This window comes from Ligilactobacillus hayakitensis DSM 18933 = JCM 14209 (genome assembly GCF_000615845.1).
Classification (GTDB): Bacteria; Bacillota; Bacilli; order Lactobacillales; family Lactobacillaceae; genus Ligilactobacillus; species Ligilactobacillus hayakitensis.
The window spans coordinates 1-115,343 of the sequence record NZ_BAML01000001.1; the positions used below are offsets into that span (position 1 = coordinate 1).

Annotated in this window: 105 protein-coding genes, 1 tRNA gene, 1 other RNA gene, 6 pseudogenes and 4 other annotated features (1 of these 117 running past the window's edge); of the genes and pseudogenes, 98 read left to right on the forward strand and 15 right to left on the reverse strand. The window is 32.8% G+C overall.

All coding sequences use genetic code 11. The annotated features are described in order from the left end of the window. The 17 genes and pseudogenes from JCM14209_RS09800 to yajC all read left to right on the forward strand — a co-directional run. The coding region (locus tag JCM14209_RS09800) for a zinc ribbon domain-containing protein (protein WP_155830639.1) at positions 1-153 on the forward strand (153 nt) is incomplete at its 5' end. Positions 154-353: 200 nt separating this feature from the next. Further along, the gene (gene trmL, locus JCM14209_RS00010) at positions 354-866 is read left to right on the forward strand and encodes a tRNA (uridine(34)/cytosine(34)/5-carboxymethylaminomethyluridine(34)-2'-O)-methyltransferase TrmL (RefSeq protein WP_025021601.1); all 513 of its coding nucleotides are present in this window, start codon (positions 354-356) and stop codon (positions 864-866) included. Positions 867-879: 13 nt separating this feature from the next. Beyond that, the gene (locus JCM14209_RS00015) at positions 880-3,150 is read left to right on the forward strand and encodes an FtsK/SpoIIIE family DNA translocase (RefSeq protein WP_025021602.1); all 2,271 of its coding nucleotides are present in this window, start codon (positions 880-882) and stop codon (positions 3,148-3,150) included. Positions 3,151-3,276: 126 nt separating this feature from the next. Further along, positions 3,277-4,542, forward strand: coding sequence for an EF-P 5-aminopentanol modification-associated protein YfmF (gene yfmF, locus JCM14209_RS00020; protein WP_025021603.1), 1,266 nt, complete (start codon positions 3,277-3,279; stop codon positions 4,540-4,542). 3 nt (positions 4,543-4,545) lie between these two features. Beyond that, entirely contained in the window at positions 4,546-5,829 is a 1,284-nt protein-coding gene (gene yfmH / locus JCM14209_RS00025; RefSeq protein ID WP_025021604.1) for an EF-P 5-aminopentanol modification-associated protein YfmH, read from the forward strand. 1 nt (position 5,830) lies between these two features. After that, entirely contained in the window at positions 5,831-6,556 is a 726-nt protein-coding gene (gene ymfI / locus JCM14209_RS00030) for an elongation factor P 5-aminopentanone reductase (protein ID WP_025021605.1), read from the forward strand. Positions 6,557-6,640: 84 nt separating this feature from the next. Beyond that, the gene (locus tag JCM14209_RS00035; RefSeq protein ID WP_025021606.1) at positions 6,641-7,525 is read left to right on the forward strand and encodes a helix-turn-helix domain-containing protein; all 885 of its coding nucleotides are present in this window, start codon (positions 6,641-6,643) and stop codon (positions 7,523-7,525) included. A gap of 16 nt (positions 7,526-7,541) precedes the next feature. Continuing rightward, complete coding sequence (pgsA, locus tag JCM14209_RS00040) at positions 7,542-8,129, forward strand: CDP-diacylglycerol--glycerol-3-phosphate 3-phosphatidyltransferase (RefSeq protein WP_025021607.1); 588 nt, start codon at positions 7,542-7,544, stop codon at positions 8,127-8,129. Positions 8,130-8,288: 159 nt separating this feature from the next. After that, complete coding sequence (gene recA, locus JCM14209_RS00045) at positions 8,289-9,353, forward strand: recombinase RecA (protein WP_025021608.1); 1,065 nt, start codon at positions 8,289-8,291, stop codon at positions 9,351-9,353. A 360-nt stretch (positions 9,354-9,713) separates the two neighbouring features. Further along, positions 9,714-11,279 carry a ribonuclease Y gene (rny, locus tag JCM14209_RS00050; RefSeq protein ID WP_025021609.1) on the forward strand — a complete coding sequence of 522 codons (1,566 nt, stop codon included), beginning with the start codon at positions 9,714-9,716 and terminating at the stop codon, positions 11,277-11,279. A gap of 181 nt (positions 11,280-11,460) precedes the next feature. Beyond that, positions 11,461-14,099 (forward strand): annotated as a pseudogene (mutS, locus tag JCM14209_RS08670) (DNA mismatch repair protein MutS). 6 nt (positions 14,100-14,105) lie between these two features. Beyond that, a complete protein-coding gene (mutL, locus tag JCM14209_RS00060) occupies positions 14,106-16,064 on the forward strand; it encodes a DNA mismatch repair endonuclease MutL (RefSeq protein ID WP_025021610.1) in 1,959 nt (652 codons plus the stop codon). A gap of 16 nt (positions 16,065-16,080) precedes the next feature. Further along, a pseudogene (ruvA, locus tag JCM14209_RS08675) lies at positions 16,081-16,679 on the forward strand (Holliday junction branch migration protein RuvA). 26 nt (positions 16,680-16,705) lie between these two features. Further along, positions 16,706-17,722: a Holliday junction branch migration DNA helicase RuvB gene (ruvB, locus tag JCM14209_RS00070; protein WP_025021611.1), complete on the forward strand. Its 1,017-nt coding sequence runs from the start codon at positions 16,706-16,708 to the stop codon at positions 17,720-17,722. A gap of 2 nt (positions 17,723-17,724) precedes the next feature. Next, positions 17,725-18,768, forward strand: a complete 1,044-nt coding sequence (gene queA, locus JCM14209_RS00075; RefSeq protein WP_025021612.1) for a tRNA preQ1(34) S-adenosylmethionine ribosyltransferase-isomerase QueA — start codon at positions 17,725-17,727, stop codon at positions 18,766-18,768. Between the two features lie 11 nt (positions 18,769-18,779). Further along, positions 18,780-19,922, forward strand: coding sequence for a tRNA guanosine(34) transglycosylase Tgt (tgt, locus tag JCM14209_RS00080; protein ID WP_025021613.1), 1,143 nt, complete (start codon positions 18,780-18,782; stop codon positions 19,920-19,922). Positions 19,923-19,992: 70 nt separating this feature from the next. After that, positions 19,993-20,305, forward strand: a pseudogene (gene yajC, locus JCM14209_RS08680) (preprotein translocase subunit YajC). A gap of 84 nt (positions 20,306-20,389) precedes the next feature. On the opposite strand, the gene JCM14209_RS00090 reads toward yajC, so the two are convergent. Next, a complete protein-coding gene (locus JCM14209_RS00090) occupies positions 20,390-23,059 on the reverse strand; it encodes a YfhO family protein (protein WP_025021614.1) in 2,670 nt (889 codons plus the stop codon). A 189-nt stretch (positions 23,060-23,248) separates the two neighbouring features. Here JCM14209_RS00090 and JCM14209_RS00095 point away from each other — a divergent pair, with 189 nt between their 5' ends. The 7 genes from JCM14209_RS00095 to JCM14209_RS00125 all read left to right on the forward strand — a co-directional run bounded on the left by JCM14209_RS00095 (position 23,249) and on the right by JCM14209_RS00125 (position 29,457). Next, on the forward strand, positions 23,249-25,309 hold the full coding sequence (locus tag JCM14209_RS00095; RefSeq protein ID WP_025021615.1) for a peptidoglycan D,D-transpeptidase FtsI family protein: 2,061 nt from the start codon (positions 23,249-23,251) through the stop codon (positions 25,307-25,309). Positions 25,310-25,416: 107 nt separating this feature from the next. Then, positions 25,417-25,491 (forward strand) — a sequence feature (ribosomal protein L21 leader region). Positions 25,492-25,508: 17 nt separating this feature from the next. Continuing rightward, complete coding sequence (gene rplU, locus JCM14209_RS00100; protein ID WP_025021616.1) at positions 25,509-25,817, forward strand: 50S ribosomal protein L21; 309 nt, start codon at positions 25,509-25,511, stop codon at positions 25,815-25,817. 6 nt (positions 25,818-25,823) lie between these two features. Next, the gene (locus tag JCM14209_RS00105; RefSeq protein WP_025021617.1) at positions 25,824-26,150 is read left to right on the forward strand and encodes a ribosomal-processing cysteine protease Prp; all 327 of its coding nucleotides are present in this window, start codon (positions 25,824-25,826) and stop codon (positions 26,148-26,150) included. A gap of 19 nt (positions 26,151-26,169) precedes the next feature. Continuing rightward, a complete protein-coding gene (rpmA, locus tag JCM14209_RS00110; RefSeq protein ID WP_025021618.1) occupies positions 26,170-26,451 on the forward strand; it encodes a 50S ribosomal protein L27 in 282 nt (93 codons plus the stop codon). Positions 26,452-26,506: 55 nt separating this feature from the next. Then, a complete protein-coding gene (locus JCM14209_RS00115) occupies positions 26,507-27,574 on the forward strand; it encodes a M24 family metallopeptidase (protein ID WP_025021619.1) in 1,068 nt (355 codons plus the stop codon). A gap of 107 nt (positions 27,575-27,681) precedes the next feature. Then, positions 27,682-28,818, forward strand: a complete 1,137-nt coding sequence (locus tag JCM14209_RS00120; protein WP_025021620.1) for a D-alanine--D-alanine ligase family protein — start codon at positions 27,682-27,684, stop codon at positions 28,816-28,818. 60 nt (positions 28,819-28,878) lie between these two features. Next, positions 28,879-29,457: a DNA-3-methyladenine glycosylase I gene (locus tag JCM14209_RS00125; RefSeq protein WP_225349667.1), complete on the forward strand. Its 579-nt coding sequence runs from the start codon at positions 28,879-28,881 to the stop codon at positions 29,455-29,457. A gap of 52 nt (positions 29,458-29,509) precedes the next feature. On the opposite strand, the gene JCM14209_RS00130 is transcribed toward JCM14209_RS00125, so the two are convergent. The 6 genes from JCM14209_RS00130 to JCM14209_RS00155 all read right to left on the reverse strand — a co-directional run bounded on the left by JCM14209_RS00130 (position 29,510) and on the right by JCM14209_RS00155 (position 33,763). Continuing rightward, positions 29,510-30,013, reverse strand: a complete 504-nt coding sequence (locus JCM14209_RS00130) for a universal stress protein (RefSeq protein WP_025021622.1) — start codon at positions 30,011-30,013, stop codon at positions 29,510-29,512. Between the two features lie 435 nt (positions 30,014-30,448). After that, positions 30,449-30,633, reverse strand: a non-coding RNA gene (gene ssrS / locus JCM14209_RS09805) — 6S RNA. A 34-nt stretch (positions 30,634-30,667) separates the two neighbouring features. Continuing rightward, positions 30,668-31,939 (reverse strand): replication-associated recombination protein A, encoded by a 1,272-nt coding sequence (locus JCM14209_RS00140; protein WP_025021624.1) that lies wholly within the window; start codon positions 31,937-31,939, stop codon positions 30,668-30,670. A gap of 30 nt (positions 31,940-31,969) precedes the next feature. After that, positions 31,970-32,437, reverse strand: coding sequence for a YueI family protein (locus JCM14209_RS00145; RefSeq protein WP_025021625.1), 468 nt, complete (start codon positions 32,435-32,437; stop codon positions 31,970-31,972). A 56-nt stretch (positions 32,438-32,493) separates the two neighbouring features. Continuing rightward, complete coding sequence (gene rpsD, locus JCM14209_RS00150; RefSeq protein WP_025021626.1) at positions 32,494-33,099, reverse strand: 30S ribosomal protein S4; 606 nt, start codon at positions 33,097-33,099, stop codon at positions 32,494-32,496. Positions 33,100-33,313: 214 nt separating this feature from the next. Beyond that, positions 33,314-33,763: a free L-methionine (R)-S-oxide reductase MsrC gene (locus JCM14209_RS00155; protein WP_025021627.1), complete on the reverse strand. Its 450-nt coding sequence runs from the start codon at positions 33,761-33,763 to the stop codon at positions 33,314-33,316. A gap of 169 nt (positions 33,764-33,932) precedes the next feature. Here JCM14209_RS00155 and ezrA point away from each other — a divergent pair, with 169 nt between their 5' ends. The 15 genes and pseudogenes from ezrA to JCM14209_RS00230 all read left to right on the forward strand — a co-directional run bounded on the left by ezrA (position 33,933) and on the right by JCM14209_RS00230 (position 50,071). After that, a complete protein-coding gene (ezrA, locus tag JCM14209_RS00160) occupies positions 33,933-35,651 on the forward strand; it encodes a septation ring formation regulator EzrA (RefSeq protein ID WP_025021628.1) in 1,719 nt (572 codons plus the stop codon). A 141-nt stretch (positions 35,652-35,792) separates the two neighbouring features. Continuing rightward, a complete protein-coding gene (locus JCM14209_RS00165) occupies positions 35,793-36,938 on the forward strand; it encodes a cysteine desulfurase family protein (protein WP_025021629.1) in 1,146 nt (381 codons plus the stop codon). A gap of 16 nt (positions 36,939-36,954) precedes the next feature. Continuing rightward, positions 36,955-38,171, forward strand: a pseudogene (thiI, locus tag JCM14209_RS08685) (tRNA uracil 4-sulfurtransferase ThiI). A 39-nt stretch (positions 38,172-38,210) separates the two neighbouring features. Continuing rightward, positions 38,211-38,418 (forward strand) — a binding site (T-box leader). A gap of 51 nt (positions 38,419-38,469) precedes the next feature. Next, a complete protein-coding gene (locus JCM14209_RS00175; protein WP_025021630.1) occupies positions 38,470-41,130 on the forward strand; it encodes a valine--tRNA ligase in 2,661 nt (886 codons plus the stop codon). 119 nt (positions 41,131-41,249) lie between these two features. Beyond that, positions 41,250-42,551: a bifunctional folylpolyglutamate synthase/dihydrofolate synthase gene (locus JCM14209_RS00180; RefSeq protein WP_025021631.1), complete on the forward strand. Its 1,302-nt coding sequence runs from the start codon at positions 41,250-41,252 to the stop codon at positions 42,549-42,551. Between the two features lie 51 nt (positions 42,552-42,602). Then, positions 42,603-43,280 carry a RadC family protein gene (gene radC / locus JCM14209_RS00185; protein WP_025021632.1) on the forward strand — a complete coding sequence of 226 codons (678 nt, stop codon included), beginning with the start codon at positions 42,603-42,605 and terminating at the stop codon, positions 43,278-43,280. An 8-nt stretch (positions 43,281-43,288) separates the two neighbouring features. Continuing rightward, positions 43,289-43,492, forward strand: a complete 204-nt coding sequence (locus JCM14209_RS00190) for a cold-shock protein (RefSeq protein WP_025021633.1) — start codon at positions 43,289-43,291, stop codon at positions 43,490-43,492. A gap of 109 nt (positions 43,493-43,601) precedes the next feature. Beyond that, a complete protein-coding gene (locus JCM14209_RS00195; protein ID WP_025021634.1) occupies positions 43,602-44,606 on the forward strand; it encodes a rod shape-determining protein in 1,005 nt (334 codons plus the stop codon). 109 nt (positions 44,607-44,715) lie between these two features. Beyond that, positions 44,716-45,570, forward strand: coding sequence for a rod shape-determining protein MreC (mreC, locus tag JCM14209_RS00200; RefSeq protein WP_025021635.1), 855 nt, complete (start codon positions 44,716-44,718; stop codon positions 45,568-45,570). Between the two features lie 12 nt (positions 45,571-45,582). Further along, entirely contained in the window at positions 45,583-46,095 is a 513-nt protein-coding gene (mreD, locus tag JCM14209_RS00205) for a rod shape-determining protein MreD (protein ID WP_025021636.1), read from the forward strand. Between the two features lie 17 nt (positions 46,096-46,112). Then, positions 46,113-46,784: a septum site-determining protein MinC gene (locus JCM14209_RS00210; protein WP_025021637.1), complete on the forward strand. Its 672-nt coding sequence runs from the start codon at positions 46,113-46,115 to the stop codon at positions 46,782-46,784. Between the two features lie 2 nt (positions 46,785-46,786). Then, positions 46,787-47,590: a septum site-determining protein MinD gene (gene minD / locus JCM14209_RS00215; protein WP_025021638.1), complete on the forward strand. Its 804-nt coding sequence runs from the start codon at positions 46,787-46,789 to the stop codon at positions 47,588-47,590. 39 nt (positions 47,591-47,629) lie between these two features. Continuing rightward, positions 47,630-47,865 (forward strand) — a binding site (T-box leader). 53 nt (positions 47,866-47,918) lie between these two features. Next, positions 47,919-48,560, forward strand: coding sequence for an amino acid ABC transporter permease (locus JCM14209_RS00220; protein WP_025021639.1), 642 nt, complete (start codon positions 47,919-47,921; stop codon positions 48,558-48,560). Positions 48,561-48,572: 12 nt separating this feature from the next. After that, positions 48,573-49,211 carry an amino acid ABC transporter ATP-binding protein gene (locus JCM14209_RS00225; RefSeq protein WP_025021640.1) on the forward strand — a complete coding sequence of 213 codons (639 nt, stop codon included), beginning with the start codon at positions 48,573-48,575 and terminating at the stop codon, positions 49,209-49,211. After that, the gene (locus JCM14209_RS00230) at positions 49,211-50,071 is read left to right on the forward strand and encodes an amino acid ABC transporter substrate-binding protein (RefSeq protein WP_035519650.1); all 861 of its coding nucleotides are present in this window, start codon (positions 49,211-49,213) and stop codon (positions 50,069-50,071) included. Before JCM14209_RS00225 ends, JCM14209_RS00230 begins: the two co-directional genes overlap by 1 nt. A gap of 43 nt (positions 50,072-50,114) precedes the next feature. On the opposite strand, the gene JCM14209_RS09810 is transcribed toward JCM14209_RS00230, so the two are convergent. Continuing rightward, a complete protein-coding gene (locus JCM14209_RS09810; protein WP_025021642.1) occupies positions 50,115-50,237 on the reverse strand; it encodes a DUF4044 domain-containing protein in 123 nt (40 codons plus the stop codon). A 154-nt stretch (positions 50,238-50,391) separates the two neighbouring features. On the opposite strand from JCM14209_RS09810, the gene JCM14209_RS00240 reads away from it, so the two are divergent. The 25 genes and pseudogenes from JCM14209_RS00240 (at position 50,392) to recD2 (ending at position 76,129) form a co-directional block, all read left to right on the forward strand. Next, the gene (locus tag JCM14209_RS00240; protein ID WP_025021643.1) at positions 50,392-50,751 is read left to right on the forward strand and encodes a DUF3397 family protein; all 360 of its coding nucleotides are present in this window, start codon (positions 50,392-50,394) and stop codon (positions 50,749-50,751) included. Between the two features lie 137 nt (positions 50,752-50,888). Beyond that, positions 50,889-51,320 carry a division/cell wall cluster transcriptional repressor MraZ gene (gene mraZ / locus JCM14209_RS00245; RefSeq protein WP_025021644.1) on the forward strand — a complete coding sequence of 144 codons (432 nt, stop codon included), beginning with the start codon at positions 50,889-50,891 and terminating at the stop codon, positions 51,318-51,320. Positions 51,321-51,329: 9 nt separating this feature from the next. Beyond that, positions 51,330-52,274: a 16S rRNA (cytosine(1402)-N(4))-methyltransferase RsmH gene (rsmH, locus tag JCM14209_RS00250; RefSeq protein ID WP_025021645.1), complete on the forward strand. Its 945-nt coding sequence runs from the start codon at positions 51,330-51,332 to the stop codon at positions 52,272-52,274. Between the two features lie 14 nt (positions 52,275-52,288). Beyond that, positions 52,289-52,639: a cell division protein FtsL gene (gene ftsL / locus JCM14209_RS00255; RefSeq protein WP_025021646.1), complete on the forward strand. Its 351-nt coding sequence runs from the start codon at positions 52,289-52,291 to the stop codon at positions 52,637-52,639. 71 nt (positions 52,640-52,710) lie between these two features. After that, complete coding sequence (locus JCM14209_RS00260; protein ID WP_420806407.1) at positions 52,711-54,786, forward strand: penicillin-binding transpeptidase domain-containing protein; 2,076 nt, start codon at positions 52,711-52,713, stop codon at positions 54,784-54,786. Positions 54,787-54,795: 9 nt separating this feature from the next. Further along, positions 54,796-55,758 (forward strand): phospho-N-acetylmuramoyl-pentapeptide-transferase, encoded by a 963-nt coding sequence (gene mraY / locus JCM14209_RS00265; protein WP_025021648.1) that lies wholly within the window; start codon positions 54,796-54,798, stop codon positions 55,756-55,758. 33 nt (positions 55,759-55,791) lie between these two features. Beyond that, positions 55,792-57,165 carry a UDP-N-acetylmuramoyl-L-alanine--D-glutamate ligase gene (murD, locus tag JCM14209_RS00270; protein WP_025021649.1) on the forward strand — a complete coding sequence of 458 codons (1,374 nt, stop codon included), beginning with the start codon at positions 55,792-55,794 and terminating at the stop codon, positions 57,163-57,165. Position 57,166: 1 nt separating this feature from the next. After that, positions 57,167-58,264, forward strand: coding sequence for an undecaprenyldiphospho-muramoylpentapeptide beta-N-acetylglucosaminyltransferase (murG, locus tag JCM14209_RS00275; protein ID WP_025021650.1), 1,098 nt, complete (start codon positions 57,167-57,169; stop codon positions 58,262-58,264). A gap of 16 nt (positions 58,265-58,280) precedes the next feature. Then, positions 58,281-59,150, forward strand: coding sequence for a cell division protein FtsQ/DivIB (locus tag JCM14209_RS00280; RefSeq protein ID WP_025021651.1), 870 nt, complete (start codon positions 58,281-58,283; stop codon positions 59,148-59,150). A 113-nt stretch (positions 59,151-59,263) separates the two neighbouring features. After that, positions 59,264-60,679: a cell division protein FtsA gene (ftsA, locus tag JCM14209_RS00285; protein WP_025021652.1), complete on the forward strand. Its 1,416-nt coding sequence runs from the start codon at positions 59,264-59,266 to the stop codon at positions 60,677-60,679. Between the two features lie 22 nt (positions 60,680-60,701). Then, a complete protein-coding gene (gene ftsZ / locus JCM14209_RS00290) occupies positions 60,702-61,931 on the forward strand; it encodes a cell division protein FtsZ (protein ID WP_025021653.1) in 1,230 nt (409 codons plus the stop codon). A 25-nt stretch (positions 61,932-61,956) separates the two neighbouring features. Beyond that, entirely contained in the window at positions 61,957-62,217 is a 261-nt protein-coding gene (locus JCM14209_RS00295; RefSeq protein WP_025021654.1) for a YggT family protein, read from the forward strand. A gap of 1 nt (position 62,218) precedes the next feature. Beyond that, positions 62,219-63,001, forward strand: a complete 783-nt coding sequence (locus tag JCM14209_RS00300) for a YlmH family RNA-binding protein (protein ID WP_025021655.1) — start codon at positions 62,219-62,221, stop codon at positions 62,999-63,001. 14 nt (positions 63,002-63,015) lie between these two features. Next, positions 63,016-63,819, forward strand: coding sequence for a DivIVA domain-containing protein (locus JCM14209_RS00305; RefSeq protein WP_025021656.1), 804 nt, complete (start codon positions 63,016-63,018; stop codon positions 63,817-63,819). 265 nt (positions 63,820-64,084) lie between these two features. After that, positions 64,085-66,878 (forward strand): annotated as a pseudogene (ileS, locus tag JCM14209_RS08690) (isoleucine--tRNA ligase). Positions 66,879-66,981: 103 nt separating this feature from the next. After that, the gene (gene dapF, locus JCM14209_RS00315; protein WP_025021657.1) at positions 66,982-67,959 is read left to right on the forward strand and encodes a diaminopimelate epimerase; all 978 of its coding nucleotides are present in this window, start codon (positions 66,982-66,984) and stop codon (positions 67,957-67,959) included. A 14-nt stretch (positions 67,960-67,973) separates the two neighbouring features. Continuing rightward, complete coding sequence (locus JCM14209_RS00320) at positions 67,974-68,510, forward strand: NUDIX hydrolase (RefSeq protein ID WP_025021658.1); 537 nt, start codon at positions 67,974-67,976, stop codon at positions 68,508-68,510. Between the two features lie 10 nt (positions 68,511-68,520). After that, positions 68,521-68,733, forward strand: a complete 213-nt coding sequence (locus JCM14209_RS00325; RefSeq protein ID WP_025021659.1) for a hypothetical protein — start codon at positions 68,521-68,523, stop codon at positions 68,731-68,733. Positions 68,734-68,747: 14 nt separating this feature from the next. Further along, positions 68,748-69,443, forward strand: a complete 696-nt coding sequence (locus tag JCM14209_RS00330; RefSeq protein WP_025021660.1) for a 5'-methylthioadenosine/adenosylhomocysteine nucleosidase — start codon at positions 68,748-68,750, stop codon at positions 69,441-69,443. 1 nt (position 69,444) lies between these two features. Beyond that, the gene (locus JCM14209_RS00335) at positions 69,445-70,593 is read left to right on the forward strand and encodes a cysteine desulfurase family protein (protein ID WP_025021661.1); all 1,149 of its coding nucleotides are present in this window, start codon (positions 69,445-69,447) and stop codon (positions 70,591-70,593) included. 9 nt (positions 70,594-70,602) lie between these two features. Beyond that, a complete protein-coding gene (locus tag JCM14209_RS00340; protein ID WP_025021662.1) occupies positions 70,603-70,944 on the forward strand; it encodes a DUF1831 domain-containing protein in 342 nt (113 codons plus the stop codon). Positions 70,945-71,047: 103 nt separating this feature from the next. Continuing rightward, the gene (gene mnmA, locus JCM14209_RS00345; protein WP_025021663.1) at positions 71,048-72,175 is read left to right on the forward strand and encodes a tRNA 2-thiouridine(34) synthase MnmA; all 1,128 of its coding nucleotides are present in this window, start codon (positions 71,048-71,050) and stop codon (positions 72,173-72,175) included. A gap of 143 nt (positions 72,176-72,318) precedes the next feature. Next, positions 72,319-72,972 carry a histidine phosphatase family protein gene (locus JCM14209_RS00350; protein WP_025021664.1) on the forward strand — a complete coding sequence of 218 codons (654 nt, stop codon included), beginning with the start codon at positions 72,319-72,321 and terminating at the stop codon, positions 72,970-72,972. Positions 72,973-72,985: 13 nt separating this feature from the next. Then, positions 72,986-73,648: a tetratricopeptide repeat protein gene (locus tag JCM14209_RS00355; protein WP_025021665.1), complete on the forward strand. Its 663-nt coding sequence runs from the start codon at positions 72,986-72,988 to the stop codon at positions 73,646-73,648. Beyond that, complete coding sequence (gene recD2, locus JCM14209_RS00360) at positions 73,649-76,129, forward strand: SF1B family DNA helicase RecD2 (RefSeq protein ID WP_025021666.1); 2,481 nt, start codon at positions 73,649-73,651, stop codon at positions 76,127-76,129. Positions 76,130-76,178: 49 nt separating this feature from the next. Here recD2 and JCM14209_RS00365 read toward each other — a convergent pair whose 3' ends face one another. From JCM14209_RS00365 to JCM14209_RS00375, 3 genes are all read right to left on the reverse strand, one after another. Further along, positions 76,179-77,144, reverse strand: coding sequence for a diacylglycerol/lipid kinase family protein (locus JCM14209_RS00365; protein WP_025021667.1), 966 nt, complete (start codon positions 77,142-77,144; stop codon positions 76,179-76,181). A gap of 230 nt (positions 77,145-77,374) precedes the next feature. Next, positions 77,375-79,051 (reverse strand): ribonuclease J1, encoded by a 1,677-nt coding sequence (gene rnjA / locus JCM14209_RS00370; protein WP_025021668.1) that lies wholly within the window; start codon positions 79,049-79,051, stop codon positions 77,375-77,377. Next, positions 79,051-79,269 carry a DNA-directed RNA polymerase subunit epsilon gene (locus JCM14209_RS00375; protein WP_025021669.1) on the reverse strand — a complete coding sequence of 73 codons (219 nt, stop codon included), beginning with the start codon at positions 79,267-79,269 and terminating at the stop codon, positions 79,051-79,053. The genes rnjA and JCM14209_RS00375 overlap by 1 nt, the downstream gene beginning before the upstream one ends. 210 nt (positions 79,270-79,479) lie before the next feature. Here JCM14209_RS00375 and JCM14209_RS00380 point away from each other — a divergent pair, with 210 nt between their 5' ends. Next, on the forward strand, positions 79,480-79,980 hold the full coding sequence (locus JCM14209_RS00380; RefSeq protein WP_025021670.1) for a hypothetical protein: 501 nt from the start codon (positions 79,480-79,482) through the stop codon (positions 79,978-79,980). 30 nt (positions 79,981-80,010) lie between these two features. Here the strand turns inward: JCM14209_RS00380 and def are convergent, their stop codons facing one another. After that, positions 80,011-80,571: a peptide deformylase gene (def, locus tag JCM14209_RS00385; RefSeq protein WP_025021671.1), complete on the reverse strand. Its 561-nt coding sequence runs from the start codon at positions 80,569-80,571 to the stop codon at positions 80,011-80,013. A gap of 135 nt (positions 80,572-80,706) precedes the next feature. Here def and JCM14209_RS00390 point away from each other — a divergent pair, with 135 nt between their 5' ends. The 3 genes from JCM14209_RS00390 to typA are packed head-to-tail and all read left to right on the forward strand — an operon-like array spanning position 80,707 to position 83,663. Continuing rightward, positions 80,707-80,982 carry a UPF0223 family protein gene (locus JCM14209_RS00390; RefSeq protein WP_025021672.1) on the forward strand — a complete coding sequence of 92 codons (276 nt, stop codon included), beginning with the start codon at positions 80,707-80,709 and terminating at the stop codon, positions 80,980-80,982. 6 nt (positions 80,983-80,988) lie between these two features. Then, positions 80,989-81,777 carry an inositol monophosphatase family protein gene (locus JCM14209_RS00395; protein WP_025021673.1) on the forward strand — a complete coding sequence of 263 codons (789 nt, stop codon included), beginning with the start codon at positions 80,989-80,991 and terminating at the stop codon, positions 81,775-81,777. Between the two features lie 44 nt (positions 81,778-81,821). Beyond that, complete coding sequence (gene typA / locus JCM14209_RS00400; protein WP_025021674.1) at positions 81,822-83,663, forward strand: translational GTPase TypA; 1,842 nt, start codon at positions 81,822-81,824, stop codon at positions 83,661-83,663. Between the two features lie 128 nt (positions 83,664-83,791). Here typA and JCM14209_RS00405 read toward each other — a convergent pair whose 3' ends face one another. Beyond that, a complete protein-coding gene (locus JCM14209_RS00405; RefSeq protein ID WP_025021675.1) occupies positions 83,792-84,079 on the reverse strand; it encodes a hypothetical protein in 288 nt (95 codons plus the stop codon). 598 nt (positions 84,080-84,677) lie between these two features. Between JCM14209_RS00405 and JCM14209_RS00410 the strand changes: the two genes are divergently transcribed. The 11 genes from JCM14209_RS00410 (at position 84,678) to holA (ending at position 95,326) form a co-directional block, all read left to right on the forward strand. After that, entirely contained in the window at positions 84,678-85,673 is a 996-nt protein-coding gene (locus tag JCM14209_RS00410) for a mannose/fructose/sorbose PTS transporter subunit IIA (RefSeq protein WP_025021676.1), read from the forward strand. Positions 85,674-85,692: 19 nt separating this feature from the next. Beyond that, positions 85,693-86,499 carry a PTS mannose/fructose/sorbose transporter subunit IIC gene (locus JCM14209_RS00415; RefSeq protein ID WP_025021677.1) on the forward strand — a complete coding sequence of 269 codons (807 nt, stop codon included), beginning with the start codon at positions 85,693-85,695 and terminating at the stop codon, positions 86,497-86,499. A gap of 20 nt (positions 86,500-86,519) precedes the next feature. Beyond that, positions 86,520-87,440: a PTS system mannose/fructose/sorbose family transporter subunit IID gene (locus tag JCM14209_RS00420; RefSeq protein ID WP_025021678.1), complete on the forward strand. Its 921-nt coding sequence runs from the start codon at positions 86,520-86,522 to the stop codon at positions 87,438-87,440. 117 nt (positions 87,441-87,557) lie between these two features. Continuing rightward, a complete protein-coding gene (locus JCM14209_RS00425) occupies positions 87,558-88,790 on the forward strand; it encodes an FtsW/RodA/SpoVE family cell cycle protein (RefSeq protein WP_025021679.1) in 1,233 nt (410 codons plus the stop codon). A 102-nt stretch (positions 88,791-88,892) separates the two neighbouring features. After that, positions 88,893-89,171, forward strand: a complete 279-nt coding sequence (locus JCM14209_RS00430; protein WP_025021680.1) for a DUF2129 domain-containing protein — start codon at positions 88,893-88,895, stop codon at positions 89,169-89,171. A gap of 11 nt (positions 89,172-89,182) precedes the next feature. Beyond that, entirely contained in the window at positions 89,183-89,743 is a 561-nt protein-coding gene (gene rsmD / locus JCM14209_RS00435) for a 16S rRNA (guanine(966)-N(2))-methyltransferase RsmD (RefSeq protein ID WP_025021681.1), read from the forward strand. Between the two features lies 1 nt (position 89,744). Then, positions 89,745-90,224, forward strand: a complete 480-nt coding sequence (gene coaD, locus JCM14209_RS00440; RefSeq protein WP_025021682.1) for a pantetheine-phosphate adenylyltransferase — start codon at positions 89,745-89,747, stop codon at positions 90,222-90,224. A 1-nt stretch (position 90,225) separates the two neighbouring features. Further along, positions 90,226-91,260 (forward strand): SepM family pheromone-processing serine protease, encoded by a 1,035-nt coding sequence (locus JCM14209_RS00445; protein WP_035519656.1) that lies wholly within the window; start codon positions 90,226-90,228, stop codon positions 91,258-91,260. 67 nt (positions 91,261-91,327) lie between these two features. After that, positions 91,328-91,999: a helix-hairpin-helix domain-containing protein gene (locus JCM14209_RS00450; RefSeq protein WP_025021684.1), complete on the forward strand. Its 672-nt coding sequence runs from the start codon at positions 91,328-91,330 to the stop codon at positions 91,997-91,999. A gap of 214 nt (positions 92,000-92,213) precedes the next feature. Then, positions 92,214-94,307, forward strand: a complete 2,094-nt coding sequence (locus JCM14209_RS00455; protein ID WP_081774027.1) for a DNA internalization-related competence protein ComEC/Rec2 — start codon at positions 92,214-92,216, stop codon at positions 94,305-94,307. Then, the gene (holA, locus tag JCM14209_RS00460) at positions 94,307-95,326 is read left to right on the forward strand and encodes a DNA polymerase III subunit delta (RefSeq protein WP_025021686.1); all 1,020 of its coding nucleotides are present in this window, start codon (positions 94,307-94,309) and stop codon (positions 95,324-95,326) included. The genes JCM14209_RS00455 and holA overlap by 1 nt, the downstream gene beginning before the upstream one ends. Before the next feature lie 81 nt (positions 95,327-95,407). Here holA and rpsT read toward each other — a convergent pair whose 3' ends face one another. Continuing rightward, on the reverse strand, positions 95,408-95,662 hold the full coding sequence (rpsT, locus tag JCM14209_RS00465; RefSeq protein ID WP_025021687.1) for a 30S ribosomal protein S20: 255 nt from the start codon (positions 95,660-95,662) through the stop codon (positions 95,408-95,410). A 262-nt stretch (positions 95,663-95,924) separates the two neighbouring features. Here rpsT and rpsO point away from each other — a divergent pair, with 262 nt between their 5' ends. From rpsO to JCM14209_RS00520, 11 genes are all read left to right on the forward strand, one after another. Further along, positions 95,925-96,194, forward strand: coding sequence for a 30S ribosomal protein S15 (gene rpsO, locus JCM14209_RS00470; protein WP_025021688.1), 270 nt, complete (start codon positions 95,925-95,927; stop codon positions 96,192-96,194). A gap of 135 nt (positions 96,195-96,329) precedes the next feature. After that, positions 96,330-97,202, forward strand: a complete 873-nt coding sequence (dapA, locus tag JCM14209_RS00475) for a 4-hydroxy-tetrahydrodipicolinate synthase (protein ID WP_025021689.1) — start codon at positions 96,330-96,332, stop codon at positions 97,200-97,202. A 15-nt stretch (positions 97,203-97,217) separates the two neighbouring features. Next, positions 97,218-98,930 carry a ribonuclease J gene (locus JCM14209_RS00480; protein ID WP_025021690.1) on the forward strand — a complete coding sequence of 571 codons (1,713 nt, stop codon included), beginning with the start codon at positions 97,218-97,220 and terminating at the stop codon, positions 98,928-98,930. A 77-nt stretch (positions 98,931-99,007) separates the two neighbouring features. After that, complete coding sequence (locus JCM14209_RS00485; RefSeq protein ID WP_025021691.1) at positions 99,008-99,889, forward strand: hypothetical protein; 882 nt, start codon at positions 99,008-99,010, stop codon at positions 99,887-99,889. Positions 99,890-100,066: 177 nt separating this feature from the next. Further along, complete coding sequence (tuf, locus tag JCM14209_RS00490; protein WP_025021692.1) at positions 100,067-101,254, forward strand: elongation factor Tu; 1,188 nt, start codon at positions 100,067-100,069, stop codon at positions 101,252-101,254. Between the two features lie 154 nt (positions 101,255-101,408). Continuing rightward, positions 101,409-102,713, forward strand: a complete 1,305-nt coding sequence (tig, locus tag JCM14209_RS00495; RefSeq protein WP_025021693.1) for a trigger factor — start codon at positions 101,409-101,411, stop codon at positions 102,711-102,713. Between the two features lie 144 nt (positions 102,714-102,857). Further along, positions 102,858-104,090, forward strand: coding sequence for an ATP-dependent Clp protease ATP-binding subunit ClpX (clpX, locus tag JCM14209_RS00500; protein ID WP_025021694.1), 1,233 nt, complete (start codon positions 102,858-102,860; stop codon positions 104,088-104,090). A gap of 66 nt (positions 104,091-104,156) precedes the next feature. Next, complete coding sequence (gene gnd / locus JCM14209_RS00505; RefSeq protein ID WP_025021695.1) at positions 104,157-105,578, forward strand: NADP-dependent phosphogluconate dehydrogenase; 1,422 nt, start codon at positions 104,157-104,159, stop codon at positions 105,576-105,578. Between the two features lie 195 nt (positions 105,579-105,773). Further along, positions 105,774-106,124 carry a P-loop NTPase family protein gene (locus JCM14209_RS00510; protein ID WP_025021696.1) on the forward strand — a complete coding sequence of 117 codons (351 nt, stop codon included), beginning with the start codon at positions 105,774-105,776 and terminating at the stop codon, positions 106,122-106,124. A gap of 121 nt (positions 106,125-106,245) precedes the next feature. Next, positions 106,246-106,851, forward strand: a complete 606-nt coding sequence (locus JCM14209_RS00515; RefSeq protein ID WP_155830641.1) for an ATP-binding cassette domain-containing protein — start codon at positions 106,246-106,248, stop codon at positions 106,849-106,851. Positions 106,852-106,900: 49 nt separating this feature from the next. Then, positions 106,901-106,987: transfer RNA gene (locus JCM14209_RS00520), tRNA-Ser, on the forward strand. A 68-nt stretch (positions 106,988-107,055) separates the two neighbouring features. Here the strand turns inward: JCM14209_RS00520 and JCM14209_RS00525 are convergent. Further along, a complete protein-coding gene (locus JCM14209_RS00525) occupies positions 107,056-107,544 on the reverse strand; it encodes a hypothetical protein (RefSeq protein WP_025021698.1) in 489 nt (162 codons plus the stop codon). 94 nt (positions 107,545-107,638) lie between these two features. Between JCM14209_RS00525 and JCM14209_RS00530 the strand changes: the two genes are divergently transcribed. From JCM14209_RS00530 to greA, 8 genes and pseudogenes are all read left to right on the forward strand, one after another. Further along, a complete protein-coding gene (locus JCM14209_RS00530) occupies positions 107,639-108,400 on the forward strand; it encodes a TrmH family RNA methyltransferase (RefSeq protein WP_025021699.1) in 762 nt (253 codons plus the stop codon). Positions 108,401-108,511: 111 nt separating this feature from the next. Next, a pseudogene (locus tag JCM14209_RS08695) lies at positions 108,512-109,014 on the forward strand (HD domain-containing protein). 120 nt (positions 109,015-109,134) lie between these two features. Continuing rightward, positions 109,135-109,467 (forward strand): winged helix-turn-helix transcriptional regulator, encoded by a 333-nt coding sequence (locus tag JCM14209_RS00540; RefSeq protein WP_081774026.1) that lies wholly within the window; start codon positions 109,135-109,137, stop codon positions 109,465-109,467. A gap of 43 nt (positions 109,468-109,510) precedes the next feature. Next, positions 109,511-109,737 (forward strand) — a binding site (T-box leader). A 49-nt stretch (positions 109,738-109,786) separates the two neighbouring features. Beyond that, positions 109,787-110,833, forward strand: a complete 1,047-nt coding sequence (gene pheS / locus JCM14209_RS00545; protein ID WP_025021701.1) for a phenylalanine--tRNA ligase subunit alpha — start codon at positions 109,787-109,789, stop codon at positions 110,831-110,833. A gap of 6 nt (positions 110,834-110,839) precedes the next feature. Then, on the forward strand, positions 110,840-113,260 hold the full coding sequence (pheT, locus tag JCM14209_RS00550; RefSeq protein WP_025021702.1) for a phenylalanine--tRNA ligase subunit beta: 2,421 nt from the start codon (positions 110,840-110,842) through the stop codon (positions 113,258-113,260). Between the two features lie 105 nt (positions 113,261-113,365). Further along, positions 113,366-114,493 carry an endolytic transglycosylase MltG gene (mltG, locus tag JCM14209_RS00555; protein ID WP_025021703.1) on the forward strand — a complete coding sequence of 376 codons (1,128 nt, stop codon included), beginning with the start codon at positions 113,366-113,368 and terminating at the stop codon, positions 114,491-114,493. Between the two features lie 18 nt (positions 114,494-114,511). After that, the gene (gene udk / locus JCM14209_RS00560) at positions 114,512-115,159 is read left to right on the forward strand and encodes a uridine kinase (RefSeq protein ID WP_025021704.1); all 648 of its coding nucleotides are present in this window, start codon (positions 114,512-114,514) and stop codon (positions 115,157-115,159) included. 21 nt (positions 115,160-115,180) lie between these two features. Beyond that, on the forward strand, positions 115,181-115,343 hold the 5' portion of the coding sequence (greA, locus tag JCM14209_RS00565; RefSeq protein ID WP_025021705.1) for a transcription elongation factor GreA. 311 nt of this gene lie beyond the right edge of the window; only the first 163 of its 474 coding nucleotides appear in the window; its start codon is at positions 115,181-115,183; its stop codon lies off the right edge, out of view.

Sequence of the window (115,343 nt, forward strand, 5' to 3'; positions counted from 1 at the left end):
AAGTGTGGTTATATTAAAACTAATGAAGATAAAATCACATTGTATGGAAATGAAAAACATGGCACTAAGCATAATGAATACGTGTGTTATGAATGTGGTGTGATTATGGATAGAGATATGAATGCAGTAAAAAATCTCCTAACTTTAGCATAAGAAGATATTTTAGGGTGGGCTACACCCTTTAAAGCTACAAGAGTTAATCAATGTCATTACCCTCTAGTTAGGATATGGGAACATTAATGTTGACAGTAGTAAATAAAATTAAGAAAGGAAGTCTATATTCTTTCGAATAATATAGAATAGCATACGCTATATTCTATATTGTTCTATATTTTATATAGCAGGATATAATTATGACAAATCATATTGTTTTATTTGAACCACTAATGCCAGCTAACACAGGAAATATTGCAAGAACGTGCGCTGGAACTAATACGACTCTACACTTAATTGAACCTTTGGGTTTTTCAACAGAAGATAAGTATTTGAAACGTGCAGGTTTGGACTATTGGGATAAAGTTAATATTATTTACCATGCAAATTTACCAGAATTTTTAGAAAGTATGCCAGAAAATGGAAAATTACATATAGTATCTAAATTTGCACCAAAATCATATGCTGACGAAGATTACACGAATCCTAATGAAGAACATTTCTTTTTATTTGGAAAAGAAACAACGGGATTGCCAGAGAATTTTATGCGAATGCATGAAGATGAATGTATCCGAATTCCTCAAAATGATGAACATGTCCGTTCATTAAATCTTTCAAATACAGCTGCAATTATTGTTTATGAAGCGTTACGTCAACAAAATTTTCCTAGTTTAGATCGTGTGCATACATATGAAAACGATAAACTAAAATAAGGAGAAAGTAATAGTGGCAAAAAGAAAAAAGAAAACAATTAAAAAAAAGGTAAGCGAACAAACTTCAGAACGTATTTTTGGAGCGGTGTTTATTTTAATTGGTATTCTTGGATTTTTTAATTTTGGATATTTAGGATCTTTAATTGCTAATTTATTTAGAGTTTTAGTTGGGGATAGTTATAAGCTTTTAATATTAATCTTCAGTGCTTTTGCAGTGATTCTATTAGCAACTGCCAAATACCCTAAGATAAACCTAAAAAAATACTTTGGGGGAATTATTACTTATTTAGGGATTACGCTTTTTATGGAAGCGTTATTCTTTCAACGATTAGATTTACATTCTAATTTCACAGGCATTACATGGCAATACCTAAGTTCAGATATTGAAGCAGGAAGTGTAGGTAATGCTGTCGGTGGAGGGATGATAGGTGCAGCTTTATATGAAGGTTCATACTTCTTATTGTCGCAAATAGGATCGTACATTTTAGCAACGCTCATTATTCTTGCGGGATTTTTCTTAATTATTGAAATCCCTTATCGTGTGGTTTTAGAGTATATCGGGAAGTTTTTATACGTGATTGGAAAATGGTTGAAAAATGGTTTCAAGAGCGTAGCAGAAGCGATTAAATCTAGCCAAAATGAAATTCAAGATTACAAAAAAACGAGAAAAGAAAAGAAAAACAAACAAGAACAAGATACGGTGGTCACTGATCCGACAGCTTTTGAAAAAGAATTACCGTTACCTCTTGAAGATCATAAACAAGAGGCAAAAGTAAAGGAACCAATTGCAGAAGAAGTGACAGATTGGAACCAGTCAAGTATGGATGTTAAACCTTCTAAACCTGAAAAAGTAAAGGCGCATACTAAGTTAAAAAATTATCAATTACCGTCAGTTGACTTATTACAAGATATTGCACCAACTGATCAAAGTGAAGAAAAAGAAGCGATTAAACGGAATAAGAAAATTTTAATCGAAACTTTTAAAAGCTTTGGGGTCGATGTGGAATTAGTTAATACAATTTTAGGTCCGTCTGTTACAAAATATGAACTTCATCCTGCAATTGGAGTTAAAGTAAGCAAAATCGTAAATTTAACAGATGATTTAGCGCTTGCCTTAGCAGCTAAAGATATTCGAATCGAAGCACCAATTCCAGGGAAATCTTTGATAGGGATTGAAGTTCCAAATAAAAAAGTTGCAACAATTGCCTTTAAAGATATTATCTCGGCACAAAAAAAGCATCCTGATAAGCCGTTAGAAGTTCCAATTGGACGAGATGTTTCTGGCGGATTAATTACAGCTAATCTAGCTGATATGCCGCACCTTTTAATTGCCGGGTCAACCGGTAGTGGGAAATCAGTGGCGATTAACGGGATTATAACGAGTTTGCTTATGAATTGTCCACCAGATGAAGTGAAATTAATGCTTGTTGACCCTAAGAAAGTTGAGTTAGGGGTTTACAATGGTGTGCCGCATTTACTTACTCCGGTTGTTACAGATCCTAAAAAAGCCTCCTTAGCTTTACATAAATTGGTATCTGAAATGGAAAAACGTTATGAAATGTTTGCAAATACGGGGCAAAGAAATATATCTGGATACAATAAGATGATTCAACGACAAAACGAAGAAACTGAATCAGAAGAACCTTTAATGCCTTATATTGTTGCAATTGTAGACGAGTTGTCTGATTTAATGATGGTTGCATCAAATGAAGTTGAAGACGCTATTATTCGTTTAGCTCAAATGGCACGCGCGGCTGGAATTCATATGATTTTAGCTACACAAAGACCATCAGTTGATGTTATTACGGGATTAATTAAAGCTAATGTGCCTTCAAGAATGTCATTTGCTGTATCTAGTGGGACCGATTCAAGAACAATTATTGATACTGCAGGAGCGGAAAAATTATTGGGTCGAGGGGATATGTTATTTAAACCGATTGAAGCCAATAAACCTGTACGTGTTCAAGGAGCATATATTTCAGATTCAGATGTGCAAAATGTAGTTCAATTTGTTAAGGAACAATTACCATCTGATTATGATAATTCAATGGAAATTACTGATGAAGAATTATCCACAGGAACAACAAATGAAGCCGAAGATGACTTGTTTGAAGAAGCAGTTCAATTTGTAAGGCTTGAAAATAAATGTAGTGTTTCATTACTTCAAAGACGTTTTAGAATTGGATATAATCGGGCCGCAAGAATTGTTGATGAGATGGAAGCAAGAGGAATTGTTGGTCCACAAGAAGGTAGTAAACCAAGAAAGGTTTATACAACTGAATAAGTTAATAACTGGATTTTCATTTGAAAATTCAGTTTTTTATTTTCAAAGAAAAGTAATGAAATATTTGTGTTTCTTTGCATTATAAACTAATATAATATATTGATAAATAAAGAAGGAGCGGTACGCGTGCGTAAAAAAATAGCAGCAGGAGTATATCTAAATACAATTCCGACAAAAAAATTTAAAACAACAAGAATGGTTATTACATTTATAAGTAAACCCAAAACTACTAGGCAAGTAGCGAGTCGAGCTTTGCTAACGAATTATCTTGAAATGAGTAATGAAAAATTTGAAACACAAATTGAAATTTCAAAAGAATTATCTAAAATGTACGGTGCGGGTTTGGGTACAGGAGTGTCCAAAAAAGGTAATTATAGTGTAACGACTTTTAGCTTGAGTTATGTGGAAAGTAAGTATTTAAAAAATACAAAAGATTTACTCAATCAAGCGCAAGACTTTTTGAAAACAATTATTTTTCAGCCGATGTTTAAATCGCCATTAAGAGATGAAGTCTTTGAAAGACAAAAAAATAATATTATTACTTATTTAGAATCAATGCGTGATGATAAACAAGCATATGCACAAAAAAAATTACGTGAATTATATTTTGAATCAGAAATTCAAGCTGCATCAGCTTTGGGAAAGCTTGAAGATTTTAAGAAATTAACGTTAGCTGATTTAATGAAATCTCATGAAGAAATGATAAATTCTGAGAGAGTTGAAATTTTAGTAGCTGGAAATATTGACGAACAAGCAGTTTATACCAGTTTTAAGGAATTAGGATTTAAAAATCGTTTAGAAGAATATTCCCTTGATGATGTTATCTTTTCTCAAAAACTATCTGATGTGAAATTTGAAGATGAGTTACAAGCTGGTCTTTTACAAAGTAAGCTGAATTTAGCATATAAATTGCCAGTAGAATTTAGAGGTGCTAATCATTATGCAGCACTAGTATTTAATAGTTTATTTGGTGGTTCTGCTCAAAGTCTTTTATTTACTGAAGTACGTGAAAAAAATAGTTTAGCTTATTATGCCAATAGTTCTTTTGATCCATTTAGAGAATATTTAATGGTTCAAACAGGGATAGATGGAAAAAATAAGGATAAAGTTATTGCAATAATCGAAGAACAATTAAGAAAAATCCAGGCCGGGGAATTTTCTGATGAGTTATTGGAACAAAACAAAATGAACTTAATTAATCTTTATATTTCACGTTTAGACAGTCAGGTTGCTTTAATTGCACGTGCACAAACAGATATTATGTTTGATTCAACTGTTCAAGCAAATGACTGGGTAAAAAAAATTAAAGAAGTCACAAAAGAAGATATAAAAGAGGTTGCTCAATTAGTCAAACTTCAAGCAGTTTACTACTTAGGAGCAAAAGAGGAATAGTGCATGAAAATAAAAACTTATGAAAGCTTTAATGAAACTTTATATACTAAAGTTTTAAAAAATGGATTAAAAGTTAATATTTTACCTAAAAAAGATTATGAGCGTGCATATGGAATTATTACAACTGATTATGGCTCAATTGACAACGAATTTGTCCCATATGCAAAAAATGAAATGCAAAAATTTCCTGCTGGAATTGCGCATTTTTTAGAGCATAAATTATTTGAAAAGGAAAATTATGATGCATTTGAATTATTTGGTAAATACGGAGCAGATTCTAATGCATTTACAAGTTTTACGAGAACGAGTTATTTATTTTCGGCATCACAAAATATTAAGGAAAGTTTGAAAATCTTACTTGATTTTGTTTTTGATCCTTATTTTTCAAAGAAATCTGTTGAAAAAGAAAAAGGGATTATTGGCCAAGAAATTATGATGTATCAAGATGAACCGGGATGGCAGCTATATTCGGGAATTTTAAGTAATTTATATCCACAATCTGCGCTCAGTGACGATATTGCGGGTACAGTAGAATCGATTTCTAAAATTACAGTTGAAGATTTATATGCATGTTACGAAACTTTTTATCAACCGCAAAATATGAATTTATTTTTGGTAGGTAATTATGATGTAAATACAACCTTTAAACTTATTGATGAAATTATGGTCCAAAAAGAATTTCAGCCAATTCAAAAAATTAACAGAAAGCCGCTTGAAATTAAGCCGGTAATAAAAGAACGTGTAAAATATATGGAAGTCCAACGGCCCAAAATAGCTCTTGGAATTAGAGGGCTTGAGTCTTATAAGGGTAAAGAAGGCTTGAAATTTAAAATGAAGATGCAGTTATTATTAAGTGTACTTCTTGGCGAAAATTCTAAATATTATCTGGATTTATATAATCAAAATGTTGTAGATGATAGTTTTGGATTTGATTTTCAGTTAGAAAGAGGATTTAATTTTGCATTGTTGAGTACTAATACAAGTAAAATTGAAGACTTTATTAGTAGTATTCAAAAAATCTTGAAAAATGCACCAAGAATTTTAACTGAAAGTAAAGAAGAGTTTGAACTTGAAAAGCGGGAATTTTTAGGTTCCATTATTAAATCCATGGATTCACTTGAAAGTATTGCCAATCGATATGAAGGTAAATTATTTGATGATGCTACAATCTTTGATATGGCTGAAATACTTGAAGAAATTAGATTAGATGATTTAATTGAAATTTCACAAAAATATTTTGATGAAGAAAGAATGAGTGTATTCAAAATTCTGCCTAAGGAGAAGTAAAATGAAGTGGGGATTAATTTTAGGAGCTTCTGGTGATATTGGAATAAGTATTGCCAATGATATGGCCAAAAAAGGATGGTCGTTATATTTACACTACAGCAAAAATAAAAATAAAATTATAAAATTATATGACCAATTAACAGAAAAATATCCACAGCAAGAATTTATTTTAATTCAAGCAGATATGACGCAAGTCGATCAAATTGATAATATATTAAATAATATCTTTTCACTTGATGCTATTGTTTTTGCTCAAGGAACAACCCAATACGAGTTTTTTAGCGCATTAGATCCAAAAGAGTTTGATAAAATGTTAACGATGCAATTAAGATTCCCTTTGTTTTTACTACAAAAATTAGAAGGGAAATTATCAAAGTCTAGACAAGGTCGGATTATTTTTATCGGATCAGTTTATGGTGATTATGGCAGTGCGATGGAAGTAGGTTACAGCACGATTAAAGGCGCCTTAAGCGCATTTGTGCACGCGTATTGTAAAGAGGTTGCAACTATGGGCATCACAGTTAATGTGATTGCACCTGGAGCGGTTGATACCGAAATGAACGCAATGTTTTCAGATGAAGTGAAATCAGAAATAAGAGAAGAAATTCCTATGGGGTACCTTGCTTCAAGTAGCCAAATAAGCTATTGGGTTGGGTGTTTATTAGATGAAAATGCTTCGTATTTAACGGGCCAAACAATCTACGTTACAGGTGGTTGGTTACGATGAAAATAACGTTAATTTTTTGACAATGATATGCTATACTATAAATTGAAATGTTATTTTAGATTAATATTAATGGAGAGACTTTGAATGAGTGATATTGGAAAGAAATTAAAAGATGCTCGTAATGAAAAGCATTATACATTAGATGATTTACAACAAATTACTAAAATTCAAAAACGTTATTTAATTGCGATTGAAGAAAACGATTTTGATGCCTTACCAGGTAATTTTTATGTAAGAGCTTTCATTCGTCAGTATGCGGACACTGTTGGGGTTAAATCAGATGATATCTTATCAGAACTTGATGAGATTACAGGTGAAAAGCAAGCAACGAATCAAGTAGCAGAACCTGAAGTTACCTCTAGAACACAAGCGATTCGCCAACAAGGTGGGGATGTAGAAAAAAATAATGAAATCCTTGAAAAAATAATGCATTATTTGCCAACAATTATCATCGTTGCGGTAGTTGCAGTTATTTTAGGATCAATTTATTTTGTATCTTCAGGAAATCGCAAGCAAGCTGAACAAGCAAGTAGTACACCATCTGTTTCGGTAACGACAGATGAAAGTACAAGTGAAAAAAAATCTTCAAGCCAAAAAGTAAAGAAAGCTAGTTCAAGTGAAGAAGCTTCAACAAAAGGAGCTACAAATCAAAAAATTACGCATGAGTCTACAAGTGGTTCAAACTTTACTTATGCTTTAACAGGTGCATCTAAAGATGTTAAATTAAAATTCAGTTCAAATGGATCATCTTGGTCAAGCGTAAGTGTTAATGGTACAGCTACATGGCAAGGTACTTTAGAAGATGGAGCAAGTAAGACAGTTACAATTCCTGAAGGAACTAAGAGTTTTATGATTAACTTAGGTAATTCTAAAGCAACTACTTTAACAATTAACGGTAAGAAATTTAATTTCTTAAAGGATAACTCTTCATTAACAGTAAGAAGGATTACTGTTAATATTGCAGAATAATTAAGAGGTGTTAGATTTGAATTTACCAAATAAATTAACAGTGTTACGTATTATCCTAATTCCCATTTTTATGTTGGTACTTTTATTACCACTAGATTGGGGAAGTGTTATTTGGGCCGGAACAATGATTCCAAATACATCACTTGTAGGAGCAATTATTTTCGCCGTAGCATCAATTACTGATTATGCTGATGGCCAAATTGCGCGTAAGCAAAAATTAGTTACAAACTTCGGAAAATTTGCCGATCCACTAGCTGATAAAATGTTAGTAATGACAGCATTTATCATCTTAGTTCAAATGGGAAAAGTTCCTGCTTGGGTTGCAGCAATTATTGTCTGCCGCGAATTAGCAGTTACTGGTTTGCGTTTGATTGTTGTTGAAAATAATGGTGAAGTAATGGCTGCTGCAATGCCTGGAAAAATTAAAACAATGACACAAATGTTTTCAATAATTTTCTTATTTTTAAACGATGCATTTTTTGCAGCAATTAACATTCCTTTGGGAGAAATTTTATTGTATATTTGTTTATTCTTTACAGTTTATTCAGGTATAGATTACTTTTACAACAGTCGTCATATCTTTAGTGATTCGTTTGGAAAATAATTTATGAGAGAATGGAAAATTTCATTCTCTTTTTTATTTTTTTCGTATATATATAATTAGACAAAAATGACACACAATACTTGTCTTTTTAAATTGAAATCAGTATCATATAAGAAGGTGTTTAAACTTCTTATTGTACTGAAACAAGGAGGAATTAAATTGGCTGACGAAAGACAAAAAGCTCTTGACGATGCTCTTAAGAAGATTGAAAAGAAATTCGGTAAGGGTTCAATTATGAAGATGGGAGGAAAGGTAGATACACAAATTTCTACCGTTCCTAGTGGATCATTAGCAATTGATGAAGCAATCGGTGTTGGTGGTTATCCACGTGGTCGTATCATTGAAATGTATGGTCCAGAAAGTTCTGGTAAAACAACGGTTGCATTACATGCGGTTGCTGAAGTTCAACGTCGTGGGGGAACAGCAGCTTATATTGATGCTGAAAATGCACTTGATCCTGCATATGCAACTGCGCTTGGAGTAAATATTGATGAATTATTACTCTCACAACCAGATACGGGAGAACAAGGCCTTGAAATTGCCGATGCTCTTGTAACTTCAGGAGCGGTTGATATTTTAGTTGTCGACTCTGTTGCGGCTTTAGTTCCACGTGCTGAAATTGAAGGCGAAATGGGTGATTCTCATGTTGGGCTACAGGCTCGTTTAATGTCACAAGCTCTTAGAAAACTATCAGGGACAATTAACAAAACAAAAACGATTGCAATTTTCATCAACCAAATCCGTGAAAAAGTAGGGGTTATGTTTGGTAATCCAGAAACTACTCCAGGTGGACGTGCATTGAAGTTCTATTCAACAATTCGAATGGAAATTCGTCGTTCTGAACAAATTAAGTCAAGTTCTGAAGTGGTTGGTAACCGTACAAAGATTAAATTTGTTAAAAATAAGGTTGCTCCTCCATTTAAAGTGGCAGAAGTAGATATTATGTATGGACAAGGGATATCTAAGACAGGTGAACTGTTAGATATGGCTGTTGAAAAAGATATTATTCACAAGAGTGGATCTTGGTTCTCTTATGGAGAAGAAAGAATTGGACAAGGTCGTGAAAACGTCAAGACATATCTTGCTGAAAACGAAGATGTAATGAGTGAAATTACAGCTAAAGTTCGCGAAGCTTATGGTATGACTGGAGACGATACTCAAACTACAAAATCATCTGATAATATTCAAGAAATTAATGTAGATGCGGAAAATGAAGAAAAATAGTTTTTTCATTGTGAAACAATAAAGGCTTGATAAATTTTGTTTAAACAAGGTTTATCGAGCCTTTTTATATTCTAAGGGGAATGTCTAGGACTTTAAAAGGGAGATTTATCGTGGGTAGTTTATTTGGAAATTTTGAATGAGAAAGAAATCGAATTTTCGGTTTTGGAAATGATTGAACATGCGAAAGGCCAAGCATTGATTAAGCTGAATCTAAATTTTTAGGTTAAGTGTGTTTTTATCTCCTAAGTAATTTTTATTGACATAATAGCATCAAAACCATTAAAATGTTATTGTGTGTATTAATCAAAAGACATCAATTAATGATTTTTAGACATTAATTATAGATGCGGAGGTGCAAAATTGGTATCAACAATTATTATCCTCGTCATCGCCTTAATTACTTTGATTTTAGGTTTTAGTTTAGGTGTTTTTTATCGTAAACACGGTTACGAGCAAACATTAGATGTAGCGACACAAACGGCAGATGGAATTATTTCCACAGCTAAAAAAGAAGCTGCAGCAAGTAAAAAAGAAGCTATTATTGAAGCGAAAGAAGAAAGTCATCGTTATCGTTCAGAAATTGAGAGCGAATTGAAAGAACGTCGCTCTGAAATTCAAAAACAAGAAAATCGTTTACTTCAAAGAGAAGAAAATCTTGATCGTAAAGATAGTGCACTTGATAAACGCGAACAAGTGTTGGAAGAAAAAGAAAACGATTTAGAACTTGAACAAAAACGCTTGGCTGAAAAAAATGCAAAGGCATCATCACTAGTTCAAGAACAAAGCGAAAAATTAGAAGAGATTGCCGCACTTACAAAAACTGAAGCTGAAGATTTAATCATTAAGCAAACAAAAGATGAGTTAGTTCATGAACGTGCACTTATGATTAAAGAAAGCGAAGCTGAAGTGCAAGCAACGGTAGATCGTAAATCTAAAGTTTTAATAGCACAAGCAATTCAACGAAGTGCTGCTGATATGGTTTCTGATACAACTGTTTCAGTGGTAAACTTACCAAACGATGAAATGAAAGGACGAATTATTGGTCGAGAAGGACGTAATATTCGGACGTTGGAAAGTTTAACTGGAATTGATTTGATTATTGATGATACCCCTGAAGCAGTGGTATTGAGTGGGTTTGATCCTGTTAGAAGAGAAATTGCAAAAATGTCACTTGAAAGATTAATTCAAGATGGTAGAATTCATCCTGCTCGAATTGAAGAAATGGTTGATAAGGCTACTAAAGACATGGACGCAAGAATTCGTGAAATGGGTGAAGAAGCAATTTTTGATTTAGGTTTGCATACAATGCATCCTGATTTAATTAAGATTGTTGGACGATTAAATTATCGTACAAGTTATGGGCAAAATGTGCTTAACCATTCAATTGAAGTTGCAAAAATTGCAGGGGTATTAGCTGCTGAATTAGGTGAAGATGTCACACTGGCGAAGCGCGCAGGATTATTACACGATATTGGAAAAGCGGTTGATCATGAAATTGAAGGGTCACACGTAGAAATTGGAGTAGAGCTAGCCAAGAAATATCACGAAAGCGAAACTGTCATTAATACGATTGCTTCTCATCATGGGGATGTTGAAGCAACTTCAGTGATTGCGGTGCTTGTAGCAGCTGCAGATGCAATGTCTGCTGCTCGCCCTGGTGCTCGAAGTGAATCATTAGAAAGTTATATTCATCGATTACAAAAACTTGAAGATATTTCTAATGATTTTGAAGGTGTACAAAAGAGTTATGCCATTCAAGCAGGACGTGAAGTACGTGTTATCGTTAAACCAAATGAGGTTAGTGATTTAGAAGCAATAGTTTTAGCTCGAGACATTCGAAATAGAATTGAAGAAGAACTAGAATATCCTGGTAATATTAAAATTACAGTTATTCGTGAGACCCGTGCAGTTGAATACGCTAAATAACCAGTATTGATAAAATGAATTAAAGTAAAAAGCTAAGGAGTTATTCTTTAGCTTTTTTATTTATGATTGTAAAGTTAGAATAATCTGGAAAATCAAAGAGGAAAAAAGCAATATATTAAAAAACATGGTAAAATAATAGAAGCGCAAAAAAATTCGAACTATTTAAGAAAGGAACGAAGATATGCCTCAAAAAACAAAGAATACACCAATGATGGAACAATATTTAAAAATTAAAGCCCAATACCCTGATGCTTTTTTATTCTATCGGCTAGGTGATTTTTATGAGATGTTTTATGATGATGCGGTTAAAGGATCGCAAATCTTGGAACTTACATTAACGCAAAGAAATAAAAATGCTGTCGATCCAATCCCAATGTGTGGGGTACCGCATCATGCAGCTCAAAATTATATTGATATTTTGGTTGATAAAGGGTATAAAGTTGCAGTTTGTGAACAAGTTGAAGACCCCAAACAAGCAAAGGGAATGGTAAAAAGAGAAGTTGTTCAGTTAATTACACCCGGAACAATTCTCGATACAGGCGTTAATGATGCTAAAGAAAATAATTATTTAACCGCAGTATATCAATCTGAAAATAATTATGGGTTTGCGTATGTTGATTTATCAACTGGCGAAATCAGAGTTACATCAATGAGTGATATGGCTGCAATTATGAATGAATTGATGGCTTTAAGAACTAAAGAAGTAGTTGTAAATCCTGATTTTAGTGAAGAAAACCAATTAATGATTAAAAAATTAAAAATCTTGGTTTCAGTTCAAACTGAGATTAAACAAAGTTCTGAAGCAAACTATGTTAGCCAAGGAATTGATCTTGAATTAGAAAAAAAGGTATTAGGATACTTAATTACCTACCTTAAAGAAACACAAAAAAGAGCATTAGCACACTTGCAAAAAGCAATTCACTATGAACTTTCAAATTATTTAAAATTAGATCATTATGCTAAACAAAATTTAGAGCTAACACGTAATTCAAGAACTCAAAAGAAATCAGGCACACTGCTTTGGTTATTAGATGCTACTAAAACAGCTATGGGCGGAAGAATGTTAAAACAATGGATAGAACGCCCATTGATTGATATTAAACAAATTCAAAAACGTCAAGTGATGGTTGAAAATTTATTAGAGAATTTTTTTGAAAGAAGTAGTTTACAAGAAGAATTAGCTAATGTATACGATTTAGAACGTTTGGCTGGTAGAATTGCCTTTGGAAATGTAAACGGGCGAGATTTGGTTCAATTAAAATCTTCATTAGAACACATTCCTCAAATTCAATATTTACTAAACGAATTAAATGATGGTGTTTTTGACGATTTGATTCAAAAAATTGATCCCTTGGAAGATATTGCAGATTTGATTGAACAAGCCGTTGTTGACGAACCACCAATTTCAGTTACTGATGGTGGCATTATTCGTGATGGCTATGATATGGATTTAGATCAGTATAACGATGCATTACGTAATGGTAAAGTTGGTTAACAGAATTAGAAGCAAAAGAACGAAAAGAAACAGGGATTAATAATTTAAAGATAGGCTTTAATAAAGTTTTTGGTTATTATATTGAAGTTTCTAAAGGGAATTTAAAAAAGTTACCTGAAGATCGCTATCAAAGAAAGCAAACTTTGACGAATGCAGAACGTTTTATTACGCCAGAATTAAAGGAAAAAGAAGCATTAATTTTGGGTGCTCAAAGTAAAGCAACTGAACTTGAGTACAAATTATTTGTGGATTTACGTGATCAGATTAAAGATCAAATTCAACGAATTCAAAATTTAGCTAAGGTTATTTCAGAATTAGATGTTCTTCAAAGCTTTGCAGTTGTAAGTGAACAAGGAAAATTTGTGAAGCCACAATTGAAGGTAGATTCGCGCGATTTAGAAATTCAAGAAGGATGGCATCCAGTTGTTGAACGAGTATTAGGAAAACAAAGTTATGTGCCAAACGACATTCAGATGACATCAGGACGCGATATTTTATTAATTACGGGACCAAATATGTCTGGTAAAAGTACGTATATGCGCCAATTAGCTTTAACTGTTGTGATGGCCCAAATTGGGTGTTTTGTTCCAGCAAAATCAGCTAAAATGCCAATTTTTGATCAAATATTTACAAGAATTGGGGCAGCAGATGATTTAATATCTGGTGAATCAACTTTCATGGTAGAAATGAAGGAAACAAATCAAGCGTTACAAAATGCAACAAAGAATAGCTTATTGTTGTTTGATGAAATTGGACGTGGAACAGCAACATTTGATGGAATGGCGTTAGCACAATCAATTATTGAATATGTACATGATAATATTGGGGCAAAGACATTATTTTCAACTCATTATCATGAATTAACAGTATTGGATGAAGAACTACCACATTTAAGTAACGTACATGTTGGCGCAATTGAAGAAAATGGAGAATTAATTTTTCTTCATAAAATGCAAGATGGGCCAGCTGACAAGTCATACGGGATTCACGTCGCAAAATTAGCGGGAATGCCTAATGATTTACTTGATCGGGCAGACGTAATTTTGAGTAAGTTAGAAAGCCAAGAAGTAACGCAACTACAAGATAAAATTATCGAAGCCAAAAGTGTCAATGAAGAAGAAATTCGAACTAACACAAAGAAGAATAAAGAGCAAAATAATGATGATTCACAACTTTCATTATTTACACCAGAGATAGTACAAGTGAATAATAAAGATGATAAACTAATTAAAGAAATTAAAGATCTAGATTTAATTGAAATGACTCCATTAGATGTAATGAATGTCGTTTATAAGTGGCAAAAACAACTCAAAAAGAAGGGTTAAACTCTTATGGCAAGAATACATGAACTTTCAGAAGTTTTAGCAAACCAAATTGCAGCTGGAGAAGTGGTTGAAAGACCAGCATCGGTTGTTAAAGAGTTAGCTGAAAATTCAATTGACGCTAAAGCAAGTCGAATAGATATTTTGGTTGAAGATGCAGGACTAAAACAGATTAGAATTATTGATGACGGGATTGGAATTGAATCTGAGGATGTTGAGATGGCTTTTAAAAGACATGCAACCAGTAAAATTTTAAGTCGCGAAGATTTATTTAAAATTAATACACTGGGCTTTCGAGGCGAAGCTTTGCCAAGTATTTCCTCTGTTGCTGATGTTGTGATGAAAACAGCAACAAAAGGAAAGCCTGGGACTTTGTTGCATATTAAAGGTGGTCAAAAGGAAGAACTAAAATCAACTCAAAGTCGTGAAGGAACAGAAATAACTGTTAATAATCTTTTCTATAATACACCGGCAAGATTAAAATATGTTAAAACTAATGCAACTGAATTATCTAAGATATCTGATATTGTTAACCGTTTAGCGCTAAGTCATACTAATATTGCCTTTTCGTTAAGTAATAATGGAAAAACAATTTTCCAGTCTGCTGGAAATAATAATTTGCAACAAACGATTGGTGCGATTTATGGCATTAAGGTCGCAAGAGAAATGTTATCATTTACTGGTGAAACTGGCGCCTTTAAAATTAGCGGGTATACATCATTACCGAAAGTTACGCGAGCAGCCAAAAAGGCGATTAGTATTTTGATTAATGGACGTTATGTGAAGAATTTTGCCTTATCCAAGGCGATTATTGAGGGATATGGATCAAAGTTAATGGTTGGCCGTTATCCAATAACTGTTTTAAATATTGAACTTGATCCGCTTTATGTCGACGTTAATGTTCACCCAACGAAGCAAGAAGTGCGAATTTCGGATGAAGATGTGCTTGCAAAGTTAATCGCGGATACAATTTATGCGCGGATTAGTGAAGAAAATCTGATTCCAAATGGGTTGGAAAATTTAAAGAGTAGAAAAAAAGAGAAGGTAGATATTGAACAGCTGTCAGTTGGTTTAAATCAAGTCTATAAGAAAAAAAATGATTGTCTTCAAAAAAAACAAACATATTCTGAGGAGGTAATTGCGCCTCTAGTCGGAAGTTCTAGTACTACAAAACCCGAAGTAATAAAAGAAAAAATTGAACCGATTATTATTACAAACAAAAGTCAGTTAGAAGATAATGTAATGAAAAAATGGGATGAACGTTTTTTAATTACAAACCAATCTGATGAAGATAAAAATCTACATGTTACAGAAGAAAGTCAAACTTACGATAACAGTGCTGGATCTAAAGAACGTTTTCCAGATTTATTATATATAGGACAAACTCACGGAACATTTTTACTGGCTGAAAGTTCAGACGGTTTATATATAATTGATCAACATGCTGCTCAAGAACGGGTTAAGTATGAGTATTATCGTAAAGAAATAGGAAATGTTACTTTAGATCAACAAAATTTATTGGTGCCGATTATTTTAACTTATCCGACAACAGATTCATTGATTTTGGATGAAAAGATTCCAAAATTAGCTAAATTAGGAATTATCATTGAAGATTTTGGGCAAAACAGCTATATTGTGCGTCAACATCCAACTTGGCTTACAGAAGGTCAGGAGCAAGAAGAAATTAAGGAGATAATTGACGAATTTTTAAAAGATAAAGATTTAACGATTGAAAAATTTCGGCATGAAACAGCAATGATGATTAGTTGCAAGCAATCTATTAAAGCTAACCATCATTTAGAGCCTGTACAAGCTAAATCAATTCTCAAGCAATTAGCAGAATGTAAAAATCCATTTAATTGCCCACACGGACGTCCAACGTTAATCAGGTTGACGAATAAAAATTTAGAAAAGATGTTTAAGCGAATTCAAGATCCGCATGAAACAGGAATTATAGAAGATTATTAATAAAAAGGAAAACATTATGTACGAGTTTTTAACGGGGACGGTAGTAGAAATAACACCCTCATATATAGTATTAGAAAATCAAGGTGTAGGGTATTTAGTCTATTGTGCCAACCCTTTTAGATATGAAGAAAATACGGAAACTAAAATTTTTGTCTATCAAGCAGTTCGAGAAAATAGTATAACTTTATATGGATTTAAAACATCTTCAGAAAAAAAGTTATTCTTGAAATTACTAGATGTTTCAGGTATCGGACCTAAAAGTGCACTTGCAATTTTAGCGAATGATGACAATCGAGGCTTAGTTTTTGCTATTGATAATGATGATGATAAATACTTAACTAAGTTCCAGGGATTGGGAAGAAAACAGCAAAACAGATTGTACTTGATTTGAAAGGCAAACTTTCTGATTTAGACAGTGAAAGTTTTGCTGGTCAAGAAACATTAGATTTATCATTAAATGTCGATTCTAAGTATCTTAATGAAAGTATCGAAGCGTTATTAGCATTAGGATATACCAAGACTGAAGTTAAAAAAGTTGCGAAAAAATTACAAGATTTTGATGGCAAATCAACAGATGATTTCTTACGCCAAGGACTACGCTTGATTATGAAATAATCTAGAAAAATGAAAGGAGGGAAATAATGGCATTTGAAGACGAAAGAATTATTTCGACGGAACAAACAAATGGTGATGAATTTGTTGACATGAGTTTACGTCCCAAAATGTTTGATCAATATATTGGACAACAACGCTTAATTGATGAAATTGACGTATATATCAAAGCAGCAAAACAACGTGAAGAATCATTAGATCATGTTTTGTTATATGGACCTCCTGGTTTAGGGAAAACAACTTTAGCAAATGTAATCGCAAACGAAATGGGAGTTAAAATAAAAACAACCACAGGACCTGCAATTGAAAAGCCGGGTGATTTAGTAGCATTATTAAATGAATTGGAGCCCGGAGATGTATTATTTATTGATGAAATTCATCGTTTGCCAAAAACAGTTGAAGAAATCCTGTACTCTGCAATGGAAGATTATTTTATTGATATCATTATCGGGCAAGGGCCAACTGCTCATCCAGTTCATTTCCCATTACCGCCATTTACTTTGATTGGAGCGACAACGCGGGCGGGGATGCTATCAGCTCCGCTTCGTACGCGCTTCGGAATTATTGGACATATGGAGTACTATAGTGAAGGCGATTTAACCAAAATTATTGAAAGATCAGCAAGGATTTTATCTTCTGAAATTAAAGAACAAGGGGCTCATGAAATTGCGCGCCGTTCACGAGGAACACCGAGAATTGCTAATAGATTGTTAAAACGTGTCCGTGATTTTTCTGAAGTTCAACAAAAGGATGCAATTGATGTTGGAGTCGTTGATTATGCTTTGAATTTATTACGTGTTGATAAAAAAGGGCTTGATCAAACGGACAGAAAGTTAATAGAATCAATGATTCGTTTTTATAATGGTGGTCCAGTTGGACTCAATACCATTGCTGCTAATATCGGGGAAGAAACTGATACAATTGCTGAAGTAATCGAGCCTTACTTAATGCAAATTGGTTTTATAAAACGGACACCAAGGGGGAGAGTTGTTACCCCTGAAGCGTACGAACATTTAGGAATAAAATATGAAAATAATGAGGGATAATAATGAGTGAAGAACATTTAACGACTGAAGATTTTAATTATAATTTACCGGAAGAATTGATTGCGCAAACACCGTTAGAAAAACGTGATCAATCTAGAATGCTTGTTTTAGATAGTAAAACAGGGGAATATTGTGATGATTACTTCTATAATGTTATCGATGAACTAAATCCAGGGGATGCATTAGTCATGAATGATTCACGGGTTATGCCTGCCAGAATTTATGGTGTAAAACCTGAAACAGGTGGACATGTTGAAATGTTATTATTAAATAATATTAAAGGTGATCAATGGGAAACTTTAGTTAAGCCAGCTAAGCGTGCTAAAGTGGGAACCAAAATTTCATTTGGTGATGGCGCTTTAATTGCAACTGTTACTGAAGAATTAGAACACGGTGGTCGAATTATTGAATTTGAGTATGATGGAATTTTTATGGAAATTTTGGACAAGCTAGGAGAAATGCCATTACCACCATATATCAAAGAAAAACTTGAAGATAAAGAAATGTATCAAACGGTCTATTCTCGTGAAATTGGATCAGCAGCAGCTCCAACAGCAGGATTGCACTTTACTAAAGAATTACTTCAAAAAATTGAAGATAAAGGGGTAAAGCTAGTATATTTAACTCTTCATGTCGGCTTAGGAACATTTAGACCAGTTAGTGAAGATAAAATTGAAAATCACAAAATGCATAGTGAATTTTATCGCCTTTCACAAGAATCAGCTGATATTTTAAACGAAGTAAGAAAAAATGGTGGTAAAATTGTTGCAACTGGTACAACAAGTATTCGTACTCTTGAAACTATTGGTTCAAAATTTAATGGTGAAATTAAAGCAGATAGTGGATGGACTGATATCTTTATTAAACCAGGGTATGAATGGAAGGTTGTTCAAGCATTTATTACAAATTTCCACTTGCCTAAATCAACCTTAGTAATGCTAGTAGCAGCATTTACAGGCAGAGAAAATATCTTAAATGCATACAAACACGCAGTTGAAGAAAAATACCGTTTCTTTAGCTTTGGTGATGCAATGTTTATTAAATAAAGGAGATTTTTATGACTGAACCTGCAATCAAATATCGATTAATAAAAACAGATAAACACACAGGAGCGCGTTTAGGAGAAATTATTACTCCGCACGGAACTTTTCCAACACCAATGTTTATGCCGGTAGGGACACTTGCTTCTGTTAAAGCCATGGCCCCAGAAGAGTTAGATGAAATGGGGGCTAATATAATTTTATCTAACACATATCATTTATGGCTTCGGCCAGGAGAAGACTTAGTTGAACAAGCTGGTGGTCTTCACAAATTCATGAATTGGGACAAGGGAATTTTAACTGATTCGGGTGGTTTTCAAGTCTTTTCATTAGCTGAATTAAGAAATATCAAAGAAGAAGGGGTTTATTTTAGAAACCACCTAAACGGCGATAAACTTTTTCTGTCACCAGAAAAAGCGATTCATATTGAAAATGCTTTAGGCGCTGATATTATGATGAGTTTTGATGAATGTCCGCCATTTTTTGAAAGTTATGACTATATTAAAAAATCAGTAGAAAGAACAAGTCGTTGGGCAGAGCGTGGGTTAAAAGCCCATAAAAACCCTGATCGTCAAGGGTTATTTGGAATTGTTCAAGGTGGAGGATACAAAGACCTTCGTCAACAAAGTGCTAGAGACCTTGTTTCAATGGATTTCCCAGGTTATTCAATTGGGGGACTATCAGTTGGTGAATCTAAAGAAGAAATGAATCGAGTTTTAGATTTTACAACGCCAATGTTACCAGAAAATAAGCCACGTTACTTGATGGGAGTTGGGTCGCCAGATGCGTTAATCGATGGAGTAATTCGCGGAGTAGATATGTTTGACTGTGTACTTCCAACTCGAATTGCCCGTAACGGAACTTGTATGACTTCTCAAGGACGATTAGTGGTTAAAAATAAGAAATACGAGCGTGATTTTTCACCAATTGATCCTAAATGTAATTGTTATACATGCCGTAATTACACACGTGCATATGTTCGTCACTTAATTCACGCTGATGAAACATTTGGCTTACGCTTAACAAGTTACCATAACTTATACTTCTTATTAAACTTGATGAAAGATGTGCGTGAAGCAATTATGAATGATAATTTACTTGAGTTTAGAGAAGCATTCTTTGAAGAATATGGTTACAATAACAGCAAGAGAAACTTTTAAGTTAAACTAGTCAATTTATTAATAATTTGATAAGGTAGTTAATATAGTAAAGTAGATTGGAGAATTGAAGATGCAAAATACACAAACAATTATTATGTTCGTTGTTTTTATTGGACTATTATATTTTATGATGTTACGTCCACAAAAAAAAACAACAAGAAAAACGACAAGAAATGCTTGGTAATTTGAAAAAAGGTGACGAAGTTGTAACAATTGGTCGTCTTCACGGGATTGTTGATAGCATTGATCAAGAAACTAAAACAGTTACACTTGATTGTGACGGTGTTTATTTAGTATTTGATTTATCAGCAATTGGGCAAGTAAAACCTTCAAAGGAAGCTAACGAAGAAAAAGTTGATTCTGATAAAAAGGTAGAAGAATAATAAAAAAGAGACTGATAAAAACTATATTTCAGTCAAAAAAAACGCTAGAAATTCAACGTTTAATTACGTAGTTTCTAGCGTTTTTTAATTTTGAAACATTTTTTTCAGATGATTATATATGTGAGTTTCCTTAATATTTATAATTCCTAAAATACCAATAGAAATAATGGAAATCCATAAGCCTAAGAAGAAATATGGTGGGGTATATTTCAAGGTTATTTGATGCTTACCTTTATTTATCGGAAAGGCAAGAAATGTATTTTGTACTTTTTTAGGAGTAACTTCTTTGTCATCAATATAAGCTTTCCAACCACTATTGTAAGGAATTGTTGTTGTGAACCATTGATGTGATTTACTAATATGAATAGGTCCCGTCAAATGGGTATCGCTCAAGTACTTTGGTTGCCATGATTGTTCAGCAATTTTCTTTATTTTACTTTTGACAAGTTTATTATCCATTTGATAAAGTACGAAATTTTCTAGCCAAAGATTATCATTTTTAAATTTAGCAGTGATTGTAATTTCATGATTTTTAGCATGATTAGCGACATTAACTAAAGTAGTGTGGCGAAATGTGTCATAATTATTCATTTTTTCGTCATTTAAATACCATTCAACATTATCTTTATCTAAGTTACTTCCTAAGGAAAGATAGTATGAATCATTAGTTTTAGGAGTAAATTTAAAAATAATTTTTGCTACTTTATTTGGATTACTTTTCTTGAAGGTAGCATTGGTTAATGTTGTTTGTTGTTTAGTATTACTAAAGATTACATGATTAAAGTTAATAGCTGTAAAATAACGAGTTTGCGGCATTGAATTTGATACAGAGTTTAACCAATTTGTTTGATATCCGATTGGATTATCAAAAATGTTGTGAATCTTGCTAATTGAAGCGTTACTAGCATATCCAAGCGGCAAAGAAAATTGATTTTTAAAAATTTTTGTACGCCGATCTTCATGTAAATATTTATATGAAGATAAATCTTGTCTTTGTGATAATTGCATTAAAGGATATCCTTGGCTCGTAGTACTATCTAGCTCCGCATAATTACGTGGAGCTATAAAATACTTCATTGCCAATAAGCTATCAGTTATGAGTGTTCCATTGGAATAAGTAACATAATTATCACCATCTGGTTGTCCAATCATTCCATAAAAATCCGGGATGGTTTTTTCAAGTGCGGAACTAAAATAAGATCCGGAATTCATATTGTGAGCGAGCCCATCATTTTTAGTACGACTATAAATTTGTCCGATTCGATAAAAAGAAGAATCTTTATGAGAAATCCATTGACTATTTTTTGAAAGTGCAGCGCTCGGATTCGCAAATTCATCTTGAGATAAGTAACTTAGATTATTAAGTGAGTAAATAAAATTAGTACTTAATTCAATGATAACAAAAGATAAAAACAAAATTTTCTTTAAAATTAGGCGCTCAAAACCACTATGCATATTTAATATCACTAAAGCTAAAACAAAGAAAACAGATGTTAAAATTAAAGTTTCTTTCGAAATATAGCTGAATTTATTTTGATTAATCCAAGAATAAATAATAATTCCAATTAATAATAAACTCACAAAAGCAGCTTGAAATTTGGGAATGCTAACGGAGTAATCTTGAATGGCGTTAGCAGCCAAAAAGAGCATCCAAAATGAAACTATAAAAGAAAAACGGTAGGGATACCAAACTGGAAATTGCATTCCATGCCAAAGTAAATCTAGTGGCTCGAAAAATAATGAACCAAATAAAAGGATGCTTACTAATGAAGCGCTAATTTTTTCTTTAATTTGTTTATTAGGGTTAAAGAAGTATAGGAAAAATAAAATTAATCCCAAACTCCCGATAAACAAATTCGGATAACCAGTAGGCATTTGTTCAAAATCAAAGGACCCGATAGTAAACTTTGATAATATTTTTAGTGGATTATATTCTATCTTTAAATGAATATTTTGTTCAGTATATTGGCCTTTGCTATTAATTAAAGTATAAAATGTTGGAATAAGTAAGACAGCTACACTGCTAGCTGCTAAAAAACTATGAATAATAAAATTTCTGATATTTTTTAGTAATGTTTGAATTGAGCTAAAATATGAAGTTTGGTACCAAATAAAGAATAAACATAAGAAAATGGCAACCATATACCCCATATAATAGTTATCAAGAAACATTAATGCTAATGTTAAAGGATACAACCAATAGTTCTTCTTTTCCATTAAATTAAAGAATCCTAAAATTATAAATGGTAAAAGGATTGGCGCATCTGTCCAAATGAGATTTAACTGATTAGCAACATTCCAAGCCATGAATGCATATGAAGTAGCGAATGAAATTGTAATCAACCCATCAGTGATTTTTCTTTTTTCTAAAAAATATGCAAAGGATAAACCTGAAAAACCATATTTTAAAATAGTTATGAGCAAAATTCCTGCTGTAATATTTTGTTGAGAAAAGAATAGAAGAATTAGATTGAAAGGACTAAGCAAGTAATATGCCCATTCACCAATCATTTGCCCTCCAATTGCTTTTGAAAATGAAAAGAAAAATCTTTCAGGATGATGTAAGAGTGTATCTTTAAAAAATGAATAAAAATCAACATATTGTTGTCCTAAATCAACTGTTAAGATTGTATTATTTCCGAATGGAAACATTTGGCGTGAAATAAAATAAACTAAAGAAATCCCCATCGGAATAAAAAAACTGAACCAAAGTACGTTATGGTCCAAAAATATAGAATTGAAACGTTTTTTCATAAGTAAATCCTTTCTAAGTATCAACTAAATTTTAGAATAACACATGTTAAAGTGATAAAAAAGTGATGGAATATGAACTTAAAAATTTTAAAATCTTTAAGGAAAAATTACAGTCAAAAAGTGCATTCTATGGTAGGATAGAGTATGTGTTTATAAATATATTTGTAATTATAAGAGGAGCAATCAGAAGTGAAAAATTTAAGAAATTCACGGCGATCAAGAGGGAATTCTAAAAATTCTTTGATACCAATTCGTTTGAATGTTTTATTCATTGTCGTCTTTTTATTGTTTGCTGCTTTAATCTGTCAATTAGCATATTTACAGATTGTTAACGGAAATAGATTCTCAGCAGAAGCAACGAATAACGATACTCATATTGAAACAACTAATGTACAAAGAGGTATGATTTATGATTCTACAGGAAAATTAATCGTGGCAAATAATTCAAGCCGCGCAATCTTATATACAAAGCCTGTAGTTGTAACCAACGATCAAATGAAAAGTGTTGCAGATAAACTTGTTACATATGTTTCAGTTGATACTGAATCAATAACAAAAACAATGGAAGCAGAATATTATTTAGCTACTCCCAAAAATGCAAGTCGAATACAAAAACAAATCCCGAATGCAGCATCGCTAACTAATGGGGATTTAAGCCGCCAGGAAACGTTATATGTTAAAAAGCATGATTTAACAGATAATTTCTCTAAAAAGCAAAAAGAAGCGGCTGTAATTTATCATAAGATGAGTGGAGCATATTCGCTTTCTAATGTATATCTTAAAACTAAGGATGTTTCTGATACGGAGATGGCTGAAGTCGGGGAAAATTTATCTGCTATGCCAGGAATTAAAATTGGAACCGATTGGACAAGAAGTTATCCAGATGGAGAATATATTAAGAACCTAACAGGGACCGTAACTACTGAAAAACAAGGGTTACCAAGTGACAGTTTAGGGATATTTCTCGCTCAAGGTTATTCTCGAAATGATAGTGTTGGTTCAAGTTATTTGGAATCTAGATATCAAGATGCTTTAAAAGGAAGTAAGGGAATAACACAAGTAGTTACAAGAAATAATAAAATCGTTAAAAAAATTAAAGAATATGGGGGCCAACCTGGTGACGATCTCCAATTAACGATTAACGCTCCTTTTCAAAAAGAAATGCAAGATATTGTTAATAAAACCGTATCAGGTATCGGTGGATTTTCGAGTGGTGGATATGCAATTGCAATTAATCCACATACAGGTGGAATTTATGGAATGGCTGGAGTCTACCGGGATCCTAAAACTGGTAAAACTACGGAAAATCCAGCGGGAGCCATTAACCAATCAATTACAATGGGATCAGTTGTAAAACCAGCTATGATTATTGGTGCTCTAAAATCGGGAGTTATTACCCCAAGTAATAATACTCTTGTTGATATGCCAATAAAAGTTATGGATACCCCAAGTAAAGGTTCATGGTTTAATAAGAGCGGATCTGCGAATATTCCGTTAACAGCTTCAGATGCGTTGATGGTTTCATCCAACTCATATATGATGCAATTAGCGATGAAAGAAGCTGGATTTAAGTATAGTTATGGGGCACGTTTAACGATGCCAACTTCAATTTTTGATAAACTTCGAAATAACTTCAATGATTTTGGGCTTGGCGTGAGAACTGGAATTGATATGTCAGGTGAAGTGTCCGGATTAGAAGGGCCAAGTACTCAGAAATATATCGGAAGTGCCTTGGATTTATCATATGGTAACTATGATGCTTATACAACAATTCAATTAGCCGAATATGCGTCAATACTAGCTAATAAAGGGTATAAAATTCAACCGCACATATTACAAGCAATTCGAGCAAATGCTAAAAATGGGAAGCTTGGACAAGTTAAGTATGAAGCTCAACCTAAAATTACGGGCGTCATCAATGTTCCAAATTCTTACTGGAACATTATTCATTCCGGAATGTGGAATGTGGTTCATGGTTCAAGTTCATATGCTACTGGAACAAGTATGAAAGATATTAATCCAGGGATTGCTGCCAAAACAGGGACTGCTGAAACAAATTATGGTAAAAATGAAACAACGACTTTAAGTGCGATTAGTTTTGCTCCTTACAAAAATCCGCAAGTAGTTGTAGTCGTAGCATTTCCAGGAGTAACTAATTCAGATAGTGGTGTAAATATGCAAGCATTAAAGAGCATTTACGCAGCATATTGGAAACATGTTCAATCTGATAAAGGTATGACTAATAAATAAATTATTATAGTTAAAAAAGATTTGAAATTTTTTTTCAAATCTTTTTTAGTTTTTAATTGACGTTAAGACAAAAATTTGCTATTATTTTAGTGTTGTATTTGTGCATATCACATCTGCAACCGCACGTTTTAAGTTAAAGTTCTCTTTTGAGACACTACATTACGGCGAGTCTAAGTATTTTAAGAGGAGGTGCACATTGATGTACGCAATTATTCAAACAGGTGGCAAGCAACTTAAAGTTGAAGCTGGCCAAACAATCTACGTTGAAAAACTTGACGCAAACGCTGGTGACAAGGTAACTTTTGATAAAGTTGTTTTTGTTGGTGGTGACAAGACTGTTATCGGTACACCATTCGTTGAAGGTGCTACTGTTGAAGCAACAGTTGAAAAACAAGGTCGTGCTAAGAAAGTTGTTACTTTCAAGTACAAACCAAAGAAACACCAACACACTAAGCAAGGTCATCGTCAACCATACACAAAGGTTGTTATTGACTCAATCAACGCTTAATTTTAAATGATTAGAGTAAAGTTTTTATATCAAAACGATTGTCTTTTGGGCTTTGACATGCAAGGGCATGCTGGAGCTGGAGAGTATGGTTTCGACATTGTTTGCTCAGCTGTTTCTGTTCTATCTATCAATACGATTAACAGTCTAGAACAACTTTTACATGTAAAACCGCATATTATTTCTAATGAAAAAAATGGTGGTTTGTTGAAAGTTACTTTGAATGAGAATGATATTCTTAATCCTGAAGTTAAATTGTTAATGGATAGTTTTAAATTAGGACTAACAGATATTGAGAAAAACTATGGTGAATATATAAAAATTAAAGATCGATAAGATGGAGGTGCAAGCTACTATGTTAATGAATTTACAATACTTCGCTCACAAAAAGGGTGGCGGTTCAACATCAAACGGCCGTGACTCTCGTTCAAAACGTTTAGGTGCTAAGAGTGCTGACGGTCAAGTTGTATCAGGTGGTTCAATTTTATACCGTCAACGTGGTACACGTATTTACCCAGGTACAAACGTTGGTATGGGTGGAGATAACACATTATTTGCTAAAGTTACAGGTGTTGTTAAGTTTGAACGCAAAGGCCGTGACAAGAAGCAAGTATCAGTTTACCCAGTTGCTGAATAATAACTGTTAAGGTTGGATATATATCCAACCTTTTTTTATATATTTAGGAGGAAATATGATAAACTTCAAAAAACGGCGTGAAGCTTTAAAAGAGTATATGCAAACAGTGTTTGTAGATGCGTTTTTGATAACTGATAAATATAATTTGTACTATTTCACTGGTTTTACGGGTGATGATGGTATTGGTTTAATAACGGAGTCTGGGGACTATATTATTACAGATAGTCGTTTTGAACAACAATTAATTGTAAATAATCCAGATATAGATCATGTAATTACGCGCAATTATTTGGGCGAAGCAATTAAAATAATGGAAAGAAAAAAATTAATTGCCATGGCTTTTGAAGGAACGTTAGATTATTTGAGTTATGATTTTTTAGATGAAAATGCCAGTCATGACTTGGTAAATCTTTCGGGTGTATTAGAACAATTCCGTTCTGTAAAAGATCAAGATGAAATTAAGAATGTAAAAAGGGCTACGGAGCTTTCTAAAAAGGGATTTGAACATCTTTTAAAAGAAGTTGAAGTTGGCAAAACCGAAAAGCAAATGGTACTAGAATTAGATTATTATATGAGAAAAAATGGAGCGCAAAAAGCTTCATTTGAAACCATTTTTGCTAGTGGAAGCCGAACAGCTTGGCCACATGCAACATATACAGATGAAACATTAAAAAATGGGGACATAATAACTTTAGATTTTGGATATTATGTTGATGGATATACTAGCGATATAACACGATCATTTAATTTAGGCAAAGCTGATAGTAAAATTAAAGAAATTTACCAAATAGTATTAGAAGCGTTAAATGCAACTGTAGCTGCAATAAAACCAGGGGTTACTGGAAAGCAACTCGATGAAATTGGACGTGCAGTGATTGAAAAAGCGGGTTATGGAAAATATTTTAATCATGGAATGGGGCATGGAATTGGTCTTGATATCCATGAATTACCTAATATTGGTGGAAGTTATTCTGATGAATTACAACCCAACCAAATTATTACAATCGAACCAGGAATTTATCTACCAGAAATTGGTGGGGTCAGAATTGAAGATGATATTTTAGTGACTGATAATGGTTTTGAAAATCTGACTGACTTTGGTAAAGATTTTAAGGAACTTTAAAAAATAATAACTGACAAAATTTCTATTTAATGGTATTATTTTATAAGTTGAAGAGATTAACTACAACAATCGAATTAATATTATTTTATGATAGGACGGATAACTTAATGGAAAATAAAAAATTACACATTGCGCTGTTGTTTGGAGGGAATTCTTCTGAACATGATGTTTCAAAGCGTTCAGCTCATAACATCTATGATGCATTAGATAAAGAAAAATATGAAGTATCAGTTTTCATGTTCACAAAAAAAGGTTTCTTATTAGGCAACGAAGCCTCAATGCGTATTTTTGATGGCGAAAATGAAGATAAAGTGGTTGCTGAAGTAACTAAAGATGTTGATTTTTCAAATCCATTAGCTAACATTCAAAACTTATCTGAAGTTAAAGATGTTGATGTATTTTACCCAGTAATTCACGGTAACATGGGTGAAGATGGTACAGTTCAAGGTTTATTCCGTTTACTTAACAAGCCATGGATTGGTAGTGGAATTGCATCATCTGCTGTATCATTTGATAAAGATTTAACTAAGAAGTTACTTACAATTAATGGAATTAGAAATACTAAATATGTTTTGGTAACACCAGATAATCAAAAAGAATACCCATATGCAAAAATCGTTGAAGAACTTGGAGAAACAGTTTTTGTTAAACCAGCTCGTCAAGGTTCATCAGTAGGTATTCATAAAGTAACTAATGAACAAGAATATAATGAAGCTTTACAAGATGGTTTCAAATATGATTTCAAGATCTTAGTTGAAGAAGCAATCAAGAATCCTCGTGAAGTAGAATGTTCAGTTCTTGGTAACTTAGATATTAAAGCTTCAAAATTAGGAGCTATTTCAATACCAGGAAGTGATGATTGGTATGATTATAACAATAAATTCGTTGACGCTTCAGGAGTTGTCTTTGAAATGCCAATTAACTTACCTGAAAAATTAACTAAAGAAATCCAACAAATGTCATTAGATGCATTCCGCGCATTAGACAATCGTGGTTTAGCACGTATGGACTTTTTAGTTGATGAAAATGATGTACCTTACTTTGGTGAAGTTAACACATTACCAGGATTTACAAACATTTCATTATATCCACAATTATGGGAAGTTTCAGGCATTAACTACAGCGATTTAATCGACCAATTAATTCAGTTAGCTATCGATGAATTTAAAGCAAATGAAGAAATTCATTATGACTTCGTTGAATTAGGAACTGAAAAAGTTGGTAAAAAAATTATCGGTGAATAAATAAAAAGTCATTAAGTTAGATTTTAATCTAATTTAATGACTTTTTTTGTATATTAATTAGTGAAAGAAGGTGTAAATATGACCACATGTTCCTGGAGTTATCAAAAATCAGAGAGTTTACAAGCGTACCATGAATTAGAGTGGGGAAAACCAGAATATAATGAAAATAAAATATTTGAAATTCTGGCACTCGAATCGCTGCAGTCTGGATTGAAATGGGAGTTAATTTTGGAAAGACGAGAAAATTTAAGAAAGGCATTTCTTGATTTTGATCCGGATAAGATTGCAAATTTTACAGAAGTTGAGGTAGAACAACTGATGCAAAATCCAACTATTATTCGGAATAGAAATAAGATTCAAGCGATAATTAACAATGCCAAACTTGTAAAGCAGATGCATCAAGAAAATAAAAAGTTAAGTGAATATTTTTGGAATATAATTCATTATCAACCCATTATTAATCACTACCATCACCAAGAAGAAATTCCCAAGGAAACGGAATTATCGCGGCAAATAGCTAAAAGTTTAAAGAAAAAAGGGTTTAAATTTGTCGGCCCGGTTACTATCTATTCTTTCATGCAAGCTAGCGGCATGGTTGATGATCATTTGGTAAATTGTGATGTAAAATTAAATAATTAAAGAGGCTAGGGATTAAGTGTGTTAATTCAATCCCTAGCCTCATTTTGGTTAATTATTTATTTTCTGAGAAACCTTTTCGTTGCTCTTTTGAAAGGGCTGGTTTATTTTCTAAGTCTGTCCGTACTACAAGAACATCGCAATCAGCTGTTCTTGTTACGTATTCTGTAACAGATCCAATTAACAAGCGTTCAACCGCATTTAAACCTGTGGCACCAATCATAATTAAATCAATTCCTAATTCTTTTGGAAGTTCTTTAGCAATCACTGTTTTAGGAGCACCGTATTCAACCGATGAATCAATATGCTCGATACCTGATTTTTTGGCTTCTTCAATATATCCATCCATAGTTTTACGGGCTGTTTCTGTAACTTGTTCTACCATAGCAGTATCAAAGCTAGAAATATTTTGAAAGGCACGAGTATCTACGACATGAACGAGGTGTAATTTAGTGTCTTCACCATTACGTAACGCAACGGCTACAGCCTTTTTGAAGGCAAGTTCAGCTTCATATGAGCCGTCAATTGGAACTAAAATATTGTTGTACTTTTGTAACATACAAATCATCCTTTCTCACTATATCTCTCACCATTATTGTACTGTAAAACTTGAAAAAAAGGAAGTGAAAACCGTTACAAAAATTATTTTTTATTTATTAAGAGGAAAATAAATTAACATTGCGAAAGGTAAAACTGATTCACAAATGGTTCCTATTGTAAGTAATAGAATACAAAGAGTACTTAAATTTTTAAAGAAACACAATAGTAAGATTAAAATCCCAATCACTAGTAAAATAGTACCCCATACTAACATGAAAGTTGATAATCCAGGTTGCTTAAGAGGATAAAATATTAAAAAATGGCGTTTACGATTTAAAATCAAATATCCGCCAGTAAAAGAAATAATTAATCCAAGTAAAACTTCAAGAAATAATATAATGTTTATCATATAAATACCTCATTTAATAAAAAAAGAAGCTGGGAAAACCCAACTTCAATATCCGGTAGTGCCGTTAATCATCTCTGTAGTTGAACCCGCGAATAGTGCAGGTGGTATTCAAATAACTTGATTCAATTACCTTCGTGTAAAAGGCTTCAATCCACAAGTGCTTAAGAAAACCAATTTTAAAATTGTTCGGTCAACCATACGACGAGATAACGCGTACACCTCAGAAACCATAATTATAATACCATATTAGACGTATAAGTTCAATTATTTGTTTTGAGCCTCTTTTAGACGACGATATTGCTGGCCTAAACTAGTTTCAAATGCTCCATTTTCTTTTGGATAGTAGTATTGTTTATCCTTCATACTTTGAGGTAGATAATCTTGTTTAACCCAATCATGTGGGAAATCATGAGGATATTTATAAGTTGTGCCATGACCTAGATTTTTAGCCCCTTTATAATGAGCATCTTTAAGATGGTTAGGAATAGATCCATAATTTCCACTTTTTATATCGTTTAAAGCAGAATCAATTGCAAGAATACCAGAATTCGATTTAGGTGATAAGCATAGTTCGATAACTGAATCGGCTAATGGGATTCTTGCTTCTGGAAAACCAATTCGTTCAGCAGCTTGTACAGCAAGGACTGTTCTTGTGACAGCAGGCATATTAGCTAACCCGATATCTTCATATGCAATAGTAATTAAACGGCGGCTGATTGTTGGTAAATCCTGTGCTTCAATTAAACGGGCTAAATAATGTAATGCTGCATCTACGTCTGAACCACGGATAGATTTTTGAAAGGCAGAAATCGTATCGTAATGGGCGTCGCCGTTTTTATCATGAACAAGCGATTTTTTTTGCAAACAATCGTTGATGATATTTAAAGTAATAATAATTTCATTATGATCGTCAGGCTGAGTTGACTTACAAGCCAACTCAAGTGCATTTAGAGCACTACGCAAATCACCAAATGTTGCTAAACTAAGTTGTTCTAAAGCATCGTCGTCTAATTTGATGTTGAGCGAACCTAGTCCATTTTGCTTGTCTTTTAAAGCTCGGTTAACTGCTTGCTTAATATCGTCTTGTGTTAGTGGAAACACTTCGAAAATTTGAGTCCGACTACGGATTGCAGGATTGATTGAAATATATGGATTTTCTGTTGTAGCACCAATGAGGACAATTTCTCCATTTTCAAGATGAGGGAGTAAATAATCCTGTTTGGGTTTGGTTAAACGATGAATTTCATCCAATAATAATATGACAGTACCACTAAATTTAGCTTCTTCAACAACTTGTTCGAGTTGTTTTTTAGAATCGGTTGCTGCGTTTAATTTACGGAATGCATACTTGGTAGAACCTGCAATGGCACTTGCAATACTAGTTTTTCCCGTTCCGGGTGGGCCATATAAAATCATGGAAGATAATAATTTAGCATCTACCATTCTCCTGATAATTTTTCCGGGCCCAACAAGATGTTGTTGACCGACAACTTCATCTATGTTTTGTGGGCGCATCTTAAAAGCTAGTGGTTTCATCAAATCTACCTCCGTAATTTTTAAATAAAACTATAACGAGCCAAAGATACGTGACCAAAAACTTTTTTTCGTATTATCATTCGAACTTTCCTTGGTAATAAAGAGATCAGGATAAAGTTTTTGGGCGGATATATCCGGAATATTTAAAGCTTGTTTTGGATGACAAACTATCATTGCAAATGAATCAGTAGAATTTTTAAAAGATTCATTTGATAAGTATTCAAAATGAGTTCCAGTATTTTTGGCGATTTTCATTCCAACTTTGACAATTGATGTAGGAAGTTTACCATGAAATTTTAAAATAAATGATGGGTTTTCTTGAAGAGCAAGTTCAATAGCTTTCAAACAAGCCCCTTCGTTAATTTGTAGGTCATTAAAAGTAATACCTAGATATACACGTTCACGGTAGGTACCTAAGTATTTATTTTGTTCATCGGGTTTTAATTTGGGAGTACCATAAAAACCTTGATCTAGACGATCTTGTACATTATCTGACATAAATTCCTCCAAAAAAAAGCAGCCTCTAAAAGAGACTGCTATAAAATTGCTAAATATTAACGGTTGTAGAATTCAACAACAAGAGCTTCATCAATATTAGCATCAAGTTCTTCACGGTCTGGAAGACGTACTAAAGTACCTTCCATCTTGTTTTCGTCGAAGTTAACGAAAGGAACGCGACCAACAAGAGCTTCAAGAGATTCTTTAACAATTGTTAAGTCTTTTGAACGTTCACGTAAAGAAATTACTTGACCAGGAGTAACTTCGTATGAAGGGATATCAACACGCTTACCATCAACAGTGATGTGACCGTGGTTAACCAATTGACGAGCTTGGCGACGAGTTGAAGCCAAACCTAAACGGTAAACAACGTTATCTAAGCGAGTTTCAAGAAGCTTCATGAAGTTTTCACCGTGCTTACCTTCGCGAATCTTACCAGCTTTTTTGAACAAGTTTGAGAATTGACGTTCTGTCATTCCATAAGTCATGCGAAGCTTTTGCTTTTCTTGTAATTGCTTACCGTATTCTGATAAGCTACGACGATTGTTTTGACCATGTTGACCTGGAGCGTATGGACGACGTGATAATTCTTTACCAGTACCTGATAATGAAAAACCTAAACGACGTGATACTTTCCAAGAAGGACCTGTATAACGAGACATTTAAAATTCCTCCAAAAAAATATAAAATATGTTGGAGTAAAATAATCCGTTACGTACTTAGTATTCGTGCATTTTATTTTAGACTTTCGCTTTTGCAGCCGAAAAGTTACTTGTAGAACCACGAAGGCAATAAAATGTTGACGTTCTTACCGTACGCTGCTGCATTATTTTACACAAACAATAGGATAACAAATTAAACTTATAAAGTCAACCTTTATAAGTGATTTACTAAGACAGAAACAAATTCTTCCATATTTGCTTGATCTTCTTTTGTGAAACGATTTAAAGAAGGTGAATCGATATCAAGTACACCAAAAGGTTTACCATCTTTGAAAATTGGAACTACTAATTCTGAATTGCTTGCTGAATCACAGGCAATATGACCAGCAAATTCATGAACATTAGGAACTAAAAGAGACGAACCCTGTTTTAGCGCAGTACCACAAACACCTTCACCATTTTTGATGTGCATACAAGCAACTTTTCCTTGGAAAGGACCAAGGACTAGTTCATCTAATTTATCATCGTAAAGATAAAAGCCAACCCAGTTTAAATCTTCCATCGTATCATTGAGAAGCGCTGAGGCGTTTGATAAGTTTGCAATGATATTTGATTCATTAAATAGTAATGCATCAATCTGTTGAGATAATAAAGTTTTAGTCATAAAATCATTCCTAACAATTCTAAATTTATTTATAATCAATCTAATAATAACTATGTATCATACAACGTTACTATGATATAATTAATTTTAGATTTTAATTTTATACGTAATAAATAAATAATTCAACAAATAAATATTGATACGCAAGATAACAAGGGTGGTTAAGATTATGATAGTTTTTTTTGTCGCTATTGTTGTGATAGCAATTTTACTGTATTTAGGAATTTTATATTTCCAAAAATCTTTTAAAAAGCAAATTAATAGTAATCAAGAAGAATTAGAAGAATTAACAGATAGTGGGCTGGAAAAAAAGATTAAGCAAATCAAGAATTTACATTTAACAGGAGAAAGTTTAAGTGAGTTTGAAGAAGTTCAAAAAAACTATAAGCATCTTATTAAAAGAGTTTATCCTGAAATATCAGAAATGATTCTAGATTTGAATGAATTAAATGAAAAATATAAATTTTATAAAGAAAGAACATATATTTTAGAAGTTAATACTAAATTAGAAACCGCAAAAGAAAAGCAACATAACATTGAAAAAATGTTAGAAAAAATTGAAGCACGTGCCAAAGAGCATCAAGTAGCGGTTGAAGAATTAAATCAAAAATATAAGAATATCAGAAAAACATTACTCGCAAAGAATTTTTCATTTGGACCAAGTATTGATAAGTTAGAAGAAAAATTAGTCGAATTAGAAAATGATTTTGATACATATTCTGAAATAACTAAGAGGGGGGACTACGTAAGTTCAGATCATCCATTGAATGAGTTACGCGATGCAACTGCTGAGATGGAAAGAGACTTAGAAGATATTCCTCCCGTGTATAAGAATATTAAAACAACTTTTCCAACTCAATTAAAAGAATTAACAGAAGCCGTGTCTCAAATGGGAAAACAGGGTTTTGCATTTCCTAGGGATTTAGGGGCACAAATAAAAGAATTGGAAAATCAAATTCAAATTAACGAAGATAATTTGAAAAAACTAGAAGTTTCAAATGCCAAAGTGCTAGATAAAGATATCGCTGATAAAATTGATGGAATTTATGAAGTGTTAGAAGATGAATATACTGCACGTCAAAAAGTACAAAAGAAGTTTGAAATGTTTGGTAAATTTATCAAACATGCTCAAACACAAGAAAAAAATCTTTTGGCTGACTTAAATCGTTTGAAGCAAAATTATACATTGAATCACGACGAATTAGAAGAGGCACAAGGGTTGCAAGAACGAATTAATGGAATCCAATCATGGTTCGAAAAGTACCTTAATGATTCCCAAAATAAGTTAGTTCAATATTCTCTTATTGCTGAAAAAATGGAAAATGATATTAAAACATTAACGAAAATTGAAGAAAAGCAAAAGTCAATTAACGATAGTGTTTCTAATTTGTGGAAAGAAGAAAAAGATGCCCGCGCAGCAATTCAACATTTTGACGTTGAATTGCATCGAATGAAGCGTGAGTTACAAAAGTTGAACTTACCAGGTTTATCAAATGAATATCTTGAATTTATGTACAGGGTTAATGACGAAATTGATAATGTAGATGAAAAATTAAATCAAGAAATTATAGATATTGACGAAATTACCAAGGATTTAATCAATACGCAAAGCGATTTAGATATTTTAGGTGAAAAAACAGATGAAATTATTGCCAGTGCAACTTTAGCAGAAGAAATTTTGCAATATGCTAATAGATATCGTAATAGTAATAACTATCCTGAATTAGCCGATGCTTATAATCAAGCTACAGTTTTATTTAATAGTAATTTTGATTATACACAAGCATTAGATATTATTGCTGAAGCGGTTGATCAAATTGAACAAGGAAAACCGGAGCAAATAATGGATGGATATTATCAAACTCATAAAAAATTATTCTCTAAATAAATTGAAAATATGGGTTTGTAAAAAGAGGACAAAAACTTTCTTTGTCCTCTTTTTATTATTCCTAAGAAAGCTTTTGATTTAAATTTTTAGAATATTTTGATAAACTGTTAAAAGAGATTTAAAATTAAGAAGGGTATACAGATGATTTATTTTGATAATAGTGCAACTACTAAAGTATTGCCAGAAGTTTTAAAAACTTATAATGTTGTCAGTGAAGAAATTTGGGGAAATCCATCTTCTTTACATAAAATGGGTGAAAAATCTTATAATTTACTTGAACAATCAAGAAAACAGATTGCTGACTTGATGGGATGGCAACAAGATGAAATCTATTTTACAAGTGGTGGGACTGAAGGTGATAATTGGATTATCAAAGGAACTGCAATTGAAAAAAGACCGTATGGAAAACATATTATTACAACAAGTATTGAGCATCCAGCAGTTTTAAATTCAATGCAACAATTAGAAAAACTTGGCTTTGAGGTTACTTATTTACCTGTTGATCGAAATGGGCGAGTGATTGTAGATGATTTAATTGCATCATTGAGAAATGATACTATTTTAGTTTCGGTTATGGCTGTTAATAATGAAGTTGGTTCAATTCAACCGCTTGCTGAAATAGCTGAAATTTTAAAAAAATATCCTAAAGTACAATTTCATGTTGACGCTGTTCAAGGAATTGGGAAAGGGATACAAAACTTATTAACGCTTGATAGAATTGATTTTGTTACTTTTTCTGGCCATAAATTCCATGCTCCAAGAGGCGTTGGGTTCGTTTATAAAAAACGTGGAAAAACAATTGCCCCATTATTATCGGGTGGTGGACAAGAAAAAAATCTACGAAGTAGTACTGAAAACTTACCAGCAATTGTTGGTATGGCTAAGGCTTTACGATTATTACTGGAACATGAAACCGATGGGATAAAGAAACAACAAAATATTCGAACAAAAATCGTAGAACATTTACAAAAATTTGAAAATGTTGAGATTTTTTCTGGGTTAGATGATAAGTTTGCCCCACATATCCTTTGTTTTTCAATTAATGGGGTGCGAGGTGAAACCATCGTTCATGCCTTTGAAGAGTATGATATTTTCATTTCGACGACAAGTGCGTGTTCATCTAAAAAAGGAACAGTTTCTGGAACTTTGAAGTCGATGCATATTGATGAAAGTATTGCTACTTCTGCAGTTAGAGTATCATTAGATGAAAACAATACCCTTCAAGAAGCAGAAGAATTTATGAGAGTGTTTGATATTTTATATAAAAAATTTGAAAAATTAAATTGAGAAAGGTAATTAATTAATGCAATATACTGAAATTATGGTTCGTTATGGGGACCTTTCAACAAAAGGAAAAAATAAACGGAATTTTATTGATCGTTTAGGTTTTAACGTACGTGCTAGTTTAGCAAGTTTTAAAAATCTTGATATTAAGGCCCGTCGTGATCGAATGCATATTCAATTAAATGGTGAATCTTCTGATGATGTAGTTGCGCGTTTAAGCCAAGTATTCGGGATTCAAAATTTTTCACCATCAATTCGAGTAGAAAAAGATATTGAAAAAGTTAAAGCAACAGCAATTGAAATGCTAAAAGAAAAATATTTTGACGGCATGACTTTTAAAATTAACACACGACGTTCTGATCATAATTTTGAATATGATACAAACGAACTTAACAATTTGTTGGGTGGTGCAATTTTAGAAAATATTGATGGGATTAAAGTTAAAATGAAAAATCCTGATATTACTTTGCGTGTTGAAGTTCGTATCGATGGAATCTACCTATCACATGAAACAATTGATGGTGCAGGGGGATTACCGGTTGGAACAGCTGGAAAAGCAATGTTAATGCTTTCCGGTGGAATTGATTCACCTGTAGCAGGATATTTAGCGATGAAACGTGGAGTTGATATTGAAATGGTACACTTTTTCAGTCCTCCATATACAAGTGAACAAGCTTTGAACAAGGCAAAAGAATTGACTGCTAAATTAACCCCTTATGTTGGTAAAATTAAATTTATTCAGGTCCCATTTACAGAAATTCAAGAAACTGTAAAGGAAAAAGTCCCATCAGGATATTTAATGACAATTCAACGTCGTTTTATGTTAAGAATTACAGCATTATTAGCGCAACAACGTAAAGGTTTGGCAATTTTTAACGGTGAAGCCTTAGGCCAAGTTGCTTCTCAAACTCTTGAAAGTATGGCAGCAATTAACGATGTAACAACAATGCCGGTATTAAGACCAGTTGTTTCAATGGATAAAAATGAAATTATTAAAATTGCAGAAGAAATTGATACATTTGATTTATCAATTCAACCATTTGAAGATTGTTGTACAATCTTTGCGCCACCCGCACCAAAAACTAAGCCAAAAATTGAAAAAGCGCGTTATTATGAAGAACGTCTTGATATTGATGGTTGATTGAACGCTCAATAGCTGGTGTGAAAATTACAGAGATTAATATTGGCGACGAATTTATGAATAAAGATAGCCAAGTATTTGCTGAATTACTTTAAAATATCTTGACATTTGGCAAAGATAACCATAAAATACACCTATAAGCAATGAACAAGAGGGCTATTATTAAGGTATTAAAGAGAACGGCCGGTTGGTGAAAGGCCAAATACAAGATAATGGTTGTAGCTTGTGAGCTGTTACTTTGAACGATGTAGTAGGGGTAACCGGATTAATTTTCGTTAACAATGATTTAAGAGGAGCATTAAAGCTCAATTTAGGTGGTACCACGGCACTGTCGTCCTATGTATATGGATGATGGTGTTTTTTTGTTCCTCAAAATTTGAAAGGATTTTTAATATGACTAAAGAAATTGAAATGTCTACTAAGTATGACCCAGGTCAAGTCGAACCAGGTAGATATCAAAGATGGCTTGATGAAAAACGCTTTAAACCAAATGGTGATAAAAAAGCAAAACCATATTCAATTGTTATTCCACCACCAAACGTAACTGGTAAGTTACACCTTGGTCACGCATGGGATACAACATTACAAGATATGATTATCCGTCAAAAACGTATGCAAGGTTTCGATACATTATGGTTACCAGGGATGGACCATGCTGGGATTGCAACTCAAGCTAAAGTTGAAGCTCGTTTAGCAGAAGACGGGATTTCACGTTATGATTTAGGACGTGAAAAATTTGTGGATAAAGTTTGGGAATGGAAAGATGAATATGCTGACATCATTCACCAACAATGGGCTAAATTAGGATTGTCATTAGATTATGATCGCGAACGCTTCACTTTAGATGAAGGGTTATCAAAGGCTGTTCGAAAAGTGTTTGTTACTCTTTACGAAAAGGGATTAATTTATCGTGGCGAATACATCATTAACTGGGATCCTAAAGCTAGAACAGCTCTTTCAGATATTGAAGTTATTCACCAAGATGATCAAGGAGCATTTTATCACGTTAAATATCCATTTGCTGATGGAACAACATTCAACGGTAAGGATTATATTGAAATTGCAACAACTCGTCCTGAAACAATGATGGGGGATGTGGCAGTAGCAGTTAACCCTAAAGATGAACGTTACAAAGATATTGTCGGTAAAGAAGTAATTGTTCCTCTTGTAAATCGTCGAATTCCTATTATTGCAGATGAATATGTTGATATCGAATTTGGAACAGGGATGGTAAAAATTACTCCAGCGCATGACCCTAACGACTTTGAAGTTGGTAATCGTCATAATTTAGAACGCATCAACACAATGAATGAAGATGCTACAATGAACGAAAAAGCTGGTAAGTATGAAGGTATGGATCGTTTTGAAGCAAGAAAAGCAATTGCTAAGGATCTTGAAGACGGCGATTTCATGCTACGTGTTGAGCCTATTGTACACAGTGTTGGTCATTCAGAACGTACAGGGGTGCAAGTTGAATCTCGTTTATCAACACAATGGTTTGTTAAGATGAAGCCATTAGCAGAAGCTGCATTAGCAAATCAAAATGGTGATGATCGTGTAGATTTTGTTCCTCCACGATTTGAAAATACATTTACACAGTGGATGGAAAATGTACATGATTGGGTAATTTCTCGTCAATTATGGTGGGGACACCAAATTCCTGCATGGTATCATAAAGAAACTGGCGAAATTTATGTAGGTGAAGAAGCACCAGCAGATATTGAAAATTGGGAACAAGATTCAGATGTTTTAGATACATGGTTCTCAAGTGCTTTATGGCCATTTTCAACAATGGGTTGGCCAGACACAGATAGCGAAGATTTCAAACGTTACTTCCCAACAAATACTTTGGTAACTGGATATGATATTATCTTCTTCTGGGTATCACGGATGATTTTCCAAAGTGTTGAATTTACAGGTCGTCGACCATTTAAGAATGTTCTTATTCACGGATTAATTCGTGATGAACAAGGCCGTAAGATGAGTAAGTCACTTGGAAACGGAATCGACCCGATGGAAGTTATTGAAAAATACGGGGCTGACGCATTAAGATGGTTCTTATCAAATGGATCTGCTCCGGGTCAAGACGTACGTTTCTCATATACTAAGATGGATGCTGCATGGAATTTCATTAACAAGATTTGGAATGCATCACGTTTCGTAATCATGAATTTGGATGAAAATGTTGAATTAACATTACCTGAAAAACAAAGTTGGCAATTAGCTGATAAATGGATTTTAAGTAGATTAAACGATACTGTTAAAGATGTTACCCGTTTATTTGATAATTTCGAATTTGGTGAAGCAGGACGTGCTTTATACAACTTTATTTGGAATGATTTTTGTGATTGGTATATTGAAATGTCAAAAGAAAATCTTGCAAGTGAAGATCAACAGGTTAAGAAGAATACCCAACGTATCTTACGTTATGTATTAGATAATACATTGAGATTACTTCACCCAATTATGCCATTTGTAACAGAAGAAATCTGGTTAACAATGCCTCATGATGGAGATTCATTGGTTGTGGCTGATTATCCGGTTGAAAATGCAGAATTTGCTGATGAAACTGCTGAACAAGATATGGGTAAATTGATTGAATTGATTAAAGCTGTACGTAATAGTCGTTCAGAAGTAAATGCTCCAATGTCATCAGCAATTGACATTTTAATTAAAGTAAAAGACGAAGCAACCAAAGCTGTCTTTGAAACAAACGTAGATTACATTAACCGTTTCTGCCATCCTAAAAAATTAGAAATTGCTAATGACTTGGTTGTGCCAAAACTTGCAATGACTTCAGTAATTACTGGAGCTGAAGTATACTTACCATTAGCTGATTTAATTAACTTAGAAGATGAAGTGGCTCGTTTACAAGCAGAAGCTAAGAAATTAGAATCAGAAGTAACACGTGCTGAAAAGAAATTAGGAAATGAACGTTTCGTTTCAAATGCTCCAGAAGAAGTAGTGGCTAAGGAAAAAGAAAAATTAGCTAACTACAAGCAACAACTTGTATCAACAAACGCTCGTATTTCTGAATTACAAGCAGAATTATAAAAATAAAAATGACTACTTTTTTAAGTGGTCATTTTTTATTTGTATGAAATCTAGATATGGAAAAGTAAATGAAAGATATGGTAATCTTAAATATAGAAAATGAAGAGTAGGAATAAAAAATGGTTGTTAATAATTACGATGAAGCCTTGGAATTTATTCATGGTAGAACTCAGTTTAAGAAAATCCCGACACTAAAACGGATGCAATATTTATTAGAAAAGTTAGGAAATCCTCATGTTGGAGGAAAATTTATTCATGTAACTGGTACAAATGGAAAAGGATCAACGACTGCATATTTACGTGATTTAATCAAAGCAACTGGTTATTCGGTTGGTACTTTTACCTCGCCGTTTATCCAGAAATTTAATGAAAGAATTGCAATTAATGGTAATATGATTTCGGATGAAGATTTACTCGAGTTGGTTAGAGTAATTGAGCCAATTGTAAATAAAATGGATGAAGATAAGCAAAGTGAATTTGGTGGTCCAACAGAATTTGAAATTATCACAGCGATGATGTTTCTATATTTTAAACAACAAGCAGTCGATTATGCTGTTATTGAAGTCGGAATCGGAGGTAAATTTGATTCCACAAATGTTTTAACGCCAATTTTATCTGTAATAACAAATGTTAGAATGGATCATAATAAAATTTTAGGGGACACATTAAAAGAAATTGCTTTCCAAAAATCTGGCATCATAAAAAATAATCAACCGACAATTTTAGGTGATATCTTGCCTAAGCCAAAACAAGTATTAATAGAAGCTGCGCAGCAAAAGAACTCACTGGTTTATGAAATGGGGCAAGAATTTATTTATAAAAAAGCTCCGACAATGCATTGGGGAGAAAAATTTTCCTTTCATGGAATGGGATATGATATTCAAAAAATAAAAATTTCTATGCAAGGTCAACATCAAGTGAAAAACGCAGCCCTTGCAATTGCTGCATTCATTAAATTTGCGGAAATGGAAAATATCGAAATTTCTACAAATCTTATTAAAGATGCAATCGAAAAGACTAGCTGGCAGGGAAGATTAGAATTGGTTAATCAAGAACCATTGATAGTTCTTGATGGAGCACATAATTTAGCAGCAATTCAGGAAATAAAAAAAGTATTACGAGAAAAATTTTCTGATCGTGAAATATACGTGATTATTTCGATTTTAGAAGACAAAGCAGCTGATGAAATGATTGCAGAATTACTGACGCTAAAAAATGTTCATTTGGTAGTTACAACGTTTAATGCGCATCGGAAAGTAACTAACTTGAAATATTTAAAAGAAAAATTTCCTAATGTAAAACAGGCTAAAAGTTGGCAAGAGGCTTTACTGGAAGTCACTAATTTAATGTCGATGGAAGATATGATTTTGTTTACAGGATCGTTATATTTTATTTCAGAAGTTAGAAAGTATTTCAAATAAGTAGAAAAATTATAAATTATTTTACGTATGTTATATGTGAGGTGATTAATAATGAATTTAGCAAAAACTTATTCAGAAAAATATTTAATTGATAAAATTAATAAATTTGGTGCTGAGACATTAACTGAACAAGAGTTATTGGATACAGTATTAAGCGTCAAATTAGCAAAAACATTTACGAAGCAGGTTATTCGAACATATTTTAGCGAGCATAAAACGGTTGGCGATTTAAAATATATGAATAATGATGATTTGCTAAGGATTTTTAAAACACCTGATCGCTTAGCGATTGTAAAAGCAATGCGTGAATTTTCAAACAGATACAAGAAATCTGATAATGTTATCTTAGGCCAAGTGTTATCGAGTGAATTGGTAGGTAGATATTTGGTTGAAAAAATTGGAAATTATAAGCAGGAAGTCCTAGTTTGCTTATGTTTGGATACAAAAAATCAAATATTAAATGAAAAAATAATTTTTAAAGGCACATTAAATTCAGCAACTGTACATCCCCGTGAAATATTTAAGCATGCATTGAATTACAGTTGTGCTAGAATATTAGTAGTACATAATCATCCAAGTGGAAATGTACAACCTTCCCAAAATGATTTGAATCTAACAAAAAGATTAATTGCGGCAGGAAAGATTATTGGGATTGAAGTAATTGATCATATTATTGTTGGAAAAGAATCTTATTTAAGTTTGGCGGAAGAAAGAATAGTAGAATTTTGAGGTACGATATGTTAGGAACAGTTCATAAATTTAATAAAGAAAAAGGGTTTGGATTTATTACTCCAGATGGCAAAAAAGATGATGTCTTTGTGCATTTTACAGCTGTAATGACACCAGGATTCAAAACATTGGTCCCAGGACAAAAAGTTTCATTTGTTCTAATTGAAGGAATGAAGGGCTTTCAAGCTGCAAATGTTGAAGTGTTAGATTAATAAAATTATAAATATTTATTCAATATTTATTATAAAAGATACGTAGTAAATATGATATAATCAAAGCATGAGAGTATGCCCGTATGGGTTGTAGAAGGGAAGAAATAGAGTGTTCGGAATTGGAACTAAAAATATTGGAATTGATTTAGGGACAGCTAATACAATCGTTTATGAAGAAGGTAAGGGAATTGTATTACGTGAACCATCTGTTGTAGCAAAAAATACTAAAACAGGTGAAGTTGTTTCTGTAGGTTCAGAAGCTAGAGACATGATTGGTCGTACACCTGGTAGCATAAAAGCAATCCGTCCAATGAAAGATGGAGTTATTGCAGACTATGATACAACTGTTTCAATGATGCAATATTATATTGAAAAAGCGTTAGGCAATAAAGCAAATAAACCATATGTCATGGTATGTGTCCCAAGTGGTGTCACTGAAGTTGAAAAAAGAGCTGTTATTGATGCTACTCGAGTAGCTGGGGCCCGTGATGCTTACACAATTGAAGAACCTTTTGCAGCAGCAATTGGTGCGGGACTTCCAGTTATGGATCCAACAGGAAATATGGTAGTTGATATTGGTGGGGGAACTACTGATGTTGCGACAATTTCTTTAGGAGGAATTGTATCAAGTCGATCAATTAGAATGGCCGGAGATAAAATTGATGAAGCAATTATTTCTTACGTGCGTAATAACTTCAATTTATTAATCGGTGAAAGAACTGCTGAACAATTAAAAATCGATGTTGCATCAGCTTCAGTAGAAGCAGCTAAAGATATTGAAAGTCAAAGTATTCGGGGGAGAGATTTAGTTTCAGGTTTACCGCAAACAGTAGAGATTAAAGCTGTTGATGTTGCTGAAGCTATTCAAGAAGTTGTACAAGAAATTATTGTTGCGATTAAAGAAACATTAGAAGAAACATCTCCTGAAATTGCGGCTGACGTAATTGATCACGGAATCGTCTTAACAGGTGGCGGAGCACTATTACGCCATTTGCCAGAAGTTATTTCCGAAGCCACAAAAGTTCCGGTATTTGTTGCATCAGAACCGCTAGATTGTGTAGCTATTGGTACTGGTGAATCATTAAAGAGCATTGAGGTTATGAAAGATAAATAACTAACTAAGTAGATGAAGTCGAATCGATTTGGAGAATTTTGATACTTATCCTCCTAAAATGGATACGACTTTTTTTAATGTTCGAAAAAAAGCATAAGGAGTAGTAAAAATGCAAAAGTTTTTTTTAAACAAAAGATTAGTTTATATACTAATTATTTTGATTATTGGATTTTTAATGACTTCTTTTTCGATTGCAGTAAGAAATAATCGCCAAACTCCAACGTTTATTCAACAATTTGGAAATGATGCTTCTGGGATGGTAGACCGGTTAGTAGCATATCCAATGGCAGGGGCTAAAAATACAGTTGGTTCTTTTGGGGATTTGTTGAATACTTACAAAGAAAACAGACAATTGAAAGAACAAGTTGAAAATATTGCAGAAAAAGATGCTGAAAATCAAACTTTAAGAAAAGAAAATCAACAATTAAAGGCACAATTAAAATTAAGTAAAAGTTTAACCGATTATACTAAGGTAAATGCGTATGTGTTAACTCGAACACCATCTACATGGCAAAATCAAGTTGTGATAAATAAAGGTTCGCTTGTAGGCGTTACAAAGGGCGCAGCAGTTTTATCTCGTAAAGGTTTAGTTGGTAGAGTAGCAGAAGTCAACAAGACTAATAGCAAGGTTGAGTTGATTTCGACTAGTAACGATTCAGCCAACCGCTTTGCAGTTCAAGTAACAAGTGAGGATCAAACAGTTGTAAATGGATTGATTACTGATTTTGACACTAATTCTGGTGAATTAGTAATGGGACAAGTAACATCTAAGAAAAAAATAAAGAAGGGTTCAAAGGTGGTTACTTCAGGAATGGGTGGTAAAACACCTAAAGGGCTCTTAATCGGGAACGTTGAAAAAGTTTCAGATGATGATTACGGCTTGCCTTCCAAAATATATATTAAACCAGCTGCCGATTTAGATGATTTAAGTTTTGTGACAGTAATCCAAAGAAATGATGATTAGGAGATAATGTGGATGAATTTAGAAAAAATATCATATTTATTTCCAATTGGCTTAATTATTTCAGTTTTTTTAGACGGAAGTTTAACGCAGATGTTTGCTCCTCATTTTTTTACTAATCTTACTTCTGTTGAAAGTCGCCTTATGTTGTTATGGTTAGTGATGGCAATTTGTTATGGAAATGTTGAACGAATTTATTTGTGGAGTATTGTTGCAGGTATCATTTACGACTTGTATTATACAGGTATTTTGGGCGTCTTCACGCTTATATTACCGTTAATGGTTTATATTACCCAAGAAATTTTTAAATATTTTACACGCTCATTTCTTGTGGTATTATTAATATATTTGATAGATATAACGGTGTTAACATTGTTAGATTACTGGGCTAATTCAATATTAGGATTTACAAGTGAACCGTTAACAATGCTAATCGGAAGAACATTGGGTCCAACTTTGGCGTATAATTTAGCATGGTTTGTTGTTTTGTTTATTCCAATATCAAGTTTTTATCGAGAAGAATTTTAATGTTGAGGTGAAATGCTGTGAGTGCAATTGTATTAAAGGGTTATAAAGAAGGTTATGAAATCGAATTAAAGCAAGAAGCTTCATTCAAAGATATAACTAAAGAGCTCGAAGAATTAATAGATAAGTTAAAGCAAGAAAAGAAAATTGAAGAAAAAGATAGCATTTCTTTCGATGTTAAAACGGGAAAACGATTGCTAAGTGATGAACAATGTCAAAAAATTGAAAAGATTATAACTAAATACGAAAACTTTACCATACATCGCATTATTTCCGATGTAGTTGAAATGAAAGATGCGATGGAATTAATCCAAAATAAAAGTGTCCACATTGTTGGAGATGTTATCAGAAATGGGCAAGTGAAGACAGTTAACGGAGATTTATTGTTTTTAGGTGATGTTCATCAAGGTGGAATTTTAAGAGCGACCGGAAATATTTATAGTTTAGGTAATATTCACGGAATTATCCATGCGGGATTTGATAGTAATATTACATCTGTAATTGTTGGGAATATTAAAGGAGCTCAACAACTTAGAATTGGTGATTTAGTTGATATCGTTGACGAAGAAAAAGTTACTGCTTCAAGTGAAACTATTGTATATGTAAATGAGTTACATGCACTTGAATTTGAGACTTTAGATAAATTAAAAATTTTACGACCAAAAATATTTAATCAGGTAGGAGGAATTTAAATATGGGAAAAGCGATTGTTATTACATCCGGTAAAGGTGGCGTAGGTAAAACTACGACTAGTGCCAATCTTGGGACAGCTCTTGCTTTGATGGGGAAAAGAGTCTGCCTTGTTGATTTAGATATTGGTTTAAGAAATCTTGACGTTGTCTTAGGATTAGACAACCGAATTATTTACAATATTGTAGATGTAGCAGAAGGGACAGCTAAATTACACCAAGCTTTAATTAAAGATAAGCGTTTTGATGATAATTTATATCTTTTACCTGCGGCACAAAATACTGATAAATCAGCGGTAGAACCTGATGAAGTAAAAGAAATTGTTGACGAACTAAAAGCAGATTTTGATTATGTTCTTTTAGATTGTCCAGCTGGAATTGAGCAAGGTTTTGCTAATGCTGTAGCAGGGGCAGATGAAGCAATTGTTGTTTCAACGCCTGAAATTTCATCAGTTCGCGATGCCGACCGAGTAGTTGGATTATTAGAACAACAAGATTTGGATCAACCACCAATGTTAGTAATTTCAAGAATTCGTCGTCAAATGATGAACGATGGAGATATGATGGATGTTGATGATATCACGCGTCACTTATCGATTAAATTAATTGGGATTGTATTTGATGATGATGCAGTAATTGCATATTCAAATAAAGGGGAACCGGTTGTTTTAAATGAAAAGAATGCAGCTTCTAGAGGATATCGTAATATTGCACGTCGCCTAGAAGGAGAAACCGTACCTTTGATGACAATTAAACAAGAAAAACAAAGTGGTTTCTTTGGTAAAATCTTCAAGTGGTTTAATAAATAAACTTGACACTATAAAAAAAGTAGTGTTTAATTAATATAATTAAAAGCAATGATTGGAAGAGTAAGTAAGGTTAAAGATTAAAGAGAGCATCTTAATATGCTGTAATAAGATGTATCTTTCCTTTCCGAACCACATCCATGAGCTAGTATATCGAACTTAAGTAGGTATATTCGGGTAGTTTCGTTAGCAACGTGAGTTATAAACTCAATGAGGTTATTTCTGCGAAGAAATAACAAAGATGAGGTGGAACCGTACTTACTATCAGTGCCCTCTTAGATTATTTTTATAATCTAAGAGGCTTTTTTATTTGAGAAAGGAGAAACTAGATATGCAATATATAGTAGAAGTGCTACCGTCCCTATTGAATGGGGCTAAAATAACACTAGAAGTGTTTATATGGACAATAATTGGATCTGTTCCTTTAGGATTAGTTGTTGGATTAGCAATGATGACCAATTTAAAAATCATAAAATATATCCTAAACTTTTATGTTTGGCTAATGCGAGGAACACCATTATTACTTCAATTAATTTTTGTATTTTATGGATTACCATTAGTTGGAATTACTTTAGAAAGATTTGATGCAGCACTATTTGCATTCATTTTAAATTATGCCGCTTATTTTGCGGAAATTTTTCGTGGAGGGTTGCAATCGATTGATAAAGGTCAATATGAAAGTGCAAAAGTTTTGCGCTTAACATATTGGCAAACAATTCGTAAAATTGTAGCGCCGCAAGTCTTTAAGATTGTACTTCCATCAATTGGAAATGAAGTTATTAACTTAGTTAAAGATTCTAGTTTAGTTTATGTAATTGGATTAGGAGATTTACTTCGTGCCGGTAATGTTGCGACGAGTCGTGATGTGACGTTAGTACCACTCTTGATGGTTGCGGTAATTTATTTATTAATGACTGCAATTTTAACTTACGGACTTAAGCGTTTAGAAAAATACTATAGTTATTGGAAATAGGAGGTTAGCAGGATGTTAGAACTAAAGAATATTGTAAAAAAATTTAGCGATAAGGTTATTGTTAATCATCTTAATTTAGATGTAGCTGATGGTGAAATTTTATGTATCGTTGGTCAATCTGGTGGAGGAAAAACAACTTTACTACGCTGTATTAGTGGTTTAGAAAAAATCGATGAAGGATCATTTATTGTAGATGGAAAAGAATTTGATCCGTATAAAAATGAAAATAATGATTCAGTAATTGGAGTTGTTTTCCAAGATTACAATTTATTTCCACACTTAACGGTGCTTGATAATATAACATTGGCACCTCAAATGGCTTTGAAACAATCAAAGCAAGAGGCACAAAAAGAAGCTTTAAAATTACTTGATGGACTTGCTTTAGGCGATAAAGCAGATTTATATCCATATCAGCTATCGGGTGGTCAAAAACAACGTGTCGCAATTGCACGGGCATTGGCTATGAAACCTAAAATTTTATGCTATGATGAACCGACTTCAGCATTAGATCCAGCATTAACACAAACAGTAAAAAATATTATTCTGGATTTGAAAAAAGAAGGAATGACACAAATTATTGTCACTCACGATATGAAGTTTGCCCAAGATGTGGCTGATAATATTCTGAAGGTAAAACCATTAGAAAATTAATGAGTGGAGTGAGTTTTTTGAAAAAATATTTAAAATTAGTATCATTGTTTTTTTTGGCTGTAATTTTTTTAACGGGATGTACTAATGTTAAACAAAAAGCCGCTACTGTAGATAAGTGGGATGAAATTGAAAAGAAAAAGAAAGTCACAATCGGACTTGATGATAGTTTTGTTCCGATGGGTTTTCGTGAAAAAAATGGGCAGTTAGTAGGTTTTGATATTGATTTAGCCCGCGCAGTATTTAATAAGTACGGAATTGACGTTGATTTTCAAACAATTGATTGGTCGATGAAAGAAACTGAATTACGAAATGGCACAATTGATTTAATTTGGAATGGTTATACTATTAATGATGAAAGAAAAAAGACTGTAGCATTTAGTCAACCATATTTAAAAAATCAACAGGTTCTTGTTACTAAAACAAGTTCAAAAATTGACGAACCTAAACAGATGAAAGGTAAAACATTAGGAATTCAAAGTGGATCTTCAGGGTATGAAGCTTTTGAATCACAACCTAAAATTTTAAAGGATTACATTAAAACTAATATTCAATATGATACCTTTAATAATGCTTTTTTAGATTTAAATGCTGGAAGAATTCAAGGTCTTTTAATTGATAGTGTTTATGCAGATTATTATATAGCTCATCAAAAAAATCCTAAAATGTATCGAGTGATATCAACTGGTTTTCAGAGTGAAGATTTTGCGGTAGGTATGAGAAAAGGTGACGTTACCTTGCAAAAAAAGATAGATATGGCTTTATCTGAGTTAGCTCGAAACGGAAAATTAAATCAAATTAGTAAAAAATGGTTTGGAACATCTCAAAATATTCCAATGAAAAATTTAGAAAAAAATAAATAAAAAAGAGGCAAAGAAATGAAGATATTCTTTGCCTCTTTTTGTTTTACATGAATGGAACGAGTGAACTTAAAACAACAGCGCCAACAGTAATGATTAACATTAACCAAACGATAACCATTGTAATTTTTTGAAATGTTGATTTTTTCTTTTTTTCATTTTTTGCCATACATATCACCTGTATCTATTATAGTTATACATATTACTATATCTTTGATGTAATCAAATTGCAAGTTTCTCCAGTATTGAAATTAGAAATAGTGAATTTGATTAAAAATTATGATAGAGTTAATTTATAAATAATCTTGAAAAGGTGTCAATTGATGATTAGTTTATTCCTACAAATTTTGCAACTTATATTTGCATTTATAGTGTTATCATTTTTTAAGGGGGCATTAAAAAAGTTTTGGCCTAAAGATTTACGAAAAAAAGATTTGATGTCTATTTTATTACTTATTTTGATAAATAAATTATCCATTTCTATTTGGAAAATTTCAATCATCCCACATTTAATTTTTGTAATATCTATAATTGGAATTATGATGACCCTATATTTAGCAAGAAAAAATGGAAACATCAAAATGAAGGAATTTTGGGTTAGATTACTGAGAATCACTGATTTAATAATAACTATTGTATATATATTGTTATTTTTTCTTGCAATTTACAAATTATTTTCTTAATAAAATTTATCTCGCAATTTTTATTGCGGGATTTTTTTATATTTTTTTAAAAAATGGGAATTGGTGGAGAAAGTGTGGTTTAAAGTGGGGGATTGTGGTAATATTATTATTGAATAACATGTAGGTGGTGAAATCCTATGTTCATGGGTGAATTTAGACATACAATTGACATTAAAGGACGCCTAATCATTCCTGCAAAATTTCGTGAAGAACTTGGTAAAACATTCATTATTACACGGGGGATGGATGGGTGTTTATTTGGTTATACTCAAGAAGATTGGATAGACCTACAAAATAAATTAAAGAAATTACCACTTACAAAAAAAGATGCACGAGCATTTGTTAGATTTCTTTATTCTGCAGCAGTTGTTTGTGAATTTGATAAGCAAGGAAGAGTTACAATTCCTAAAGCTTTGAGAGTTCACGGAAAATTAAATAAAAAATGTGTGATTGTCGGAGTTTCAGATCGTTTTGAAATTTGGAGCGAGCAACGATGGGATGCATTTACAGATGACACAGAAGAAAATTTTGATGAAATTGCTGAAAATATAATTGACTTTGATTTATAGGAGAGAAAGATGGCTGACTTTAAACATGTTACGGTCCTTTTAAATGAGGCAGTAGAAGAATTAGATATTAAACCAGACGGCGTATACGTTGATTGTACACTCGGTGGGGGAGGGCATAGTGGCTTGATTTTATCTAAATTAAATGAAGAAGGTCGTTTAATTTCGTTTGATCAAGATATTACAGCAATTAATTTTAATAAAAGTAAGTTTATTGATGAAGAAAAAATTGGTAAAATAACTTTTGTAAAGAGTAATTTTAGAAACATTAAAACTGAATTAGAAAACTTAGGAATTACTAAGGTAGACGGTATTTTGTATGATTTAGGAGTTTCATCGCCCCAATTTGATGATGGGCAACGAGGATTTAGTTATAATCACGATGCTACTTTAGACATGCGAATGGATCAAAGCCAAACGCTAACAGCAAAAGATATTGTCAATGAGTGGAGTTATGAACAATTAGTCAGGATTTTTTATCGCTATGGTGAGGAAAAATTTGCCAAGTCAATTGCACGAAGAATTGAAACTAAGCGAAAAACTCAAACAATCGAAACTACAGGTCAATTAGTTGATTTGATTAAGGAAGCTATTCCTGCAAAAGCTCGTAGAAAAGGTGGTCATCCAGCTAAAAAAACCTTTCAAGCGATTAGAATTGCAGTTAATGATGAATTAGGAGCCCTAGAAGAGTCATTGGAACAAGCGCTTGATTTGTTGAATCCTAAAGGACGAATTAGTGTGATTACATTTCAATCACTAGAAGATCGATTAGTTAAAGTTATGTTTAAGCAAAAAACGTCACTACCTGATTTACCTCAAGGATTACCTGTAATTCCGGATGAATATCAAGTTGATTATAGATTAATAACAAGAAAACCAATTTTACCATCAGAAAAAGAAGTAAGAGAAAATAATCGCGCACATTCTGCAAAACTTAGAGTGATAGCAAAAAAATAAGGGAGGGATAGATTATGGCACAAGTAGCTAGCCAATTGCAACAACAAAGACAGCAACAACAAGAGCAAAAAAATGTATCTAACAGCAACTCAGTATTACTACATAAAAAATTACTAATACCTACATATGCATCAATAGTCTGGATTGGATTAATGACAGTTGGTGTAATTGCTTCAAATGTTGGTTTGACAAACGCACAATTAGAATTACAAAGAAAAACAACACAGATTAGTCAAATTAATAATAAAAATTCTGATTTAAAGCAAGAAATTAGTGAACTTTCAAATTATTCAAGATTGGAAAAAGTTGCTGATACATCAGGTTTAACTTTGAACAATAAAAACATAAGGAATGTAACTAAATGAATATGAAAAATAAACGTCCTCAAAAATCACCAGAGACAAATCAAAATAATCGCCGTAATTTCGGGATTTTAATGATAATGCTTATTACTCTAGGTACAATTTTGATTGTTGGACGTTTTTTTTCTATTGCCACATCACATAAAGCACGTGGAGTAGATCTAAAAACAAGTGTCAAACAATTGTACATGAGTAAAACTGAAATTAAGGCAAAAAGAGGGACGATATACGATGCTGCTAATCAGCCAATTGCCGAAGATACGACATCTTATTCGGTTTATATCGTTCTTTCTAAAAGTGCCGTAGCTTATGGAAAAAAATTATATTTGCCTGATAATAAAAAAGATGAAGCTGCTAAGGTTTTAAGTGAAAATTTACCAATCAGTTATAAAAGAGTACGCAAAATTTTAAGTGCTAATCCGAAGAAATATTATCAAGTAGAGTTAGGTACTGCCGGTGAAAATATTTCTTTGGAGACTAAAAAGAAAATTGATTCATATAAATTATCGGGAATTAATTTTACACCAAAACAAGCACGTTTATATCCTAATGGGTATTTTAGTTCACATATAGTAGGCTTGGCAGAATCTGAAAACAATAAGTTAATTGGGGTTATGGGGATTGAAAAAGTCTATAATAAGCAACTATCTGGTAAAGATGGTGTCAGTACCGAAGCAACAGATAGTCATGGTGTAAGGTTACCGGGATCAACACAAAAGAAGCAGGCTGTTCAAAACGGTGATAATATTTACACTACATTAGATCCAAAGATTCAATCAACGCTTGAAACCCAATTAACTACAAATCAAAAGAAATTTAATGCGACATCCATTAACGCGGTTGTAATGGACGCTAAAACTGGGAAAGTTTTAGCTGCTAGTCAACGACCAACCTTTAATTCACAAACAAAAAAAGGTTTGGATCAAGTTTGGAGAAATACTTTAATTGAAGATAGTTACGAGCCGGGATCAACAATGAAAGTTTTAACGGTCGCAGCGGCGATTAATTCAGGTCACTACAACCCAAATGAAATTTTCGGTACGGGTTCTTATAGTATTGATGGACAATCAATCTATGATTGGAATCGTTCGGGATGGGGATATTTAACTGTATCTCAAGGTTTTGCTCGTTCATCTAATGTTGTTATGGCACATTTAGAACAAAAAATGGGTAAGAAAACATGGATGAATTATATTCGGAAGTTCGGCTTGTTAAGACCTGTAGGATTAGGTTTAGGCTCTGAAACTAGCGGGTCCATAAACTATAAATATCCGATAGACCAAGCTAACACTGCATACGGACAAGGGATTAATGTGTCTGTAATGCAAATGATGCAAGCTTTCTCTGCAATTGCTAATGATGGGAAAATGGTTCAACCACGAATTATTGATAAAATTGTTGATCCTAATAATGGAAAAATAGTTTTCCAATCTAAAACTAAGGTAGTGGGACGACCAATTTCAGCTAAGACTAGTAAAAAAGTCATTGATATGATGAAGGGTGTTGTATATGACAAAGATGGCTTAGGACATGATTATCAAATCGATGGGTATAAAATTGCTGCCAAAACAGGGACTGCTCAGATAGCAAATCCAAACGGTGGGGGATATATGAGTGGTGATGCAAATTATACATTCTCTGTAGTGGGGATAGCGCCAGCAGATAAGCCTCGTTATATCGTTTATATCACAGTTAAACAACCTAAATCATTTAATAATAATAATGCTACAGAAAATATTGCTAAGATTTTCAAACCAGTTATGAAACAAGTGCTAGATACAAATAGTAGTCAAGACAATCAAATTAGTAAAAATATTCCAAACGTAATAGGAGAAGATACAAAAAATGCTAAAGAAAAATTAGCCTCAATAGGTTTCAATCCTGCGGTAATTGGAAATGGAAATGAAATCGTTGAACAATCAGAAAAAGCAGGTTCGGTTATGGTTAGCGGATCAAAAGTTTTATTACTCTCAAACGGACAAAAAACCATGCCAGACTTAAATGGTTGGTCGCGTAGTGACATTACTAAATTGTCTAAATTAACTGGCATTAAAGTAACATTTAAAGGCTCAGGATATGCATACTATCAAAGTATTGCTGCCGGAGGAGAATTGAAAAATTCTGATATTATTGAAATTAAATTAAAATAGGAGAAGAAGATGTTAGATATTATATTACCAATCGTGAGTGCTTTTGGGTTGACAATCCTCTTTACACCAGCATTCATTAAATATTTCCGTGACAAAAAAGAAGGACAAATGATTCGAGAAGAAGGGCCAACTTGGCATGAAAAAAAAGCGGGAACTCCAACAATGGGAGGTTTTGTATTTAATATTGTTATAATTTTAGTTGCACTTTTATTCGGAGCACTAACACAAGTGGGAGTAACTCCTAAATTATTAATTATCACGTTTATCTTGTTATTATATGGATGCTTAGGTATGTGGGATGATTCAATTAAATTGTTAAAACGTCAAAATGAAGGATTAAAAGCATGGCAAAAATTATCCGGTCAAATTATTGGGGCAATTTTATTTGTAGTAGTATTGATGCATGAAAAATTACCATTTTCAGTATTAGTGTTCGGCCATGAATTTAATTTAGGATTAGTATTATATACAATTTTTGCTATTTTTTGGCTAGTTGGTTTTTCAAATGCTGTCAATTTAACAGACGGGCTTGACGGATTAGTAGCTGGTCAATCTGTAATTGCATTTGGAACATATGCGATTATTGCATATCACCAAAATCAAATGGATGTAGCGCTATTTTGTATCACAGTTATTGGTGCATTATTAGGATTTTTAGTATTCAATCACAAACCTGCAAAAATCTTTATGGGAGACATGGGTTCTTTAGCTCTTGGTGGAGCATTAGCTTCTGTATCTTTAATGACACACCATGAATTTGCTCTTTTGGTGATAGGTTTTGTGTTTGTAATGGAAACTGCGAGTGTAATCTTACAAGTTGCATCATTTAAGCTAACAGGAAAAAGAATCTTTAAGATGAGTCCGATCCATCATCATTTTGAAATGTTAGGTTGGAGTGAATGGAAAATTGATATTACTTTTTGGACAATAGGAATCATCGGTTCAGTTATAGCATTGTTGGTGATTTTATAAAATTTCAATAAGAATGAAAGAAGTTATATGGACATGAAAAATATTGAAACTTACAAAAATAAAACAGTTCTAGTATTAGGACTTGGAAAAAGCGGAATTAATTCGGCGGAACTCCTTTTAAAATTAGGTGCAAAAGTCATAGTAAATGATAAAAATACTCCCCAAAAAATGGATGATATCAACCGCCTAGAAAAACTTGGAGCTAAAGTGATAACTGGGAGTCATCCAACTGAATTATTAGAAAATGTAGATTTAATGGTTAAAAATCCAGGCATTCCATACAATAATATTATGGTTGCGACAGCAATAAAACGTAATATTAATATTATTACCGAACCAGAATTAGCTTTCGAAATTAGTGAAGCACCTTTTATTTCGGTCACAGGAACAAACGGAAAAACAACAACGACTACATTAATTTCAATGATGTTAAATCAAAATTGTGCTAAGGGCCATGCTTATGCTGCTGGAAATATTGGGATTCCACTTAGCGAGGTGGCTCAAAAAGCAACAAAAGACGATCAAATTGTAAGTGAACTGTCAAGTTTTCAGTTAATGGGAATTACAGAACTTCATCCCAAAATTGCTGTTTTGACGAATGTATACGAAGCCCATCTTGATTATCATGGATCGAGAGAAGATTATATTAAGGCGAAGATGAATATTGTAAAAAATCAAACGGCTGACGATTATTTTGTTGTGAACTGGGATAATGAAGAATGGCAAAATTTAAGTCGCCTTACTGCTGCAAAAGTGATTCCATTTTCACGGTTAAAGAAATCTACTGATGGAGTTTATGTGGATAATGATAAAATCTACTACAAAGATGAAGTGGTTGCGAAGTTATCAGATATCAAGGTTCCAGGAAGCCATAATGTTGAAAACTGTCTCGCAGCAATTGCAGTAGCTAAAATTCAAGGAAAGACTAGCCAAGAAATTGTTGAAGTTCTACATAATTTTTCAGGTGTAAGACATCGAACACAATTTGTAAGAAGTATTGCTCAACGGAAATTTTATAATGACTCGAAAGCAACAAATATGGAGGCAACAGAAAAAGCCTTAGCAGGATTTTCGGGACCAGTTGTTTTATTAGCAGGTGGATTAGATCGAGGGGTAACTTTTGAAAAGTTAGAACCTGCCTTAAAAAATGTACGGGCAATGATTGTTTTTGGAGAAACTGCAGACTTATTAGCGAAAGCGGGTAAAAATGCAGGTGTTAAAAAAATCATTAAGACTGAAAATGCTGTGACAGCAGTACCAATTGCTTTTGAAGAAAGTCAACCAGGGGATGTCATTCTTTTATCACCAGCCTGTGCAAGTTGGGATCAATGGCCAACATTTGAAGTTAGAGGCGATAAATTTATTGATGCAGTTGAGAAATTAGCAGAAAAATTGGAGGATAAGTAAAATGAAGTTACTTGTTTCAGGGGGCGGTACTGGAGGCCATATTTACCCCGCACTAGCTTTAATTGAAGCTGTAAAGAAAAAATATCCAGATTCAGAAATTTTGTATGTCGGAACAAATAAAGGCCTGGAAAGTAGAATTGTTCCTGATGCTGGAATAGATTTTAAAACAGTTGAAATTCAAGGGTTTAAAAGATCGTTTTCTGTAGAAAACTTTAAGACAGTCTATCTATTTTTAAAGAGTGTTCATGATAGTAAAAAAATTATCAAAGAATTTAAACCAGACGTAGTTGTCGGTACTGGGGGATATGTTTGTGGTTCAGTTGTTTTTGCAGCTTCAAGAATGAATATTCCAACTTTTATTCACGAGCAAAATAGTGTGGCGGGAATTACAAATAAATTCCTTGGTCATTTCGTTGATAAAATTGGGATTTGTTTTGAAGATGTGAAAGGTGATTTTCCAGCTAAAAAAGTTGAATTTACAGGGAATCCTCGGGCTCAACAAGTGGCAAATATGGTTAATACGCATCGATTAGAAACAGAATATGGTTTAGACAGAGCAATGCCAACTGTATTAGTTTTTGGTGGTTCAAGAGGTGCTGAGGGAATAAATCAAGCAATGGTTGAGGCAGCAGAAATGTTGCAAGGGAAAAATTACCAAGTATTATTTGTAACTGGGAAGGTACACTTTGATAAAATTTCAGAAAAGTTATCTCAAAAAGCAATACCAGAAAATTTCTATATTGAACCTTATATTGATGATATGCCTGCAATTTTACCAGAAGTTGATGTGATCGTAGGACGGGCTGGAGCAACAAGTTTGGCTGAGATTACAGCTTTAGGAATTCCTAGTATTTTAATTCCTAGTCCATACGTAACTAATGATCATCAAACTAAAAATGCGATGAGTTTAGTTAATCAAAACGCGGCATTAATGATTAAGGAAAAAGATTTATCAGGAAAAGTTTTAATTTCTGAAATTGATTCTATTTTGACATCAGTAGAGCAAAGAAATCAAATGGTAGCTAATGCTAAAAAAGCAGGGGTTGCTGATGCCGCAGATAAGGTTATTAGTGTATTAGAAGATATAATTAAGAAATAATAAGAAGAGGTGTGTTGTGTTTAAGAATAGTAAAATAAATTCAAAAAAGAAACGTGATATTGATTTGAATGAATTGACACCATGGGAAAGACAACAACTTCTTAGAAAAGAAAAAATTAAGCAAAATACGACTTCTAAAAAAAAGCCAAAAAAACGAATGACATCTAATTTAGTCCGCTTCAATTCAACTAAAAGAAAACGATTAGCAAAAAATACCACGATTTTATTAGGTATCTTTACAATTTTATTAATATTGTCAGGATACTTAATTTCTCCATTAAGTCGGGTAAAGAATGTTAAGTTGACAGGAGTTGATGAGCCAAGCAAAGAAGCTATCCTTCAAGCGAGTGGCATTCATGATGGCGAATCACGATATGCGGTGTTGCTTCAAGAAAAGAAAATAATACGAAAAATTAAAAGTGAAGTTAATACAGTAAAAAGCGCAAATATTAGTATGGAGCATAATGAAATAAAAATTTCAATTACGCAATATCGTATCAGCGGTTACCTTAAAGAAAAAGGTAAGTACTACAAAATATCATATCGCGGAGATATTGATAAAAATCCACAAGATAATGTAAATAATAATTTACCGGTATTTGTTGGTTTTAAAAAGCGAAGTGATATTGTAAAATGTGCCCAAGAATTAGGAAAACTACAACCCAAAATTAATCGTTTAATTTCAGAAGTACACTATGTACCAACTAAATTAAATTCAAAAAGAGTTCGATTAATTATGAATGATGGAAATGAAGTGCTAGGGAATTTAAACAAGTTATCTGTAGCAATGCCATATTACCCAAGTATGTCAAAAAGTATGAAAGAAAAAGGAATTATTGACATTCAAGTCGGTGCATATTCATATCCTTACTCAGATAAAAAATAAAATCTATGGATTACGTAGCACAATTCAATATTTGTGTGGTAAAATTTATATATTGAACTAATTATGCAAAAAATGAGTAAAAGCAATGAGAAAAGATAGGGAGGTTGGTTAAAATGGAAGGTTCTGAAATCTATGTGGGATTAGACATTGGAACTACTTCAATAAAAGTAATTATTGCAGAACACGTTAAGGGTCAGGTTAATATTATCGGTTACGGTAATACAAAATCTGAAGGCTTAAATCGTGGTGTAATAGTAGATATTGATCAAGTAGTAGCAACAATTAAAGATGCAGTAAAACAAGCTGAACAAAAGGCAAGCTTATCAGTAGAGAAGGTGACAGTTGGAATCCCAGCCAACTTATTACAAATTGAAAAGTGTCACGGAATGGTATCGGTAAGTAATGATAATGGAAGTGCTAGAGAAATTACGGAAGAAGATGTTTTCCAAGTTACGCAAGCAGCTTTAGTTCAAAACTTGCCACCAGAACGTGATGTAATTGATATTGTACCTGATGAATTTATTGTTGATGGATTCGATGGTATTAAAGATCCACGCGGAATGGTTGGCGTGCGTATGGAAATGCACGCAATTATGTATACTGGTCCTAAAACTATTTTACATAATATTAAGAAATGTATTGAACGTGCTGGGTTAAAAGTTGATGGAACGGTCGTAGCCCCATTAGCAACTGCCAAATTAGCAATGACAGATGCAGAACAAGATTTCGGTTCAATTTTAGTTGATTTAGGTGGTGGCCAAACAACAGCTGCCGTCATCCACGATCACAAGTTGAAGTATACTTATGTAGATCAAGAAGGTGGCGACTATGTTACTCGTGATATTTCTGTTGTATTGAATACTTCAATTGAAAGTGCTGAAAATTTGAAACGTACTTATGGTTATGCAATGGCTAATTTAACATCTTCTGAAGATGTATTTCCAGTACAAGTAGTAGGAAAGCAAGAACCAGAGCAAATCTCAGAAGAATATTTAGCTGAAATTATTGAAGCACGTTTAAGACAAGTATTCATGAAGATGAACCATGCTTTAAGTGATGTATCTGCGTTAGACTTACCTGGCGGAATTATTTTGACTGGTGGAATGGCTGCGTTACCTGGGATTAAGGAATTAGCTGAAGAAATTTTTGGGGTAAATGTTAAAGTATATATTCCTCAAGAAATGAATTTAAGATTCCCTTCGTTTGCACAAGTAATTGGATTAGTAGGATATGTTACAAAACAATCAGAAATTGAAAAACTTGTAAAAGAAAGCCAAGAAAACGACATTGAAAGCGTACAACAGTTTAAGTATAATACTAAAGTAGAAAGCAACAACGCAGAAGAAGTTGCTCCAAAAGCAGGTATAAGACTTTATACTGGATCTAACAACAAAAAAGAAACAAATGAATCAGTTTCACAAGTTAAAGAAGAAATTAAGCGTCCAAAAGTAAAAGATGAAAAGCCTAAAAATAAAGGTGAAGGATTTATTCAATCTGTGGGCAATTTTATAAGTAAATATTTTGATTAATAAACAAATGGAGGAGAAGTAAATGGAAATTTCTTTAGATACAGAAAAAAATGACAATGCAAAAATTAAAGTAATTGGTGTAGGGGGCGCAGGTGGAAACGCTGTAAACCGTATGATTGCTGATGACGTAAAAGGTGTAGAATTCATAGTAGCAAATACTGATGTCCAAGCATTAAAAGATTCAAATGCTGAAACAAAAATTCAATTAGGTCCTAAATTAACAAGAGGTTTAGGTGCAGGTTCAAATCCAGAAATTGGTAATAAATCTGCTAAAGAAAGTGAAGAAGCAATTGCAGAAGCTCTTCAAGGCGCAGATATGATTTTTGTTACTGCCGGAATGGGTGGCGGTACTGGTACAGGTGCTGCACCAGTAATTGCCAAAATCGCTAAAGACCAAGGGGCATTGACTGTTGGTGTTGTAACACGTCCATTTAGTTTTGAAGGACCAAAGCGTGCTCGTTTTGCGGCTGAAGGTGTTGCACAAATGAAAGAACACGTTGATACATTGGTTATCATTGCAAATAATAAGTTATTAGAAATTGTTGATAAAAAGACACCAATGTTACAAGCATTCCAAGAAGCTGATAACGTATTACGTCAAGGGGTACAAGGTATTTCTGACTTAATTACTGCTCCAGGATACATTAACTTGGACTTTGCTGATGTTAAAACTCTTATGGAAAACCAAGGTTCAGCTCTTATGGGAATTGGAACTGCGAACGGTGAAAATAGAACAGTAGAAGCAACTAAGAAAGCTATTTCATCACCATTGCTTGAAGTTTCAATTGATGGTGCTGAACAAGTTATTATTAACATTACTGGTGGACCAGACTTAGGATTATTTGAAGCACAAGAAGCATCTGAAATCGTTGCACAAGCAGCAACATCAGATGTTAATATTATGTTTGGTACTTCAATTAATGAAGATTTAGGCGACTCAGTAGTTGTTACAGTTATCGCTACAGGTATTGATAAGAAAAAAACTGAAGGGCCAAAACGAAATCGCTCAGCGCGTATGACTATGGACAATCAACAACCAGCAGAACCAAGAATTCAAAATGATCCGCTAAATGATTGGGATGCAAATCGTGAAATGAATCGTAATGTTGCTCCACAACAAGAAAGAGCTAATGAATTTGGAAATATGGAACGCCAAGATTTCAATATTTTCCAAGCTGATTCATCACAAGACACAAATAGTGACGATGATGGTTTAAATACTCCTCCATTCTTACGTCACCGTCGTAACTAAAATTCATAAGAGATTGGAGAAAACAATGTTACTCAGTATCGTATCATATTTATTTCAAGCCTATGAACTGGCAATCCTAGTGTACGTGCTAATGTCTTGGTTTCCTGGTGCATATGCAACAGGTCTTGGGAGATTTATCGTAAAAATTGTTGATCCATATCTATCAAAATTTAGATTTATCCCACCAATTTTTGGATTAAGTTTTAGCCCAATTATTGCACTTATTTTCTTGGATTTTGTAAAAAAGGGAACCTTCCTTGTTCTTATAAAGTTAGGCCTTGTTTAAAATGGAAGAAGTAATTTTACAACATTTCAGACCTGATGAAGAAGAAACCGTAAAGAAATTAGCGAGATATATTGCAAAAGCAGAAGATGAGTATCGACCTATATTAACTCATTTTTTAAATCCAAGAGAACGTAGAATTGCCGAATTTTTAATTAAAAAAAATTCGGGAATCAAAATTTCTGCATATGGTGGAAATGAAAATGCGGAGAGAAAAAGAGTACTTTTTTTCCCAGAATATTATGAAGTTAATGATGGTGACTTCAAGTTAGCATTATTAAATTTAAAGTATCCTGTTAAATTCAGTAAACTTTCACATGGTAGTATTCTTGGAACACTAGCAAATAGCGGTGTAGATAGAGAAGTTTTAGGTGATATTATCAATCATGAAAATGAATGGCAAGTCATTTGTGAGCAAGAAATAAAACAATTTTTTATTTCTCAGATTGAAAAGATTGGTAAGACAAAAGTTGAATTTCAAGAAACTAAGTTTAATAACTTATTAAAACCAAACGTTGAGATGATGGATAAGGAATTACCTGTTTCGTCATTAAGGTTAGATAATTTAATATCCTCAATCTATAATATTTCCAGGGGAAACACAAAAAATTTAATTAAGGCGAAAAAAGTTCAGCTAAATTGGATGATTTGTGAAAAACCCGATTGGGATGTGAAAATTGATGATGTTATTTCTATTAGAGGCTACGGACGTTTTGAATTAGACGAAATTTTAAATGTCACAAAAAAAGGAAAAACACGGATAAAGGTTAAAGTTTTAAAAAAATAATGGAGGTGTAGATGATGGCATTAACACCATTAGATATTCATAATAAAGAATTTCATAATCGTTTACGTGGATATGATCAAGATGAAGTTAACGAATTTCTAGATCAAATTATTAAAGATTATGAAAATATTTTAAAGGAAAATGAACGTTTAAACGAAAGTTTACAACAAAACCAAGAAAAGTTGAAATATTTCAATGATTTGAAAGACTCATTGAATCAATCAATTATTGTTGCACAAGAAGCTGCGGATAAAGTTAAGGCTAATTCTCAAAAAGAAGCTGAAATTATTAATCACGAAGCTCAAAAGCAAGGTCAAGATATTATTGACCAAGCTAATGAAAAGGCTCGTCATATTATTGATGAAGCATCTAAGAAAGCAAAGCGTCTTGCAGTCGAAACTGATGATTTAAGAAAACAAGCTCGTATTTTCCGTCAAAAATTACAAGTAATGATGGAATCACAACTTGAAGTTATCAAGGGTAGTGAATGGGATGAAATTCTTAAACAAGGTGATGTAAGCAGTTTTGAAGATATTCAAGATGCAATTCGTCACGATGATTCTCTTGACAATTTATCAAGTAATGAAGTACAATCATTTGAAAGCAACTACAGTCAAAATGATGTTTCTGAAGTAGAAAACGAAGAAAATGTTGTAGTTCCTGAAGAAATGAATCAAGAGGCAGAAGATAATAGTAATTTAGAAACTGTGGAAAGTGAAGAAAAAGTTGAAGAAGTTGAAACAAAACCTCAAGTAAATGAAACTGTTGTTATTTTCCCAGATGATGATCATTCTGCTTCTGGTCGTAATTTTAAATAGTAATCAAGCATAAAGAACACGGAACAAAGTAAATTAATTACAGAGAGCTGATGTTAGGTGAGAGTTCAGTATTTCACTTACTATGTTTCATCATCTTTTTTGATGTATTTTTCTGAACAAAGTAGGAAAAATCGGTTCATCGCGTTAGAGATGACATAAGTAATTAGTTAATAATTAAAATTTGGGTGGTACCACGAAAATCTCGTCCCTTGCGGATGAGATTTTTTTTATCCCCAAATTTATCAATGAAAGGAAGGGTATTTCTATGAAGGTCAAAGAAACGTTAAACCTTGGAAAAACAAAATTTCCTATGCGAGGTAATTTGCCAGTTCGAGAAGTTGAACGTCAACGTGAATGGGAAGAAAATAAAGTCTATGAAATGAGACAAAAATTAAATGAAGGGAAACCATCATTTGTTTTACATGATGGACCTCCATATGCTAACGGTAACATTCATATGGGACACGCTATGAACAAAATTTCAAAAGATTTTATCGTTCGTTCCAAATCAATGATGGGATTTCGTGCACCATATGTTCCAGGTTGGGATACACACGGGTTACCAATCGAACAACAATTGAAAAAAGCAGGTGTTGATCGTAAGGCAATGTCTGTTGCTGAATTTAGAGAAATGTGCCGCCAATATGCTTTAGAACAAGTTGAAAAGCAAAAGGCTGATTTCAAACGTTTAGGGGTTGCTGGTGAATGGGATAACCCTTACCTAACATTAAAACCTGAATATGAAGCTCAACAAATTCGTGTATTCGGTAAGATGGCTGAAAAAGGCTTAATTTATAAAGGTAAGAAACCTGTCTTTTGGTCATGGTCATCTGAATCAGCCCTTGCTGAAGCAGAAGTTGAATATCATGATGTTACATCACCATCAGCTTTTTATGGAGAAAAAGTTATTGATGGTAAAGGTGTATTAGATGATGATACATATATGGTTGTTTGGACAACTACACCATGGACAATTCCAGCATCTGAAGGAATTACCATCGATGCCAACTTTGATTATGCAGTCGTTCAACATGATGATGATAGTCGTAAATTTGTTATGGCAAATGTTTTAGTTGATAAAAATGCAGAATTATTTGGTTGGAATGACGTTAAGGTTCTTAAGGTCGTTAAAGGTTCTGAATTAGAATATGTTGAAGCACAACATCCTTTTTATCCAGAAAGAAAATTAGTAACAATGCTAGGTGATTTTGTAACAACTGATGCCGGTACTGGATTAGTTCATACAGCCCCTGGATTTGGTGAAGATGACTTTAACGTAGGTATGCAATATGGATTAGATATTTACGTGCCTGTTGATGATAAGGGTTACTTAACAGAAGATACTGGTGCTGATTTTGCCGGTGTATTTTATGAAGATGCAAATGAAATTTCTCTTAAGAAATTAACAGAAGCAGGACTATTAATTAAACAAATGGATATTGAACACAGTTATCCATTTGACTGGAGAACAAAGAAACCTATTATTTTCCGTGCTACTCCACAATGGTTTGCTTCAGTAGACAAGATTCGTGATCAAATTCTATCAGCAATTGATGAAGTTCAATTCTTCAGAATGGGGTCAAAAACGTTTGCATAACATGATTCGCGATCGTGGTGACTGGGTAATTTCACGTCAACGTGTTTGGGGTGTTCCATTACCTATCTTCTATGCTGAAGATGGAGAAGCAATTATGACAAAAGAAACAATTGATCATGTTGCTAAATTAGTTGAAGAACACGGTTCAAACGTATGGTTCCAACGTGAAGCTAAAGATTTACTTCCTGAAGGCTTTACAAGCGAACACTCTCCAAACGGTAAGTTTACTAAAGAAACTGATATCATGGATGTTTGGTTTGATTCTGGTTCATCACACCAAGGTGTTTGTGCCGAACGCGATTACTTAACTTATCCAGCTGATTTATATCTTGAAGGATCTGACCAATATCGTGGTTGGTTTAACTCAAGTTTAATTACTTCAGTTGCATATGCTGGCCATGCTCCATACAAGCAAATTGTATCTCAAGGATTTACTTTGGACGGCGAAGGCCGTAAAATGAGTAAATCATTAGGAAATACTATTGTTCCTAGTGAAGTAATCGATAAGATGGGTGCAGAAATTATCCGTTTATGGGTATTAAGTGTTGATACATCAGCTGACGTCCGTGTTTCAATGGGTAGTTTCCAACAAATTTCAGAAAGTTACCGTAAATTCAGAAATACAGTTCGCTTCTTATTAGCAAATACATCAGACTTTGATCCAAATACTGATGCCGTTGCCTATGAAGATATGGAATCAGTTGATAAGTATATGACTATTCTTGTAAATCGCTTTACTAAAGAAATTCTCGATGCTTATGCAAACTACGAATTTATGGATATCTACAAGAAATTAATTAACTTCTTAACTACTGATTTATCAGCTTTCTATTTGGATATGGCAAAAGATATTGTATATATTGAAGCTGAAAATAGTAAGAAGCGTCGCTCAATGCAAACAGTATTGTATGATGTAGCAGTTCGCTTAACTAAGTTAATGACACCTGTTTTACCTCATACAACTGAAGAAGTTTGGGCATACTTAAAAGAAGATGAAGATTATGCTCAACTTTCAGAAATGCCTGAAGTAAATCATTTCAATAATGAAGAAAAAGTATTTGAAAATTGGACTAAATTTATGCGCGTTCGTTCAAGTGTATTGAAGAGCCTTGAAATGGCACGTAATGATAAATTAATTGGTAAATCATTTGAAGCACATGTAGATTTATATGTTACAGATGAAGTTAAAGCTGATTTAGATAGTTTGGATACAAATGTTCGCCAAGCATTAATTGTTTCAGCTTTAGATGTACATTCATTTGAAGAAGCTCCTGAAAATGCAAATGTATATGATAATGAAATTGCTGTAACAGTTGAACATGCTGTAGGGGATGTATGTCCTCGTTGCCGTATGATTAAAGAAGACGTAGGTTCAGATGAACAATTACCACAATTATGTGCAAGCTGTGCTAAATTAGTACGTGAAAACTATCCAGAAGCTGTAGCTGAAGGATTAGAATAAGAATAGAATTAAGAGGTTAGAAATTCATTCTAGCCTCTTTTTTCGCATTCTAACTAGAAATTTGGTATCATGATTATATATATCCATTTTGGAGGTAAGTTTAATGAAAATGCAGAAAGTTCATGGATCAGGAAATGATTTTTTTATTCTTGATCAACAGGATTTAGATTCAAATTTAACCGAAGAACAATTACGAGAGTTAACAAAAAAAGTTTGTGACCGTACTAATGGACTGCATGGGGGTGCAGATGGAATTTTATATGTTCAAGAAGGGCATAAAGATACTGACGGAAGAATGCGTGTAATTAATGCAGATGGTAGTGAAGCTAGCATGTGTGGTAATGGTATTCGAACAGTTGCTCGATATTTAAGTGAAAAGAAAAATTTAAATAATTTTAAAATTCAAACAATGTATGCTGATTTACAAGTTAAAAAAAGTGATGATTTAGCTAATGGTGTCCAAGCATATGATGCAGAAATTTCACCAGTAAGTTTTAATGCTGCTGATTTGGGAATGAATATTGGCCAAGATAAATTGATTGATGGGAAGATAGAGAAATTATCACCAACCCTTAAATTTTCAGCCGTAGCAGTTCCTAATCCACATTTAATTGCTTTTGTGAATAAAGAAGTCCTTGAAGGTGATACTTTAGGTGAAATTGCAAGCTATTTAAACGATGGAAAAAATGAAATTTTCCCAGATGGAGTTAATGTTAGTTTCGTACATATTTTAGATGACAAAAAGATTTTTGTGCGTACGTTTGAACGAGGCGTAGGTTATACAAATGCTTGTGGAACAGCAATGTCAGCTTCTAGTTTAATGTATCATATGCTTTATTCAGATCAAGTAGCATTAGAAGAAAAAATTACTGTAATTAATCCTGGGGGCATGGTTAATACAATTGTTCATAAGAATCAAGACGGCAATTATTGGATGTCACTTATTGGAAATGCAACTGTGGTGGCTAATGTAGAAATTAATCAAGAAAAAGCACTTGCGGGAAACTTTGCTGGATATTCTTGGGATGAAACTGGCGAACAAGAAAAATATGAAAAATTTATTAATACAATCAAGGAATAAAGAGGAATTTAGAGATGAATCTTGAAGAAAAGGTAAAAAAAGTTGAACATATTTTTGATGGCGTTGTTGTCGACTTAGATGTTGAAACCGTTGAATTACCGAATGGAAAAACTGCTAAACGTGAAATCATCAGACACCAAGGAGCAGTTGCTGTAATAGCAATCACCTCAGAAAATAAGATGGTATTTATTCGTCAATGGCGTGCCCCATTAGGTCAAGAAACGTTAGAAGTACCTGCTGGAAAAATTGAACCTAACGAAGATCCAAGCATTACTGCAATGCGTGAATTAAATGAAGAAACAAGATTTGAAGCGGATAAAATGGAATTTTTAAATTCATTTTACACTTCTCCTGGATTTGCAGATGAAAAGATGTATTTATATCATGCTATCAATTTGAAACCAGTAACAAATAAATTACCTCAAGACGAAGATGAATTTTTAGAATTAGTTGAGTTATCACTTCCAGAAGTAGAAGTGGAAATTAGTAAAGGGACCATTTGTGACAGTAAGACGTTAATTTCAATTTTATATTGGAAGATGATGCAATAAGGTGAATTCAATGTCAGAAGAAATATATAGACGTTCTCAAAATAATCAAAATTTCGAAGAACAAACGGAATCTTTGAGTCGAACAAAAATTAATAAAATGCGACAAGAACAAGATGAAATTAGTAAAACTAATAATTTAAAAGTTAAATTGAATAAAATTATTGCAGGATTAGTCCTAGCTATCTTGATTGTTTATTTAATTTTAATTTTTGTTAATTTTTAAAAGGGAGATTATCGATGAAGTATGGAATTATCTGTGCGATGGAAGAAGAAATTAAAACTTTAGTTGCACAATTAGAAAATAAAAGTGAAACTATGATTGGTGGTAGTGAATTTTATGAAGGTAATTTATTTAATCAAGAAGTAGTTTTAGTGCGATCAGGAATTGGAAAAGTTCAGGCTGGAGTAACAGCGGCTTTTTTAATTCAGGATTTCAAAGTAGATTGCATCATTAATTCAGGATCTGCTGGTGGAATTGGTGAAGGCTTAAAGGTAGGGGATGTCGTTGTTTCAACGGGAGCTGCATACCATGATGCTCAAGCTACAGTTTTTGGTTACGAACCGGGACAATTACCACAACAACCAAGAATTTTTCCTGCTGATCAAAAATTAATGAATGATATCATTTTAGCTGCAACAAAAGCAAATTTAAATTCAAAGCCAGGTTTAATTGTGACTGGGGATCAATTTATTTCTTCAAAAGAACAAATCGCAAAAATTAAAGCAATGTATCCTGAAGTTTTATGTAGCGAAATGGAAGGAGCAGCAATTGCTCAAGTAGCTTATCAATTTAAACGTCCATACGTAATTATTCGTGCAATGTCAGACGTAGGGGATGAAGATGCAGGAATCAATTTTGATGAGTTTATAATAGAAGCAGGTAAAAAATCTGCAGCAATGATTTTAAATTTCTTAAAAAATAAGGGTGAATAAAGTGAAACATATTTATGTAGATAATGCAGGAACAACACCAATGGCTCCTGAAGTTATTGATACTATGACTGATGTTATGAAAAATACATTTGGAAATGCATCAGCGGTTAATTTTCATGGACGACAAGCACGTTTTATATTAGATAATAGTCGTCATACGATTGCACAATCAATCAATGCCAAAAATGATAATGAAATTATCTTTACAAGTGGTGGAACTGAATCAGATAATACTGCAATTATTCAAACAGCATTGCTAAGAAAAGATTTGGGACGACACATCATTACAACATCGATTGAACATGAGGCAGTCTTAAAGCCAATGGAATATTTAGAAACTCAAGGATTCGAAGTCACATATCTTCCTGTTGATCAAAATGGGGTAATTGATATTAATGACTTAAAGAAAGCTGTCCGTGAAGATACTATTTTAGTATCAATTATGATGGGTAATAATGAAGTTGGAAGTCATCAACCAATTACGCAAATTGGAGAATTTTTAAAGGATAAAAATGCATGGTTCCACACTGATTGTGTTCAAGCATACGGAGTTTTAGATATTGATGTTCAAACAATGAATATTGATATGTTGTCTGTATCAGCTCACAAAATTAATGGACCAAAATTTTTAGGATTTCTATACAAGCGTGATGGAATAAACCTACCTTCATTTGTAAAAGGTGGGGACCAAGAGTTAATGCGTCGAGCAGGGACAGAAAATATTCCAGCAATTGCAGGTTTTGCTAAAGCAGTTGAAATTTTAACTCCTGAAATCAAAGCTGAAAATGTACAAAAATTTATGGAACTCAAAAAACATTTAGTAACAAAATTAAAAGAAAATCAAATTGATTTTGAAGTAAATGGATTATTAGAAGAAGGGGAACTTCCACAAATTTTAAGTGTTTGGTTTAAAGGATATGAAAGTGATCGTTTACTTACGAATCTTGATTTAGCAGGCGTTTCAGCGGCAGCAGGTTCTGCATGTACTGCAGGCTCACTTGAACCATCACATGTATTAAAGGCTATGTTTGGTAAAAATAGTCCTCGTGTCAGTGAAACTGTCCGTTTTAGTTTTGGTGTATATAATACACAAGAAGAAATTGATGTCTTAGTTGAAAAGTTAGTTAAAATAATAAATCGTGGAAAGTAGGGATGCATCATGGCATATGGTTTAGAATCACAATTGCAAGGCGATACACGTAAGTTTAAGTTATCTGATAATATCAAAAAATATTCTTTACGTGATACAGGATTTATCGAAACAAAAGGTGGAAAATTCCAATTAGAACGCTCGTTAGATCCAAACTCACCATTTAATCAAGGATATAAATTAAAGATAGCTGTTGAAGCTGATTTGAAAAAATTTAAAATGGTAACTTTAACTGCTAATGGGATGCGTGAAGTTAATATTTTTAAGGGAAACGATGAACATCAAAATGTTGAACAACTTAATTTTATTTTAAATGACTTGATTGAGCGTGAAATCTTAGTTGAAGTCTAATACTTGATATTATTATTAGAAATTAATATAATAAAAAGTACTGAACAAAAACGACCTTCAAATCGTTAGAATTCAGAATTTAAAGAAATGATGGTGATTTTTTGTGAAAGACAATAGTCAAATTCGTGTTGTTGTAGGTATGAGTGGTGGTGTTGATTCATCAGTATCAGCATACTTACTTAAAGAACAAGGCTATGATGTTGTCGGAGTTTTTATGAAGAACTGGGACGACAAAAATGATAGTGGAGTATGTACTGTAACGGAAGATTATCAAGATGTTGCTAAAGTTGCAAATCAACTTGGAATTCCATACTACTCTGTTAACTTTGAAAAAGAATATTGGGATCGAGTATTCACATATTTCTTAGATGAATATAAGAATGGACGAACTCCAAATCCTGATGTTATGTGCAATAAGGAAGTTAAATTTAAAGCATTCTTAGATTATGCGATGGAAATTGATGCTGACTATATTGCTATGGGGCACTATGCTCAAGTGGTACGTGATGAAGATGGAAACGTTCATTTGATGCGTGGGGCTGATGAAAATAAAGATCAAACTTACTTCTTAAGTCAACTTTCAAATGAACAATTAGACCGCGTAATGTTCCCAATTGGTGGCATGGAAAAATCAGAAGTGCGTCGTATTGCTGAAGAAGCTGGTTTAGCTACAGCTAAGAAGAAAGACTCAACTGGTATTTGCTTTATTGGTGAACGTAACTTTAGCCAATTCTTAAGTGAATTCTTACCTGCACAACCAGGTAAGATGGTTACTGTTGATGGCGAAGTTAAAGGTGAACACTTTGGTTTAATGAATTATACAATTGGCCAACGAAAAGGATTAGGTATTGGTGGAGATGGAAAGAGCAATGAACCATGGTTTGTTGTTGGTAAAGATTTAGCAACTAATACTTTAATTGTTGGACAAGGATATCACAATGAACATTTATATGCTGATCGTTTAGAAGCTTCTCGTTTGAATTTTGTTAACGATATTTCTGATCGTGGCGATGAGTTCCATTGTACTGCTAAATTTAGATATCGCCAAAAAGATTCAGGTGTTACAGTTAAATTTAATGAAGAACGTACTAAAGTGGAAGTGATTTTTGATGAACCCGTACGTGCAATTACTCCAGGTCAAGAAGTGGTATTCTATGATGGACCTGAATGTTTAGGTAGTGGAACAATCGACTTCGCATATAAAAAAGATAAATTATTACAATATGTTTAATAAAAAACTTGGATTTTTTCCAAGTTTTTTTTATTAAAATTATTGAGAATAACTTAAAATTTCATAGTAATATCCTTTTTCAATTATAAATTTTATGTAATAATTATAAAAGAAAAACTAGATTGCGAAGGTGTGGAAAGAAAATGACAAGATTATTTTTTGTACGTCATGGGAAAACTGAATGGAATCTTGAGGGAAGATATCAAGGAGCAAATGGCGATTCTCCATTACTTCCTCAAAGTTTGGATGAAATTAATCAGGTAGCTGAATATCTCAGCCAATATAAATTTAAAAAAATTTACAGTAGTCCAATTAAACGAGCTTTTACAACAGCTAAAAATATAAGAAAAAAATTACCGTATGATGTACGTTTAGAAGTGGATCAGGCGTTTAGTGAATTTAATTTGGGAAAAATGGAAGGGATGAAATTTACTGAAGTTGCAAAAAAATATCCAGAAGAATTGGATGCTTTTCGCAATCACCCAGATAAGTATGATCCATCAAGAATTGAAGGAGAAAGTTTCGAAGAACTTTTTGCACGGATGACCCCAAAAATTAAAGAAATAGTCAATCGCTATCCAAATTCCGATATTTTAATTGTAAGTCATGGAGCAGCTTTGTGTGCGGAAATACGTTATTTACAAGGGGTTCCACTTGAAAAATTACGAGAAAAAGGTGGATTAGCCAATACAAGTACAACAATATTAAGTACTAAAGATGGTGAAAAATACAAGTGTCTCGAATGGAATAAAACAGATTATCTTAAGCGAAAACTTGATGTAACTGATATTGTTTAAAGAAGGGTTGATTATGGATAAAAAAACAAAATCTGAAATTGAGGATGCAATGTTAAAGTTAATTAAAGCTGTTGATGACAATCCATATGACGCGCAAGCTTATTATAATTTGGGAATTGCATTAAATGAATCAAAAGCACAAACACAAGCGGAAGAACTTTTTAAAAAGGCATTGAGTATTTTTAAAAATCAAACTAAAGAAACTGAATTACTTGAGTATGGTTTAGCAAATACATACTATGAAAGTTCATTATATAATGAGGCAATCAAAGAATTTGCTAAAATAAAGGGAGCATTAAAAAAAGATGCAATGCTAATGATTGGACAGTCATATTTTGCATTAGAAAGCTATCAAAAATCACTAGTATATGCAATTACAGTTCTTGAAAAAGATTCAAAAAATACCGATGCAATGATGTTAATTGCCGATTCTTTTATGGCATTGGGACAATTAAATCAAGCTAAGGAATATTTTTTAAAGGTTATTAAAATACAACATCAAAATAAACAGGCGCTTTTTCAGTTAGGCGTAATTTATGTAACAAATTACGGGTCAGATAGAGGATATTTTGCCAAGGTAAAAGCTATCGATAGTACATATTATCACAAAATGATGCAACGTTTATCTGATATTGAAAGCTTTATAATGAAAGCTAAAGAAATGGAGGAAAAATAAGTGGAATCAACTGATTTATTTGATAAACAAAAAGACATTCAGATTTTAAAAGGATCAGTTGATGCAATATTTTTCCAAGCATCAGATAGCTTCTACAAAGTCATCCAAGTATCGGTTAAGGAAAGCAACTTTGATTGGCACGAAAAGAAAATAACTGTTGTAGGAGATATGCCATCAATTCAGTTAGATTCAAGATATAAATTTGAAGGCGAATTAATTTTTCATGCAAAGTATGGGCAACAGTTTAAGATAGTATCATGCCAAATTGATATCCCTTCGACTAAGGATGGCTTAATTGCTTATTTATCAGGGGAAAATTTTCCTGGAATTGGAAAGAAAACAGCTGAAAAAATAGTAAATCATTTTGGAAACGAAGCGATAGAAATTTTAAATGATAATCCGGATAAGTTGGACGAGGTTAAGTTAACACAAAAACAAAAAGATATTATTTTAAATGTATTAAAGTCTAACTATGGATTAGGACAAGTTATCATTGAGTTGAATGCATTAGGATTTAGTAGTGGATTAGCAAGTAAGATTTATAGCAGATATATAGATGCAACTATGGAAATTGTCAAAGAAGATCCATATCGTTTAATTTATGATATTGATGGTATCAGTTTTAATAAGGTGGATGCAGCTGCGCGACAAATGAATTTTGAAATTGATTCTCCATTGCGGATTCGCGGGGCAATATTTGAAACTTTAAATAAATTGACATTTGAGTCTGGAAATACTTACGTTGATTTAAAAAAGTTACTAACGGAAACACTTGACCTACTTGAATACAATATTTCAGAGCCTATTGATCCTCAGAAAATAGCTGATGAATTAATGGAATTAGCTGAAAATGATAAGATCCGACCTGAAAAAAATAATATTTATAGTAAAAGATTTTATCTTGCTGAGTACAATACGGCTGAAAATTTATATCGATTGATTAAAGATAAGGAATCTGAGAATTATTCAGATAAGTCACTTAATCGAGCAATTAGCAAGGTAGAAGAGAAATTAGGAATTGAATATGATGAAGTACAGCAAAGTGCAATTAGGGATGCAATCAATTCACCAGTATTTCTTCTAACAGGTGGTCCTGGTACCGGAAAGACAACAATTATCAATGGGATTGTTGGCGTATATAGTTTTTTAAACGACATTTCTTTAGATGTTAACCAGTATGATTCTGATAATCCATTTCCTATAATACTCGCCGCACCTACCGGAAGAGCTGCCAAAAGAATGTCAGAGGCAACAGGATTACCAGCAATGACAATTCATCGATTACTTGGGATTAATGCACATGATACTGAAAATCCTGAAGAAACGAAAGAAATAAATGGGAAGTTAATAATAATTGATGAAATGTCGATGGTGGATACATTAATAATGGAAACTTTAGTGAAAAATATTCCAAGTCATATGAAAGTGATTTTCGTTGGGGATAAGAACCAATTACCATCAGTTGGTCCCGGAAAAGTATTTTCAGATTTATTAGAAAGCAATATGATTAATAAATTAGAGTTACAAAAGATTTATCGTCAAGGGGATGGCTCCAGTATTATTGACTTGGCGCACCATGTAAAGCAAGGAACTTTACCTCTTGATTTTACACAGCAACAAAATGATCGTTCGTTTATTAGTTGTGGTAGCTCTCAGGTTGGTTCAGGAATAAAACAAGTAGTTTCTGCAGCGATTCGTAGAGGAATTAAAAAAGATGATATTCAGATTCTTTTACCTATGTATAAAGGTCAGGCTGGGATTAATGAAGTTAACAAAATAATGCAAGATTTGTTGAACCCATTAACTGGTAGAAAAAAATATATAGAACATAAAGAAATTGTTTATCGTGTTGGAGATAGGGTTTTACATTTGGTAAATGATCCAGAAAATAATATTTTTAATGGAGATATTGGAAAAATAATTGGAATTGAAACAGAAGACAAGAAAAAGAAAATAGCGCCTAAAATTATTGTTGATTTTGATGGTAACGAAGTTACTTTTGAACGAAACGACTTTGACAATTTAACTTTGTCTTACTGTATGTCAATTCACAAATCACAAGGTAGCGAATTTAAAGTATTAATTATTGCGATGCTATCCCAATATCGCAGAATGTATGCGCGCAACTTGTTATATACCGCTTTAACAAGAGCAAAGCAAAAATTGATTTTATTGGGAGATATCGATGCATACAAAGAGTGTGCAAAGATTATTTCACTAGATCGTAATACTGGATTGATTCGGCGAATGTCTGAAATTTTCGATAAACCGATATCAAAGGATAATACTGAAAATTCTAAATCAGATTTGGACAACGAAATTGAAATAAAAGAGGACGATGTTAAAACAGGTTTCTCAAAGCAAAGTACCAAATCGAATAAAAAAGAAACAATCCTAACACTCGAAGCTATTGAAAACAGAAATATTGATCCAATGATTGGAATGGAAGGTATTTCACCATTTGATTATCTACAAGAATAATACAAAAAGGACTTGATAATTAAGTTAAAAACATAATTGTCAAGTCCTTTTATTTTCTTTTTAAAATAGGAACGCTGTTAATATCAAACCAAAATGGATATTTTTCACTAGTAAAATATATATCTAGATAATGACTACCTTGTTCTTCGCCATCAATTTGAACAAACTCAAGCGAGCGAATAATCAAATGAATTTGATTATCTTTAAAGCGGTGGAATTTCTTATCAGGAATTTGTTTTTTAAAATAAAGATTAAAAATAAAAATAAGGTACCGTAAAAAATGCATATTTTCAATAATCATCAAATCAAGATTGTGATCGCGCACGTTTGCAAAGGGAGATAGAGAAATGTTTCCTTCAAAATATGGATGATTAGCGATATTTACCACATAAGAACGTTTAAAAAATTGGTAAGAGTTAGATACGCGTAATGTTGTAGAGAATGCTTCTTGATTAAAATAAGCTTCAATACTACTTGTCAAAAAGGCAAGGAACCCTTTTTTGAAAAAACGCCGTTTCTTTTTTTTGTTGTAAATATTTGTAATAAACGCATCCATTCCAATCCCAAAACTATTTAAGAAATATCCTTTTTTATTACGGAGAACTTCACGATATTTTCCAATATCGTAGTAGGTTGGATAGGTAGTATTTAGAATTTGATCAAGCGCAACTAACGGATCAAAACTAAGTCCAATACCTTTAGCAAACGCATTATCAAATCCCACTGGGATAAATGCGAGTGGAAAGTCATAAACGCCAGCATTTTTAATGCCATTTAGTGTATCTACAAGAGTACCATTACCGCCAATAGCAATGATAACGTAATCTTCATAATCTTTTCGGCTTAAATTTTTAATAAAACGTGTAGTAATCTTGGTAGCATTTAAATTATCGGTTGTATATTTAACAAAATAATCAATGTTGCGACTATCTAAAGAGTCTTTTATTGTAGCCCAAATAACTTCAGCTTTAGATTTTTGAGCCATCTTGTTAACAACGATAAAGTACTTTTTCAATTTTAAACCACCTCTAATTTAAACCAATATGACTATATAATTATAGCTAAGTATAGGAAGTTTTGACAAGAGAAAACTGTAAAGAAATTCTTATGAAAATGTTAAGTTATTGTAATCATAACTATGAGTGAGATAAAAATATTTTTGAAAAGAATTACCATAGAAAAAACCTTAAGAAAAACGTGTTCAAACGTGATTTCTTAAGGTTTTAAACTATAAGTCTTCTTAGGTTAAACAGTAATAATCATTGGTAAAATCATTGGATGGCGTTCTGTTTGATCGTATAAAAATGATTGTAAGTCTGAAATAATTGAGTTTTTAATCTGATTTTCTGTGACTTTTTCATTTTTCAAAACGTGATTTATTGTATGATATAATCGACGGCGACCTTTATTTATTAAGTCTCCTGATTCACGCATGTAAATGAAACCACGAGAAAGCAAATCAGGACCAGCCAAAATTTGGCGCTTCTTCATATCGATGGTAGCAACTACAACTACCAGACCTTCTTCTGATAAAATACGACGATCTCTTAAAACAACATTACCAATATCTCCAACACCAGAACCATCTACATAAACATCGCCCGCATTAAAATGACCAGCGAAACGAGCTGAATCTTTTGTGAGTGCTAAAACATCACCATTTTTTAGAATGAATGAATTTTCTTTAGGAACATCACATTTTTCAGCAAGTTCGGTATGAATTTTTAACATTCTAAATTCACCGTGAACAGGCATGAAATACTTTGGTTTCATTAAACGTAACATAAGTTTTTGTTCTTCTTGACCACCGTGACCAGAAGCATGAATATTATTAACTTTACCATGAATAACTGTAGCCCCAGCTTCTTCTAATTCGTTAATAACCTTGTTAACACTGGTTGTATTACCAGGAATAGGAGAACTTGAAAATACCACTGTATCGCCTGGTTGAATAGAAACTTGACGGTGAGTACCACTTGCGATGCGACTTAAAGCAGCCATTGGCTCACCTTGGGAACCGGTACATAGAATCATAACTTTATTTGCTGGTAGGGTATTAATTTCTCGGGCATCCACAAGTGCTTCGTCAGGAATGTCTAAATATCCCAATTCACGACCATTAACGATTGCTGCTTCCATACTTCTACCAAAAACAGCGATTTTACGTTCGCGTGCAATTGCTGCTTGGGTTGCTTGTTGAACACGTGAGATGTTAGAAGCAAAGGTTGCAAAAATAATGCGGCCTTCAACTTTTTCAAAAATTCGGCGAATTGACTTTCCAACCCAACGTTCTGACTTTGTAAAATTAGGTACTTCAGCATTTGTACTATCTGAAAGTAAACATAGTACGCCTTCTTCGCCTAATTTGGCCATTTTTTGTAAATTAGGTGGCTGATTTGTAACAGGTGTCAAGTCAAATTTATAATCCCCGGTAGCAACAATTGTTCCTGAAGGAGTTTTAACCGCAACCCCTAAAGTGTCAGGGATTGAGTGCGTTGTTCTAAAGAATGAGACAGTAGATTTTCTAAACTTTAAAACTGTATCTTCATTAATTTCATGTAATTCAGTAGAACGAAGCAATCCATGTTCTTCTAACTTACTCTTGATTAATGCCAAAGCTAATGGACCAGCATAGATTGGAACTTTAACTTTTTGAAGAAGATAGGGGATACCTCCGATATGATCTTCGTGACCGTGAGTAATCACAAGAGCTTTTATTTTTTGTTGATTTGCAATTAAGTATGAATAATCAGGAATAACATAATCAATTCCTAATAAATCGTCTTCAGGAAATTTGATACCAGCATCAACAACGATTATTTCATCTTGAAACTGAATACCATACGTGTTTTTCCCGATTTCACCGAGACCACCGATTGCAAAAACAGCAGTTTCGTTGTTTTTGACGTTCAACTTTTTCATTAGTTGTTAAACTCCGTTAATTTGTAATTAACACTTTGTTTTTCATATTCTAAAGCAGCATCAGATAAACCTTCGATGAATTCAACATTATATTCAGTGTTTTGTTCAACAAGATATCTTGCTTCAACTTCATCCTTTGCCTCAAAATATAAAACGTGTGTGTTTTCGCGTTTAGGGTTTTCTTTTTTTGTTGGTTGATAATAAACTTTAAAAATCATGTAAGATTCTCCTTATAATATATTTACACTTTGTTAGTAAGTGCATAAACAAAAAATAACCATTTCCGAACATAAATTGTTTGCACAATAGTTATGTATATTTTAGCATATCTAACCCGCTAAGTATAGAAATACAATGTCATATTCAAGAAAAAAATTATGTTAATGTGATATACTTAATTAAAAGATGATAGAAGGTAGATACAAATTATGACTTTGATTAAAATATCGATAATATTCTTAATAATCATTGGAATTATTTTGATTTATAATCGAAAAAAAAGAATTAATAAATTAAAAGAAATCCAACAAAAATGTCATCATTTGACTAAAGATGCCTTAAGAGTAGCTATCGGAAATATAGAAGATAAGTTCGATTTTCTTGATGAAAAAACAAAAGTAATGGATGAAGCGGTTATTTCAGATGTTTGGGGTCAAGAAATTATGGTCTTTGAATATAAGGTTTGCTTGAATTCAAAAAACGAAATCACTTTAAATAATATTAGTCGTTTTAAAAAAGAAGTCGAAAAACAATTAGAAGAATACGTTAAACAAAAAGAGTTAACTAATTCTTCAAATAAAGAACCATTCGTTATTTCTGATATTTGGCAGATGAATGATAATATTCATTTAGACATTGCTTATATTATGAATGATGCAACAATAAATTATTTAGAAGATATAAATAAAGTTGAAAAAACAAGAGATTAGGGTTACTAATCTCTTGTTTTTTATAAATAGTTATTCTAAAATAATTGTTCCTTCAGGGGCAGAAAGAGGATTTTCTTTATTAATATGATCAAAGAAAAGAATTCCGTTTAAATGGTCAATTTCGTGTTGTACCACGATAGCTGGATATTCTCGAAGGCGTTCAATATGCATGTTTCCATCGAGATCATACCAACGAAGTTTAATTTTATCGTGACGAGGAACATATCCAGGAATATCACGATCAACTGATAAACAACCTTCACCTTCACCAAGTGCAACCATTTGAACAGATTCAGAGATAATAGTTGGGTTAACTAACACATTTTTAAAAATAGGAGCTTGTCCTTCTTCTGGATTTGGAACTAAGACAGCTGTCATACGTTTAGAAACGTCTAGCTGTGGAGCTGCCAATCCCACACCTGCACGGAGGCCATATTTTTCAGCAATTTCTTCATCTTGACTATTTTCAAGAAACTCCATCATATCGTGGGCCAATTTTTTGTCTTCATCTGAGAGTGGGAATTCAACAGCTTTTGCGCGAGCGCGTAATGTAGGATTACCTTCGCGTATAATATCTTTCATTGTGAGCACGTCTAAAACCTCCAATTTCATGCTTTTATTTTATCTTAACATAGTTTTATAAATCTGTTCAGTATAAAGCAAAATATTGCATAATCTTATGATATAATTTACATAATTGAAAATTCAGTAGGGGACGAGGGAAATATGAATAATAAAAATTATAATTATCCATTGATGGATGATTGGAATACTGAAGAAATAATTGTAGCTTGTAATTTTTACGCTGCCGTAGAAAAGTATTATGAAAATGGAATCGATACAAGTGAATTTATGGATTTATATGAAAAATATCTAAAATTAGTACCAGCAAAGATGTATCAAAAACAACTGGATAAAAAATTTAATGAAGTATCTGGGTATAGTATTTATAAAGCAATCCAAACGATTAAAAAGACGAATAAAAAATTTATTAAAGGATAGATAAAAATGAAAGATTTTGAAGAACTTGATTTAAAAGTGAAGTCTTGGTTTAGTGAAGCTCAAAATTTTATCTTCAAGAGTCTTAAAAATAAAATTAATGTTTCAACTAAAACGGATAGAACTGACCTGGTGACTAATGTTGATAAAGAAGTTGAAAAATTTTATATTTCAAAAATAAAAGAAAGTTATCCGGATGCTAAAATTTTAGGAGAAGAATCGAAAAAAAATATCTCACATCAAGATGAAGGGTTGCTATTTATCATAGATCCAATTGATGGAACGATGAATTTTGTTAAGCAACAAGATGACTTTGCTAGCATGATCGCTATTTATTATAACGGAAAACCAGTCCTAGGATATATTTTAGAAGTGATGAAAAACGAATTATATTGGGGAGGACCAGCTTTTAAAAAGGTATTTTGTAATGATATTCAATTGGAGCAACCACAAGATAAGAGTTTAATAGAAGGCTTAGTACAAATTTGTTTTCCATTTGTTCTAAAAAATGAGTTTAATGCCCGTGAAATTGCAGCGCAAAGTAGTGGATTAAGAATGTACGGCAGCGCTGGAATTGAATATATCAAAGTTTTGGAAGGGAAATGTGTAGGGTATTTATCAAAACTTCGAACGTGGGATTATGCTGCTGGAAATATCTTAGCAAATACCCTGGGATTAAGTGTGGTTAATATTGACGAAAATAAGAACGATGTGTTATCATCGAAAGTTGTATTAATATCTACTAAGAAAACTAAGAATGAAATTTTAAGTATCATTAATGATAACTTAAATTCATAGTGTAGATTTGTAGAATTATTTTTATTTTGAAGGGAAGAAAAAACTTGAAAAGACGTGAAGATATCCGTAACGTTGCGATTATTGCGCACGTTGACCACGGTAAAACAACATTAGTTAATGAATTACTTAAACAATCAGATACATTAGACGAACACACAGAAATTGGCGACCGCGCTCTAGATTCAAATGATATCGAAAAAGAACGTGGAATCACTATTCTTTCAAAGAATACAGCTGTTAAATATGGCGATAAACAAATTAACATTTTAGATACACCAGGACACGCTGACTTTGGTGGAGAAGTAGAACGTATCATGAAAATGGTTGATGGTGTTTTACTTATTGTTGACGCGTTTGAAGGTACAATGCCACAAACACGTTTTGTTTTAAAGAAGGCTTTAGACCAACACTTAACACCTATTGTTATTATTAACAAGATTGACCGTCCGGGTGCACGTCCTGAAGAAGTTGTTGATGAAGTACTTGATTTATTCATTGAATTAGGTGCTGACGATGATCAATTAGATTTCCCAGTTATTTATGCATCAGCAATGAATGGAACAAGTTCATTTGACTCAGATCCAGCTGCTCAAGAACATACAATGAAACCAATCTTTGATACAGTAATTGATGCTATTCCAGCACCAATTGATAACTCAGATGAACCTTTACAATTCCAAGTTGCAATGCTAGATTACAACGATTTCGTTGGTCGTGTTGGTATTGGTCGTGTATTCCGCGGAACAGTTAAGGTAGGGGACCAAGTTACAGTTATGAAACTTGATGGTACTCAAAAGAACTTCCGTGTTACTAAGTTATTTGGTTTCTTTGGTTTGAAACGTTTAGAAATTCAAGAAGCTAAGGCCGGAGATTTAATCGCGGTTTCTGGTATGGAAGACATTTTCGTTGGTGAAACTGTATGTCCAGCAGATCATCCTGAAGCATTACCTTTATTACGTATTGACGAACCAACACTTCAAATGACATTTATGACAAATAACTCACCATTTGTTGGTCGTGAAGGAGATCATGTTACAGCACGTAAATTAGAAGATCGCTTAAAAGTGCAATTACATACAGATGTATCATTAAAAGTTGAAGATACTGAATCTCCTGATGCATGGACTGTTTCAGGACGTGGTGAATTACACTTATCAATTTTAATTGAAACATTACGTCGTGAAGGCTTTGAATTAGCAGTTTCACGTCCTAAAGTTATTTACCGTGATATTGATGGCGTACTTTCAGAACCATTTGAAAGTGTTATTATTGATACTCCAGATGAATACTCTGGTTCAGTTATTGATTCAATGGCTCAACGTAAAGGTGAAATGTTGAACATGGAAACAGGAAATAACGGACAAACACGTCTTGAATTTTCAACACCAACTCGTGGTTTAATTGGTTATGATTCACAATTCTTATCAATGACACGTGGGTATGGTATTTTGAACCACACATTCTCAGAATACAAACCAGTAATTCGTGGATGGGAACCAGGACGTCGTAACGGTGCGTTGGTTTCAATTAATCAAGGTAAAGCAACAACATACGCAATTATGGGTGTTGAAGGCCGTGGAACAATCTTTGTAGATCCAGGTACAGAAGTTTATGAAGGTATGATTGTTGGTCAATCATCACGTGAACGCGATATTTCTGTTAACGTTACAAAAGGTAAGAACATGACTAACGTTCGTTCATCAAACAAAGATCAAACAGCTACAATTAAAAAGCCTACACATCTAACATTAGAAGAATCACTTGAATTCTTAAATGAAGATGAATTATTAGAAATTACACCAGAAAGCATTCGTTTACGTAAGCGTATTTTAGAAACAAACGCACGTGAAAAGGCTGCAAAGAAAGCAAAAAAAGCAACTGAATAATTTTTGGCTCTTTGTCAATTAATACTGATAAAGAAATTTAATTAAATATATTCAAAAAGATAATGGTTAAGTAGATTTTAGAATAAGATGCTTAGCTGTTATTTTTTTGCGCTTTTTTTCCTTAATATTTAGAGTACCTGCGGTAGATTCAAGATATCTTTGGATAGTATACTAGAACTGTGATAATAAAAAGCAGTGTCTTTCATGAATGTATTTTTCTTAAAATTAACAATAATCTGTTGTTTGATATTGTTTGAAATAGAACAATGTTCTTCAACACCAGAAATAGGGAATACACGAGTTAAACGACAATTCTTCCAGATGAATTTTTGTTTACGAACTTCCATAAATAAAGGCTTTTCATCTAATCTAGAACAAAGGATAATAACCGGAGGAGTTTTACTATTTTTAACCATATTAAACCCGCAATTATGGCAACATTAAGGAGAATCGAAACTTTGAATACAGTTCAAAATCTTAAAATCGTCTTATTCGGAGTATTGATCTTTTGATTTATCCAAAATAATATGAGTATCTTTAATTCCTGTTAAAAATTTAATAATATTAGACATAGAGAAGTCGATCCTTTTTTAGAGAAACCGAGGTTCAGTCGACTTCTCTTTTTTTGTACAATTTTACACCGAAAAATACTGATGAGAATCTTAAAATACATTTTAAAATTCTCATCAGTACAGAATATTATAGAACCTAATTTTTAGAGAAAAGAGATTGGATTTCGATTCAGTCTCTTTTTTGTTTAAAATAAATAATCTTGATGACAAAATATTTTTATTTAAACAAAAAAATACGTGACAAATTTTAACGGGTCAGAGTTATTTTTTTTTTAGAGATATGATAAAAAAATTTAGAAAAAACAATGACAGCGTTATCATTTTGTGCTAATATAATACCTGTTAATAAGTTTGCGTTATTGTAAGTTATTATTTATTTATGAAAAGGTTTTATTTTTTCACATGCAAACGAAATAATAAATTTATATAGGAGGTAGGATAAATGGTAGGAATTATTCTAGCTAGTCATGGTGGCTTTGCAGATGGAATCTTTCAATCAGGTGAGATGATTTTTGGACAACAAGAAAATGTTGCTCATGTTATTTTGAAACCTGATGAAGGTCCTGATGATATCTATGCTAAGATGGAAAAAGCGATTGAATCATTAGACGATAAGGAACAAGTGCTTTTTCTAGTAGATCTTTGGGGAGGTACTCCATTCAACCAAGCAAGTAAATTTGTTGAAGCCCATAAAGATAAATGGGCAATTGTTGCAGGTATGAATTTGCCGATGGTAATTGAAGCATATGCATCAAGATTTTCAATGGAAAGTGCACAAGAAATTGCAACGCATATTGTGGAAACAGCTAAAGATGGTGTAAAAGTTATGCCAGAAAAGCTTCAACCTAAAGAAGCAGTTTCTATGAGTGCACAAGAAACATCCCAATCAACTGGCTCAATTCCAGAAGGAACAGTGCTAGGTGATGGACACATTAAATATGTATTAGCACGTATCGATTCCCGTTTGTTACACGGACAAGTTGCAACAGGTTGGACAAAGACAACAAATCCAACACGGATTATTGTTGTTTCTGATAACGTAGCCAAAGATAACTTGAGAAAAACAATGATTTCTCAAGCTGCGCCAGCTGGTGTAAAAGCAAATACAGTTCCAATTCAAAAAATGATTGAAGTAGAAAAAGATCCACGTTTTGGGGATACACGAGCTTTAATTCTTTTTGAAACTCCAGAAGATGCTTTAAAAGCAATCCAAGGTGGCGTAAAGATTAATGAATTGAATGTTGGGTCAATGGCTTATAGCGAAGGAAAGGTTAATGTTAACCAAGTCCTTGCAATGAATCAAAAAGACGTTGATACTTTCAAACAATTAAAAGAACTTGGTGTTAAATTTGACGTTCGTAAAGTTCCATCAAGTGATCGTGAAGATATGGATAAGTTATTGTCAAAAGCTCAACAACTTATCAACGAACAAAAATAGTTTTTAGGAGGATAAGTCTATGTCTGCTATCTCAATGATTTTAGTAGTTATTGTAGCATTCTTTGCAGGTATGGAAGGTATTTTGGATCAATTCCAATTTCATCAACCATTAATTGCATGTACATTGATTGGTTTAGTAACCGGAAACCTTGAAGCCGGAATTATTTTAGGGGGATCATTACAAATGATCGCTTTAGGTTGGGCTAACATTGGGGCTGCTGTTGCTCCCGATGCTGCGCTTGCCGCTGTCGCTTCTGCAATTATTTTAGTTAAAGGTGGTCAAGGAGTTCATGGTGTTAACACAGCGATTGCTGTTGCTATTCCATTAGCTGTAGCCGGTTTATTCTTAACAATGCTTGTACGTACAATTTCAGTTGCGATTGTTCATATTATGGACCGAGAAGCTGAAAAAGCAAACTTTAAAGCGATTGAAATGTGGCAATTAATTGCACTATTCTTGCAAGGATTACGTATTGCATTACCTGCTGCATTATTACTATTTATTCCATCAAGTGTTGTGCAAGGATTCCTTGAATCAATGCCAGCATGGTTAACAGACGGAATGACAATCGGTGGGGGAATGGTTGTTGCTGTAGGTTATGCTATGGTTATTAATATGATGGCAACTCGTGAAGTATGGCCATTCTTTGCTATCGGTTTTGTATTAGCTGCTGTTTCAGAATTTACTTTGATTGCTTTAGGTACATTAGGTTTAGCATTTGCCTTAATTTACTTAAACCTTGAAGGTAACGGCGGTAATGGAAATAACTCAAAAGGTGGTTCAAATACAGGAGATCCACTTGGCGACATTTTAGATGATTACTAAAATTGAAGGAGGAAATTAAAATGGTCGAAAATAAAGTTAATTTAACAAAGAAAGATCGTCTTAGCGTTGCATGGCGTTCAACCTTCCTTCAAGGATCTTGGAACTATGAACGTATGCAAAATGGTGGTTGGGTATATGCAATGATTCCAGCTATCAAGCGTTTATATACAACTAAAGAAGACCAAGCAGCTGCTTTAAAGCGTCACCTTGAATTCTTTAATACACACCCATACGTAGCATCACCAATTTTAGGGGTAACACTTGCACTTGAAGAAGAAAAAGCAAACGGTGTTGAAGTTGAAGATGCAGCTATTTCTGGTGTGAAAGTTGGGATGATGGGTCCTTTAGCTGGTGTTGGTGATCCAGTATTTTGGTTTACAGCACGTCCTATTATTGGTGCTTTAGGGGCTTCATTAGCTATTGCTGGAAATATAATGGGTCCTATCTTATTCTTTGTTTTGTGGAATGTAATGCGTATTGCCTTCCAATGGTATACACAAGAATTTGGATATAAAGCAGGATCAAAGATTACTGAAGATGTTTCAGGTGGACTCTTGCAAAAGGTTACACGTGGTGCTTCAATGATGGGGATGTTTGTTTTAGGTGCCTTAATTGAAAGATGGGTATCAATCAAATTCACCCCAGTTGTTTCAAGGACACCAGTTCAAAAAGGTGGATATATTGAATGGGATAAATTACCATCAGGTGGTAAAGGAATCCAACAAGCCTTAGAACAATGGAATATGGGAAAAGGATTGTCTTTAACTTCTACTAAAGTTACAACGTTACAACAAAACCTTGATCAATTGATTCCAGGTTTAGTAGCATTACTATTAACATTCTTATGCATGTGGCTATTAAAGAAGAACGTTTCTCCAATTTTAATTATTATTGGTATTTTCGTTATCGGGATTTTAGGTCACGTTATTGGATTACTATAATTATGAAAGCTAAGGAAAACTATATTCCTTAGCTTTTTTATTTTATAAAAGTATAATCTAAGACCTAGATATATGTTATACTATTAGGGTTAGAAAAAAGATGAAGAGGTGACAAACTTGTTAAAAAAGTTAAAATTTCAAGGTAGACCTAAAATGTACTACTTTGATTATTTTATTTTTATTCCTTTTTTCTTACTTTGTATAATTGGAATTTTAATGGTTTATTCTGCTAGTTCGGTAAATCTTTCTTACGCGGGGATGAGTACCACTAGTTATTTAAAAAAACAAATTATTTATGTAATCTTAGGAATAATCATTGTTAATATTTTTGCAAGAAGTTATACGTTAAAAAGAATAATGGAGAGTAAAATAATTGTTCCGTTACTTTGGTGTTTTGTTATCCTAGGATTAGGATACGCGGTTATCTTTGGAGAATCAATCAATGGTGCTAAAGGTTGGATTAGTATTAAGGGGGTCTTTAGTATTCAACCAGCTGAAGTTGCTAAGTTGTTTTTTATTTTGTACATAGCAAGAATCTTTCAAAATAGGGTTACGTCTATAAACAATACGAAGTGGCAATTTAAAAAGAAAGATTATGTTTACATTCTTAGTATATTGATGTTTATTTTTTTTACCCCAGATTTTGGAGGGCTTGCAATTAATCTGGCGATTATTATAGTTATGCTGGTAACTGTTAAAGCACCTAAAATTACTACGGTTGTTAAGTCGGTGATAGGTTTAGGAGCACTTGCATATTTTATCTTTACAGGGCTAAAATATATTGATAATCCTTTTAAAGGAACTTTTTTCGAATATGTTTATAGACGTTTCGAAGGGGTGGTTGATCCCTTTGGCCATGTTTTGACCAGTGGTAAACAATTAGTTAATTCATTTTATGCGATTAGTAATGGTGGTATATTTGGTTCAGGAATTGGAAATGGAATTCAAAAACGTGGATATTTACCGGAACCACATACTGATTTTATTTTATCAGTACTCGCTGAAGAAATGGGAGCAGTTGGGATTTTAATCGTTTTAGGGTTGTTATTGCTGCTCATTAGTAGAATCTTATATGTCGGATATAATTCAAGAACATTGCCAGAAATGCTAGCATGCTACGGAATCGGTACTTTTTTGACAGTTGAATCATTATTTAATATAGGGGCTGTAGTAGGGTTCCTTCCGATTACTGGTGTTACGTTCCCGTTTGTTTCGTATGGTGGATCTAGTATGGTTGTATTGGCAGCTACGCTTGGAATTGCAATGAGTATTTCAAATGATGTGAAATACGAAAAGAATCATGAAAATCAACAGGATAATAATGGGACTATGAAATTAATTAGAAAATAAAAGGGGATTGAGAATTTCTCATCCTCTTTTTTTATAAATATTCGATTTTCCAGTATAATTAAAAGTGGTATTATTAATGAAAATGTTAAAGGAAGTGAGATTTTGGAATTACGAAAACGTAAAGGAGTATATGTTTATCTTAAACATTTACGATTAAGTAAACAGTTACGTAAATTTGGAACTATATTATATGTATCTCGAAAAATGAAGTACGTATTATTGTACATTGATGAAGAAGTGTTATCAGAAAATTTATCTAAAATGCAAGCACTAAAATATGTTACAAAAATTGAACTTTCTCCAAGGGATGAAATTGCTGAAGATCTTGAAGAAGTTAGGGGAACCGCAAATACTTTATTAGATGAAGAAGAAAATAAATAGAAGGTGAAAAGATGAGAATTGTAGCTGGTGAATATGGTGGGCGTAGATTAAAAGCAGTGCCAGGAATGAAAACGCGTCCTACCACAGATAAGGTAAAAGAATCGATGTTTAATATTATTGGCCCATATTTTGATGGCGGAATGTCGCTGGACCTTTTTGCGGGAAGTGGAGGTTTAAGTATCGAAGCGGTCTCCAGGGGAATTGAGCATGCTGTCTTAATTGATCGGCAGTATCAAGCAATTAAAACAATTAATGAAAATATTGCGATTACCAAACATCCCGAAAAATTTACAGTAAAAAAAGGTGATTCAAATAAAGTAATTAAAGCATTATCAAAACAAGGGTTGAAATTTAATTTAGTTTTTTTTGATCCACCTTATAAAGAACAAAAAATTGTTGAAATGATGCAAGAATTAGTGGAATTAGAACTTTTAGAAAATGAGGCGTTAATTGTATGTGAAACAGATCAGGTTGCGGGACTACCTGAAGATTTTGAGGACTATCAATTTTTAAAATCTTCTGATTATGGAATTACCCATTTAACCTTTTATCGTTATCATGGAGGCAAATAAAGTGAAAGCTGTTTTTCCGGGAAGTTTTGATCCAATTACAAATGGACATTTAGATATTATTGAACGTGCTAGCAAGATATTTGATGAAGTTGTTGTTGTGGTGGCTAATAATACTGGAAAAAAATCCTTATTTACGCCTAATGAAAAGTTTGAACTTATTTCAAGTGCAATAGCTAAATTAAATAATGTCACTGTTAAATTAATGGATAGTGACTTAGCAATTAATATTGTTAAAAAATTAAATGGTAATGTGCTAATTAGAGGGGTTAGAAACGAAGTTGATTTTACTTATGAACAGTCAATTGCATTGATGAATCGAAAGTTAGATTCGACTATTGAAACATTAATTTTATTTTCTGATCCAAATAAAAGTTTTATTTCATCAACTTTAGTACGTGAGATTTCACTTTTTGGTGGTGATTTAAGCGATTTAGTACCAAAAAATGTTGAAACAATGATTTTGAAAAAAAGAGGAAATTAAATTGAAGAATAAAAGAAATAGGTATATAGTTACTTTAACTTTCTTGGTATGTGTGATAATCATGGCTTTTTTACCGCTACCAGTTTATTTAGAACAACCAGGTGCCGCAGAAAATATTAATAATTACGTAACTGTACAAAACGGAAATAAAAGTAAAAAAGGAAAATTCATGTTAGTATATGTTGAAGTGTTAAAAGCAACACCGATTTCGTATTTATGGAGTTTTACTCAAAAACATGTTGATAGAGTTTCTCAAGGTGAAATGACAGGTGGAAGTACAGATGAAGATTTCAATCGAATTCAAGACTACTATATGAAAGATGCCGTAAATTCAGCTAAGTATGTCGCTTTAAAGAAAACGGGATATAATGTTTCACAAAAATATGTAGGGATTTATGTAATGTCTGTAATGGACAATTCTGATTTTAAGGATAAGTTACGTGTGGGTGATATAGTAACTGCAGTTAATGGAAAACATTACAATAACGCAGCAGGTTATCAAAATGCTTTAGCTAAACTTGATGAAGGCCAAAAAGTAAAAATAACATATCAACGTGGCAAGAAAAAAGATATTGTAACTGGTAAAACAATAAAGTTACCTGGGACCAAACGTGTCGGGATGGGAATTACTTTGGCTAATCGCTCAGAAGTAAAAACAAAGAAAAAAATCTCCGCAAATATGGAAAATATTGGGGGCCCATCAGCCGGATTAATGTTAAGTTTACAAATGTATTCTGAATTATCAAAAAATAATATATTAAAGGGTAGGAATATTGCTGGGACCGGAACAATTGACGCAGATGGGAAAGTAGGAGATATTGGGGGCATTGATAAGAAGGTTATTTCTGCAGACAAGGCACATGCAAAAATCTTTTTCGCACCGGATAATCCTGTTAGTGCAGCAGAAAAAAAGGTTAATCCAAAAGCAATGTCAAATTATGAGGAAGCTAAGAAGACTGCCAAAGAAATTAATACAGATATGAAAATTGTACCAGTTAAATCATTTGATGATGCATTAAAATATTTAGAAAAATAAAAAGTAGGGATTTTTCCTACTTTTTTTATTTTTTTCGTATTTATAAATACGAGGAGGTATTAATGCAATGTTTTATGAAAAGTATGAAGAAATTAAAGAAAGAGTTTTGGATTTTTGGGAAGAAAACAAAATTCAAATTATCATTTTTACAGTTGGAGTTATTTTGACATTTTCATATTTTAATTCAAAACAAAATGAAAATAATGTAGAACTAGCAGATACTTCGACAGTCATCTCAAGCGTTTCTATCCAGACTAGTTCATTTAAGAATGAGGCTTCTCAAAATAAAAAAGAGGTATATATTGATATTAAAGGGGCAGTTAATAAGCCTGGACTATATCACGTAAAACCAAGTCAAAGATTAGGGAATGTGTTAAATTTAGCAGGGGGATTAAAAGAAAACGCAGATGTTTCTAAATTGAATTTGGCGCATACTTTAAGTGATCAAATGATGATATATATCCCTAAACAAGGAGAAAATTATCAAGGAGATTTAATTACTGAAGCCAAAACAAATATTGGAGATGAAAGCACAAATAGTGATAGTGATTTGGTAGATTTAAATAGGGCTTCAAAAGATGAACTGCAAACTCTCACAGGTATAGGTGAAAAAAAGGCAGAATTGATAATTCAGTATCGAGAAGATAATGGCGGATTTAAAACAGTTGATGATTTAAAAAATGTTTCAGGAATTGGTGATAAAACCTTTGCCAATCTTTCTAGTAAGATAACTGTTTGATAGTTAAGTTAAACTGAGGTATATAAGAGTGATAAGACAGATTAGTTTCTTTTCGTCAATTCTTTGTCTTTGTTTAGTATATATTTTTTTTAGCTCGTCATGGATATTTTTACTACTACTGCTATTGATTTTTATTAGGATTTTAACTCTCAGAAATAATTTAATTCTGTTGATTATTCTATTAATCGTATTAGGAATTGTATCTAATTATTTTATGTTAAATCAAAATATTAGACGAAAAATCATTAGAAACGAAATCAGAGTTACTAATCAGCATATTAAGGTGTATCCTGACAATATTAAAGTGAATGGAAATTTAGTAACTCTAACTGGTTTTTGGGATGAAAGAAAACAAAATATAATGGTTAGCTATAGAGTAAAATCAAAAGCTGAAAAGGAAAAGTTCGCTAAAATTAATCAAATTCTTTATTTATCGTGCGATGGGGTAGTATCGAATATACGAGGCCCAGGAAATGAAAATGAGTTCAATTTTCAAAGATTAAACTATAGTAAAAAAATATACAATACTTTGCAATGCAAAAAAATAATCTTTTCAAAACTCCCAAAACAAAATCCGATTCAAAATATAAATAATAGAATCCACATAATAAGAATAAAAATATTTCTCTATCTCAATGCGTTACCTTACAATTTAAGAGGCTATGCAGTAATGCTTACAATTGGAATGAGAAATCAAGATTTTGAAAAAGTAAATCAAAATATTAAAAATATGGGCTTACTTTATATCTTTTGTTTATCAGGGATGCATGTTCAATATATAGTAAAGTTTATTAAGAAATTGTTGCAATCCTTAAGGATTACATCTGATTGGACAAGTGTAATTTTATTATTTATTCTACCGTGTTATTTAATTTTAGCGGGGAGTTCGTCTAGTATTATAAGAGCTGTAATGATGGTATGGTTACCAATATTTTCGGATTTAATATTAAAAAATAAATTAGATACTTTAACGTCGTGGTCTTTGACAATGCTTATTAATTTAGTATTTAATCCATTAATTGCGTATAATATGGGAATGCAATTAAGCTATTTGTTGTCATTGGCATTAATTTTATGTGAAAATAAAAATATAATAGAGTTGAATTTAAAAATGACAGGGTACAGTATTCCGCTAATGTTATGGCATACATATCAATGGAACTTATTGACAACAATTTTTTCGATATGCATTGTCCCAGTTTTTGAATTTGTAATTATTCCAGCAGTTGCATTAGGAATATTTATTCATCCTTTTACAGGTATTAGCGAAAATATATTAGCATTGATTTCATTATCATTTTCATTTTTTAATAAATTGCCTTTTCTAGTCACTTTTGGAAAACCATCGTTATGGGTTGTGGTATTATTAATATTAAATATGTTTTTACTTGAAATAGATAGTTTTAGAAAATTCGGATTAATTTTTCAAGTAGGGATATATCTTTTTTCTTTTTTCCAGATACATTATTTTAGTCCTGAAGAAGTTACTTTTTTTGATATTGGTCAGGGTGATAGTGCATTAATTAAAGGAAAAGGAAGTAGGGATGTAACAGTTATTGATACTGGTGGACGGGTGGCATTTAAGCAAAAAAAATGGCAACAGCCACAAACACAAACAACCAGTGGTCAAAGAGTGATACAAAATTATTTATATAGTAAGGGAATTACGCGGATAAATAGTCTGTATTTAACTCATAAAGATGACGATCATATTGGAAACTTTCCAAGTCTTTCTAAAGGTATGAAAATTGATGAAATCTATGTTCCCAGTGGGATGGAAGCTGAAAATAATTTTCTTGATAAAGTAAATCAAACAACGCTTTATCGAACTAGAATTGTTCCAATAACTAGTCAAAATTATTCAAAGCAAAATTCTCTTCAAATTCTGCATCCATTTGAACGTGGAAAAGGAGAAAATGAAGATTCTTTAGTTTTAATTTATTCTTTCAAAGGGATAAAATTTTTATTCATGGGGGATTTAGATCAAGAAAATGAATTAAAAATTTTGCAGAGATATCCGGCTTTAAAATGTGATGTTTTAAAAGTAGGACACCATGGAAGTAAAACATCGTCGAGTGCGGATTTTATTTCTACGATTAAACCAAAAGAGGCAATAATATCAGCAGGATATCATAATATGTATCAGCATCCGAATATAGAGACAATTGAGACCCTTAACTTGAATAACGTGGTTTATAACATTACTTTTGAAACTGGAATGGTAAAATTTATTGAAAGTAAAAATAGAGTCAAAGAAGTAATATATCGAGAAAATAAAGTGAAAAATGTAGGAGAAAGGATTCAGTAATGAAAGTCAGTCAATTAACTAATTTTTTGCGAGATAGTCAAGAAAAAAATGTATATTTAGTAGAGGGCAGTGATAATTATCAGATTGATCAAGCAAAAGAAATTTTTATTAATCAAATACCAAAAGAAGAAAAAGAATTTAATGTTGGAATTTATGATATGGAAATTACACCGTTATCAGTAGCGTTGGAAGATGCTAATTCTGCACCTTTTTTTGGGGATAAAAGACTTGTTTTGATCAATAATCCGTATTTTTTAACAGGAGAAGCTAAAAAAAATAGTATCGAACATAATGTAGACGAATTAATCGAATATCTAACAAATCCTGCGTTAGATACAATTTTTGTGATTTTAGCGAATTATGATAAATTAGACTCACGTAAAAAAATTGTAAAACAGCTAAAAACAAAGGCAATAATGATTGATGCTAAACCTTTAAATGAAAATGAAATTCGAATGCAAGTAAACCAATTATGCCAAAATAAGGGATGCCAAATCGATAAAGATGCTATCGATCAGCTTTTATATTTGACAGATAATAATTTTACTAAAGTTATGAACGAAATGAAAAAACTATTAATTAATGCGATCCAAGATAAAGTGATTACATTAGAAATGGTTGATAATTTAGTCAATAAATCATTAGAGCAAAATGTTTTTGACTTAGTTGAGTTTGTTTTAGAAAAAAATGTTGATGCTGCTTTAGAACTATATCATGAATTAATTGAACAAAAAGAAGAACCAATTATGATAAATGCAATTTTGATTAGTCAGTTTCGATTATTACTTCAAGTTAAAATTCTCCAAAAACATGGTTATGCCCAAGGGAATATTGCTGAGGCTTTAAGAGTGCATCCTTATAGAGTTAAGTTAGCAATGAAAAATGCACGCAGATTTAATTATGAAGACGTCCGCCATGCATATTTAGGTCTTGAAAAGAACGAAGAGGACCTAAAAAGTGCTAATGTTAATCCAGAATTATTATTCCAATTATTTTTATTTAAATTTATAGAGAAATAAATAAAGAGGCAATAAGAACTAAATGTTCAAAATCGCCTCTTTTTTATACAAAAAAAGATCCTTTAAAAAGGATCTCATGAATTATTTAGCTAAACGAGCAGCCATACGTGATTTGTCACGAGCAGCTTTGTTAGCTTTGATTAAGCCTTTAGATTGTGCTTTGTCGATAGCAGAAACTGCTTCGTTGAATAATTGTTCAACGTTTTCAGCACCAGCTGTTTTAGCTTTTTCAAATTTCTTAACTGCAGTACGCATCTTGCTTAATTGTGATGAGTTAGCTGCATTTGCTTTTTCAGTTGTTTTTACACGTTTGATAGCAGATTTGATAATTGGCATATTTTTCACCTCCGGAAGTGAGTCTTATAAAAGACTATATAATTTTTCAACAGTAATCATTATACTAAAGCTACTACTACTTTGCAATAAAAAAATTGTAAGATGTCAAGAAAAATTCCTTGACAAGAAATAACTTGCTTTTTAGTTATAATTTCTGTATACTAATTAAGTACTAAAAATAGTACAGACCTTTTTCTGAGTTTGACGGATCACCGTCGTCTTATCTCGGATTTAGGCAACAAAAAGAAAGGTGGGAAATACATTGGCTATTTCACAAGAAAAGAAAAACGAAATTATGAAGAAGTATGCTCGTCATGAAGGGGATACAGGTTCTGCTGAAGTTCAAATTGCAGTTTTAACAGCTGACATTAATGAACTTAACGCACACATCAAGGAACACAAGAAGGACTTCGCTTCATACCGTGGTTTAATGAAGAAGATTGGTCACCGTCGTAACCTTCTTGCATACTTACGTAATACTGACGTTCAACGTTACCGTGAACTTGTTAAGAGTTTAGGTTTACGTCGTTAATACGCGTCATTCAAATTAAACAAGTAATTGCATACGATTTAAAGAGTCAGCGTTTATCGTTGACTCTTTTTTTAGTATTTTTAAAATGGTATAATGAAATATGAGATTATTTATAATGGAAAATGAGGTATTAACATGGATTTTAGCGAATCAAAAATTGTTACTGCGATGGTTACACCTTTTGATGAAGATGGAAATTATAGTAAAGTAAGACTTAAGACGTTAATTGAACATTTAATTAATTCAGGGAGTGAAGGGTTATTAGTTTCTGGAACAACTGGAGAAGCTCCGACCTTAACTCACGATGAAAAAATTGATTTGATAAAGGATGCAGTTGAATTTGTTGATGGTCGAATTCCAGTTATGGTTGGTACTGGATCAAATAACACCAAGCAAACCATTGAATACACCAATGAGGTTGCTCAAATTAAAGGTGTTGATGCTGCCTTGGTAGTAGTACCATACTATAATAAACCAGATCAAAATGGGATGTTAGCTCATTTTAGAACGGTTGCTGATAACGTAAATCTCCCAATTTTCATTTATAATATCCCAGGAAGAACTGGAGTAGAAATGAATGTTGAAACTGTAATTGAGTTATCAAAGCATGATAATATTGTAGGGATTAAAGATTGTACAGGCATTGAAAATATCGCTAAGTTAGTTGAAAATACAGGTGACGACTTTTTAGTATATTCAGGTGAAGATGCTCAAGCATTAGCTGCAAAAGTAGTCGGTGCACAAGGAATTATTTCAGTTGCTAGTCATTTATTTGGAAATGATATTAGTACAATGTATCAATTGTTGAAAGATGGAGATATTAAAAAAGCTGGACAAGTGATGCGTACTTTAACTCCAAAGGTGGATACTTTATTTTCAAAACCTTCTCCTAGTCCAGTAAAGGCAGGATTAAATGATTTAGGAATTAAAGTAGGTGGATGCCGCTTGCCAATTGTAACTCTTAATGGGAATGAATACAGTGAAATTATCAAAAAATTAGAAATGTAGTGTTGAGGTGAAATGATGACAGATATTAAGATTATCCCTCTTGGCGGTGTATATGAAAATGCTAAAAACATGTATGCCGTTGAAGTGAACGATGAGATATTCGTTCTTGATGCGGGATTAAAGTATCCTGAAAATGAATTGTTAGGAATTGATTATGTAATTCCTGATTTTACTTACCTAAAAGAAAATGCTAAAAAAATTGCCGGAGTATTTTTGACTCATGGTCATGCTGATGCAATTGGAGCATTACCATACTTGACTGGTGATTTAAAAGTTCCGGTATTCGGTTCAGAATTAACGATTGAATTAGCTAAAATTGCGTGTGAGGGCGAAGAAGCATCAAGAAATTTTAATGATTTTCATGTTATAAATGATAAAACTGAAATTGACTTTAAAAATGCAATTATTTCGTTTTTTAAAACAACACATTCAATTCCAGAATCATTAGGAATTGTTGTTAAAACTGAACAAGGAAATATTGTTTATACTGGTGATTTTAAGTTTGATCAAACAGCAGCTCCAGGATATAGAACTGATTATGCACGCTTGACAGAAATTGGCCGAGAAGGAGTCTTAGCATTACTAAGTGAATCTAGCAATGCTGAAAATCCGGCTGAAACTGTTAATGAACGGGTTATTTTTGATTCAATAAATGAAGCGTTTGAGTATCGTAAGGGTAGAATAATTGTAGCTTGTGTAGCTTCTAATATTTTACGGGTTCAACAAATTTTAAACGCCGCCCAAGCAAACAATCGTAAGGTGGCATTGACTGGTCATGATGTTGAAAAAGTCGTTCGAACAGCGATGAAATTAGATAAATTACATTTACCAAGTGATGATTTATTGATACCTGTTAAAGATATTGATAAGTATGATGATGATGAAATCATCGTCTTAGAAACAGGACGTTCAGGAGAACCGTTGAAGTCATTACAAAAAATGGCAGTTGGACGACATGATAAGGTAAATCTTCATGAGGGGGATTTAGTTTATATCACTACTACTCCTTCATTGGCGATGGAAACAAATGTTGCTAAAACCAGAGATATGATTTATCGTTCAGGTGCGGAAGTAAAGGCAATTTTTGAAGAAGTAAATTCTTCTGGTCACGCAAGTAAAAATGACCTACAGTTAATGATGAATTTATTAAATCCTAAATATTTGGTTCCTGTTCAAGGCGAATATCGCTTATTAGCGGCACATGCTGAATTAGCAGAAGAACTAGGCATGCCTGCAGAAAATATTTTTATTTTAAAACGAGGGGATGTTTTAGAATATAAAAAGAATAAGATGTTAGTAGCATCATCAGTTCAAGCTGGGAATACAATGATTGATGGTTCAGGTGTCGGAGATATTGGTAATATTGTTTTGCGCGATCGCAAAATTTTATCAGAAGATGGAATCTTTATTGTTGTAGTAACAATTGATCGTAAGAAGAAAAAAATTGTGGATGTACCGCAAATTACATCACGAGGCTTTGTTTATGTGAAAACAAGTAGGGATTTAATCTCTGAAAGTAAAGAGATGGTCACCAAGATTGTTCAAAAAGACTTAGATAATAAAGAGTTTGACTGGAGTCAATTAAAACAAGACGTACGAGATAATTTGAATAACTTCTTATATGAACAAACAAAGAGACATCCGGTTATTTTACCTGTAATAATGGAAATTAATCAAAATTCTTTTGGTAATAAGAAAAAAGGTAAAAATAAAAAACAAAATAAGTAGATATCTTATTTGAAAAGAGGGAGGGTTTAATCCCTCTTTTTTGTATGAATTTTATAATTCAGGAAGGAGGAATTTAAATGGTAGAAAAAAATAATCTAGAAAAAGCACAGTTACTATTGGAAAATAAAATGTTTGGGGAAGCGCAAGAAATTTTAGAGAACGAATATTTAAGGAAAAGAACCTTTAAAGTAAATAATATGTTGTCAACTTGCTATATGCTGCAAAAAAAAAATCAAGAGGCTTTTGAAACGATGCAGGAATATATTGAAGAATATACGAAAGATAACGTAAAATTTGAAAAATATATCACTGTAGGAATTAGAGCAGGAAAAATTTTGAAAATCCAACAATATTTGGCAGATATTGCTGAATATATGACTGATTATGAAGCAAATTTATTTAACAAGCTTGTATTAGAGGTTCAAAATGAAGTAAAACAAACAAAAGAGTATCAACAAGTAAAAAAACAGTTAAAATATCTTGGAATGTTACCAAAGCTTGAACAATATAAATTTATTAATCAGTGTTACTGCTTAGAAAAAAACGTATTTTATGAAAATGTTCAAATCGCATTAGTGGATAACGATGTCCACCCGCTTGTTAAAGGAATGATAATTTTTGAATTGGAAAAATTGCATGAAACAAATTTGATAAATGTTCTTTCAATTACAGGACAAAAATTAGAAATTAGACCAAATAAATTAGATAATCCAATTGAAATTTCAAATAATTTAGTGAAATATTTAAGTGAAAGTATTAATGATCCGGTTAAGTTAAAATATGCGGAGCAAAATATATACTTAAAAATAATGATGATATTTTATGATGATATAATGCTTAAAAATCAAAGTGAATTGTTGGAAGTGTTGACCCCGGGGTTTGGAATTAATGACCGAGATAAAAATGATTTTAGTCTTGGTCAAATGCTAGAAAATCACCTAAGATCATTAGAAATATAAAAATGTAAAAAAAAGTAATTTTATTGTTTACAAAACTTCAGAAACTATATATAATATTAAAGAATTCTTCTTTAGTGGAAACCACTACTTGGATTTCTGCTTTAGAAGTAGTATAATAAAAAATAGAGATTTCCGATTTAAAAGGTAATCTTGCAAATTTACAGGAGGTTCATTTTAATGGCAAAAGAACATTACGAAAGAACAAAACCCCACGTTAACATCGGTACAATCGGACACGTTGACCACGGGAAAACTACTTTAACTGCAGCTATCACAAAAGTTTTAGCTGAAAAAGGTTTAGCAGAAGCTTCAGATTACGCTTCAATCGATGCTGCTCCAGAAGAACGTGAACGTGGTATCACAATCAACACTGCTCACGTTGAATATGAAACAGAAGCTCGTCACTATGCTCACATCGATGCTCCAGGTCACGCTGACTACGTTAAGAACATGATTACTGGTGCTGCTCAAATGGATGGTGCTATCTTAGTAGTAGCTGCTACAGATGGTCCTATGCCACAAACACGTGAACACATCTTACTTGCTCGCCAAGTTGGTGTTGAATACATCGTTGTATTCTTAAACAAGTGTGACTTAGTTGATGATGAAGAATTACTTGACTTAGTTGAAATGGAAGTTCGTGACTTATTATCAGAATACGATTTCCCTGGTGACGATATTCCTGTAATCCGTGGTTCAGCTTTACAAGCTCTTGAAGGCGATGCTGATGCACAAGCTAAGATCATGGAATTAATGGACACAGTTGATTCATACATCCCAACTCCAGAACGTCCAACTGACAAGCCATTCTTAATGCCTGTTGAAGACGTATTTACAATCACAGGTCGTGGTACAGTTGCTTCAGGTCGTATCGACCGTGGTACTATCACAGTTGGTGAAGAAGTTGAAATCGTTGGTCTTAAAGATGAAATCCTTAAGACAACTGTTACTGGTGTTGAAATGTTCCGTAAGACACTTGACAAGGGTGAAGCTGGTGACAACATCGGTGCTTTACTTCGTGGTGTTGACCGTACACAAATCGAACGTGGTCAAGTTTTAGCTAAGCCAGGTTCAATTCAAACACACAAGAAGTTCAAGGGTGAAGTTTATGTTCTTTCTAAAGAAGAAGGTGGACGTCACACACCATTCTTCTCAAACTACCGTCCTCAATTCTACTTCCACACAACAGACGTTACTGGTGTTATCGAATTACCAGAAGGTGTAGAAATGGTTATGCCTGGGGATAACGTTACATTTACAGTTGAATTGATCGCTCCAGTTGCCATCGAAAAAGGTCTTAAGTTCACAGTTCGTGAAGGTGGCCGTACAGTTGGTGCCGGTGTGGTTTCAGAAATCGACGACTAATACTAACGTAATAGTTTTAAGCGCAGACATTATGTCTGTGCTTTTTTTATATTTTTAGAAGTTTAACATTTACAATTTTAGTTGATTACGTTAAAATTATAAGGTATGCAATTACTAAATAATGAAATCACATTATTTAATCGGAGGGAAAAAAATGTCTGCAAAATGGGATAAAAAAGACGGAGCAAATCAAGGAACATTAAGTTTCGAAATTGCTCCTGAACAAATTAAACAAGGTTTAGATACAGCCTTTGAACGTGTTAAAAAGACTTTAAACGTTCCTGGTTTCCGTAAAGGAAAGGTTCCTCGTCAAATCTTTAACAAGATGTTTGGCGAAGAAGCACTTTACCAAGATGCTTTAAATGCTATTTTACCTGAAGCATATGCTTCAGCTGTAGCGGAAGCTGATATTAAGCCTGTTGGCCAACCAGAAATTAACGTTGTTTCAATGGAATCAGATGCTGCTTGGGAATTAACTGCAAAAGTAGAAGTAGAACCAGAAGTAAAACTAGGTCAATACAAGGAACTTGAAGTTACAAAACGTCAAACTCGTGTATTAAAGGCTGATATTGAAAACGAATTAGATCGTTTACAAAAACAAGAAGCAGAATTAGTTCTTAAAGAAGACGAAGCTGCTGAAAACGGCGATACAGTTGTTATTGATTTTGAAGGTAAAATTGATGGTGTTCCATTTGATGGTGGAAAAGCTGAAAACCATTCATTAGAATTGGGTTCAGGTCAATTTATCCCTGGTTTTGAAGATCAATTAGTTGGTCATAAAGCTGGTGAAGAAGTAAATGTTACAGTTACTTTCCCAGAAGACTACCAAGCTGAAGATTTAGCTGGTAAGGAAGCTGTATTCGAAACAAAGATTCATGAAGTTAAAGCAAAAGAATTACCTGAATTAGATGATGAATTTGCTAAAGACGTTGATGAAGAAGTTTCAACATTAGAAGAACTTAAGGCTAAAATTAAAGATCGTTTGAAAGAACAAAAAGTTGCTGATGCAAAAGCAGCTATCCAAGAAGAAGCAGTAGAAAAAGCTGTTGAAAATGCTGAAATTGGTGAAATTCCAACAGCTATGATCGAAGAAGATGTACATCGTCAAATGGATAACTACCTTGCTGGTATGCAAAACCAAGGTATTAGTGCAGAAATGTACTACCAATTGACAGGTACAACTGAAGCAGATCTTCACAAGCAATTTGAAGATGGTGCAGTTCAACGTGTAAAGACTAACTTAGTGTTAGAAGCAATTGTTGCTGCAGAAAACATTAATCCATCTGAAGATGAAATTAAAGAAGAAATTAAGAGTTTAGCAACTCAATATGGCATGGAAGAAGCAGCTGTTCGTTCAGCACTTTCAGATGACATGTTGAAGCATGATATCGCAGTTCGTCAAGTTGTTAATGAAATTGCAGATAGTGCAAAGCAAACACTTGATGCAAAGAAAGACTAATTTCTTTTTTAAAGGTTGAGATTTTTTAATCTCAACCTTTTTATTTTATAAATATCTAAAAGATAATCTTAATTGATAGCGTTAATGAGTATTCTTTGTTAAAATGAAATCAACACATAAATTAATAATAGGGTGATAATTATTATGTTTGAAAATGAAGACGGACAAAATCAAGTAACTTGTTCTTTTTGTGGTAAATCAGAGAGCCAAGTGAAAAGTATGATTTCAGGCCCTGGTGTGTATATCTGTAATGAGTGTGTTGAACTTGCTCAAAATATTATTGATACTGAATCAAAAGCAGATTTACAAGGTGAATTCACAGATGTTCCTACACCACGGCAAATTGTTGAAAAATTAAATGAATACGTTGTTGGTCAAGAAGAAGCTAAGAAAACTTTAGCGGTTGCCGTTTATAATCACTATAAACGTGTTAATGCTTCTTTGGAACAAGAAGATGATGGAACAGAATTACAAAAGAGTAATATTTGTTTAATTGGTCCTACTGGATCAGGGAAAACATTCTTAGCGCAAAATCTTGCTAAAATTTTAAATGTACCATTTGCGATAGCTGATGCAACAACTTTGACAGAAGCTGGTTATGTTGGTGAAGATGTTGAAAATATCTTACTTAAGCTTCTTCAAAATGCTAACTTTGATGTTGATCGCGCACAAAGAGGGATCATTTACATCGATGAAATCGATAAGATTGCCAAAAAAGCAGAAAATGTATCAATTACCCGAGACGTATCTGGTGAAGGGGTACAACAAGCTTTATTAAAGATTTTAGAAGGAACAATTGCTAACGTTCCACCTCAAGGTGGTCGTAAACATCCACAACAAGAGTTTATTCAAGTTGATACTACAAATATTCTTTTTATTGTTGGTGGAGCCTTTGATGGGATTGAAACAATTGTTAAAAATCGTCAAGGTGATAAAACAATTGGTTTTGGAACTGATTCTAAAAATACAGAAGAATCAGATAAGAGTATTATGCAGCAAATCATTCCGGAAGATTTAACAAAATTCGGTTTGATTCCTGAGTTTATTGGTCGTTTACCAATCTTAACTGCTCTTGAATTATTGACAGAAGAAGATTTAGTGCGAATCTTAACAGAGCCAAAGAATGCTTTAGTTAAGCAATATCAAAAGTTAGTTTCATTTGATAATGTTGAATTAACTTTTGAAGATGAAGCTATCAAGGAGATTGCTCGTTTAGCAATTGAAAGAAAAACAGGGGCTCGTGGATTAAGATCAATTGTTGAAAAAACAATGAGAGATATTATGTATGATATTCCTGATGAAAAAGAAATTTCAGAAGTTATCATTACTAAAGAAACAGTTGATGGTAAGTCTAAGCCAAAGATAAATAAAAAATAACCTTTAATTACTTAAAGGGTTTTGCTAATATTAAAGTTGAGATATTAAATTTTAGGAGGAATAGTCATGAGCAAACCACAAATTGGTGTCGTTGGTATGGCAGTAATGGGTAAAAATTTAGCCCTAAACATTGAAAGTAGAGGCTTTGATGTAGCAATTTATAACCGTACTGGTTCTAAAACAGAACAAGTAGTTGCTGAACATCCAGATAAAAAACTTGTCCCAAGTTATACAATTGAAGAATTCGTTGAATCATTAGAAAAACCACGCCGTATTATTTTAATGGTTAAAGCTGGAGCACCAACTGATGCAACTATTAAGTCACTTTTACCTCACCTAGATAAAGGTGACGTTTTAATTGATGGTGGGAATACTTATTTTGAAGATACAATGCGTCGTAATGAAGAATTAGATAATTCTGGAATTAATTTCATCGGAATGGGTGTTTCTGGTGGTGAAAAGGGAGCACTTGAAGGTCCATCATTGATGCCTGGTGGACAAAAAGAAGCTTATGATTTAGTAGCTCCTATTTTAAACCAAATTGCTGCAAAAGCTGAAGATGGCGATGCATGTGTTACATACATCGGTCCTAATGGCGCAGGTCACTACGTAAAAATGGTTCATAACGGGATTGAATATGGTGACATGGAATTAATTGCTGAAAGTTACAACTTGATGCGTAATGTTTTAGGAATGTCAAACGACGAAATCTCAGATGTTTTCCAAGAATGGAAAGAAGGAGAATTAAGTAGTTACTTAATTGATATCACTGCTGATATTCTTACTCGCCAAGATGATTTGGGAACTGGCAAACCAATCGTAGATGTAATTTTAGACCGTGCTGGAAATAAAGGAACTGGTAAGTGGAGTTCACAAAGTGCATTAGAATTGGGTGTGCCTCAATCATTGATTACAGAATCAGTATATGCACGTTATATTTCAGCAATGAAAGATGATCGCGTTGTTGCAAGTCAAGTTCTGCCAGAACCTGAATTTGAATTAGGAGATGCAGATAAAAAAGAATTAGTTGAAAAGATTCGTCGTGCTTTATACTTTAGTAAGATTATGAGCTATGCTCAAGGTTTTGAACAATTACGAGTAGCATCTGAAAAGTATGAATGGAATTTAAAATTTGGTGATTTAGCTAAAATTTGGCGTGAAGGTTGCATTATTCGCGCTCAATTCTTACAAAAAATTACAGATGCTTTTGAAAAAGATGCAAGTTTGAAAAACTTACTTCTAGATGATTATTTCAAAGACATCGTTAAAAATTACCAATCAGACGTGCGTGAAATTGCTGCATTAGCCGTAAAATCTGGGGTTGCTTGCCCAGGATTCCAAAGTGCAATTACCTACTATGATCAATATCGTTCAGCACATTTACCTGCAAATATTATTCAAGCACAACGTGACTATTTTGGAGCACATACTTACGAAAGAACTGATCGTGAAGGGTCATATCACTTTGAATGGTATAACGAACAATAATTTTAAATTAATACATTTTAAAATAGATAAATAAAAAGTCTTAATATTCGTCGTTATAAAACGATGATATTAAGACTTTTTTTATCAATTTGTTTATTTAAAAGTAGTCCATATTCTTTTAACTGTTATGCTACTTGTTTTAGGCAGTGTTAAATGATAATATTATTTGGAATAAAAAATGGTGAGGGAGTAAAAATGGCAGATTTGCATATAAAAAATGTCAGTTTAAAAAAAGGTAGAGAACATGTATTAAAGAATGTATCCTTAAGCATTAACAATGGCGAAATAGTAAGTATTTTAGCTACTCAAAAGTATGAGCTAGAAATTCTAAAAAATGTAGTAATGGGATTTCAAAAGATTAAATTTGGAAAAATGTTTTTAGGTAAAGAAGATATTACATATTTCAATTCTAAGAAAAAAGCAAAGTTGTTTGAGTATATTTCTTCAGATTTAAAGGTTAAAAATCAAAGATCTGTAAAAAAAGCTTTACAAAAAGAAATAAAGAAAAGAATTAAAGACAAGCCACAACAAATAAAAAAAGTTTGAAATTATTATTGAGGCCTTTAAGTTAGATGATATTTTAGAAAAATCAATAAAAAAGCTGAACATTGGGGAATTAATTTTAGTTAAATTGGCATTGGCAATTGCCAAAAATGCGCAAGTGATCGTGTTAGAAGAAATTTTTGATAAAATTCCAGAAAGATATAAAGTGCTGTTAAGAAGAGGAATTTTAAAATTAAAGAGAGAAGATGAACTAACATTATTAATACTTACTAGAAACGTAAAAGAAGCAATTAATTTTTCTGATAAAATAGCAATTTTTAATAACTCTATTATTGAGCAATACGGGGATACAAAAGAAGTATATTTAAAACCAGAATCTGCTGCAGTTGGTGCGATGCTTGGTAAAATAAATGTCGTTAAAGGCAAAAAAGAGGATGAACATAGTTATTCGTTACCGATTTTAGATAAAAATGCTACTCAAATTATGATAGAGTATTCAAAAAAGGATTCTGCGGACATATACTTTTCAATTAGGCCTGAAAATGTCCACGTTGTGGTGGATGAAACAGATTTTGTCTTCCCTGGAATTCGAATGCACGGAATAATTGATGAATTGATTTTTGAGGGTTCATTAATGACAGGAACGATTAACTTTGTTCGGGGAAGTTTAGATTTTTGTCAAATTTATAATCCTACTAATGATGTTTTTAAAATTGGCAATGAAGTCGAAGTGATTATTAATCCAGACTTAATTTTACCACTTAAATAATTTTAATTGACATGATATCGTTGGATTGTTATTATATGAGTATATATTTGGAGAGTTGGCAGAGTGGTAATGCACCGGACTCGAAATCCGGCGAACCGTTTTTGACGGCGCGCAGGTTCAAATCCTGTACTCTCCTTATACAAAAAACTAGGGTTACTTTTATGTGCCCTAGTTTTTTAGTATTATAAAGATAGGTTAAAATTTTTATTTTGAAGAAATGAATTTCTCCCAACGAACATTAAGGAAGTTCCCCAGATATTCCTGACTCACTAGTAAGGCTTCGGTTAATTCAGTTAGGCTTACGTTATAGTTAATTGGGATTGGATTTACATCAAAACGAGGACGACCAAATTCGGCTATATCTTCTTCAGAATCAAAAATTTCAACGGGATGCTTACTAATTGAAAAATAATTTGGATGAGCTAGTAAATCAAGTTTTACAGGAGTGACTTTTTTGGCATAACTGTCATCGTAGCGTAAAAATACGAATAATTCGGAAAGTTCATCATTTTCATCGATATTAAAATATAAGCTTGAAATTAAATTATCTGCTACTTGACCAGCGTTAAAAGTTTCGGGAGATTTACTAGGTAATGTCATGTATGTTGAATGAGCTACATGAATTAAGTAGATATATTTTTCGCTTGGATCTAGAGTAATAGCTCCATCAACGACTAATCGATAAAGATTCATGCCGATACAACTCCTTAATTAAATAAAATTACATATAAAGTATCTTACTTTAAAAATAAAATGAATGCAAACTATATGCGAATGGAAGGTAAAAATGGAAATTAAATCAACTGCAAATCAACGAGTTAAGAACTGGAAAAAATTAGCTTTAAAAAAAGAAAGAAAAAAGCAAAATAAATATCTTTTAGATGGGTTACATCTAGTCAAAGAAGCATTAAAATCTAAAGAAAGAATCTTAGAAATTTTAGTTGCCGAATCATTTAATTTTATTGATGAATTAAATATTCCAAAAGAAATTGAGATTGTAAATATTAGCAATGAAGTTGCAAAAGTGATTTCTCAAACGCCATCACCTCAAGGGATTTTTGCAGTTTTAGAACTACCTCAAATTAATAAAAATTTAAAGTTAGATGATGGAGCTTGGCTCATGTTAGATGGGGTGCAAGATCCTGGAAACATCGGTACTATGGTTAGAACGGCAGATGCAGCTGGATTTAAAGGTGTATTTATTGGAAAAGGTTCAGCTGACATTTATAATCCCAAATTAGTACGCTCGATGCAAGGAAGTCAATTTCATATCAAAGTAGTTGAAGGAGACGTTCTCGAAGGAATTGAGTTAATGAACCAAAAAGGTTGGCCTGTTTTTGGAAGTGAGTTAAATGATGAGGCTAAAAATTACAGTGAAGTTGGAAAATTTGACAATTTTGGACTTGTAATGGGAAATGAAGGAAATGGGATGAGCAAAGAAGCTTTATCTAAAACAACAGATAATTTATATATCCCAATTAAAGGACAAGCAGAATCATTAAACGTTGCAGTTGCAGCTGGAATATTGATGTTCACTTTAAAAAAATAATTTTTTTATTAAGATAAATTTTTTAGATTGCTTTTTTCATATACTAGTGCAAGAATATAGTTAGAAAGATATGAACAATAGCTTTAACTGATATGGTGAGGAAATATTTGAATGAAGAAATTTGATTGGAAAACTGATGAAGAGTATATGAATTATGTTGGTCCTTTATTGCAAACAAAAGAGGTTCAACAATTAGAAAATTACACTCAACATCATTTTTCTACTAGATTAGAACATGTTATTACCGTTTCTTATTTAAGTTATCGGATTGCAAAATATTTAGGTTGGAATCAAAAGGCTGTAGCTCGTGCAGGAATTTTACATGATTTATTTTATTATGATTGGCGTGTAACTAAATTTACTCGTGGAACACATGCTGGATTCATCCAAGAATAGCTGTTCGAAATGCTGAAAAAATTACGCACCTAACGGAATTAGAAAAAGATATTATCATTAAACATATGTGGGGAGCTACCTTATGCCCTCCAAAATATAAAGAAGGATATATCATTACCGTTATTGATAAGTATTCAGCCGTAGTTGAGTATTTTGGACATTTAAAAGAAAAATATGACGCAATCCTCGATAAATATGTTAGATCGCGTAGTATATAATTTTAAGCATTAATCTTTTAAAATGTATTTATTCGGTGTAAAATAATGTTAGTGTTGAAACCTTTGTAATTAACAAAGGTTTTTTATTATAAATCATAATTTATGGAGGAGGGATTAATAATGCAGGCAAACGCGTTTACGCTATGTCCTAAATTCTCAAAAACTTTTAGCATTTTAGGACGAAAATGGAATGGATTGATTATTGATGTTCTCTTGCAGGAAGGACCACAAAGGTTCAGAACGTTAGCTGATAAAGTTGATAAATGTAGTGATCGTGTAATGGTTGAACGGCTAAAAGAATTAGAAGCTGAAAATTTAGTTGAACGAGTTAGCCAAAATGATAGTTCACGAGTACTATATCAACTTACTTCTCAAGGAGAAGATTTACGTGAGGTAATGAAAGCTATTCATACATGGTCTGATCAGTGGTATTCAATAGAAGATTGTCAATAATACTTGACTAAAATTAGTAAAATGGTTAAACTGACAATATAAATTAAAAACGTTGACGGAAAAAAGTAGATTATTAATTAATTTCAGAAAAGAATATTGTGCTGTGATTATTCTATTAATTAATATTTGAAGTTCACTTCCCGAGTTGCTACTTGGATCGAGTATAGAGAAAGGTAGAACGTTTTGCCGCGTTACAGGTAAATGAGTGTTACTCTCATTGTTATAAATGACGGGTAAAATAAGGGTGGTACCGCGAACCTCGTCCCTTGAAAGGGACGGGGTTTTTTCGTCTAAAAATAAAATTGAAAGGAATATTGGTATGGATCTTAAAGATAAGCTTAACGAATTAAAAGAAAAAGGTTTAGAAAATATTAGTAAAGCTGATAATCTTGATACGATTAATCAAATTAGAGTTAGTCTTCTTGGTAAGAAAGGGCCAATTACTGAAGTATTACGAGGAATGAAGGATTTAGAGCCACAAGAACGTCCAAAAGTTGGTCAATTTGCTAATGAAATTAGAGATGAACTAACAAAAGTCTTAGCTGAAAAGAAAGAAGAAATTGAATTAATTAAAATGGCAAAAAAACTAGAAAAAGAAACAATTGACGTTACTTTGCCTGGAAAAAAAGTTCAACAAGGACAATCACATATCATTACTCAAGTAATCGATGAAATTGAAAAGTTATTTATTGGAATGGGATATCAAGTCGTAGATGGTCCAGAAGTTGAAGAAGATCATTATAATTTTGAAATGCTTAACCTTCCAAAAGATCATCCTGCACGTGATATGCAAGATACATTTTACATCACAGATAATCTATTGATGCGTACTCAAACTTCTCCTGTACAAGCACGTACAATGGAAATTCATGACTTTACTCAAGGTCCATTAAAAATGATTTCTCCCGGTAAAGTTTATCGTCGCGATACTGATGATGCAACACATTCACATCAATTCCATCAAATCGAAGGCTTAGTAATTGATAAAAATATTACAATGGCTGATTTGAAAGGAACTTTACAGTTAATCGCACAAACAATTTTTGGAGAAGATCGAGAAATTAGAATGCGTCCTAGTTATTTTCCATTTACAGAACCATCTGCTGAAATTGATGTTTCTTGTTTCAAATGTAACGGCCAAGGATGTTCAGTATGTAAAAATACCGGATGGATTGAAGTTTTAGGTGCTGGAATGGTACATCCTAACGTTCTTAAAATGGCGGGTGTTGACACTGAAGTATATGGTGGATTTGCATTTGGACTTGGACCAGATAGATTCGCGATGTTGAAATATGGTGTAGATGACATTCGTCAATTCTACCTAAATGATGTACGCTTCTTAAATCAATTTTCAGTGAAAGGATAGTATAAAATGAAGGTATCTACAAAATGGTTAAACGAATATGTTCAAGTTGATGATTTAAATGCAAAAGACTTGGCAGAAAAAATTGAAAGAACTTCCGTAGAAGTTGATAGTACATACCGCTTAGAAGAAGGCTTAAAGAAAATCGTTGTTGGTCATACTGTTAAAGTTGTTGATCATCCGGATTCTGACCACTTACATATTTGTCAAGTTGATGTTGGTGCAGAAGACTTGATTCAAATCGTTTGTGGTGCACCTAATATTGCGGCTAATATGAATGTGATTGTTGCCTTATCAGGAGCAAGAATTGCCGGAAACTACAAGATTAAGCGTAGTAAGATGCGTGGAGAAGTTTCTGAAGGGATGATTTGTTCACTTCAAGAAATTGGTTTTGAAGAAAAAGTAGTTCCAAAAGCTTATGCTGATGGTATTTATGTATTGCCACAAGATGCAGTTCCTGGAGAAGATGTATACAAATATTTAGGGATGGATGAAGACATTATCGAAGTAGATGTTACACCTAACCGTGGGGATATGTTAAGTATGCGCGGAGTTGCGCGCGATGTTGCTGCAATGTACAATCGAGAAGTCAAATTCCCAGAAACTAAAGTGGAAGAATCTAATTCTTTAAAAATAGAAGATTATGTACAAGCTAATGTAGATGAAGAAATTGCACCAATATATCAATTGCGAGTAATTGATAAAGTTAAAGTTAAACCAAGTCCAATGTGGCTTCAAAAACGTCTTTGGAATGCAGGGATTCGTCCAACAAATAATGTTGTTGATATTACAAATTATATTTTATTAGACTTCGGACAACCATTACATTCATTTGATTATAAGAAGTTAAATTCTAAGAATATTGTAGTACGTCTTGCTAATGCAGGAGAAAAAATTACCACATTAGACGGTGTTCAAAGAGAGCTACAAAGTGAAGACATCGTAATTACAGATGGAAATGCACCTGTTGCACTAGCTGGTATTATGGGAGGTCAATCTACAGAAGTAGATGGTCAAACACAAACAGTGTTACTTGAATCAGCAGTCTTTGAACCAATTCATATTCGAAAGACTTCACGCCGAGAAAACCTTCACTCTGATGCATCAATGCGCTTTGAAAGAGGAATAAATCGACAAACAATTACAGAAGCACTTAATAAAGCGGCAGCAATGATTGCTGAATTAGGTGAAGGAAACGTAGTTAGTGGAATTGCAACAGGATCAAAATATGATGTCCAAAATACAAAGATTCAAACAAGTGTAAACCACATTAATAAAGTATTAGGAACTGATTTGTCAGATGTTGAAATTATTGAAATTTTCCACCGCCTCGGTTTTGATGTACAAAATAACAATGGCGAATTAATGGTTGAAGTGCCCCCATTTAGATGGGATATTTCAATTGAAGCTGATTTAGTTGAAGAGGTTGCACGAATTTATGGATTTGATAATATTCCAACTTCATTACCATATGGAGCTACAACACCAGGGCATTATACAAAGGCACAAAAAATTGAACGACAAACACGTGAAATTTTAGAAGCATCTGGATTATCACAAGCAGTGTCATATGGGTTAACAACTGAACAAAAAGCAAAAAGATTCTTATTAGCTGATGCTGTTCCAACAAAATTAGATTTTCCAATGAGTTCTGATCGAACAACTGCTCGTATGAATATTATTTCCGGTTTGTTAGATGATATAGCTTATAACAAAGCTCGTAAAGTCAATGATGTTGCACTTTATGAAGTTGGAAAAGTATTTTTAGGTGATGGAAAAGAAATTCGCCCTCATGAAGTAACACATGTTGCTGGAGCAATGATGGGATTAACTAATGAAAGCGCCTGGAACACTGCTAAGCAACCAGTTGATTTTTACACTATCAAAGGCATCGTTGAAAACTTGCTTAATAAATTAGGTGTGACTACTGATGTTTTATATGTTGCTAGTCAAACACATGATGATATGCATCCCGGACGTACAGCTGATATTTACGTAGGTGATCAAGATCAATATATTGGATTTGTTGGTGAGGTTCATCCGATGTTATCAAAGGAATTAGGAATTGATAGAACATACGTATTTGAACTTGATTTACAAAAAATTACAGATTTACCAAAAGAACAAGCAGTTTATACTCCAGTTTCTAAATTCCCAGAAATTAAGAGAGATATCGCATTGTTAGTAGATAAAAAGGTTGAAAATGCAGAGATAGTGAAGACAATTAGCGTTAATGGGGGCGCTAATTTGAAGGATGTTAAATTGTTTGATTTATATCAAGGCGATAAAATTGATTTAGGCTTTAAATCATTGGCATATACTTTAACATACTCAAATTCTCAACGCACTTTAACTGATGAAGAAGTAAATCAATCATTCGATAAGATTGTAAGCAAATTGAATGAACAATTCGATGCAAAAGTAAGATAAGAAAAAAACAGGCATATTTTGCCTGTTTTTTTAATATCTTGATGAAAATTAAACAGTTATCTTGTATAATTGAATATTGGAATGAATTTTTAAGGAGGGAGTATTTTGCAAGACAAAAACGAAACCTTGAGAAGAGCTCAGAGAACCCAAAAAAGTAAAAATAAAACGAATATCGGATTGAAAATTTTTATGTTCTTTGTGTTGATAGCCATACTGATAGGTGGATATGGTGTTTATTATTACCAATCTGCACTTAAACCAGTCAATTCCTCTTCGAATAAACAAATTACAGTAAAAATTCCAATGGGAAGTTCTAAGCAACAAATTAGCCAAATTTTAGATGACAACAAATTGATAAAAAGTAAATTTGTATTTAATCGTTTAGCTAATAAGTCTGGGGAATTTAAAGCAGGAAATTACATGTTGAGTCCTAAAATGTCTCCTAGACAAATAATTGATAAACTTCAATCGGGACAAACAGTGTTGCCAAATGTAAAAGGAAATATTGTAGTTCGAGAAGGTGCAAATATTGATCAAATTGCTGATGAAATTCAAAAAAATACAAAATTTTCTAAAAAAGAATTTTTAGATTTAATCAATGATGACCAATTTGTTAATCAACTTGCCAAAAAATATCCTAAGTTACTTAGTTCCGCAAAAAAAGCAAAGAATACAAGATATAAATTAGAAGGATACTTATATCCGGCAACTTACGCTTTAAATGCTAATGAGGATTTGAAGCAATTGGTTGAACAAATGGTAAGTAAGATGGATATGGAAATGACACCATACTATGATCAAATTGAAAAAAAAGGATATTCAATGCAAAAGTTAATGACGTTAGCGTCACTTGTTGAAAAAGAGTATGGTTCTGAAAAAGACCGTCGAAAAATCGCAGGGGTATTTTTGAACCGTTTGGATAAACAAATGCCAATGCAATCTGACGTCGCAATTCATTATGCATTAAAGAATAATAAATCTACGGTATCATATGATGATTTAAAGGTCGATTCTCCATATAATCTTTATAAGAATAAGGGACTTGGACCTGGACCATTTGATAGTCCAAGTATTGACTCAGTTCAAGCAGTATTAAATCCAGAAGATAGAGATAAAGGGTATTTGTACTTCGTTGCAAATATCAAATCAAAAAAAGTATACTTTACTAAAGATTTGGATAAACATAATGAAAATGTTGATAAATTACAAAAAGTAAATGGCTACGAAAAGTAGGGTAAAGGAGAAAGTGTAATGACTGTATCAAACAATAAAAAGAAACCAATTATTATCGGAGTAACAGGTGGATCAGGTTCAGGAAAGACAACGGTTAGCCGCGCAATCTTTGAACAATTAAAAGGGCATTCATTATTAATGATTGAAGAAGATTCATATTACAATGATCAATCAAATGTTAGTTTTGAAGAACGAGTAAAAACAAACTATGATCATCCTAATGCTTTTGATACTGACTTATTAGTAAGTCAAATCAACGAACTTTTAAATTGGAAATCAATTGAAAAACCAATTTATGATTATAAACAACATACTCGTAGTCAAGAAACTGTAACAGTTGAACCAAAAGAAGTTATCATTTTAGAAGGAATTATGGTTTTAAATGATCCTAGATTACGAGATTTGATGGATATTAAGATTTTTGTTGATACAGATGATGATATTCGTATCATTAGACGTATCCAACGTGATATGGAAGAACGTGGACGTTCATTACAATCAGTAATTGATCAATATTTAGCAACAGTTAAACCAATGTATCATCAATTTATTGAACCAACAAAACGTTATGCAGATATTATTGTGCCAGAAGGTGGTCAAAATCAAGTGGCAATTGACTTGTTGGTTACAAAAGTTAGAGATATTTTACGCAATAATAAAAAATAGTAATTAATAGAGGTAATTATAATGGCAGATGAAAAAACATTTCCAATGACATTGGAAGGTAAAGAAAAATTAGAACAAGAATTAGAAGAATTAAAAACTACAAAACGAGCAGAAATCATTGAACGTATTAAAATTGCACGTTCCTTTGGTGATTTATCAGAAAACTCAGAATATGAATCAGCAA

Excerpts from the sequence above, each read along its gene's own strand:
- trmL (WP_025021601.1), top strand. The coding sequence starts at position 354 with ATGACAAATCATATTGTTTTATTTGAACCACTAATGCCAGCTAACACA.
- yfmH (WP_025021604.1), top strand. The coding sequence starts at position 4,546 with ATGAAAATAAAAACTTATGAAAGCTTTAATGAAACTTTATATACTAAA.
- ymfI (WP_025021605.1), top strand. The coding sequence starts at position 5,831 with ATGAAGTGGGGATTAATTTTAGGAGCTTCTGGTGATATTGGAATAAGT.
- JCM14209_RS00035 (WP_025021606.1), top strand. The coding sequence starts at position 6,641 with ATGAGTGATATTGGAAAGAAATTAAAAGATGCTCGTAATGAAAAGCAT.
- mutL (WP_025021610.1), top strand. The coding sequence starts at position 14,106 with ATGGCAAGAATACATGAACTTTCAGAAGTTTTAGCAAACCAAATTGCA.
- ruvB (WP_025021611.1), top strand. The coding sequence starts at position 16,706 with ATGGCATTTGAAGACGAAAGAATTATTTCGACGGAACAAACAAATGGT.
- queA (WP_025021612.1), top strand. The coding sequence starts at position 17,725 with ATGAGTGAAGAACATTTAACGACTGAAGATTTTAATTATAATTTACCG.
- tgt (WP_025021613.1), top strand. The coding sequence starts at position 18,780 with ATGACTGAACCTGCAATCAAATATCGATTAATAAAAACAGATAAACAC.
- JCM14209_RS00090 (WP_025021614.1), bottom strand. The coding sequence starts at position 23,059 with ATGAAAAAACGTTTCAATTCTATATTTTTGGACCATAACGTACTTTGG.
- rplU (WP_025021616.1), top strand. The coding sequence starts at position 25,509 with ATGTACGCAATTATTCAAACAGGTGGCAAGCAACTTAAAGTTGAAGCT.
- JCM14209_RS00105 (WP_025021617.1), top strand. The coding sequence starts at position 25,824 with ATGATTAGAGTAAAGTTTTTATATCAAAACGATTGTCTTTTGGGCTTT.
- rpmA (WP_025021618.1), top strand. The coding sequence starts at position 26,170 with ATGTTAATGAATTTACAATACTTCGCTCACAAAAAGGGTGGCGGTTCA.
- JCM14209_RS00115 (WP_025021619.1), top strand. The coding sequence starts at position 26,507 with ATGATAAACTTCAAAAAACGGCGTGAAGCTTTAAAAGAGTATATGCAA.
- JCM14209_RS00120 (WP_025021620.1), top strand. The coding sequence starts at position 27,682 with ATGGAAAATAAAAAATTACACATTGCGCTGTTGTTTGGAGGGAATTCT.
- JCM14209_RS00130 (WP_025021622.1), bottom strand. The coding sequence starts at position 30,013 with ATGTTACAAAAGTACAACAATATTTTAGTTCCAATTGACGGCTCATAT.
- JCM14209_RS00140 (WP_025021624.1), bottom strand. The coding sequence starts at position 31,939 with ATGAAACCACTAGCTTTTAAGATGCGCCCACAAAACATAGATGAAGTT.
- JCM14209_RS00145 (WP_025021625.1), bottom strand. The coding sequence starts at position 32,437 with ATGTCAGATAATGTACAAGATCGTCTAGATCAAGGTTTTTATGGTACT.
- rpsD (WP_025021626.1), bottom strand. The coding sequence starts at position 33,099 with ATGTCTCGTTATACAGGTCCTTCTTGGAAAGTATCACGTCGTTTAGGT.
- JCM14209_RS00155 (WP_025021627.1), bottom strand. The coding sequence starts at position 33,763 with ATGACTAAAACTTTATTATCTCAACAGATTGATGCATTACTATTTAAT.
- ezrA (WP_025021628.1), top strand. The coding sequence starts at position 33,933 with ATGATAGTTTTTTTTGTCGCTATTGTTGTGATAGCAATTTTACTGTAT.
- JCM14209_RS00165 (WP_025021629.1), top strand. The coding sequence starts at position 35,793 with ATGATTTATTTTGATAATAGTGCAACTACTAAAGTATTGCCAGAAGTT.
- JCM14209_RS00175 (WP_025021630.1), top strand. The coding sequence starts at position 38,470 with ATGACTAAAGAAATTGAAATGTCTACTAAGTATGACCCAGGTCAAGTC.
- JCM14209_RS00180 (WP_025021631.1), top strand. The coding sequence starts at position 41,250 with ATGGTTGTTAATAATTACGATGAAGCCTTGGAATTTATTCATGGTAGA.
- radC (WP_025021632.1), top strand. The coding sequence starts at position 42,603 with ATGAATTTAGCAAAAACTTATTCAGAAAAATATTTAATTGATAAAATT.
- JCM14209_RS00190 (WP_025021633.1), top strand. The coding sequence starts at position 43,289 with ATGTTAGGAACAGTTCATAAATTTAATAAAGAAAAAGGGTTTGGATTT.
- mreC (WP_025021635.1), top strand. The coding sequence starts at position 44,716 with ATGCAAAAGTTTTTTTTAAACAAAAGATTAGTTTATATACTAATTATT.
- mreD (WP_025021636.1), top strand. The coding sequence starts at position 45,583 with ATGAATTTAGAAAAAATATCATATTTATTTCCAATTGGCTTAATTATT.
- minD (WP_025021638.1), top strand. The coding sequence starts at position 46,787 with ATGGGAAAAGCGATTGTTATTACATCCGGTAAAGGTGGCGTAGGTAAA.
- JCM14209_RS00220 (WP_025021639.1), top strand. The coding sequence starts at position 47,919 with ATGCAATATATAGTAGAAGTGCTACCGTCCCTATTGAATGGGGCTAAA.
- JCM14209_RS00225 (WP_025021640.1), top strand. The coding sequence starts at position 48,573 with ATGTTAGAACTAAAGAATATTGTAAAAAAATTTAGCGATAAGGTTATT.
- JCM14209_RS00230 (WP_035519650.1), top strand. The coding sequence starts at position 49,211 with ATGAGTGGAGTGAGTTTTTTGAAAAAATATTTAAAATTAGTATCATTG.
- JCM14209_RS09810 (WP_025021642.1), bottom strand. The coding sequence starts at position 50,237 with ATGGCAAAAAATGAAAAAAAGAAAAAATCAACATTTCAAAAAATTACA.
- JCM14209_RS00240 (WP_025021643.1), top strand. The coding sequence starts at position 50,392 with ATGATTAGTTTATTCCTACAAATTTTGCAACTTATATTTGCATTTATA.
- mraZ (WP_025021644.1), top strand. The coding sequence starts at position 50,889 with ATGTTCATGGGTGAATTTAGACATACAATTGACATTAAAGGACGCCTA.
- rsmH (WP_025021645.1), top strand. The coding sequence starts at position 51,330 with ATGGCTGACTTTAAACATGTTACGGTCCTTTTAAATGAGGCAGTAGAA.
- ftsL (WP_025021646.1), top strand. The coding sequence starts at position 52,289 with ATGGCACAAGTAGCTAGCCAATTGCAACAACAAAGACAGCAACAACAA.
- JCM14209_RS00260 (WP_420806407.1), top strand. The coding sequence starts at position 52,711 with ATGATAATGCTTATTACTCTAGGTACAATTTTGATTGTTGGACGTTTT.
- mraY (WP_025021648.1), top strand. The coding sequence starts at position 54,796 with ATGTTAGATATTATATTACCAATCGTGAGTGCTTTTGGGTTGACAATC.
- murD (WP_025021649.1), top strand. The coding sequence starts at position 55,792 with ATGAAAAATATTGAAACTTACAAAAATAAAACAGTTCTAGTATTAGGA.
- murG (WP_025021650.1), top strand. The coding sequence starts at position 57,167 with ATGAAGTTACTTGTTTCAGGGGGCGGTACTGGAGGCCATATTTACCCC.
- ftsA (WP_025021652.1), top strand. The coding sequence starts at position 59,264 with ATGGAAGGTTCTGAAATCTATGTGGGATTAGACATTGGAACTACTTCA.
- ftsZ (WP_025021653.1), top strand. The coding sequence starts at position 60,702 with ATGGAAATTTCTTTAGATACAGAAAAAAATGACAATGCAAAAATTAAA.
- JCM14209_RS00295 (WP_025021654.1), top strand. The coding sequence starts at position 61,957 with ATGTTACTCAGTATCGTATCATATTTATTTCAAGCCTATGAACTGGCA.
- JCM14209_RS00300 (WP_025021655.1), top strand. The coding sequence starts at position 62,219 with ATGGAAGAAGTAATTTTACAACATTTCAGACCTGATGAAGAAGAAACC.
- JCM14209_RS00305 (WP_025021656.1), top strand. The coding sequence starts at position 63,016 with ATGGCATTAACACCATTAGATATTCATAATAAAGAATTTCATAATCGT.
- dapF (WP_025021657.1), top strand. The coding sequence starts at position 66,982 with ATGAAAATGCAGAAAGTTCATGGATCAGGAAATGATTTTTTTATTCTT.
- JCM14209_RS00320 (WP_025021658.1), top strand. The coding sequence starts at position 67,974 with ATGAATCTTGAAGAAAAGGTAAAAAAAGTTGAACATATTTTTGATGGC.
- JCM14209_RS00325 (WP_025021659.1), top strand. The coding sequence starts at position 68,521 with ATGTCAGAAGAAATATATAGACGTTCTCAAAATAATCAAAATTTCGAA.
- JCM14209_RS00330 (WP_025021660.1), top strand. The coding sequence starts at position 68,748 with ATGAAGTATGGAATTATCTGTGCGATGGAAGAAGAAATTAAAACTTTA.
- JCM14209_RS00340 (WP_025021662.1), top strand. The coding sequence starts at position 70,603 with ATGGCATATGGTTTAGAATCACAATTGCAAGGCGATACACGTAAGTTT.
- JCM14209_RS00350 (WP_025021664.1), top strand. The coding sequence starts at position 72,319 with ATGACAAGATTATTTTTTGTACGTCATGGGAAAACTGAATGGAATCTT.
- JCM14209_RS00355 (WP_025021665.1), top strand. The coding sequence starts at position 72,986 with ATGGATAAAAAAACAAAATCTGAAATTGAGGATGCAATGTTAAAGTTA.
- rnjA (WP_025021668.1), bottom strand. The coding sequence starts at position 79,051 with ATGAAAAAGTTGAACGTCAAAAACAACGAAACTGCTGTTTTTGCAATC.
- JCM14209_RS00375 (WP_025021669.1), bottom strand. The coding sequence starts at position 79,269 with ATGATTTTTAAAGTTTATTATCAACCAACAAAAAAAGAAAACCCTAAA.
- JCM14209_RS00380 (WP_025021670.1), top strand. The coding sequence starts at position 79,480 with ATGACTTTGATTAAAATATCGATAATATTCTTAATAATCATTGGAATT.
- JCM14209_RS00390 (WP_025021672.1), top strand. The coding sequence starts at position 80,707 with ATGAATAATAAAAATTATAATTATCCATTGATGGATGATTGGAATACT.
- JCM14209_RS00395 (WP_025021673.1), top strand. The coding sequence starts at position 80,989 with ATGAAAGATTTTGAAGAACTTGATTTAAAAGTGAAGTCTTGGTTTAGT.
- JCM14209_RS00405 (WP_025021675.1), bottom strand. The coding sequence starts at position 84,079 with ATGGTTAAAAATAGTAAAACTCCTCCGGTTATTATCCTTTGTTCTAGA.
- JCM14209_RS00410 (WP_025021676.1), top strand. The coding sequence starts at position 84,678 with ATGGTAGGAATTATTCTAGCTAGTCATGGTGGCTTTGCAGATGGAATC.
- JCM14209_RS00415 (WP_025021677.1), top strand. The coding sequence starts at position 85,693 with ATGTCTGCTATCTCAATGATTTTAGTAGTTATTGTAGCATTCTTTGCA.
- JCM14209_RS00420 (WP_025021678.1), top strand. The coding sequence starts at position 86,520 with ATGGTCGAAAATAAAGTTAATTTAACAAAGAAAGATCGTCTTAGCGTT.
- rsmD (WP_025021681.1), top strand. The coding sequence starts at position 89,183 with ATGAGAATTGTAGCTGGTGAATATGGTGGGCGTAGATTAAAAGCAGTG.
- JCM14209_RS00450 (WP_025021684.1), top strand. The coding sequence starts at position 91,328 with ATGTTTTATGAAAAGTATGAAGAAATTAAAGAAAGAGTTTTGGATTTT.
- JCM14209_RS00455 (WP_081774027.1), top strand. The coding sequence starts at position 92,214 with ATGTTAAATCAAAATATTAGACGAAAAATCATTAGAAACGAAATCAGA.
- holA (WP_025021686.1), top strand. The coding sequence starts at position 94,307 with ATGAAAGTCAGTCAATTAACTAATTTTTTGCGAGATAGTCAAGAAAAA.
- rpsT (WP_025021687.1), bottom strand. The coding sequence starts at position 95,662 with ATGCCAATTATCAAATCTGCTATCAAACGTGTAAAAACAACTGAAAAA.
- dapA (WP_025021689.1), top strand. The coding sequence starts at position 96,330 with ATGGATTTTAGCGAATCAAAAATTGTTACTGCGATGGTTACACCTTTT.
- JCM14209_RS00480 (WP_025021690.1), top strand. The coding sequence starts at position 97,218 with ATGACAGATATTAAGATTATCCCTCTTGGCGGTGTATATGAAAATGCT.
- JCM14209_RS00485 (WP_025021691.1), top strand. The coding sequence starts at position 99,008 with ATGGTAGAAAAAAATAATCTAGAAAAAGCACAGTTACTATTGGAAAAT.
- tuf (WP_025021692.1), top strand. The coding sequence starts at position 100,067 with ATGGCAAAAGAACATTACGAAAGAACAAAACCCCACGTTAACATCGGT.
- tig (WP_025021693.1), top strand. The coding sequence starts at position 101,409 with ATGTCTGCAAAATGGGATAAAAAAGACGGAGCAAATCAAGGAACATTA.
- clpX (WP_025021694.1), top strand. The coding sequence starts at position 102,858 with ATGTTTGAAAATGAAGACGGACAAAATCAAGTAACTTGTTCTTTTTGT.
- gnd (WP_025021695.1), top strand. The coding sequence starts at position 104,157 with ATGAGCAAACCACAAATTGGTGTCGTTGGTATGGCAGTAATGGGTAAA.
- JCM14209_RS00510 (WP_025021696.1), top strand. The coding sequence starts at position 105,774 with ATGGCAGATTTGCATATAAAAAATGTCAGTTTAAAAAAAGGTAGAGAA.
- JCM14209_RS00525 (WP_025021698.1), bottom strand. The coding sequence starts at position 107,544 with ATGAATCTTTATCGATTAGTCGTTGATGGAGCTATTACTCTAGATCCA.
- JCM14209_RS00530 (WP_025021699.1), top strand. The coding sequence starts at position 107,639 with ATGGAAATTAAATCAACTGCAAATCAACGAGTTAAGAACTGGAAAAAA.
- JCM14209_RS00540 (WP_081774026.1), top strand. The coding sequence starts at position 109,135 with ATGCAGGCAAACGCGTTTACGCTATGTCCTAAATTCTCAAAAACTTTT.
- pheS (WP_025021701.1), top strand. The coding sequence starts at position 109,787 with ATGGATCTTAAAGATAAGCTTAACGAATTAAAAGAAAAAGGTTTAGAA.
- pheT (WP_025021702.1), top strand. The coding sequence starts at position 110,840 with ATGAAGGTATCTACAAAATGGTTAAACGAATATGTTCAAGTTGATGAT.
- udk (WP_025021704.1), top strand. The coding sequence starts at position 114,512 with ATGACTGTATCAAACAATAAAAAGAAACCAATTATTATCGGAGTAACA.